This is a genomic window from Halomonas rhizosphaerae, assembly GCF_030010555.1.
Lineage (GTDB): Bacteria > Pseudomonadota > Gammaproteobacteria > Pseudomonadales > Halomonadaceae > Halomonas > Halomonas rhizosphaerae.
The window spans coordinates 1-104,953 of record NZ_JASCQP010000018.1; the positions used below are offsets into that span (position 1 = coordinate 1).

131 protein-coding genes, 5 tRNA genes, 2 pseudogenes and 1 riboswitch are annotated in these 104,953 nt (G+C 67.3%); of the genes and pseudogenes, 63 read left to right on the forward strand and 75 right to left on the reverse strand.

Going from position 1 to position 104,953, the window contains the following annotated elements; all coding sequences use genetic code 11:
- The 5 genes from QLQ83_RS05550 to QLQ83_RS05570 all read right to left on the reverse strand — a co-directional run.
- The coding region (locus QLQ83_RS05550; protein ID WP_282734527.1) for a retention module-containing protein at window positions 1-1,808 on the reverse strand (1,808 nt) is incomplete at its 3' end.
- Window positions 1,809-1,975: 167 nt separating this feature from the next.
- On the reverse strand, window positions 1,976-2,581 hold the full coding sequence (locus QLQ83_RS05555) for a response regulator transcription factor (protein ID WP_282734528.1): 606 nt from the start codon (window positions 2,579-2,581) through the stop codon (window positions 1,976-1,978).
- Window positions 2,581-4,008, reverse strand: a complete 1,428-nt coding sequence (locus tag QLQ83_RS05560; RefSeq protein ID WP_282734529.1) for an HlyD family type I secretion periplasmic adaptor subunit — start codon at window positions 4,006-4,008, stop codon at window positions 2,581-2,583. The genes QLQ83_RS05555 and QLQ83_RS05560 overlap by 1 nt, the downstream gene beginning before the upstream one ends.
- Window positions 4,008-6,179: a type I secretion system permease/ATPase gene (locus QLQ83_RS05565; RefSeq protein ID WP_282734530.1), complete on the reverse strand. Its 2,172-nt coding sequence runs from the start codon at window positions 6,177-6,179 to the stop codon at window positions 4,008-4,010. The genes QLQ83_RS05560 and QLQ83_RS05565 overlap by 1 nt, the downstream gene beginning before the upstream one ends.
- A gap of 154 nt (window positions 6,180-6,333) precedes the next feature.
- Window positions 6,334-8,496: a TolC family outer membrane protein gene (locus QLQ83_RS05570; RefSeq protein ID WP_282734531.1), complete on the reverse strand. Its 2,163-nt coding sequence runs from the start codon at window positions 8,494-8,496 to the stop codon at window positions 6,334-6,336.
- A gap of 434 nt (window positions 8,497-8,930) precedes the next feature.
- On the opposite strand from QLQ83_RS05570, the gene QLQ83_RS05575 reads away from it, so the two are divergent.
- The 3 genes from QLQ83_RS05575 (at window position 8,931) to QLQ83_RS05585 (ending at window position 14,106) form a co-directional block, all read left to right on the forward strand.
- Window positions 8,931-9,212 carry a hypothetical protein gene (locus QLQ83_RS05575; RefSeq protein ID WP_282734532.1) on the forward strand — a complete coding sequence of 94 codons (282 nt, stop codon included), beginning with the start codon at window positions 8,931-8,933 and terminating at the stop codon, window positions 9,210-9,212.
- A gap of 159 nt (window positions 9,213-9,371) precedes the next feature.
- A complete protein-coding gene (gene thiI / locus QLQ83_RS05580; protein ID WP_282734533.1) occupies window positions 9,372-10,847 on the forward strand; it encodes a tRNA uracil 4-sulfurtransferase ThiI in 1,476 nt (491 codons plus the stop codon).
- A 118-nt stretch (window positions 10,848-10,965) separates the two neighbouring features.
- Window positions 10,966-14,106 carry a transglycosylase domain-containing protein gene (locus QLQ83_RS05585; protein ID WP_282734534.1) on the forward strand — a complete coding sequence of 1,047 codons (3,141 nt, stop codon included), beginning with the start codon at window positions 10,966-10,968 and terminating at the stop codon, window positions 14,104-14,106.
- 146 nt (window positions 14,107-14,252) lie between these two features.
- Here the strand turns inward: QLQ83_RS05585 and QLQ83_RS05590 are convergent, their stop codons facing one another.
- Entirely contained in the window at window positions 14,253-14,534 is a 282-nt protein-coding gene (locus QLQ83_RS05590; RefSeq protein ID WP_282734535.1) for a hypothetical protein, read from the reverse strand.
- A 694-nt stretch (window positions 14,535-15,228) separates the two neighbouring features.
- Here QLQ83_RS05590 and QLQ83_RS05595 point away from each other — a divergent pair.
- Together QLQ83_RS05595 and QLQ83_RS05600 are read left to right on the forward strand one after the other, a co-directional pair.
- A complete protein-coding gene (locus QLQ83_RS05595; protein WP_282734536.1) occupies window positions 15,229-15,621 on the forward strand; it encodes a hypothetical protein in 393 nt (130 codons plus the stop codon).
- Window positions 15,622-15,904: 283 nt separating this feature from the next.
- On the forward strand, window positions 15,905-16,651 hold the full coding sequence (locus QLQ83_RS05600) for a Crp/Fnr family transcriptional regulator (RefSeq protein WP_282734537.1): 747 nt from the start codon (window positions 15,905-15,907) through the stop codon (window positions 16,649-16,651).
- A 112-nt stretch (window positions 16,652-16,763) separates the two neighbouring features.
- Here the strand turns inward: QLQ83_RS05600 and QLQ83_RS05605 are convergent, their stop codons facing one another.
- The gene (locus QLQ83_RS05605; RefSeq protein WP_282734538.1) at window positions 16,764-17,033 is read right to left on the reverse strand and encodes a hypothetical protein; all 270 of its coding nucleotides are present in this window, start codon (window positions 17,031-17,033) and stop codon (window positions 16,764-16,766) included.
- A 215-nt stretch (window positions 17,034-17,248) separates the two neighbouring features.
- Between QLQ83_RS05605 and metG the strand changes: the two genes are divergently transcribed.
- From metG to QLQ83_RS05630, 5 genes are all read left to right on the forward strand, one after another.
- Window positions 17,249-19,291, forward strand: coding sequence for a methionine--tRNA ligase (gene metG, locus QLQ83_RS05610; RefSeq protein ID WP_282734539.1), 2,043 nt, complete (start codon window positions 17,249-17,251; stop codon window positions 19,289-19,291).
- Between the two features lie 9 nt (window positions 19,292-19,300).
- A complete protein-coding gene (locus tag QLQ83_RS05615) occupies window positions 19,301-20,098 on the forward strand; it encodes an RnfABCDGE type electron transport complex subunit B (protein WP_282734540.1) in 798 nt (265 codons plus the stop codon).
- Between the two features lie 7 nt (window positions 20,099-20,105).
- Window positions 20,106-20,741 carry an endonuclease III gene (gene nth / locus QLQ83_RS05620; RefSeq protein ID WP_282734541.1) on the forward strand — a complete coding sequence of 212 codons (636 nt, stop codon included), beginning with the start codon at window positions 20,106-20,108 and terminating at the stop codon, window positions 20,739-20,741.
- 125 nt (window positions 20,742-20,866) lie between these two features.
- A complete protein-coding gene (locus QLQ83_RS05625; RefSeq protein WP_282734542.1) occupies window positions 20,867-21,622 on the forward strand; it encodes a YdcF family protein in 756 nt (251 codons plus the stop codon).
- A gap of 78 nt (window positions 21,623-21,700) precedes the next feature.
- On the forward strand, window positions 21,701-21,976 hold the full coding sequence (locus tag QLQ83_RS05630; protein WP_282734543.1) for a hypothetical protein: 276 nt from the start codon (window positions 21,701-21,703) through the stop codon (window positions 21,974-21,976).
- A 10-nt stretch (window positions 21,977-21,986) separates the two neighbouring features.
- Here the strand turns inward: QLQ83_RS05630 and QLQ83_RS05635 are convergent, their stop codons facing one another.
- Window positions 21,987-22,664 carry a glutathione S-transferase family protein gene (locus tag QLQ83_RS05635; protein WP_282734544.1) on the reverse strand — a complete coding sequence of 226 codons (678 nt, stop codon included), beginning with the start codon at window positions 22,662-22,664 and terminating at the stop codon, window positions 21,987-21,989.
- Window positions 22,665-22,825: 161 nt separating this feature from the next.
- Here QLQ83_RS05635 and QLQ83_RS05640 point away from each other — a divergent pair, with 161 nt between their 5' ends.
- From QLQ83_RS05640 to QLQ83_RS05655, 4 genes are read left to right on the forward strand one after another with little or no spacing between them, the layout of a single operon-like run.
- Entirely contained in the window at window positions 22,826-23,197 is a 372-nt protein-coding gene (locus QLQ83_RS05640) for a response regulator transcription factor (RefSeq protein ID WP_282734545.1), read from the forward strand.
- On the forward strand, window positions 23,197-25,266 hold the full coding sequence (locus tag QLQ83_RS05645) for a 3'-5' exonuclease (protein WP_282734546.1): 2,070 nt from the start codon (window positions 23,197-23,199) through the stop codon (window positions 25,264-25,266). Before QLQ83_RS05640 ends, QLQ83_RS05645 begins: the two co-directional genes overlap by 1 nt.
- Window positions 25,263-25,457: a hypothetical protein gene (locus tag QLQ83_RS05650; protein WP_282734547.1), complete on the forward strand. Its 195-nt coding sequence runs from the start codon at window positions 25,263-25,265 to the stop codon at window positions 25,455-25,457. The genes QLQ83_RS05645 and QLQ83_RS05650 overlap by 4 nt, the downstream gene beginning before the upstream one ends.
- Window positions 25,458-25,480: 23 nt before the next feature.
- The gene (locus QLQ83_RS05655) at window positions 25,481-28,219 is read left to right on the forward strand and encodes an ATP-binding protein (RefSeq protein ID WP_282734548.1); all 2,739 of its coding nucleotides are present in this window, start codon (window positions 25,481-25,483) and stop codon (window positions 28,217-28,219) included.
- Window positions 28,220-28,391: 172 nt separating this feature from the next.
- Here the strand turns inward: QLQ83_RS05655 and QLQ83_RS05660 are convergent, their stop codons facing one another.
- The 3 genes and pseudogenes from QLQ83_RS05660 to QLQ83_RS05670 form a co-directional block, all read right to left on the reverse strand.
- Entirely contained in the window at window positions 28,392-29,519 is a 1,128-nt protein-coding gene (locus QLQ83_RS05660) for a DUF294 nucleotidyltransferase-like domain-containing protein (protein WP_282734549.1), read from the reverse strand.
- A gap of 80 nt (window positions 29,520-29,599) precedes the next feature.
- A complete protein-coding gene (locus QLQ83_RS05665; protein WP_282734550.1) occupies window positions 29,600-29,908 on the reverse strand; it encodes an HlyU family transcriptional regulator in 309 nt (102 codons plus the stop codon).
- A gap of 81 nt (window positions 29,909-29,989) precedes the next feature.
- Window positions 29,990-31,234: pseudogene (locus QLQ83_RS05670) on the reverse strand (argininosuccinate synthase); the annotation flags it as partial.
- A gap of 120 nt (window positions 31,235-31,354) precedes the next feature.
- Here QLQ83_RS05670 and rnt point away from each other — a divergent pair.
- Window positions 31,355-32,017 carry a ribonuclease T gene (gene rnt / locus QLQ83_RS05675; RefSeq protein ID WP_282734551.1) on the forward strand — a complete coding sequence of 221 codons (663 nt, stop codon included), beginning with the start codon at window positions 31,355-31,357 and terminating at the stop codon, window positions 32,015-32,017.
- Window positions 32,018-32,146: 129 nt separating this feature from the next.
- Here the strand turns inward: rnt and grxD are convergent, their stop codons facing one another.
- Window positions 32,147-32,500: a Grx4 family monothiol glutaredoxin gene (gene grxD / locus QLQ83_RS05680; RefSeq protein ID WP_282734552.1), complete on the reverse strand. Its 354-nt coding sequence runs from the start codon at window positions 32,498-32,500 to the stop codon at window positions 32,147-32,149.
- A 191-nt stretch (window positions 32,501-32,691) separates the two neighbouring features.
- Between grxD and argF the strand changes: the two genes are divergently transcribed.
- The 7 genes from argF (at window position 32,692) to QLQ83_RS05715 (ending at window position 38,708) form a co-directional block, all read left to right on the forward strand.
- On the forward strand, window positions 32,692-33,612 hold the full coding sequence (gene argF, locus QLQ83_RS05685) for an ornithine carbamoyltransferase (RefSeq protein ID WP_282734553.1): 921 nt from the start codon (window positions 32,692-32,694) through the stop codon (window positions 33,610-33,612).
- Between the two features lie 122 nt (window positions 33,613-33,734).
- Complete coding sequence (locus QLQ83_RS05690) at window positions 33,735-34,040, forward strand: hypothetical protein (protein WP_282734554.1); 306 nt, start codon at window positions 33,735-33,737, stop codon at window positions 34,038-34,040.
- Window positions 34,041-34,117: 77 nt separating this feature from the next.
- Window positions 34,118-34,240: riboswitch (TPP riboswitch) on the forward strand.
- A 62-nt stretch (window positions 34,241-34,302) separates the two neighbouring features.
- A complete protein-coding gene (thiO, locus tag QLQ83_RS05695; RefSeq protein ID WP_282734555.1) occupies window positions 34,303-35,400 on the forward strand; it encodes a glycine oxidase ThiO in 1,098 nt (365 codons plus the stop codon).
- Complete coding sequence (gene thiS / locus QLQ83_RS05700) at window positions 35,397-35,606, forward strand: sulfur carrier protein ThiS (RefSeq protein WP_282734556.1); 210 nt, start codon at window positions 35,397-35,399, stop codon at window positions 35,604-35,606. Before thiO ends, thiS begins: the two co-directional genes overlap by 4 nt.
- On the forward strand, window positions 35,606-36,409 hold the full coding sequence (locus QLQ83_RS05705) for a thiazole synthase (RefSeq protein WP_282734557.1): 804 nt from the start codon (window positions 35,606-35,608) through the stop codon (window positions 36,407-36,409). Before thiS ends, QLQ83_RS05705 begins: the two co-directional genes overlap by 1 nt.
- Window positions 36,410-36,501: 92 nt before the next feature.
- Window positions 36,502-37,662, forward strand: a complete 1,161-nt coding sequence (locus QLQ83_RS05710) for a zinc-binding dehydrogenase (RefSeq protein ID WP_282734558.1) — start codon at window positions 36,502-36,504, stop codon at window positions 37,660-37,662.
- Entirely contained in the window at window positions 37,659-38,708 is a 1,050-nt protein-coding gene (locus QLQ83_RS05715) for a proline racemase family protein (RefSeq protein WP_282734559.1), read from the forward strand. Before QLQ83_RS05710 ends, QLQ83_RS05715 begins: the two co-directional genes overlap by 4 nt.
- Window positions 38,709-38,757: 49 nt before the next feature.
- Here the strand turns inward: QLQ83_RS05715 and QLQ83_RS05720 are convergent, their stop codons facing one another.
- The 4 genes from QLQ83_RS05720 to QLQ83_RS05735 all read right to left on the reverse strand — a co-directional run bounded on the left by QLQ83_RS05720 (window position 38,758) and on the right by QLQ83_RS05735 (window position 42,581).
- On the reverse strand, window positions 38,758-39,864 hold the full coding sequence (locus QLQ83_RS05720; protein WP_282734560.1) for a Glu/Leu/Phe/Val family dehydrogenase: 1,107 nt from the start codon (window positions 39,862-39,864) through the stop codon (window positions 38,758-38,760).
- 103 nt (window positions 39,865-39,967) lie between these two features.
- A complete protein-coding gene (locus QLQ83_RS05725) occupies window positions 39,968-41,071 on the reverse strand; it encodes a DUF4236 domain-containing protein (RefSeq protein WP_282734561.1) in 1,104 nt (367 codons plus the stop codon).
- Window positions 41,072-41,308: 237 nt separating this feature from the next.
- A tRNA-Ala gene (locus QLQ83_RS05730) sits at window positions 41,309-41,379 on the reverse strand.
- A gap of 131 nt (window positions 41,380-41,510) precedes the next feature.
- On the reverse strand, window positions 41,511-42,581 hold the full coding sequence (locus QLQ83_RS05735) for a 3'-5' exonuclease (RefSeq protein WP_282734562.1): 1,071 nt from the start codon (window positions 42,579-42,581) through the stop codon (window positions 41,511-41,513).
- A gap of 98 nt (window positions 42,582-42,679) precedes the next feature.
- Here QLQ83_RS05735 and QLQ83_RS05740 point away from each other — a divergent pair, with 98 nt between their 5' ends.
- Together QLQ83_RS05740 and QLQ83_RS05745 are read left to right on the forward strand one after the other, a co-directional pair.
- On the forward strand, window positions 42,680-42,982 hold the full coding sequence (locus QLQ83_RS05740) for a hypothetical protein (protein ID WP_282734563.1): 303 nt from the start codon (window positions 42,680-42,682) through the stop codon (window positions 42,980-42,982).
- 67 nt (window positions 42,983-43,049) lie between these two features.
- On the forward strand, window positions 43,050-43,280 hold the full coding sequence (locus QLQ83_RS05745; RefSeq protein WP_282734564.1) for a hypothetical protein: 231 nt from the start codon (window positions 43,050-43,052) through the stop codon (window positions 43,278-43,280).
- Window positions 43,281-43,287: 7 nt separating this feature from the next.
- Here the strand turns inward: QLQ83_RS05745 and QLQ83_RS05750 are convergent, their stop codons facing one another.
- The 5 genes from QLQ83_RS05750 to QLQ83_RS05770 all read right to left on the reverse strand — a co-directional run bounded on the left by QLQ83_RS05750 (window position 43,288) and on the right by QLQ83_RS05770 (window position 48,096).
- Window positions 43,288-44,217, reverse strand: coding sequence for a hypothetical protein (locus QLQ83_RS05750; RefSeq protein ID WP_282734565.1), 930 nt, complete (start codon window positions 44,215-44,217; stop codon window positions 43,288-43,290).
- Window positions 44,214-44,942 carry an Lcl domain-containing protein gene (locus QLQ83_RS05755; protein WP_282734566.1) on the reverse strand — a complete coding sequence of 243 codons (729 nt, stop codon included), beginning with the start codon at window positions 44,940-44,942 and terminating at the stop codon, window positions 44,214-44,216. Before QLQ83_RS05755 ends, QLQ83_RS05750 begins: the two co-directional genes overlap by 4 nt.
- Complete coding sequence (locus QLQ83_RS05760; RefSeq protein WP_282734567.1) at window positions 44,942-46,978, reverse strand: hypothetical protein; 2,037 nt, start codon at window positions 46,976-46,978, stop codon at window positions 44,942-44,944. The genes QLQ83_RS05755 and QLQ83_RS05760 overlap by 1 nt, the downstream gene beginning before the upstream one ends.
- A 9-nt stretch (window positions 46,979-46,987) precedes the next feature.
- A complete protein-coding gene (locus QLQ83_RS05765; protein ID WP_282734568.1) occupies window positions 46,988-47,461 on the reverse strand; it encodes a hypothetical protein in 474 nt (157 codons plus the stop codon).
- A 110-nt stretch (window positions 47,462-47,571) separates the two neighbouring features.
- Complete coding sequence (locus tag QLQ83_RS05770) at window positions 47,572-48,096, reverse strand: hypothetical protein (RefSeq protein ID WP_282734569.1); 525 nt, start codon at window positions 48,094-48,096, stop codon at window positions 47,572-47,574.
- 121 nt (window positions 48,097-48,217) lie between these two features.
- Here QLQ83_RS05770 and QLQ83_RS05775 point away from each other — a divergent pair, with 121 nt between their 5' ends.
- A complete protein-coding gene (locus QLQ83_RS05775; protein ID WP_282734570.1) occupies window positions 48,218-48,520 on the forward strand; it encodes a hypothetical protein in 303 nt (100 codons plus the stop codon).
- Here the strand turns inward: QLQ83_RS05775 and QLQ83_RS05780 are convergent, their stop codons facing one another.
- From QLQ83_RS05780 to QLQ83_RS05965, 39 genes are all read right to left on the reverse strand, one after another.
- Window positions 48,521-48,811: a hypothetical protein gene (locus QLQ83_RS05780; RefSeq protein WP_282734571.1), complete on the reverse strand. Its 291-nt coding sequence runs from the start codon at window positions 48,809-48,811 to the stop codon at window positions 48,521-48,523.
- Window positions 48,812-48,819: 8 nt separating this feature from the next.
- The gene (locus QLQ83_RS05785; protein ID WP_282734572.1) at window positions 48,820-50,601 is read right to left on the reverse strand and encodes a hypothetical protein; all 1,782 of its coding nucleotides are present in this window, start codon (window positions 50,599-50,601) and stop codon (window positions 48,820-48,822) included.
- 3 nt (window positions 50,602-50,604) lie between these two features.
- On the reverse strand, window positions 50,605-50,886 hold the full coding sequence (locus QLQ83_RS19580) for a phage tail assembly protein T (protein WP_459382597.1): 282 nt from the start codon (window positions 50,884-50,886) through the stop codon (window positions 50,605-50,607).
- The gene (locus QLQ83_RS05790) at window positions 50,820-51,257 is read right to left on the reverse strand and encodes a phage tail assembly chaperone family protein, TAC (protein WP_282734573.1); all 438 of its coding nucleotides are present in this window, start codon (window positions 51,255-51,257) and stop codon (window positions 50,820-50,822) included. Before QLQ83_RS05790 ends, QLQ83_RS19580 begins: the two co-directional genes overlap by 67 nt.
- Window positions 51,254-51,976, reverse strand: a complete 723-nt coding sequence (locus QLQ83_RS05795) for a phage tail tube protein (protein WP_282734574.1) — start codon at window positions 51,974-51,976, stop codon at window positions 51,254-51,256. The genes QLQ83_RS05790 and QLQ83_RS05795 overlap by 4 nt, the downstream gene beginning before the upstream one ends.
- Window positions 51,977-52,051: 75 nt before the next feature.
- Window positions 52,052-52,417 carry a DUF3168 domain-containing protein gene (locus QLQ83_RS05800; protein WP_282734575.1) on the reverse strand — a complete coding sequence of 122 codons (366 nt, stop codon included), beginning with the start codon at window positions 52,415-52,417 and terminating at the stop codon, window positions 52,052-52,054.
- Window positions 52,417-52,641, reverse strand: a complete 225-nt coding sequence (locus QLQ83_RS05805) for a hypothetical protein (RefSeq protein WP_282734576.1) — start codon at window positions 52,639-52,641, stop codon at window positions 52,417-52,419. The genes QLQ83_RS05800 and QLQ83_RS05805 overlap by 1 nt, the downstream gene beginning before the upstream one ends.
- Window positions 52,642-52,644: 3 nt before the next feature.
- Entirely contained in the window at window positions 52,645-53,130 is a 486-nt protein-coding gene (locus tag QLQ83_RS05810) for an HK97-gp10 family putative phage morphogenesis protein (RefSeq protein ID WP_282734577.1), read from the reverse strand.
- A gap of 2 nt (window positions 53,131-53,132) precedes the next feature.
- Window positions 53,133-53,273 carry a hypothetical protein gene (locus QLQ83_RS05815; RefSeq protein WP_282734578.1) on the reverse strand — a complete coding sequence of 47 codons (141 nt, stop codon included), beginning with the start codon at window positions 53,271-53,273 and terminating at the stop codon, window positions 53,133-53,135.
- 2 nt (window positions 53,274-53,275) lie between these two features.
- Window positions 53,276-53,560, reverse strand: coding sequence for a hypothetical protein (locus tag QLQ83_RS05820; RefSeq protein WP_282734579.1), 285 nt, complete (start codon window positions 53,558-53,560; stop codon window positions 53,276-53,278).
- 18 nt (window positions 53,561-53,578) lie between these two features.
- Window positions 53,579-53,917, reverse strand: coding sequence for a phage head closure protein (locus QLQ83_RS05825; protein WP_282734580.1), 339 nt, complete (start codon window positions 53,915-53,917; stop codon window positions 53,579-53,581).
- Between the two features lies 1 nt (window position 53,918).
- The gene (locus QLQ83_RS05830; protein WP_282734581.1) at window positions 53,919-54,110 is read right to left on the reverse strand and encodes a hypothetical protein; all 192 of its coding nucleotides are present in this window, start codon (window positions 54,108-54,110) and stop codon (window positions 53,919-53,921) included.
- Complete coding sequence (locus tag QLQ83_RS05835) at window positions 54,110-54,496, reverse strand: hypothetical protein (RefSeq protein WP_282734582.1); 387 nt, start codon at window positions 54,494-54,496, stop codon at window positions 54,110-54,112. The genes QLQ83_RS05830 and QLQ83_RS05835 overlap by 1 nt, the downstream gene beginning before the upstream one ends.
- 10 nt (window positions 54,497-54,506) lie before the next feature.
- Complete coding sequence (locus QLQ83_RS05840; protein ID WP_282734583.1) at window positions 54,507-54,854, reverse strand: head-tail connector protein; 348 nt, start codon at window positions 54,852-54,854, stop codon at window positions 54,507-54,509.
- A gap of 88 nt (window positions 54,855-54,942) precedes the next feature.
- On the reverse strand, window positions 54,943-56,169 hold the full coding sequence (locus QLQ83_RS05845; protein WP_282734584.1) for a phage major capsid protein: 1,227 nt from the start codon (window positions 56,167-56,169) through the stop codon (window positions 54,943-54,945).
- A gap of 37 nt (window positions 56,170-56,206) precedes the next feature.
- Complete coding sequence (locus QLQ83_RS05850; RefSeq protein WP_282734585.1) at window positions 56,207-56,809, reverse strand: HK97 family phage prohead protease; 603 nt, start codon at window positions 56,807-56,809, stop codon at window positions 56,207-56,209.
- Between the two features lie 4 nt (window positions 56,810-56,813).
- On the reverse strand, window positions 56,814-58,034 hold the full coding sequence (locus tag QLQ83_RS05855) for a phage portal protein (protein ID WP_282734586.1): 1,221 nt from the start codon (window positions 58,032-58,034) through the stop codon (window positions 56,814-56,816).
- 9 nt (window positions 58,035-58,043) lie between these two features.
- Window positions 58,044-58,253, reverse strand: a complete 210-nt coding sequence (locus QLQ83_RS05860) for a hypothetical protein (protein ID WP_282734587.1) — start codon at window positions 58,251-58,253, stop codon at window positions 58,044-58,046.
- A gap of 2 nt (window positions 58,254-58,255) precedes the next feature.
- On the reverse strand, window positions 58,256-59,974 hold the full coding sequence (locus tag QLQ83_RS05865; protein WP_282734588.1) for a terminase large subunit: 1,719 nt from the start codon (window positions 59,972-59,974) through the stop codon (window positions 58,256-58,258).
- A 3-nt stretch (window positions 59,975-59,977) separates the two neighbouring features.
- On the reverse strand, window positions 59,978-60,424 hold the full coding sequence (locus QLQ83_RS05870) for a phage terminase small subunit P27 family (protein WP_282734589.1): 447 nt from the start codon (window positions 60,422-60,424) through the stop codon (window positions 59,978-59,980).
- Window positions 60,425-60,529: 105 nt separating this feature from the next.
- Window positions 60,530-60,892, reverse strand: coding sequence for an HNH endonuclease (locus QLQ83_RS05875; RefSeq protein WP_282734590.1), 363 nt, complete (start codon window positions 60,890-60,892; stop codon window positions 60,530-60,532).
- Between the two features lie 2 nt (window positions 60,893-60,894).
- Entirely contained in the window at window positions 60,895-61,167 is a 273-nt protein-coding gene (locus QLQ83_RS05880) for an Acb2/Tad1 domain-containing protein (protein WP_282734591.1), read from the reverse strand.
- Between the two features lie 139 nt (window positions 61,168-61,306).
- Entirely contained in the window at window positions 61,307-61,594 is a 288-nt protein-coding gene (locus QLQ83_RS05885) for a hypothetical protein (protein WP_282734592.1), read from the reverse strand.
- Complete coding sequence (locus tag QLQ83_RS05890) at window positions 61,539-61,799, reverse strand: hypothetical protein (protein ID WP_282734593.1); 261 nt, start codon at window positions 61,797-61,799, stop codon at window positions 61,539-61,541. The genes QLQ83_RS05885 and QLQ83_RS05890 overlap by 56 nt, the downstream gene beginning before the upstream one ends.
- A complete protein-coding gene (locus tag QLQ83_RS05895; RefSeq protein WP_282734594.1) occupies window positions 61,796-61,999 on the reverse strand; it encodes a DUF7940 domain-containing protein in 204 nt (67 codons plus the stop codon). Before QLQ83_RS05895 ends, QLQ83_RS05890 begins: the two co-directional genes overlap by 4 nt.
- Window positions 61,996-62,247: a hypothetical protein gene (locus tag QLQ83_RS05900; protein WP_282734595.1), complete on the reverse strand. Its 252-nt coding sequence runs from the start codon at window positions 62,245-62,247 to the stop codon at window positions 61,996-61,998. Before QLQ83_RS05900 ends, QLQ83_RS05895 begins: the two co-directional genes overlap by 4 nt.
- The gene (locus QLQ83_RS05905) at window positions 62,240-62,599 is read right to left on the reverse strand and encodes a D-Ala-D-Ala carboxypeptidase family metallohydrolase (protein ID WP_282734596.1); all 360 of its coding nucleotides are present in this window, start codon (window positions 62,597-62,599) and stop codon (window positions 62,240-62,242) included. The genes QLQ83_RS05900 and QLQ83_RS05905 overlap by 8 nt, the downstream gene beginning before the upstream one ends.
- Window positions 62,600-62,799: 200 nt before the next feature.
- Complete coding sequence (locus QLQ83_RS05910; protein WP_282734597.1) at window positions 62,800-63,393, reverse strand: hypothetical protein; 594 nt, start codon at window positions 63,391-63,393, stop codon at window positions 62,800-62,802.
- The gene (locus QLQ83_RS05915) at window positions 63,344-63,763 is read right to left on the reverse strand and encodes a RusA family crossover junction endodeoxyribonuclease (protein ID WP_282734598.1); all 420 of its coding nucleotides are present in this window, start codon (window positions 63,761-63,763) and stop codon (window positions 63,344-63,346) included. The genes QLQ83_RS05910 and QLQ83_RS05915 overlap by 50 nt, the downstream gene beginning before the upstream one ends.
- Before the next feature lie 127 nt (window positions 63,764-63,890).
- Window positions 63,891-64,151, reverse strand: a complete 261-nt coding sequence (locus tag QLQ83_RS05920; RefSeq protein WP_282734599.1) for a hypothetical protein — start codon at window positions 64,149-64,151, stop codon at window positions 63,891-63,893.
- Entirely contained in the window at window positions 64,148-64,504 is a 357-nt protein-coding gene (locus QLQ83_RS05925) for a hypothetical protein (RefSeq protein ID WP_282734600.1), read from the reverse strand. The genes QLQ83_RS05920 and QLQ83_RS05925 overlap by 4 nt, the downstream gene beginning before the upstream one ends.
- On the reverse strand, window positions 64,501-64,785 hold the full coding sequence (locus QLQ83_RS05930) for a hypothetical protein (protein ID WP_282734601.1): 285 nt from the start codon (window positions 64,783-64,785) through the stop codon (window positions 64,501-64,503). Before QLQ83_RS05930 ends, QLQ83_RS05925 begins: the two co-directional genes overlap by 4 nt.
- Window positions 64,778-65,047, reverse strand: a complete 270-nt coding sequence (locus QLQ83_RS05935; protein WP_282734602.1) for a hypothetical protein — start codon at window positions 65,045-65,047, stop codon at window positions 64,778-64,780. The genes QLQ83_RS05930 and QLQ83_RS05935 overlap by 8 nt, the downstream gene beginning before the upstream one ends.
- Window positions 65,044-65,166 carry a hypothetical protein gene (locus QLQ83_RS05940; protein WP_282734603.1) on the reverse strand — a complete coding sequence of 41 codons (123 nt, stop codon included), beginning with the start codon at window positions 65,164-65,166 and terminating at the stop codon, window positions 65,044-65,046. Before QLQ83_RS05940 ends, QLQ83_RS05935 begins: the two co-directional genes overlap by 4 nt.
- Before the next feature lie 695 nt (window positions 65,167-65,861).
- Complete coding sequence (locus QLQ83_RS05945) at window positions 65,862-66,191, reverse strand: hypothetical protein (RefSeq protein WP_282734604.1); 330 nt, start codon at window positions 66,189-66,191, stop codon at window positions 65,862-65,864.
- Entirely contained in the window at window positions 66,188-66,523 is a 336-nt protein-coding gene (locus tag QLQ83_RS05950) for a hypothetical protein (protein ID WP_282734605.1), read from the reverse strand. Before QLQ83_RS05950 ends, QLQ83_RS05945 begins: the two co-directional genes overlap by 4 nt.
- 2 nt (window positions 66,524-66,525) lie before the next feature.
- A complete protein-coding gene (locus QLQ83_RS05955) occupies window positions 66,526-67,236 on the reverse strand; it encodes a replication protein P (RefSeq protein ID WP_282734606.1) in 711 nt (236 codons plus the stop codon).
- Window positions 67,163-68,182, reverse strand: coding sequence for a DnaT-like ssDNA-binding domain-containing protein (locus QLQ83_RS05960; protein WP_282734607.1), 1,020 nt, complete (start codon window positions 68,180-68,182; stop codon window positions 67,163-67,165). The genes QLQ83_RS05955 and QLQ83_RS05960 overlap by 74 nt, the downstream gene beginning before the upstream one ends.
- Window positions 68,179-68,466, reverse strand: a complete 288-nt coding sequence (locus tag QLQ83_RS05965) for a hypothetical protein (protein ID WP_282734608.1) — start codon at window positions 68,464-68,466, stop codon at window positions 68,179-68,181. The genes QLQ83_RS05960 and QLQ83_RS05965 overlap by 4 nt, the downstream gene beginning before the upstream one ends.
- 411 nt (window positions 68,467-68,877) lie before the next feature.
- Here QLQ83_RS05965 and QLQ83_RS19520 point away from each other — a divergent pair.
- From QLQ83_RS19520 to QLQ83_RS06070, 22 genes and pseudogenes are all read left to right on the forward strand, one after another.
- A pseudogene (locus QLQ83_RS19520) lies at window positions 68,878-69,084 on the forward strand (helix-turn-helix domain-containing protein); the annotation flags it as partial.
- A 30-nt stretch (window positions 69,085-69,114) separates the two neighbouring features.
- Window positions 69,115-69,657, forward strand: coding sequence for a S24 family peptidase (locus QLQ83_RS05970; RefSeq protein WP_282734609.1), 543 nt, complete (start codon window positions 69,115-69,117; stop codon window positions 69,655-69,657).
- 20 nt (window positions 69,658-69,677) lie between these two features.
- Window positions 69,678-70,646 carry a hypothetical protein gene (locus QLQ83_RS05975; RefSeq protein WP_282734610.1) on the forward strand — a complete coding sequence of 323 codons (969 nt, stop codon included), beginning with the start codon at window positions 69,678-69,680 and terminating at the stop codon, window positions 70,644-70,646.
- A 38-nt stretch (window positions 70,647-70,684) separates the two neighbouring features.
- On the forward strand, window positions 70,685-70,972 hold the full coding sequence (locus tag QLQ83_RS05980) for an STAS-like domain-containing protein (protein WP_282734611.1): 288 nt from the start codon (window positions 70,685-70,687) through the stop codon (window positions 70,970-70,972).
- Window positions 70,973-71,351: 379 nt separating this feature from the next.
- The gene (locus QLQ83_RS05985; RefSeq protein WP_282734612.1) at window positions 71,352-71,744 is read left to right on the forward strand and encodes a response regulator transcription factor; all 393 of its coding nucleotides are present in this window, start codon (window positions 71,352-71,354) and stop codon (window positions 71,742-71,744) included.
- Complete coding sequence (locus QLQ83_RS05990) at window positions 71,741-72,094, forward strand: hypothetical protein (RefSeq protein WP_282734613.1); 354 nt, start codon at window positions 71,741-71,743, stop codon at window positions 72,092-72,094. The genes QLQ83_RS05985 and QLQ83_RS05990 overlap by 4 nt, the downstream gene beginning before the upstream one ends.
- The gene (locus tag QLQ83_RS05995) at window positions 72,091-72,408 is read left to right on the forward strand and encodes a hypothetical protein (protein ID WP_282734614.1); all 318 of its coding nucleotides are present in this window, start codon (window positions 72,091-72,093) and stop codon (window positions 72,406-72,408) included. Before QLQ83_RS05990 ends, QLQ83_RS05995 begins: the two co-directional genes overlap by 4 nt.
- Window positions 72,405-72,698: a hypothetical protein gene (locus tag QLQ83_RS06000; protein WP_282734615.1), complete on the forward strand. Its 294-nt coding sequence runs from the start codon at window positions 72,405-72,407 to the stop codon at window positions 72,696-72,698. Before QLQ83_RS05995 ends, QLQ83_RS06000 begins: the two co-directional genes overlap by 4 nt.
- A gap of 11 nt (window positions 72,699-72,709) precedes the next feature.
- The gene (locus QLQ83_RS06005) at window positions 72,710-72,895 is read left to right on the forward strand and encodes a hypothetical protein (RefSeq protein WP_282734616.1); all 186 of its coding nucleotides are present in this window, start codon (window positions 72,710-72,712) and stop codon (window positions 72,893-72,895) included.
- Between the two features lies 1 nt (window position 72,896).
- Entirely contained in the window at window positions 72,897-73,079 is a 183-nt protein-coding gene (locus tag QLQ83_RS06010) for a hypothetical protein (protein ID WP_282734617.1), read from the forward strand.
- A 10-nt stretch (window positions 73,080-73,089) separates the two neighbouring features.
- Window positions 73,090-73,695: a hypothetical protein gene (locus QLQ83_RS06015; protein WP_282734618.1), complete on the forward strand. Its 606-nt coding sequence runs from the start codon at window positions 73,090-73,092 to the stop codon at window positions 73,693-73,695.
- Entirely contained in the window at window positions 73,695-74,306 is a 612-nt protein-coding gene (locus tag QLQ83_RS06020) for an HNH endonuclease signature motif containing protein (RefSeq protein WP_282734619.1), read from the forward strand. The genes QLQ83_RS06015 and QLQ83_RS06020 overlap by 1 nt, the downstream gene beginning before the upstream one ends.
- On the forward strand, window positions 74,303-74,548 hold the full coding sequence (locus QLQ83_RS06025; RefSeq protein WP_282734620.1) for a hypothetical protein: 246 nt from the start codon (window positions 74,303-74,305) through the stop codon (window positions 74,546-74,548). The genes QLQ83_RS06020 and QLQ83_RS06025 overlap by 4 nt, the downstream gene beginning before the upstream one ends.
- On the forward strand, window positions 74,545-74,751 hold the full coding sequence (locus QLQ83_RS06030; protein WP_282734621.1) for a hypothetical protein: 207 nt from the start codon (window positions 74,545-74,547) through the stop codon (window positions 74,749-74,751). Before QLQ83_RS06025 ends, QLQ83_RS06030 begins: the two co-directional genes overlap by 4 nt.
- On the forward strand, window positions 74,748-75,167 hold the full coding sequence (locus tag QLQ83_RS06035; protein ID WP_282734622.1) for a hypothetical protein: 420 nt from the start codon (window positions 74,748-74,750) through the stop codon (window positions 75,165-75,167). Before QLQ83_RS06030 ends, QLQ83_RS06035 begins: the two co-directional genes overlap by 4 nt.
- Entirely contained in the window at window positions 75,164-75,427 is a 264-nt protein-coding gene (locus tag QLQ83_RS06040) for a hypothetical protein (protein ID WP_282734623.1), read from the forward strand. Before QLQ83_RS06035 ends, QLQ83_RS06040 begins: the two co-directional genes overlap by 4 nt.
- Window positions 75,424-75,693 (forward strand): hypothetical protein, encoded by a 270-nt coding sequence (locus QLQ83_RS06045; protein WP_282734624.1) that lies wholly within the window; start codon window positions 75,424-75,426, stop codon window positions 75,691-75,693. Before QLQ83_RS06040 ends, QLQ83_RS06045 begins: the two co-directional genes overlap by 4 nt.
- On the forward strand, window positions 75,690-75,887 hold the full coding sequence (locus QLQ83_RS06050) for a hypothetical protein (protein ID WP_282734625.1): 198 nt from the start codon (window positions 75,690-75,692) through the stop codon (window positions 75,885-75,887). The genes QLQ83_RS06045 and QLQ83_RS06050 overlap by 4 nt, the downstream gene beginning before the upstream one ends.
- On the forward strand, window positions 75,884-76,405 hold the full coding sequence (locus QLQ83_RS06055; RefSeq protein WP_282734626.1) for a hypothetical protein: 522 nt from the start codon (window positions 75,884-75,886) through the stop codon (window positions 76,403-76,405). Before QLQ83_RS06050 ends, QLQ83_RS06055 begins: the two co-directional genes overlap by 4 nt.
- Before the next feature lies 1 nt (window position 76,406).
- Window positions 76,407-76,619, forward strand: coding sequence for a helix-turn-helix domain-containing protein (locus QLQ83_RS06060; protein WP_282734627.1), 213 nt, complete (start codon window positions 76,407-76,409; stop codon window positions 76,617-76,619).
- On the forward strand, window positions 76,619-77,752 hold the full coding sequence (locus QLQ83_RS06065; RefSeq protein ID WP_282734628.1) for a tyrosine-type recombinase/integrase: 1,134 nt from the start codon (window positions 76,619-76,621) through the stop codon (window positions 77,750-77,752). Before QLQ83_RS06060 ends, QLQ83_RS06065 begins: the two co-directional genes overlap by 1 nt.
- Window positions 77,753-77,755: 3 nt before the next feature.
- Entirely contained in the window at window positions 77,756-78,019 is a 264-nt protein-coding gene (locus QLQ83_RS06070) for a hypothetical protein (RefSeq protein WP_282734629.1), read from the forward strand.
- Window positions 78,020-78,287: 268 nt separating this feature from the next.
- Here the strand turns inward: QLQ83_RS06070 and QLQ83_RS06075 are convergent.
- A tRNA-Ala gene (locus QLQ83_RS06075) sits at window positions 78,288-78,363 on the reverse strand.
- 226 nt (window positions 78,364-78,589) lie between these two features.
- On the opposite strand from QLQ83_RS06075, the gene uvrY reads away from it, so the two are divergent.
- From uvrY to nadB, 8 genes are all read left to right on the forward strand, one after another.
- Window positions 78,590-79,237 carry a UvrY/SirA/GacA family response regulator transcription factor gene (uvrY, locus tag QLQ83_RS06080; RefSeq protein ID WP_282734630.1) on the forward strand — a complete coding sequence of 216 codons (648 nt, stop codon included), beginning with the start codon at window positions 78,590-78,592 and terminating at the stop codon, window positions 79,235-79,237.
- Between the two features lie 72 nt (window positions 79,238-79,309).
- Window positions 79,310-81,124: an excinuclease ABC subunit UvrC gene (gene uvrC / locus QLQ83_RS06085; RefSeq protein ID WP_282734631.1), complete on the forward strand. Its 1,815-nt coding sequence runs from the start codon at window positions 79,310-79,312 to the stop codon at window positions 81,122-81,124.
- 66 nt (window positions 81,125-81,190) lie between these two features.
- Window positions 81,191-81,742, forward strand: coding sequence for a CDP-diacylglycerol--glycerol-3-phosphate 3-phosphatidyltransferase (gene pgsA / locus QLQ83_RS06090; protein WP_282734632.1), 552 nt, complete (start codon window positions 81,191-81,193; stop codon window positions 81,740-81,742).
- Between the two features lie 60 nt (window positions 81,743-81,802).
- Window positions 81,803-81,877 (forward strand) — tRNA-Gly (locus QLQ83_RS06095).
- A 26-nt stretch (window positions 81,878-81,903) separates the two neighbouring features.
- Window positions 81,904-81,977 (forward strand) — tRNA-Cys (locus QLQ83_RS06100).
- A 33-nt stretch (window positions 81,978-82,010) separates the two neighbouring features.
- Window positions 82,011-82,097, forward strand: a tRNA-Leu gene (locus tag QLQ83_RS06105).
- Window positions 82,098-82,155: 58 nt separating this feature from the next.
- The gene (locus QLQ83_RS06110; protein ID WP_282734633.1) at window positions 82,156-83,316 is read left to right on the forward strand and encodes an FUSC family protein; all 1,161 of its coding nucleotides are present in this window, start codon (window positions 82,156-82,158) and stop codon (window positions 83,314-83,316) included.
- Entirely contained in the window at window positions 83,297-84,877 is a 1,581-nt protein-coding gene (gene nadB, locus QLQ83_RS06115) for an L-aspartate oxidase (RefSeq protein WP_282734634.1), read from the forward strand. Before QLQ83_RS06110 ends, nadB begins: the two co-directional genes overlap by 20 nt.
- 30 nt (window positions 84,878-84,907) lie before the next feature.
- Here the strand turns inward: nadB and QLQ83_RS06120 are convergent, their stop codons facing one another.
- Both QLQ83_RS06120 and QLQ83_RS06125 read right to left on the reverse strand, forming a co-directional pair.
- Complete coding sequence (locus QLQ83_RS06120) at window positions 84,908-85,306, reverse strand: protein YgfX (RefSeq protein WP_326521402.1); 399 nt, start codon at window positions 85,304-85,306, stop codon at window positions 84,908-84,910.
- On the reverse strand, window positions 85,266-85,559 hold the full coding sequence (locus tag QLQ83_RS06125; RefSeq protein WP_282734636.1) for an FAD assembly factor SdhE: 294 nt from the start codon (window positions 85,557-85,559) through the stop codon (window positions 85,266-85,268). Before QLQ83_RS06125 ends, QLQ83_RS06120 begins: the two co-directional genes overlap by 41 nt.
- Before the next feature lie 201 nt (window positions 85,560-85,760).
- Between QLQ83_RS06125 and QLQ83_RS06130 the strand changes: the two genes are divergently transcribed.
- From QLQ83_RS06130 to lapB, 3 genes are read left to right on the forward strand one after another with little or no spacing between them, the layout of a single operon-like run.
- Window positions 85,761-86,057, forward strand: a complete 297-nt coding sequence (locus tag QLQ83_RS06130; protein WP_040187190.1) for an integration host factor subunit beta — start codon at window positions 85,761-85,763, stop codon at window positions 86,055-86,057.
- A gap of 51 nt (window positions 86,058-86,108) precedes the next feature.
- Window positions 86,109-86,414: a LapA family protein gene (locus tag QLQ83_RS06135; RefSeq protein ID WP_282734637.1), complete on the forward strand. Its 306-nt coding sequence runs from the start codon at window positions 86,109-86,111 to the stop codon at window positions 86,412-86,414.
- 1 nt (window position 86,415) lies between these two features.
- The gene (lapB, locus tag QLQ83_RS06140) at window positions 86,416-87,600 is read left to right on the forward strand and encodes a lipopolysaccharide assembly protein LapB (RefSeq protein ID WP_282734638.1); all 1,185 of its coding nucleotides are present in this window, start codon (window positions 86,416-86,418) and stop codon (window positions 87,598-87,600) included.
- Window positions 87,601-87,606: 6 nt separating this feature from the next.
- On the opposite strand, the gene pyrF is transcribed toward lapB, so the two are convergent.
- On the reverse strand, window positions 87,607-88,308 hold the full coding sequence (pyrF, locus tag QLQ83_RS06145) for an orotidine-5'-phosphate decarboxylase (protein WP_282734639.1): 702 nt from the start codon (window positions 88,306-88,308) through the stop codon (window positions 87,607-87,609).
- Between the two features lie 215 nt (window positions 88,309-88,523).
- Between pyrF and QLQ83_RS06150 the strand changes: the two genes are divergently transcribed.
- Entirely contained in the window at window positions 88,524-88,814 is a 291-nt protein-coding gene (locus QLQ83_RS06150; RefSeq protein WP_282734640.1) for a ComEA family DNA-binding protein, read from the forward strand.
- A 74-nt stretch (window positions 88,815-88,888) separates the two neighbouring features.
- Here the strand turns inward: QLQ83_RS06150 and QLQ83_RS06155 are convergent, their stop codons facing one another.
- A complete protein-coding gene (locus tag QLQ83_RS06155) occupies window positions 88,889-89,650 on the reverse strand; it encodes an SDR family oxidoreductase (RefSeq protein WP_282734641.1) in 762 nt (253 codons plus the stop codon).
- Between the two features lie 220 nt (window positions 89,651-89,870).
- Here QLQ83_RS06155 and QLQ83_RS06160 point away from each other — a divergent pair, with 220 nt between their 5' ends.
- From QLQ83_RS06160 to groL, 3 genes are all read left to right on the forward strand, one after another.
- Window positions 89,871-90,410 carry an FxsA family protein gene (locus QLQ83_RS06160; RefSeq protein ID WP_282734642.1) on the forward strand — a complete coding sequence of 180 codons (540 nt, stop codon included), beginning with the start codon at window positions 89,871-89,873 and terminating at the stop codon, window positions 90,408-90,410.
- Between the two features lie 210 nt (window positions 90,411-90,620).
- On the forward strand, window positions 90,621-90,914 hold the full coding sequence (locus tag QLQ83_RS06165; protein WP_010628243.1) for a co-chaperone GroES: 294 nt from the start codon (window positions 90,621-90,623) through the stop codon (window positions 90,912-90,914).
- Between the two features lie 64 nt (window positions 90,915-90,978).
- Entirely contained in the window at window positions 90,979-92,625 is a 1,647-nt protein-coding gene (groL, locus tag QLQ83_RS06170) for a chaperonin GroEL (protein WP_282734643.1), read from the forward strand.
- A 74-nt stretch (window positions 92,626-92,699) separates the two neighbouring features.
- Here groL and QLQ83_RS06175 read toward each other — a convergent pair whose 3' ends face one another.
- A complete protein-coding gene (locus QLQ83_RS06175; RefSeq protein WP_282734644.1) occupies window positions 92,700-94,901 on the reverse strand; it encodes a flavin-containing monooxygenase in 2,202 nt (733 codons plus the stop codon).
- 159 nt (window positions 94,902-95,060) lie between these two features.
- Between QLQ83_RS06175 and QLQ83_RS06180 the strand changes: the two genes are divergently transcribed.
- Window positions 95,061-95,795 (forward strand): RNA methyltransferase, encoded by a 735-nt coding sequence (locus QLQ83_RS06180; RefSeq protein WP_282734645.1) that lies wholly within the window; start codon window positions 95,061-95,063, stop codon window positions 95,793-95,795.
- A 61-nt stretch (window positions 95,796-95,856) separates the two neighbouring features.
- Here QLQ83_RS06180 and QLQ83_RS06185 read toward each other — a convergent pair whose 3' ends face one another.
- From QLQ83_RS06185 to QLQ83_RS06225, 9 genes are all read right to left on the reverse strand, one after another.
- A complete protein-coding gene (locus tag QLQ83_RS06185; RefSeq protein WP_282734646.1) occupies window positions 95,857-97,206 on the reverse strand; it encodes a Na+/H+ antiporter family protein in 1,350 nt (449 codons plus the stop codon).
- Window positions 97,207-97,492: 286 nt separating this feature from the next.
- Window positions 97,493-98,512 (reverse strand): Lnb N-terminal periplasmic domain-containing protein, encoded by a 1,020-nt coding sequence (locus QLQ83_RS06190; RefSeq protein ID WP_282734647.1) that lies wholly within the window; start codon window positions 98,510-98,512, stop codon window positions 97,493-97,495.
- Window positions 98,513-98,594: 82 nt separating this feature from the next.
- Window positions 98,595-99,563: a branched-chain amino acid transaminase gene (locus tag QLQ83_RS06195; RefSeq protein ID WP_282734648.1), complete on the reverse strand. Its 969-nt coding sequence runs from the start codon at window positions 99,561-99,563 to the stop codon at window positions 98,595-98,597.
- Between the two features lie 47 nt (window positions 99,564-99,610).
- Window positions 99,611-100,723 (reverse strand): class II histone deacetylase, encoded by a 1,113-nt coding sequence (locus QLQ83_RS06200; RefSeq protein ID WP_282734649.1) that lies wholly within the window; start codon window positions 100,721-100,723, stop codon window positions 99,611-99,613.
- Window positions 100,720-101,661, reverse strand: a complete 942-nt coding sequence (gene lhpI / locus QLQ83_RS06205) for a bifunctional Delta(1)-pyrroline-2-carboxylate/Delta(1)-piperideine-2-carboxylate reductase (protein WP_282734650.1) — start codon at window positions 101,659-101,661, stop codon at window positions 100,720-100,722. The genes QLQ83_RS06200 and lhpI overlap by 4 nt, the downstream gene beginning before the upstream one ends.
- Window position 101,662: 1 nt before the next feature.
- Window positions 101,663-102,019, reverse strand: a complete 357-nt coding sequence (locus QLQ83_RS06210) for a RidA family protein (protein WP_282734651.1) — start codon at window positions 102,017-102,019, stop codon at window positions 101,663-101,665.
- 34 nt (window positions 102,020-102,053) lie between these two features.
- On the reverse strand, window positions 102,054-103,088 hold the full coding sequence (locus tag QLQ83_RS06215; protein ID WP_282734652.1) for a histone deacetylase family protein: 1,035 nt from the start codon (window positions 103,086-103,088) through the stop codon (window positions 102,054-102,056).
- A 10-nt stretch (window positions 103,089-103,098) separates the two neighbouring features.
- Window positions 103,099-104,376, reverse strand: a complete 1,278-nt coding sequence (locus QLQ83_RS06220) for a TRAP transporter large permease (protein ID WP_282734653.1) — start codon at window positions 104,374-104,376, stop codon at window positions 103,099-103,101.
- Window positions 104,373-104,918, reverse strand: coding sequence for a TRAP transporter small permease (locus QLQ83_RS06225; RefSeq protein WP_282734654.1), 546 nt, complete (start codon window positions 104,916-104,918; stop codon window positions 104,373-104,375). Before QLQ83_RS06225 ends, QLQ83_RS06220 begins: the two co-directional genes overlap by 4 nt.
- Window positions 104,919-104,953: the final 35 nt, after the last annotated feature.

Below are 104,953 nucleotides of genomic sequence, written 5' to 3' on the forward strand. Positions count from 1 at the left end.
GCCGTGGCGGTGTCGCCATCCGCGTCGGTGAGGGTGTAGCTGAAGCTGTCGCTGCCCTCGGCGCCGGGATTGGCGGTGTAGGTGAAGGTGCCGTCACCGTTGTAGGTCACCGTACCTTGGGTAGGCGCGGTGGCCACGGCGACGCCGCTCTGCAAGTCGACGCCGTCGGCGCCCGCGGTGTCATTGGCGAAGACGTCGATGTCGACGCTGCCGTCCTCATCCACCTCGTCTGTCACGGTGTCATCGGCAGCCACCGGACCATCATCAAGGAAGGTGACCGTGAAGGTGTCCTGCGCCGGATCCCCCTCGTTGTCGGTGATGTCCGCCGTCACGGTGACCACGACCGCGTCGTTCGGATCACTGGCGTCCGGATGCGTCATCGCCTGCAGCTGGGTCACGGTGTAGGTGCCGTCATCATTGACGACGATCTGCCAGTCACCGTTGTCCGCCGCCAGGGTGCTGGTGGCGGCATCCCAGGTGGCACCCGCCGCACTCAGGGCCAGCGTGCCGGCACTGTCGCTGCCGTAGGTGGTGGTAAACGCCTGGGTATCGGACTCGAGACCGCCCGTCTCGTCGACCGAGGCATCCGCCACGGTCACGGTCGGCGTGGAGTCCGCGGCGATGCTCAGCGTCACCGTGGCCGTGGCGGTGTCGCCATCCGCGTCGGTGAGGGTGTAGCTGAAGCTGTCGCTGCCCTCGGCGCCGGGATTGGCGGTGTAGGTGAAGGTGCCGTCCTCGTTGTAGACCAGGCTGCCGTTGCCGGTGAGGCTGTCCGCCACCAGAGCCACGCCCGTTGCCAGGTCCACGCCGTCGGCGCCCGCCGTGTCGTTGTCGAAGACGTCGATATCAACCGGCTGGTTCTCCGCCGCCTGGGGCACGCTGTCGTCGGTGGCGACCGGGCCGTCGTCGTTGATATCGACCGTCAGCGTCGCTTCCGGAGAGACGTCGCCGTCGCTGTCGGTCGCGCGAACCTGGAAGGCGTCCTGCACCTGATCATCCGCGCCGGTCAGGTCCTCACCCTCATGGTCGAGCGTGTTGTCGCTCAGGGTGTAGGTCCAGCTGCCATCCTGGTCGACGCTCAGCAGGCCGTACTCGCCCTGCACCTCGGTGCCGTCCGCCTCGACCTTGATCCAGGCGCCGTTCGCGTCCTGCACCTCGATCAGCGCCAGCAGATCGGTGCCGGTATCGATCTGGAATGAGCCCGAGGTCGAGAGGGTGCCGCCGCCGCTGCCCTCCGGCAGGGCCGACTCCCAGACCGTGTCGCCATCCCCGTCGAGATCGATGGTGTCAACGGTCGGGAAGGAATCCGGCTCGTCCTCGAGCGCGAGTGCCTCGACTGCCTGTCCCTCGATCTCGGGCGTACCGTCGAGAGACGCCAGGCCGTACTCGAAGGCGAGCGGATTGACGTTCTCGGTGATTCGCGCAAGACGCACGAAGTCATGACCGCCGCCTTCACCGCCGGCGCCCCCGGCACCGGCCGCGGTGGCATCCAGGTCCTCGAGCAGGTCACCCTCCCCCTCGTCGATTGCCGAGAGCAGGGCCTCCAGATCCTCGTCCTGGGCGCTTGCCTCCTCCGCCGCCACCGGCTGTTCGGCATCGAGGTCGGGGGTCATGACGACCTCCTGCCCCCCTTCGATCACCGTGGGGTCTAGGCCGTCGGCGAAGTCGAGCTCCACCCGGCCATTGTCCGAGGTGACCAGCGTCTCGCCCTCCTGCAGGGTGTCCCCCACCCGCAGTTCGCGAAGGTTGCCGGCCTCGTCACGTGCCCAGGCCTGGCCGCTGATGGAGATGATGGTTGCGATGGTCATGAGATGACTCCCTGCGTACGAATCGCGTGTGATGCCGCCCACGGAAGAACGGTTGATAGCATTAAACTAGGCCAGGTTCCGGGGGAGGAATATTGTACTGTTGGGCAGGACAGCGCCCTGCCATTGACCTACGTCAAGCCAATGGCCTTCTCAGACGCGGCGGAGTCTCATACGGCTTCCCGCTGGGAAAGGCGAAGAATCAACTGCAGCCGGTCGCGCACACCGAGCTTGCGGAAGATGGCTCCGAGATGCGCCTTGACGGTTCGCTCGGTGATCTCGAGCCGGCGGGCCACCTCCTTGTTGCTCTGCCCTTCCGCGACGGCCAGCGCCACCGCCCTTTCGCGATCGGTCAAACCCGAGAGGGCCTCGTCCTGTTGCTGCGACTCCCCGCCCAGGGCCCGGTAGGCGCCGCCCATTACCTGGGCCAGCAGTTCGGGCAGGACCCAGATCCCCTGGTGGCGGGTCACCAGCGCCATCTCCCTCAGCAGCTCAGGGGGCGAGAGAGCATGCGCGTAGCCCCGGGCGCCGGCGTTCAGGGCCCCCAGGGCCTCTCGCGAGCTGGGCGCATAGCTCAGCACCTTGACCATGGCCCCGCGGCCTGCGAGCAGAGTGACCAGACCCAGCCAGCCCTCGATATTGCTCATGACCCACACGCCGTCGCCTTGCCCGGCCTGGGCACGGGCCTGATGCGGCGTGACCAGGCGCGCCTCCCCGAAGGCCGCCCGCCAGCGAGGGATTTCGTCACGTCCCTGACAGACGAAGAGCTGTGCCATCATCGTTCTCCCATGGAATTGTCCCAGGCCCGCAGCACGGGCTTGAGCAGGTACTGCATCACGGTTCGCTTGCCCGTCATGATGTCCACTTGGGCGGTCATGCCCGGAATCACGTCCAGTTCCTGATGCATCTGGGCCTCTTCTGCCGTCCGCACCCGCACCAGGTAGAAGGTGTTGCCCTCGTCATCGGTGATGGTGTCGGCACTGATGTGGTCGAGCTCGGCCTCGATCCCGCCGTAGATGGCGAAGTCGTAGGCGGTGAGCTTGATGGTCGCCAGCTGTCCGGGACGCAGGAAGGCGATGTCCTGCGGGGCGATGCGCGCCTCCACCAGCATGGCATCGTCGGTGGGCACGATGTCGACCACCTCCTGGCCCGGCTGGACGACCCCACCGAGCGTCGTGATGCTCAGGCGCTGGATCACGCCATCCACCGGCGAGCGGATCTCCGACAGCCGAACCCGGTCCTGCAGTCCGGCGCTGGACTCATTGAGGGCCGACAGCTCGCCCAGGGTTCGCGAGAGCTCGGTGCGCCACTCGTTGCGGGCTTCCAGCTCGACCTCGCGCAGCTGCGCCTGGGCTTCCTCGATCGCCGACTGCAGACGATCCACCTGAGCCGTGGCCTGGGCACGATCGCCACTGGCTCGGGAGACGTCACGCTGCAAGCGCAGCACCTCGACCTCGGACACGGCTCCGGACTGCAGCAGCGGGCGGGTGAGGTTCAGCTCCTGGCTGGCCATGCCCAGCTCCCTGGCGGCAGTGTCACGCCGCGACTGGGCCTCCTCGAGCTCGGCACGACGCTGGGAGAGCCGCTCCTGCAGGATGCTCTTCTCTTCGGCCAACTTGTCGAGACCGTTCTCGAAGAGCTCGCGCTCCTGATCCACGATCTCGGGCGCACTATCGATCAACGCGTCCGAGGGGGTGAAGGGCGACCCGGTGGCCAGCGCCCGCAGCCGTTCCGCACGCGCCTGAAGGGACTCTGCCTTGGCCCGGTTCTCGCGGAAATTTGAGACGAAGCGGGTGGGGTCGATGCGCATCAGCAGCTCGCCGGCCTCGACCCGCTGTCCCTCGCGGACCGAGATCTCCTGGACGACACCGCCGTCGAAGGACTGCACCCGCTGCAGCTGGCTGGAGGGGATCACCCGGCCCGTCCCACGCGTCACCTCGTCGATGGAGGCGAACCAGGCCCACACCAGCAGGGCGGCAACGGCCAGCACCACCACGTAGAGGAAGCCGCGCGCGCGGATCGGGTCCTGCTGGAGGCGGGCCCAGTCGGCGTCGCTCGCCCAGTCGCGACTGAGGTGCGCGGAACTGACCCGGCGTGCGAAGACCCGGTCGATGAAGGGCCGGAAGGGCCTTCCACCCGCCTCGGAGAAGCGGCCGATGGCCTCGAAGCCCTGCTGCTCGGCGGTCTTTTTCGAGGTGGCCATCAGCTGGCCCTCCCGATCTGGCCCTTGCGCAGGGCTTCCACCACCTTGTCCCGGGGGCCATCGGCCACCACCTTGCCGGCATCGATGACCAGGATGCGATCGACCAGCGAGAGCAACGAGGTGCGGTGGGTGACGACGATCAGGGTCTTGCCCTGGCCGTAGGCCTTGAGGTTGGCCTTGAAGGCCTCCTCGCTGGCATGGTCCATGGAGCTGGTGGGCTCGTCGAGCAGCAGGATTCGCGGGTCATGGACGAGCGCCCGGGCGATGGCCACGGCCTGGCGCTGGCCGCCGGAGAGCATCTGGCCGCGCTCGCCCACCGGCAGGTCGACGCCCTGGGGATGCGCATTGACCAGGCTGTCGAGGCCGCTCAGCTTGATGGCGCGCAGCAGCGCCTCGTCATCGACCCCGTCGCTGCCGCCACCCGCGATGATGTTGTCGCGCAGCGAGCCGAAGAACAGGCTGACATCCTGGGGCACATAGCCGATATGGCGGCGCAGCTGCACGGGGTCGAACTGGCGGATGTCGACGTCGTCGATCATCACCGCCCCGGCGGTGGGCTGGTAGAGCCCCAGCAGCAGCTTGTTGAGGGTGGTCTTGCCGCAACCGACGCGGCCCAGTAGCGCCACCCTCTCGCCCGGCTCGATGGTCACCGAGATGTCGTGCAGGGCCTCGCGCTCCGCCTCCGGGTAGCGGAAGGAGAGCTTGTCGAAGTGGATCTCGCCACGCACCACCGGGCGGTCGATGAACGTCTTGCCGTCGGGACGCTCCACCGGCCGCTCCATCACCGCATTGAGCGACTGCAGTGCCGTGGAGGACTGGTGGTACTGCGCCAGCAGCGCCGCGGCCTGGCTGATCGGGGCCATGGCTCGCGACGACAGCAGGTAGGCGGCGATCAGGCCGCCCTGGGTCAGGTTGCCCTCGATGATCTGGTAGACCCCGATGATGATCACGCACACGGCGACGCTGTGCTGGGCCCAGAGCGCCACGCTGGAGACCGAGGAGCTCACGAGGCGTAGCTGCGCGGAGGTGCGCGACAGGAAGGCCGAGGCCTTCTCCCAGGTTCCCTGGATGCGGCTCTCGGCCCGCAGCGTCTTGACCGTCTCCAGGTTCGAGAGCGATTCGACCAGGGTGGCGTTGCGCTGTGCCCCCACCCCCCAGGTGGTCTCGGAGAGCTCGTGGAGCTTGCCCTGGGCGGCCATGGCATAAAGCAGCACGAAGACGATACCCACCAGCACCGGGATCACCAGCGGCGGGCCGATCAGCGCGATGATCCCCGCGAACATCAGCACGAAGGGCAGGTCGACCAGGGCCACCACCGTGGCCGAGCCGATGAAGGCGCGTACCGACTCGAAGGACTGCAGGGTCGCCGCGAAGGAGCCGGTGGAGGCAGGACGCGCCTCCATGCGCAGCCCCAGCACCCGGGCCATGATCGACGACGACAGCTTGACGTCGGCGCGGCTGGCCGCCAGGTCGACGAAGGCGTTGCGCATCAGGCGCAGGGCCAGGTCGAAGCAGAGCACGATGAAGATTCCCGCCGAGAGCACCCAGAGCGTCTCGGTGGCATGGTTCGGCACTACCCGGTCGTAGACGTTGAGCACGTACAGCGGCATCGCCACCGCGAAGAGGTTGATCACCACCGAGCCGGCGATGACGTCGCGATAGAGCTTGCGATTCTCGCGGATCACGCCCCAGAACCAGTGGCGCGAACGCTGCCGATTGACCTCGGGCCCGCGGGCATCGAAACGGAATCGGGGTCGCACGTAGATCGCCTGGCCGCTGTAGCTCGCCTCCAGGCCATCCAGGCTCACCTCGGTCTCGGCATCGCCCAGTTCGGGAAAGATCACCCGGGCGCGGCGCGCCCTGAGGTCGAGGGCCACCAGCACGCAAGCGCGTCCCGGCTCGAGCAGCAGGACGGCGGGGAACAGGGCGGGATTGAGCTGCACCAGTCGGCTCTGGATGATCCGGGCGGTGAGCCCGGCGCGGGACGCGGCGCGGGTAAAGACACCAGGCGTCAGGCGACCCTCCTCCAGGGGGAGGCCAGCGGTCAGCGCCTCGGCCGTGACCGCATGGCCATGGACCTGCGCGATGGTCTGCAGGCACTCGAGCAACTCGTCATGCACGGCCGACCGGGAGGGACCCGGTCCCGGGTCCAGATCTTCTTTCTGCGACACAACCACCTCGAGAATCGATACGCCCCGCCGAGGTCACGGCGGGGCGAGGTATACCGGCAGGTCGCGCCTGCCGGTGTCCGGCATCATCGTCAGCCGCTCACCGCATAGCTTCCGTCGTAGCCCATGGTCTCGAGCCGCTGGCGCAGGGTCCGCATCAGCTCAGGGTGTCGATCGGGCCGAGCTGGACGCGGTGCAGGGCCCCGGCGGAGCTGAGCCTGACCGGCAGGTCGAGCTCGCTGCCCAGGCGCTCGCCCAGGCCGCTGGCCCGCGCCTCGCTCTCCAGTGCCGCGACCTGCAGGAAGGCCCCCTCATCACGCGCCAGGGTCGCCGGCTCGGCGATACGAGCGTCTACCTCGCCGTACAGTCCGGCCGGTGCAGCGCTCCAGGCGGCCAAGGCCATGTCGCTGCCCGGGACAACGGCTTCGTCGCCTGCGTCGAAGGCATGCCCGCTCAGGTCCAGGTTCTCGCCGACACGCTCCAGGGTCACCTCGACGCGACGGTTCTGGCGGCGCCCCTCCACCGAGGCATTGCTGGCCACCGGCTGGCGCGAGCCATAGCCGCGCGTCTCGACCAGCCCTCGGTCGACCCCCTGGCTCACCAGGTAGTCGGCCACGCTGTCGGCACGCGCGCGGGAGAGCGGTTCGTTGATGGCATCTGATCCCGTGATGTCGGCGTGCCCGGCGATGAACACCCGGGCGAGATTGTCCATGCCACGGATCTCGGCGGCCAGACCGTTGAGTTCGCCTTGAGCCTCCGCGGAGAGCTCAGCACTGTTGATCTCGAACAGGGCATCGGCCGAGAAGGTAACGTCCGGCGCCCGGGCCGGCGCCTCGATGCCGCCGGTGAAGTCGGCCAGGGTGAAGCCCTGGGGCCCCTGGGCCGGACAGATCACGTCCGGGTTGATCGCCACGCCGTCGCTGCCCAGTTCGGCCAGGGTCGGCAGGTCGTCGCGCCGCACCTCCAGCGTCTGCATCAGCTGCCCCATGGCGGCCAGGGTACGGGCATCCGCCAGCGCCGCGTCATACTGGGCATTGGCGTAGGCACGGCTGGCCTCGAAGTACTCGTTCTCGCTGTCCAGGACATCGAGCAGGGTACGCTGGCCGATGTCGAACTGCTGCTGGTAGGCGCCCCGGACCCGGTCGATGGACTGGCGATGCTCGTTGAGGTACTGCAGCTGCTCGCGCAGACGCTGGGTATCGTTGTAGGCGATCTGGGTGGTCTGGCGCACATCGATGCAGGCCTTCTCGCGCAGATTGACGGCCTGCTCGACCCGGTCGCTGGCGGCGCGGAAGGAGGCCCGGTCACTGCCGCCGCGATAGAGGTTCATGCTGGCCACCAGCTCGATGCTGTGGCGATCCCGGTGCTCGCCATCGGCGATCACGTCATAGCTGCCGTCACTGTTCTCGTAGGTGCCGGTGCGGCCGCGCAGGTCGAGACGCGGCTGGAAGGCCGAGCGGGTACCGCGCTGCTCGGCGCGGGAGGCCTCGATGTTCTCGATGGCGGCATGGAACTCGGGATTGCCCTGGAACGCCAGGTCGAGTGCCCGACCGACATCCGCGGGCAGGCGGTCGTCCATCTGCGGGGCCGGGGCGAGGTTCTCCGCCGGCAGGTCGCCGACGATGCGCTGGTAACGCGCCGTCACGTCGTGAAGGTTGGAGGCCTCCGTCATCAGGTTGGACTCGGCCAGCGCCAGGCGGCCGCTGATCTGTTCCAGGTCGACGCGACGCCCCGCCCCTGAGATCACGCGCTCCTCGATCTGGTTGAAGACGCGCAGGTGCTCACGGTAGTTGTCCTGGGCCAGGCGCACCAGTTCCCGATAGCGCTGCACGTCCATGTAGGCGCGCGTCGCCTCCAGGGCGACCTCCTCGCTGGCCCCCAGCAGCTCGTAGTAGCGCACCAGTTCGGCGCGATCGAGGCGTTCGACCTCGCTGGCCGTGGCGAAGCCGTCCCAGAGCATCTGGGTGATGGTCAATTCGGCGTAGCTGGTGTCGTAGCTGCCGCGAGTGTCGAGCTGACGATCCTCCACACCGATACCCGCCGCCACATCGACGCTGGGCAGGTAGTTGCCGCGCGCCACCCCGATGTCGTTGCCGGAGGCGCGAAAGCCGTTCCAGGCGGCCTGCACCTCTGGGTTGGTCGAGATCGCCTGCTGGACCACCTGGCGCAGGTCGGTACTCCCCGGGGTCGCCAGGCCTGCCGGCAACGACTGTGCCACGGCCGAGGCGAGTGGCAGCAGTGTCAGGGAGGACCCCACGGCCAGGGTACCGGCAAGGCGACGAACACGGGTGCTGCTCACTGGATCGGTAGTGCGTTTCATGGGTGTTCCCTTTCATGATGGCAACGGCCTGGTCGCTCGGCGACCGGACCTGCCAGGAGATGAGATGATCTTCTTGTTATGGCGGGTCCCATGGGGTGACGTGACAGACCCATGGCGCATCCCTTCCCGACTTCCTATGACGACCATCCCGAAGCGCCCCATTGGCTTGGCTCAGGATCGGTCGAAAGCGTCAGACACCTCATGCCATTTCATGATGTGTCGCTTTGTAATGCAGCGTAACTGAATAGGAAGATTTGTCCACTGCCGGGATACGCTGGACAGGCAGGAGAAGACCGACGCTTGATGTAGGACAAGACCGACAAGGTGGCACCGCGCCTGACGCGACGGTGCGCTCGTCGGCAAGCCACGCCCGCCGGCAAACGTGGTATCGTCTGACCGGTCCCGAAACGGCATGGTCACCCAAGGAGAACGTCATGGCCTCATCGGAAATCCAGAAGACCCGCGTGATCAACGAGCTGCGGGGCTTCATCAAGAAACTTCTGCAGGATCCGAAGATCCTCGAGCAGTCGCTGGACATCACCCGCCGTCAGCTCGGCGAACCGGGTGAGGGGGACGTGATGGCGCGGATCGCCAACGAGATCTCCGACACCACCAGCGTGCACATCCCCGATGACCCCCAGGAACACTCTGAGGCCGACCGGCTCTTCCTCGAGCTGCTCAAGGAAGTGGTCAAGGAGGAGCAGGCGCTCTACTGACCTGACGCTCGGCCCGCCACGCTGTGCCCTCCCCTCTCCCGGCCCCATGCCGGGAGAGCTCTTTCAGCGGGCGGCTCCAGCGCCGGGCGGGTCGGGCCTGCCCTTGGCAGCTTGCCCTTGGTAGAATGGGATGCACATTGTTGCTGCTGTTCCTGTCGAATGACCTACCTGCTCAAGCTCCATCCCGAGATCACCATCAAGTCCCGCTCCGTCCGTCAGCACATGACCCGCTGCCTGGCCAGCAATGTGCGCAACACCCTGCGCCAGCTGGATGAAGGCGTGCGCGTCAAGGGCGGCTGGGACGCCCTGCTCGTGAGCCTGCCCGACACCCTTCCCGCCGGGCGGGTACAGGAGATGGAGGACGCCCTGATCCGGATTCCCGGCATCCACGAGGTGCTGGCCACCGAGGCGGTGCCCTGCACCTCGCTCGACGAAGCCGCCGCCTGGATCGTGCCGCACTGGAAGGCAGCCATCGCCGGGCGTCGCTTCCGGGTCCGGGCCAAGCGGCGCGGCGACCACGACTTCTCCTCCATGGATCTCGAACGCCACCTGGGCAGCGCCCTGCTGACGGCCGAGCCCACGGCACGGGTCGACCTCAAGCACCCCGAGGTCGTGGTGTCGGTGGAGCTGACCCACCGTTGGCTGCAGTTGATCCGCTCGCGCCGCCCGGGCCTGGGGGGCTACCCACTGGGGGTTCAGGGCCAGGCCCTGGCGCTGGTCTCGGGAGGCTTCGACTCGCCGGTGGCGGCCTGGCGGATGCTGCGCCGTGGCATCAAGACCCACTACCTGTTCTTCAACCTGGGCGGCCCCGCCCACGAGACCGGCGTGCGAGAGGTCACCCACCACCTCTGGCAGCGTTACAGCGCCTCCCATAACGTCGACTTCACCTCGGTGCCCTTCGAGGGTGTGGTCGCGGAGATCCTGCGCAGCATTCCCGATGGGCTGATGGGCGTGATCCTCAAGCGCATGATGGTGCGGGTGGCCAGCCGCGTGGCCGCCCGCTCGGGCATCCCGGCCCTGGTCACCGGAGACGCCATCGCCCAGGTCTCCAGCCAGACCCTCACCAACCTGGCGCTGATCGACGCGGCCAGCGAGCTGCCGATCCTGCGGCCGCTGGTCACGGAGGACAAGCAGGAGATCATCGACACGGCCCGCCGCATCGATACCGCGCGCTTCGCCGAACAGATGCCCGAATACTGCGGGGTCATCTCGCGCCGCCCCCACACCCGGGCGCCCGCCGACAAGGTGCTCGCCGCCGAGGCCGACTTCGACTTCAGGGTCCTCGATGCCGCCATCGAGGCCGCCAGCGTGACCCGCGCCAGCCGCCTGCTGGAGGGCCAGCGGCAGCCCGGCGAGGTGACCGTCGTCGACTCGCTGGCCAGCCTGGCCCGGATGCCGGCGGTCAGCGTGATCGACATCCGTCCCCCGGACGAGCGCGAGGCGGCACCGCTCGAGCTTCCCGAGGTGCCCTGCCTGGCGATTCCCTTCTACGAATTGCAGGACCAGGCACAGAGGCTGCCCGGCGACCGCGAATACCTGCTCTACTGTGACCAGGGAGTGATGAGCCGCATGCAGGCACTGCACCTCAAGGATCGCGGCATGTCCCACTTTGGCGTCCTGCGCCACGCCTCCTGAACCCCGCGAGCGGCGTTCGCGGAGATTTTTCCTGCCTGGATGATCCACTTTCCCCGGCATCCGGCTACGCTACAAAAAGATACAATCTGCAAGCGGATCTTGCCGGGGGGTGGCGCAGATGGGCGGACATGACTCGTCGTCACGGGAAAGCGTCGACGCGCAGGGAGAGGGTCCCCTCCGCCGGGAGGAGCACGCGCTGGCTCAGGCTCATCGGGTCCGGCCTCGCCATCTCCTGCGTCACCGGGGACTGATCCTGCTGGCACTGCTCGCCATCACGCTCGCCACCCTGCTGGTCGCCGAGGCCAGGACCTCACACCTCCAGTCCCTGGAGCTCTCCCGCTATGCCGCCTCCCTGCGCTATACCCTCGCGCCGGGGGCGAGCCCACGCATCCAGTTCCCGCGCCATGGTCCCTTCGACCAGCGACTGGGCTATACCCGGCTTCCCGAGATCGAGGCGCGTCTGTTCGCCGAAGGCTATACCATCGACCGCCAGGTGCGCTTCTCTCAGCCCCTGCTGGAATATACGCAACGCGGCTTCTTTCCACCCTACACCGAGAAGACCCGAACAGGGCTGACCCTGGAAGAGTGCCGCGGCGACACCCTCTACCGCTTCCGTCATCCGCAACGCCACTATCCCCACTTCGACGCGGTGCCACCGCTGGTCCTGCAGGTGCTGCTCTACATCGAGAACCGACAGCTGCTGGACGCCGACACCCCCAAGGCCAATCCTGCGGTGGACTGGCCACGCTTCATCAAGGCCGCGTTCTCCCAGGCGGGGCGCGCCCTGGACCTGACCGGCCAGGCCGCCGGAGGCAGCACGCTGGCCACCCAGGTCGAGAAGTATCGCCACTCCCCCGACGGACTGACCGCCTCGCCCATGGAGAAACTGCGCCAGATGGTCTCGGCAAGCGTGCGCGGTTACCGACACGGCCCACAGACGCTCGCCGCACGCCAGGACGTGGCGCTGGACTACCTCAACTCGGTGCCGCTCTCCGCAGCGCCCGGCTATGGCGAGGTCCACGGGCTGGGGGATGGCCTGTGGGTATGGTTCGGCGCCGATTTCGACGCGGTCAACCGACTGCTGGTGCCGACCTTCAATGCCCCGGACAGCCTCGCCGCCCAGGGCCTGGCGCTGCGCCAGGTGGTGGCCCTGATGATCGCCCAACGTCGCCCCTCCTGGTACCTGAACAGCGGCCACCAGGCCCTGGAATCCCTGACCGACAGCCACCTGCGCCTGCTGGCCGAAGAGGGCCTGGTGACTCCGCCCCTGCGCGATGCGGCCCTGGCCAGCCGCTTGACCTTCCGCGACTTCGCCAGGGAGCCGGTACGCCTGCAGGTCGCGCACGACAAGGGCCTGCAGGTGGCCCGCCAACGGCTCGGCCGCCTGGTCGGACTGTCCTTCTACGACCTCGACCGGCTGGACCTGTCGGCGCGCACCACCCTGCACGGCGACCTCCAGCGCCGTGTCACCGCGTATCTGCAGCGGCTGGCCGACCCGGCGTTCGCCAGCGAAGTCGGGCTGCTGGGTGAGCGTATGCTGTCGCCCGAACGGGCCGCCGACGTGCGCTACAGCTTCACGCTCCTCGAGCGCGACGCGACGGGCTTTCGGGTGCGCGTGCAGACCGACACCACCGGCCAGCCCTTCGACATCAACGAAGGCAGCAAGCTGGAGCTAGGCTCTACCGCCAAGCTGCGGGTACTCGCCACCTACCTGGAGGTAGTCGCCGAACTGCACGACCGCCATGCGGGCATGCCGGTTGACGCCCTTCGCCGCGTCGAGGTGGACCGGCGCGACGTGCTCAGCCGCTGGGTGATCGACCGGCTCATCGCCGAGCCCGACCTGAGGCTTCGCCCCCTGCTCGAGGCCGCCATGCAGCGTCGCTACTCGGCCAGCCCCCACGAAGCCTTCTTCACCGGTGGTGGCCGTCATACCTTCGGCAACTTCCGCCGCGAGGACGACGGCCGCCAACCCGGGCTCGACGACGCCCTGCGCGAATCCCTCAATCTGCCCTTCGTGCGCCTGCTGCGCGACCTGGTGCAGTACTTCGTCCATCAGGGCGAGAACCGCCGCCCGCTGCTCGAGGACGATCAGGACCCGCGGCGGCAGGCCTACCTGGCGCACTTCGCCGACCGGGAGGGCCAGGTCTTTCTCGAACGATTCTGGCGCAAGTACCAGGGGAGCTCGAGCGATGAACGCCTGGCCACCTTCCTGGATGGCATGCGCCCCACGGCGCCCCGGCTGGCCGCCGCGCACCGCTACCTGCACCCCGAGGCCGACCGCGATGCCTTCGCCGCCTTCCTCGAGACCAGGATGCCGGGCGAGCCGCTGGGCGAGCGACGCCTCGAGGCGCTCTACCGCGACCACGCGCCGAGCAGACACGGCCTCATCGATCAGGGGTACATCGCCAGGGTGCACCCGCTGGAGCTGTGGCTGGTCGGCTACCTGCTGGATTATCCCGAGGCGGGGTTGCGCGACGCCATCGCGGCGAGCCACCAGGAGCGGCAGGAAGCCTATGGCTGGCTGTTCAGGACACGTCATCGCAGTGCCCGAGACGTGCGCATCCGCACGATGCTCGAAGTGGAGGCCTTCGAGGAGATCCACCGCCGCTGGCAGCGTCTGGGCTACCCCTTCGATCACCTGGTGCCCTCGCTTGCCACCGCCGTGGGCAGCTCCGGTGACCGTCCCGCCGCACTGGCCGAACTGATGGGGATCATCCTCAACGACGGCGTCCGCCTGCCGGTGCTGCGTATCGACGACCTGCACTTCGCGGCGGGCACGCCCTACGAGACTCACTTCGTTCCTACCGACACTCGCGCCCGGCGAGTCATGCCCCCGGAGGTCGCCGCCGTGCTGCGCGAGGCCCTCGCCCGGGTCGTGGAGGGCGGGACGGCCCGACGCCTGCAGGGCAGCTTCACCCTCGCGGAAGACACCCCGCTGGTGATGGGCGGCAAGACCGGCACCGGCAACAACCGCATCGAGACGGTGACCCGCAGCGGGCAGGTGATCGACTCCCGCGCCCGCAACCGGACCGCCACCTTTGTCTTCCACCTGGGCGAGCACCACTTCGGCACGCTCACCGCCTACGTGGCCGGCAGTCAGTCCGATGACTTCCGCTTCACCTCGGCCCTGCCCGTCCAGGTACTCAAGGGCATGGAATCGATCCTCGGACCCTACCTGGCACCCGGCGACCACCGCCAGTGTCGTTCGCCGCCAACCCCGGAGATGCGATTGGCCGCCCGTCCGCTAGGCAAGCCCTGATTCGCCGATAAACAGTATGAAAAACGTCACCCACGGAATTGCGCCGCCCACAAAAGACGGGCGAAGAGGGCACCCCCTCTCCGCCCGCCGCTGATCGATCATCGTGATCGACAGGCTACCCTGGCCAGGGTGCTGGCGCTCTACCGCTAGCAGATCTCTTCCCAGAGCCGTTGCTTGAAGTCCTCGGGGAGTTCCGCCACCTTGCCAAGACGCGCCAGATGAGCGTCGGCCATGTCCTTGGCTACCTCGTGGTAACAGCTGTGCAGGGAAGCCGAACCCGAGAGGGACCTGGCATCGGCAAGACAGGTCCAGACCTTGGCATTCGAGATCGCGCAGACATTCAGGAAGTCGACCTCGACCTCCAGGGCTTCGAGCACGGATTCCATCCAGGCGCGCTGGAGCCTGGCCAGCGGATGCGAAGCGTCCATCCAATGAAGCATCCACCAGTCAAAGACCGGCTGAGAGGCCTGGGCGACGCCCGCCGGCAAAGCGGTGACGGCTAGATGAGGGACATCGTGAGGGATTACGGGGATCACTTCAGGAGTCGAGTGATCCATGGACACTTGTTTAGCGGTTGACATCTTTAACACCCTCAAGAACGACGGATTTGGTGCGCTCTTGAGTGTAGCGACCATCACCCCATGCGGTGAGACAATTTTGGCACGACGTTATCTTGTCTCGAATCAGCTCGGACTCGCCCCGGTCGGTGAGCGAGCGAAGCACGACGCTCCAGTCCCAACGACCCCTCCCTCTGACGAAAAATCGGCGATGGCCATCATCCGTGCCGCTCGCGACGCAGCAAGGCATAAAAACCGGGGATCATTAACCCAGGTTAGCAGACCTTGTCGGCATTGCTGGCTAGCCTGAGCTAGTGCCATGGCACGCGACGCAGGACCATCCTGGCCATCGACTCAGCACATCGACGTGAGGCGAACCGTGAACACACCAATGGTCACCAGCCGGATCGATCACCCGCGCATGAAGACAGGTCTAGAGCCGGGCGTTATCACCTCTGTCGAGGAGGTCCTGGCGCTGGCCAACGACCATGAACACCACTAGTACCATCGTTATCGCTGGCTGTCCCTGCGCTTTATCACCTATCACACCGGCATCAGCCGACTCATGGAAGCCCTGTCCGTCCAGAGCCAGCAACGGATCCAGGCCCTGATCGTCGAGTCGGCCTCGCTGCCGATGCGCGAACCCGTGCTTCGGGACCCGGCCGCGCAGGCCTGGCAGGCCTCCTCTCAACAACGGGCTCACGCTACTCAGCAGGCCCACTTCTTCATACTCGATGAGGAGATGGCGGCCCGGGAGCTCAGCCGGGCAGTGCTCGAGGAGTGGCGATCGCGACGCTTCTACGAGCGTCTTCAGGCGCATAACGGCATCCCAGCGCTGAATGCCCTGTTGAATGCCTGCATTGGCGAGGCCCAGACTCAGCTCCAGATCCTCCAGGAAGCCGAGGACCAGTTGCCGACTCGGCCATGCCCGCTTCCGCCTCGCGGTATCCTGCGGTAGGGCGACACGTCAGGCATGGCCGACGACGCGGGCCGCCGTTGGAGGAGGGTCGGCGAGGTCGCCCGGTGCCATGTCGTCGTAGGCCCCAGCCCATGGCCGTTCCTGCTCCCGACACGAGGCGTGATGGTGCTCTCGAGCGGCCACAACTAGACTCAGGAGAGACGCACCGCCATCCGGGTACCATCAGACATGCGCGAGGCAGCTGCTCATCCGCACACTGTCATCGGCCAGCCGAGGGGGAAAGCAATCCGCACACCGCTATCAACCAGCTGGAGGACATGGAATGAGCCTCTTCCAGACCATCATGGGACGAAATGTCGACCTGAATGAATCGGAGGCACGGCTGCTGGCCAGCTTCGAGCAGACCTCGACCACCGTGAAGAAGCATGAGCTGCTCTGGCGTGCTCGCTCCAGGGTCGACGAGTTGTTCATCCTGGAGAGGGGCTGGGCCTGCACCATCCGCTACACCCCCGACGGCGAGCAGCAGATCATCGAGTTGCTGCTGCCCGGTGATATCGTCGGTCTCCGGGAGTTCACCTTCAGGCGGCATGTGACCGAGGCCAGCATGATTACCCTGGGCAGGGTCCAGCCCTTCCCTCACGAGAATGTCGTCGATATCGTCGCGGCCTCCACGCCCCTGGCGATCGCCCTGTTTGCCAATATCAACCGTCAGGAAGCCCTCCTCACCGAACGGATGCTGATCAGCCTCCATCGCAGCGCGCGCTCACAGGTACTGCATTTCATGCTCGAGACCTTCAATCGCCTCGAAAAGGTGCTGGACGTCGAGCTGGCCTCATTCGAATTTCCCGTCTCCCAGCGGCTGCTGGGGAACATCCTGGGCCTGTCGCCGGTGCATATCAATCGCATCCTCAAGGCGCTGGAGCAGGATCGCGTGCTGAAGAAGCACCGCGACCACATCGAGGTCTATGACCCGCCGCGACTGATCGCCGAAGCCGAATTCGACGCCGACCACCTGCTGAGCGATGAAATCAACGGATTGAAGGAGCGGCTGGCGCAACTCCGGCACTAGGAGCTGGCGGCCTCACGGTCCAAGCGCAACGCTATTGAAGGGTCCCCGGGAGGCGTTGCCGATGTCGGGAGGCACAGGGTTCCGGCCCATGCGGGGCATGGGCCGGGGCCGTTCAGTCGCAGGGCACGACGGTGCGTGCGGTATCCTTGGCCCAGAGACTCTTGCCGTCAGGGGTGGTGCCGTGGGCGTTCCAGCTCTCGCTGACCTCGACGCAGTAGGAACCGAGGTCCTCGACGCGCTTTTCCGGGTCGGCAGGGCGCTCGTCGCTAATCCGCATGATATCCGGGTTGGCACTGGTATAGGTCGGGGAGATGGCACTGCTGGTGCAGCCAGCGGTAAGGGCGGCGAGAACGGCCAGGGGCAGGGCATGACGTAGACGCATGGGGAATTCCTCCGTGAGGGGGGGACAGGGATCTCCAGCGTGACTTCGGTTGCAGAGCCTTCGGCCGGCCGTCACTCCGTTTGACGCCCCGCCGAATGGCGGCATCATACCCGAGCGGTGGAGGCCGCGCCAATCGGGCGGTCAGCGCGGATGCAGCCATGCGCGAAGATGGCTACAATCGTGGCCTGATTTTCAACGGGATACCCTGAGCCGCCATGTCGAACTCCGCCCGCGCCTCGCGCAAGATCCTGGTCACCAGCGCCCTGCCCTATGCCAACGGTGCCATCCACCTGGGCCACCTGCTGGAGTACATCCAGACCGACATCTGGGTGCGCTTCCAGAAGAGCCGCGGGCATGAGTGCCACTACGTGTGTGCCGACGATGCCCACGGCACGGCCATCATGCTGCGCGCGGAGCAGGAGGGCATCACCTCCGAGGCGCTGATCGAACGGGTCTCCCGCGACCACCAAACCGACTTCTCCCGCTTCGGGGTGGCCTTCGACAACTATCACTCGACCCACTCCCCGGAGAACCGCCACTTCAGCGAGCTGATCTACACCCGGCTGCGCGACAAGGGGCATATCGCCACCCGCGACATCGAGCAGATGTTCGACCCGGTTAAGGGGCTGTTCCTGGCCGACCGCTTCATCAAGGGCACCTGTCCGAAGTGCAAGGCCGAGGACCAGTACGGCGACAACTGCGAGGCCTGCGGGGCCACCTACACGCCGGCGGAGCTGATCGATCCGGTCTCGGCGATCTCCGGTGCCGCACCCGAGGTGCGAAGCTCCACCCACTACTTCTTCAAGCTGCCGGACTTCGCCGATTTCCTGAAGGCGTGGATCGACGATGACCATGTCCAGCCGCAGATCCGCAACAAGCTGATGGAGTGGTTCGAGTCGGGCTTCAACGAGTGGGACATCTCCCGCGACGCCCCCTACTTCGGCTTCGAGATCCCCGATGCGCCGGGCAAGTACTTCTACGTCTGGCTCGATGCCCCGATCGGCTACCTGGCCAGCTTCCAGAACCTCTGCGACCGCCGGGGAATGGACTTCGACGCCTACTGGGCACCCGACTCCGACGCCGAGGTCTATCACTTCATCGGCAAGGACATCGTCTACTTCCACGCCCTGTTCTGGCCGGCCATGCTGCACGGCGCCGATTTCCGCACGCCCACGGCGGTCAACTGCCACGGCTTCGTCACGGTGAACGGCGCCAAGATGTCGAAGTCTCGCGGCACCTTCATCAAGGCCGCGACCTATGCCGACCACCTCAACCCCGAGTACCTGCGCTACTACTTCGCCGCCAAGCTGACCTCACGGGTCGACGATCTGGACCTCAACCTCGAGGACTTCGCGGCGCGGGTGAACAGCGACCTGGTGGGCAAGGTGGTCAACATCGCCAGCCGCTGCGCCGGCTTCGTCAAGAAGCTCGGCGGCGGTCGCCTCGCTGGCCACTGCAGCGAGCCCGAGATGGTGGCACGCTTCATCGCCGCCGGTGACGCCATCGCCGAGGAGTACGAGGCCCGCGAGTTCGGCCGCGCCATGCGCCGCGTGATGGAACTGGCCGACGAGGCGAACACCTACATCGCCGAGGCCGAGCCTTGGGTACTGGCCAAGCAGCCCGGCCGCGAGCAGGAGGTGCTGGAGATCTGCTCGGTGGGCATCAACCTGTTCCGCCAGCTGATGGTCTACCTGGCCCCGGTGGTACCGGCCATGGCCGAGCAGGCCCGCGCGTTCCTCGGGCTCGAGACCCTCGACTGGCACAGCCGACACACCCTGCTGGTGGACCACAAGATCGCCAAGTTCAAACCCCTGATGACCCGCGTGGAGCGGGACAAGATCGATGCCATGATGGCGGCATCGAAGGAGGACCTGGTGGAAGAACAGAAACTCAAGGAGACGGCGAAGGGCCCCCTGGCCGAGGATCCCATCGGTGACGAGATCAGCTTCGACGACTTCGCCAGGGTCGACCTGCGCATCGCCCGCATCGCCCGGGCGGAGTATGTCGAGAAGGCCGACAAGCTGCTGAAGCTGACCCTGGACCTGGGCGGCGAGACCCGCACCGTGTTCGCCGGCATCCGTGCGGCCTATGCCCCGGAGGCCCTGGAGGGACGGCTGACGGTGATGGTCGCCAACCTGGCACCGCGCAAGATGCGCTTCGGCGTGTCCGAGGGCATGGTGCTCGCCGCCGGCAATCACGACGGCATCTACCTGCTCAGCCCGGATTCCGGCGCCGAGCCGGGCCAGCGGGTGCGCTGAGGCGCCGCCGTGACGGACACCGATGCCCGCTCCCGGGCCGCGCTGATCGAGGCCATCGATGCCGAGCTGCCCCAGACCCAGTGCGGCAAGTGCGGGCAGCCCGGCTGTCGACCCTATGCCGAGGCCATCGTCGACGGCGAGGCCATCAATCGCTGCCCGCCCGGCGGCGAGGCCACCGTGGCCCGGCTGGCGGCGCTGACCGGCCGCGCGCCACTGCCGCTGGCCGAGCCCGCCCAGCCGCCGCTGGTGGCCTGGATCCGCGAGGCCGAATGCATCGGCTGCACCAAGTGCATTCAGGCCTGCCCGGTGGATGCCATCCTGGGGGCGTCCAAGCGCATGCACACGGTCATCGTCGATGAATGCACCGGCTGCGAGCTCTGCGTGGCGCCCTGCCCCGTGGACTGCATCGACCTGCTGCCCCACCCCGCCTGGGAAGCCGCCGAGACCGATGAGGCGCGCGACGCCTACCTGGCCCGCCGCGCCGAGCAAGGACGCCGTCGCCATCGCGCCCGCCAGCAGCGCCTGGCCCGAGAGGCCCGGGAGAGGCGCATGGAGCGCCAGAAGCGGCTGATTCGACAGCGCCAGCGGTCTAGCGCGAGCAACGCTGGCGGGCCCGACCCGCGGCGCCAGCGACAGATGGCCATCAACGCCGCGGAGCAGGCCCTGCGCCGGGCCAGGCAGCAGCTGGCCCATGCCGAGCGCCAGGGCGAGGCCAGCGCAATCGAGGCTGCCCAGGGACAGGTCGACAGCGCCAGTCGGCTGCTCGATGACGCTCGGGCCGCCCTCCATCACGTCTCCTCTCCATGAGCCGAGCATGAACGCCCAGAAACGCCACGAGATCTTCGCGCGGCTACGCGACCACAACCCCGAGCCGACCACCGAACTGCACTGGACCACCCCCTTCGAGCTGCTCGCCGCCGTGCTGCTCTCGGCCCAGGCCACCGACGTCGGAGTGAACAAGGCCACCGCCCGGCTCTTCCCGGTGGCCAACACGCCAGAAGCGATCCTCGCGCTGGGGATCGACGGTCTCAAGGCGCACATCAGGACCATCGGCCTCTACAACACCAAGGCCGAGAACCTGATGAAGACCTGCCGGATCCTGGTCGAGCAGCATGGCGGCGAGGTGCCCCGCACCCGGCAGGCCCTCGAGGCCCTGCCGGGCGTCGGCCGAAAGACCGCCAACGTCATCCTCAACACCGCCTTCGGCGAGCCCACCATCGCCGTGGATACCCATATCTTCCGCGTGGCCAACCGCACCGGGATCGCCAGGGGCAAGGACGTGGTCGAGGTCGAGAGGAAGCTGCTGCGCCATGTGCCCAGGGAGTTCCGCCAGGATGCCCACCACTGGCTGATCCTCCACGGGCGCTACACCTGCCTGGCCCGAAAGCCCCGCTGCGGCAGCTGCATCATCGAGGACCTCTGCGAGTACCCGGACAAGACCGAGCTGTGACAGGCGCCCTCGCCGGCCCGTGACGAACCGTCCGCCTCGAGGCAGCAGGCTCCGCAGGGCCCTTGGCTGGCACAAGTGCCCGCCGGCTGGTTCACTGGCAGCATGACCGCCAACGAGACCCGCCCATGGAAGCGCTGAAGTATCTCCTGCTGCCGCCCGTGGTCAATGCCCTGCTGATCCTCGGCGGCCTGGCGATGGGCGCTCGCCGGCTGGCCGGTGGCCTGCTGGTCACCCTGGGGCTGGCCAGCCTGCTGGCTCTCTCCACCCCGCTGGCGAGCCACGCCCTGCGCCAGGGGCTCGAGCCTCCCGCCCTGGCCGGCCCCGGCCAGCTGCGCCAGGCCGAGGCCATCGTCATTCTCGGCGGCGGACGCGACTACGCCTCCCCGGAATTCGGCTGGGGCGATGCCCCGTCCAATGCCAGCTGGCGTCGGCTGGCCTATGGCGCCCACCTGCACCGCGAGACCCGGCTGCCGCTACTGGTCAGCGGGGGGCGCGTGCACGACGAGCACAGCGCCGAGGCGAGCCTGATGGCAGCGGCGCTTCGCGAGGTCTTCGAGGTGCCCGTTCGCTGGATGGAGGGGCGCAGCCGCAGTACCGCCGAGAATGCCCGCTACACCGCCGAGATGCTGGGCGGTGATGGTATCGGGCATGTTGCGCTGGTCTCCCAGGCATGGCACCTGCCGAGGGCAGTGGCGGAGTTCGAGCGCGCCGGCCTGTCCGTCACGGCCGCACCGACCGAGTTCGCGAGCGCCCCACCGCCTGGCGTTCAGGTAGTGATCCCGCGCGCCTACCACCTCCACCAGAGCACCCGTGCCCTGCACGAGTGGCTGGGGCGGGCCGACCTGGCACTGCGCAACCACCTGCTACGCCGCGGTGACTGACCCCAAAGTCGAAGCGCCACGCCTCTCGTTAGTCGCTAGGCTGGCCGCTTCATCCCGTCCCTCGACACGAGGCTCGACATGCTGGACCTGCTGATCCCCCTCTCCCTGGCGGCCGCCTTCGGCGCCCTTCTCGGCTCGCTCTGCCGGCTGACACGCTGGCCCGGCCGCGAACGCCCCCTGCTCTTCCCGCTGGTGGGCCTCGTCGCCGGCATCACCGCCTTCTTCATCCATCTGGTGCTCAACTGGGTGACCGGCGCGCCGGCCTGGTGGCTGCCGGTACTGGTGGTCCTGCAGGTCTGGCTGTGGCTGGGTCCGCTGGGTCCGAGGCGCGGGCTCGGCCGGCACCGCAAGTAGCCACGCCCCGTCATGACAAGGAGAACTCGCCCCCCCGCTCCACCGCACGGCGATAGGCCGGACGCTCGCGGCAGGCCGCCAGGAAGGCCTGAAGCCTGGGGTAGCCGGACAGGCCGCCCCCGTCCTCCAGGGCGAGCAGCGGAAAGCTCATCTGGATGTCGGCCGCACTGAACGCCTCTCCGGCGAACCAGGCGCCACGCTCGAGTTCGGCTTCCCAGTAGTTGCTCAGCTGGCGGATCTGCGGCGCCAGCAACTGCCGCTCCACCCCCCGGGCGAAAAGCCGGCCGAGGGGCCGGGCCAGCGCCGGCACCGGAGGCTTGCCGAGCGAGGCGAACACCAGCCGCATCACCAGCGGCGGCATGGCAGAACCTTCGGCATGGTGCAGCCAGAAGCGATAGCGCTCGTACGCGTCACTGCCCGCCGGCGGCACCAGCCGGCCCGGCGCATCGAAGCGTTCGACCAGGTACTCGAGGATCGCCCCCGATTCCGCCACCACCCGACCCTCCCGGGCCTCGTCGCTGATGACCGGCGACTTGCCCAGCGGATGGACCTTGCGCAGCGACGCGGGCGCCAGCATGGTGCGGGGGTCGCGCCGATAGGTGATGACCTCGTAATCGACGCCGAGCTCCTCCAGCAGCCACAGGACACGCTGGGAGCGGGAGTTCTCCAGATGATGGACCTTGATCATGCCGTCCTCCTCGATGGCGCCCCCGGTAGCGGGGGCAATCCCCGCACCCTAGCACGCCATCCCCCTCGCCTCCTGCCAAGGTCGTCTTTGCCACCGCCCGGCCGGCCACTAGACTGATCGGCAACCATGCATAAAAGACCGCACACTCATAGGAGGGCACCATGGCCAAGGTGCTGGTGGTGGACGACGAACCCAACATCGTCCTGTCCCTGGAATTCCTGATGCAGCAGGCCGGCTTCCAGGTCGACACCGCCGAGGATGGCGAGAGTGCCTTGTCGCGCATCGCCGAGTCGCCCCCGGATCTGGTCCTGCTGGACATCAGTCTGCCCGGCATCAGCGGCTTCGACGTCCTCGAGCGCCTGCGTGGCGACCCCGCCCATGCCCGGCTGCCGATCATCATGCTCACGGCCCACGGGCGCGAGGTGGAGCGCGAGAAGGGCCTGGCCCTGGGGGCCGATGACTACATCACCAAGCCCTTCTCGACCCAGGCGCTGGTCGAGAAGGTCAAGACGCTGCTCGCCGAGGTGTCCTGATGGCCAAGCGTGGCTCCCGCCTGCCTCGCCGCCAGCGGCTGATCGGCCTGTGGCTGCTGCTCAGCGGCATCAGTATCTTCGGCGGCGCCGTGTTCGCCCTCTGGCTGGACAGCCTTGCCGGCCTCGAAGGCATGGCGCGGCTGCTGCTGTGGCTGGGCTGCTTCTCCGGGGGTGGGACCATCTTCCTGGTCGGCCTGCTGCTCGAGCGCCAGCTGTTCACGCCCCTGCGTCACCTGCAGGTGCAGCTGGCCCGCCTGGTGGCCAACCCGGATGCCCGCCAGGACTATCCGCCCGAGGGCTGGCTGCGAGGACTCGGTCCCGACCTCATGCGCGTTCGTGAGGCCTGGCGGGCCGACCGCGAGCGGCTGGCCACCGCCCATGCCGAGGGCGCACGCAGTGCCGCCCGCATCCGCCAGGAGCTCGAGACCCTGCTCCAGGTGCTCGACACGCCGCTGCTGCTCTGCGACCACCACCGCCGGGTGCTGCTCTTCAACCAGGCTGCCGAGACGCTGTTCGAGGGCCACCCCGGCCTGGGGCTCGGCAAGCGCCTCGATGCCCTGCTGCCGATCTCCAGCCTGGAGGATGCGCTGGGCCAGTTGCCCGATGACGGGGCGCCGCGAGAGATCCTGGTGCCCTGCGACGAGCGCTGGCTGCATGTGATACTGCGCCGCGTCCCCGACAGCAACCACGAGACACTGCTGACCCTGACCGACACCACGGCGGCCTGGACCAGCGAGATGGGGGCCCGTGCCGACATCGCCGAGATGCTGCCGGTACTGCGCCGACATAGCGCCAGCCTGACCAGTGCCGCCGACGCCCTGGTCGGCGTGCGCGACGACGCCGAGGCCGGCGAACTCGGGAAGCGCCTGGAGGCGGTGATCGACGAGGAGAGCCGCGCCCTGGCCGCCCAGCTCGAGCGCATGGGCAGACTCATGGAGGACATGCATCGCGAGGGCGAGCGCCTGGTCCCGCTATGGTCCAATGACCTCTGGGCGGCCCTCGACGAGCGCCAGGACAGCGCGTCCCTGCGCATAATCCCCATCGGCATGCCCGCCTGGCTGAAAGGCGACGCCCCGGCCCTGCTGGTGCTGCTCGACTCGCTGCTCGCGCGCCTGGCGGCGCATTCCGGCCAGGCCGAGCTGGAAGGCGAGGTCTGCCTGGGCAACCGTCGGGTCTACCTGGACCTGATCTGGCGAGGACGCCCGCTGGGCGAGAAGGTGCTGGACGAGTGGCGCGCCGAGCGGCTGGAGGCCCTGCCGTTGGCCCCCCGGGTCGGCGATGTACTGCGACAGCACACCAGCGATGCCTGGAGCATCGCCGACCAGGACGGCGAGCATGCCCGGCTGCGCCTGCCGCTGCCGGCCACCGAACGGGTCGGCGCTCCACGCCCGCGCACCCCGCCGCGCCCGGAATTCCACGATTTCGGCATCGCCGACATGCCCCCGCCGGATGCCGAACTGGCGGCCCGGCCCCTGAGGACCCTGGAGGTCGTGGCCTTCGACACCGAGACCACCGGTCTGGAGCTGCGCCGCGGCGACACCGTGGTCAGCATCGGCGCCTGCCGCATCGTCAATGCGCGACTGCTGGCCAGCGACACCTTCGACCTGCGGGTCGACCCGGAACGGCCCATCCCGCCAGCCAGCACCGCCATCCACGGCATCACCGATGACGACGTGGCCGGGGCCCCGCCGCTCAACCTGGCCCTGCCGCGCTTTCGCGACTACATCGGCGAGGCGGTGATCCTGGCCCACAACGCCGCCTTCGACCTGCTGGCCATCCAGCCCCCCGGTGGCGGCATCGCGTTCGACATGCCGGTGCTCGACACCCTGCTGCTCTCCCGGGCACTCGACGACAGCCTCGACGGCCACGACCTGGACAGCCTGGCCGACCGCTATGACCTCAGCTTCCCGCCGGGGACCCGACACACCGCCCTGGGCGACGCCCGGGTCACCGCAGAGCTGTGGCTCTCGCTGCTGCCCCGGCTGGAGGCGCGTGGCATCGAGACGCTGGAGCAGGCACTGGCCCTGCAGGCCAGCGCCTTCGACAAGGAGGACGCCTTCGCCTCGTGAACACGCCGCGCCTGAAGGAGCGCCTAGTCGCGCTGATCGTGCTGGCGGCCCTGCTCTTCTCCCCGCCCCTGCTGCTGATCGCCGACCGGTCCCCGCTGGCCCCGGGCTGGCTGGTGGCCTACCTGTTCCTGGCCTGGGGCGCGGTCATCGCCCTGATGGCCTGGCTGATGGAACACCGTCACGAGGAGTGACCCCGGATGCAGGCTGACACGCCATGAGAAGCAGTGTCGTGGTCCTGACGGTGGCCTTCGGCTACCTGGCGCTGCTCTTCGTCATCGCCGCCTGGGGGGACCGCCGCGCCGAGCAGGGACGCTCGCTGATCGGCTCGCCCACCGTCTATGCGCTCTCCATTGCCGTCTACTGCACCGCCTGGACCTTCTACGGCAGCGTCGGCCGCGCGGCCCAGTACGGCCCCAGCTTCCTGCTGATCTACCTGGGCCCGACCCTGGCGATGCTGATGGCCCCCTTCGTGATCCGCAAGATGGTGCGCATCGCCAGCGCCCAGCGCATCACCTCCATCGCCGACTTCATCAGCGCCCGCTACGGCAAGAGCTCGAGCCTGGGGGCCCTGGTGGCGCTGATCGCCCTGATCGGCATCACCCCCTACATCGCCCTTCAGCTCAAGGCCATCACCGTGAGCCACGCGGTGCTGGTCAACTATCCGCAGGCCGCCGAGCTGCGCCTGGCCGACGAGAGCTTCTGGGCCGACAAGTCCTTCTGGGTCGCCCTGGTGCTGGCGGTGTTCATCATCCTCTTCGGCACCCGCCACCTGGACGCCAGCGAGCGCCACGAGGGCATGGTGGCGGCCATCGCCTTCGAGTCGCTGGTCAAGCTGGTGGCCTTCCTCTCGGTCGGGGTCTTCACCGTCTTCGTGCTCTTCAACGGCCCGGCGGACCTCTTCGCCCGCGTCGTCGCCATACCCGAACTCACCCGGCTGATGAGCATGGAAGCGGTGCCCGGGGGCGCCCTGGGCTGGGTGGGGATGCTGGTGCTGGCGTTCCTGGCCTTTCTCACTCTGCCGCGGCAGTTCCAGGTGCTGGTGGTCGAGAACGTCGATGAGCGTCACCTCAAGCGCGCCAGCTGGCTCTTCCCGCTCTACCTGCTGGTGATCAACCTCTTCGTGATCCCCATCGCCCTGGCCGGGCTGCTGCTGGGTGACGTCAGCAGCGACCCGGACAGCTTCGTGCTCACCCTGCCCCTCTCGGCAGGGCTGGAAGGGCTGCCGCTGCTGGTCTTCATCGGCGGCCTCTCGGCCGCCACCGGCATGATGATCGTCGAGACCATCGCCCTGTCGACCATGGTCAGCAACCAGCTGGTGATGCCGCTGCTGCTGCGCTCGCGCCACCTCCACCTGAGCACCCGCGGCGAGCTCGCCGGCTGGCTGCTGCGCATCCGGCGCGTGGCCATCCTGCTCATCCTGCTGCTCGGCTACCTCTACCATGCGCTGATCGGCGACGCCTACAGCCTGGTGACCATCGGCCTGGTCTCCTTCGCCGCCGCCTGCCAGTTCGCCCCGGCGCTGCTGATCGGCATGTACTGGCGGGGTGCCAACCGCCTGGGGGCCGGACTGGGCATGAGCGCGGGCTTCCTGATCTGGGCCTGGACCCTGCTGATCCCGGGCTTCGCCCAGTCCGGCTGGCTGGATGCCGGCTTCCTCGACCAGGGCCCCTGGGGGCTCGCCTGGCTGAGGCCCTATGCGCTGTTCGGGCTCGAGGGCTGGGACATCTATACCCACTCGCTGCTATGGAGCCTGGGCGCCAATCTCGGCCTGCTGGTAGGCATCTCGCTGTTCACCCGCCAGTCACCGCTGGAGCAGACCCAGGCGGCGCTGTTCACCGAGGCCATGCATCCCGGCCTGGTGCAGACCTCGCTGTGGCAGGGCCAGACCACCCGGGGCGAACTGCGCGCCCTGCTCGACCGCTACCTGGGAGGGGCCGCCACCGCCCGCGTCTTCGCCACCCATCCCGACGAGGCCGCCGACGACAGCCAGCCCGCGCCGCCGGGGCTGACCGCCCGCGCCGAGCAGGCCCTGGCCGGTTCGCTGGGCAGCGCCTCGGCGCGGGTACTGATCGACTCGGTGGTGCGCGGCGAGGCCCTGAACCTCGAGTCGATCCTCAGCATTCTCGACACCACCTCCGAGACCCTGGAGGTCAACCGCCGCCTGGAGCAGAAGTCCCGGGAGCTCGCGCGCACCAGCGAGGAGCTGCGCGCGGCCAACGAACGCCTGCGCGAGCTCGACCGCCTCAAGGACGAGTTCGTGGCCATGGTCAGCCACGAGTTGCGCACGCCCCTCACCTCGATCCGGGCCTTTGCCGAGATCCTGCGTGACAGCGGCGACCTGCCCGACGAGAAGCGCCGCCACTTCCTCGACGTGGTGGTCCGCGAGAGCCAGCGGCTCTCGCGGTTGATCGAGGAGATCCTGGACCTGGCCAGGCTGGAGAGCGGCCGCCTGACCCTGGAGCCACAGCGCCTGGACCTGGTGGCCCTGGCCCGCCACAGCGTGGATGCGGTGCACCGGCTGCAGGAGAACCGCGGGGTGACCCTGGAGGTCGAGATCACGCCGGAGACCGCGACGGTCATCGGCGACCCGGACCGCCTGGAACAGGTGATCATCAACCTGCTCGACAACGCCGGCAAGTTTGCCGACGACGACGCCCCGAAGGTGCTGCTGCGCCTCGAGCGCTACAAGGACCACTACCGCCTCGCCGTGGAGGACAATGGCCCCGGCATCGCCGAGGACGAGCGCGAACGGGTCTTCGAGAAGTTCCACCAGATCCAGCGCCAGGAGGGGGGCGAGACGCGCGGCCGGCCCCGAGGCAGCGGCCTGGGGTTGCCCATCAGCCGCGGCATCGTCGCCCATCTGGGCGGGCGGCTGTGGGTCGAGGAGGCGCCGCGACTGGGCGGTGCCTGCCTGGTGATGGAGCTGCCCGAGGCACCGCCCGAGAAGGCTTAAGCTGAAAGCTGAAAGCTGAAAGCTGAAAGCTGAAAGCTGAAAGCTGAAAGCTGAAAGCTGAAAGCTGAAAGCTGAAAGGCAGCCTGTAGCCACCCAACACGGTGTCAAGGCTTTCTTCAAGCTTCCAGCTTAAGCCCGCGAAGCGGGCGCTCTTCCAGCTCCCGGCGGGTTCTTATGGCTTCCGCGCTCTTCTCAGAAGCGCGCGGATCTGCAACAGGTCATGACGCAGCAGCTGGCGCTGGTCCTCGCCCAGGCGGGCGATGTTCACCCAGCCATCGGGGCTGCGCCCCTCGGCCAGGGCCAGGCGCTGCTCGTCGAGCATCAGCGCCTGCAACCGCTCGAGCGCCGCGGTCAGGGCCCGGGCATGCTCGGTGCCGAGCACCTCCTGCATCACCAGTGCCACCAGCCGCGAGCGGGTATCCGGCGGGCGCACCCCGTGGCGCAGTGCCAGCAGGCGCACGGCATTCACCAGCGGCAGCATCCCCTGGCGCTTGAGGTTGATGGCCCGCTCATGGGGAGCGCCCTCGCCGTCACCGCTGAGTCGGCCGAGACGGTCCAGGGCCAGCGGCAGCTCATCGAGCAGGCTCGCCATCTCGTCGAGGAACAGATGCGATGTCGGCAGCAGCCGGGCCACCCGATCGGCCAGGGCCTCGGCCAGCGCGGCCTCGCCATGGACAGGGTGGAAGTCGAGCAGGATGTTGGCCTGCTGGACACGCTTGACGCGACGCTCCGCGGTCCAGATCTCGAGCTGTGCGCGCCACTCCGAGAGCCGCTTGCGCCACATCGGCCAGCGGGCCATGACATGGCCCTGGCAGAGCGGGATCCCGGCCTCATCGAGGCGCGCGGTGAAGCGCTCGCCCAGGGACTGGAAATACCCGTCGATCTCGGTATGCCGCTCGTCGGGGTAGTCGGCGATGATCATGGCGTTGTCCTGATCCGGCGCCAGCAGGCTCTCGTGGCGTGCCCCCGACCCGAGGGTCAGCACGCAGAAGGCCGTCGGCGGAGCACCCCAGCCCAGGCCGCGCATCTCCTCCAGGGAGAGCGTGATGGCCCGCCGATAGAGCCAGTCGTTGTGGTCGCTGACCAGCTGGCTGATTCGCCAGGCGGGCAGGTCGAGCCGGTCCAGCGCCTCCACCAGCTGGCCCTGCCAGGCATGGGCCTCGGCCAGGGCGGGGGTGGGCCCCAGGTTTGCCAGGGCCTGGCCCAGCGGGGCCAGCAGCGCCGGCCAGCCGCCGGGGTCGGGCAACGCATCGGTGGCGAAGAGCGCTCGCCAGGGCGAGGGTCGATGCAGCAGGCGCATGGAGACTCCGGATCACGGGACGAATCGGCATGTCCTGAAGTATAGCGAGGGCACCCGCCCGGAGCACTCGAGTGAGCGAGCTAGGAGAACATCTCGTCGCCGACCTCGTCGATGAAGCGCTGCGCCTTGCTGACCATCAGGGCGTCACAGGCCTCGCGACCGGGCAGCATGTCGGAGCGCTCGAAGCGATGCTCGAGCATCTCGCCCTCCTCGCCATCGGTGGCGGGCAGCGGCTTGCGGATCCAGCCGCTGACGCGGTACTGACCACCCTGGTCGGCCGGTTCGGAGATGATCAAAAAGCCCTTGTACTCCACCGGCTCGGCGGCCGAGGCGTTGCCGGACTTGCTATCGCCACCGCCGAGCAGGCCGGATAACAGTTTCTTGAACATGGTGCTCTCCTCACAGGTGATGGGCCTCCACACGACGACGCCGGCGGCAAGCCGGCGTCGAGGAAGGCATGACGGTCCGTCTCAGTCCTGCCTGCGGCCCTTGCCGGCAGCGATGCGCAGGCGCAGGGCGTTGAGCTTGATGAAGCCCTCGGCATCCTTCTGGTCATAGGCGCCGGCATCGTCCTCGAAGGTGGCGATGGACTCGTCGAACAGCGACTGGTCGGAACGGCGGCCCGCCACGGTGGCACTGCCCTTGTAGAGCTTCATGCGCACCACGCCGGAGACGTTCTTCTGGGTCTCGTCGATGGCCGCCTGCAGCATGCGACGCTCCGGGCTCCACCAGTAGCCGTTGTAGATCACCTCGGCATACTTGGGCATCAGCTCGTCCTTGAGGTGCGCCTCCTCGCGGTCGAGGGTCAGCGACTCGATGGCGCGGTGGGCGCGCAGCATGATGGTGCCTCCCGGCGTCTCGTAGCAGCCGCGGGACTTCATCCCCACATAGCGGTTCTCGACGATGTCGAGGCGGCCGATGCCGTTGTCGCCGCCCAGCGTGTTGAGCTTCTCGAGCACCTCGTGGGGCTTCATCGGCACGCCGTCGATGGCCACGATATCGCCCTTCTCGTAGGTCAGCTCGATATAGGTAGGGGTGTCCGGCGCGGCCTCCGGCGACACGCTCCAGCGCCACATGTCCTCCTCGGCCTCGGCCCAGGGGTCCTCGAGAATGCCGCCCTCGTAGGAGATGTGCAGCAGGTTGGCATCCATCGAGTAGGGCGACTTCTTCTTCGTGGAGGAGAAATCCACCGGGATGTCGTGCTGCTGGCAGTAGGCCATCAGCTTCTCGCGGGAGGTGAGATCCCACTCGCGCCAGGGCGCGATCACCTTGACGCCGGGCTTCAGCGCATAGGCGCCGAGTTCGAAGCGCACCTGGTCGTTGCCCTTGCCGGTGGCGCCATGGGAGATGGCGTCGGCACCGGTCTGGTTGGCAATCTCGATCAGGCGACGGGCAATCAGCGGGCGGGCGATGGAGGTGCCGAGCAGATACTCGCCCTCGTAAATGGTGTTGGCGCGGAACATCGGATAGACGTAGTCGCGCACGAACTCCTCGCGAAGATCCTCGATATGGATCTCCTTGACCCCCAGCGCCTGGGCCTTGGCGCGGGCCGGCTCGACCTCCTCGCCCTGGCCGATGTCCGCGGTGAAGGTCACGACCTCGCAGTCATAGGTTTCCTGCAACCACTTGACGATGACGGACGTATCCAGGCCGCCGGAATAGGCGAGCACGACCTTCTTGACATCGGACATGCTGAGGCTCCTCTCGTAACAGTCGTAAAGACGGTGATTATAGCGCGACGAGCCTGCAGCGAATACCGGCGACGCGACTCGCTGATGGCAAGCTGCTAGACTTTCGCGGTTTCAAAACACGATGGCCCAGACAAGGAGAGGTGCATGAGCGAAGCGATCGCCCGCGAACTCATGGCGCAGCGATTCCGCAGCTTCCTGCCCGTGGTGGTGGATCTGGAAACCGGCGGATTCAATCCCGAGGGCGATGCGATCCTCGAGATTGCCGCGGTCACCCTGACCATGGACCCGGAAGGCAACCTGATCCCCGACGCCACCTATGCCTACCATGTCACTCCCTTCGAGGGGGCCAACGTGGAGCAGTCGGCGCTGGACTTCACCGGCATCCGGCTGGATGACCCGCTGCGACGACAGGTGGCCGTCAGCGAGGCCGAGGCGCTGGGCGAGATCTTCCGCCCGGTGCGCAAGTCCATCAAGGCCCATGGCTGCACACGGGCCGTGCTGGTCGGCCACAATGCCGCCTTCGACCACGGTTTCCTCAACGCAGCAGTGAACCGCTGCGGCATCAAGCGCAACCCCTTCCATCCCTTCTCGAGCTTCGACACGGCATCGCTCGGTGGCCTGGTCTATGGCCAGACCGTGCTGGCCCGGGCCTGCCGCGCCGCGGGCATCGAGTTCGACAACAGCGCGGCCCACTCGGCGCGCTACGACACCGAGCGCACCGCCGAGCTGTTCTGTGCCATGGTCAACCGCTACAAGGACCTGGGCGGCTGGGCCCTGGCCCAGAAGGAGCAGGGGCTGGAGGAGTAGCACCAAGCGGCCAGAAGCGTGTGATGATCTCGTTCAAAAGCAACCCCCGAAGGTCTCAGCCTTCGGGGGTTGCTTGTAGCTCGGCGCTTGTAGCTCGGCGCTTGTAGCTCGGCGCTTGTAGCTAGGCGCTTACTGCTTCTCGCCGCCCGACTCCTCGGCCTGGGCACGCGAGGCCGCGGCCTTGACCAGCTTTTCGAGCTCGCCGCTCTGGTGCATCTCGACCACGATGTCACAGCCACCGACCAACTCGCCCTCGACCCACAGCTGAGGGAAAGTCGGCCAGTTGGCCACCTTGGGCAGCTCGGCGCGGATGTCCGGGTTATCCAGGACGTTGACGAAGGCGAAGCGCTCGCCACAGGCCATCAGGGCCTGGACGGTCTGGGCGGAGAAGCCGCACTGCGGCAGCTGGGGGGTACCCTTCATGTAGATCAGGATGGGGTTCTCGCCGATCTGGCGCTGGATGTTCTCGACGGTGGTGCTCATGACATCTCCCTTTCTCGTGTGGCCGGATCTCGACGGACCGGGCCGCGATAGACCGTGGCCGGCAGGCGCCCGGGCAATACCCGAGCAAGCTGGTCGGCCTTGTGGATGAGGGCCATTCTACTGATGACGGGCGCGTTGCGCATCCCCCGTGGGCTGGCTAGGATGGTCGTTTTTTCCCGTGGAGCGACACCATGGCCACCCGCCATTTCCTCACCCTGCTTGACCTCAGTCCGGACGAGCTGCGCTACCTGGTCCAGCGCGCCATCTCGATCAAGAACGGCCTGAAGACCCACGGGCCGACCTACACGCCCTTCGCCAACCGCACCCTGGCGATGATCTTCGAGAAGTCCTCGACCCGCACCCGGGTCTCCTTCGAGACCGCCATGGCGCAGTTCGGGGGCCATGCGCTCTTCCTCTCGCCCCGCGACACCCAGCTCGGCCGCGGTGAGCCCATCGGCGATACCGCGCGGGTACTCTCGGAGATGGTCGACGCGGTGATGATCCGCACCTTCTCCCACGAGGGACTGGAGGCATATGCCGCCGCCAGCACGGTGCCGGTGATCAACGCGCTCACCGACGACTACCATCCCTGCCAGCTGCTCGCCGATGTGATGACCTGGACCGAGCTGCGCGGCAGCGTCAAGGGCCGCACCGCGGTGTGGATCGGCGACGGCAACAACATGTGCCATTCCTGGATCAACGCCGCCCGCCAGTTCGACTTCCAGCTGCGCATCTGCTGTCCGGAGGGCTACGAGCCCCGCCAGGACATTCTCGCGGCCGCCAGCGACCGGGTGACCATCCTCCGCGATCCCCAGCAGGCCGTGGCGGAAGCCGACCTGGTCACCACCGACGTCTGGGCCTCCATGGGCCAGGAAGAGGAGCAGGCCAGGCGCGAGGCGGACTTCGCCGGCCTCCAGGTGAGCGAGGCGATGCTCGACCGGGCGAAGGAGGACGTGCTCTTCCTGCACTGCCTGCCCGCCCATCGCGGCGAGGAGATCAGCACGACCCTGCTCGATGATCCGCGGGCCGTGGTCTGGCAGGAGGCCGGCAACCGCCTGCATGCGCAGAAGGCACTGATCGAGTTCCTGCTGCTGGGGCGAGTGGAGGGGTGAGGGATGCTGCCCCGCCCGGCGTGGAGGCTGCCACGGCGGGGCATGTTAGACCTTGGTATGACATCAACCTTCGTCGCATGTATAATGCGCTGCAGCAGAATCCCTTCAGGAGATGCGGCAGCATGATAGATGACACCCCCAGCACCCACGGCATGCAGCGCAGCCTGCGTCAGTGCCTCTCCAACATGGCCGCCCTGCTCTATCGCCAGGGGCACGTCCTCGAGACGGTCACCGTCCCGCACCGCGGCCTCGACCGCAACGCCCTCAAGGCACTCGGCGAAGCCGACCGCGACTGGGCACCCTGCCAACACATCCTCGAGACCAGCCGGGCCGCCACCTGGAACGACCAGCAGCGCTTCGTGCTGACCGGCCTCGGCCGCGAACTACTGTTTGACATGTTCGGCGAAGGTGCCGCCGACTGCGCCTGAGGCGGACAGGACGCCATCCCCTCTGATGCCCGGGTACGCGACGAGATTGCGTGCCCGGGCATCTTTGGTTAAGTTGGCAGGACTTGTCGGGGAGCCCCGGCACGCTCATGGAGCCGTGCACGGGGGCTGAGATCGGTACGGCCGAACCCGTTGAACCTGATCAGGTTGATGCCTGCGGAGGGAACAAGCGCGTGTCATTCCTGCCCGCCCCCTGCCGTCATCCCCCCTGGTCAGCCATGCCTGCTGCTGGATGGCCGCTATCGTGACACACACCACCGATCACATCGCCGTCGCCGGCGCCGGCCTGCTGGGGCGCCTGGTCGCCTGGCAGTTGCTCGGCGACGGCCACGCCGTCACCCTCTACGACGCCGGGGACCTGGACGCCCCGCCCGCTGCCGCCTGGACCGCCGCCGGCATGGTCGCCCCGCTCTGCGAAACGGCGATCTCCGAACGCTGCGTTTACGACATGGGCCGCTTCGCCCTGGCCCAATGGCCGAGGTGGCTCGAAGCCCTCGACGCTCAATCGCTGTGGCAGCAGAACGGCAGCCTGATGGTAGCGCACCCCCAGGACCTGGGTGAGCTCACCCAGTTCCGCCGCGACCTCGACCATGCGCTGGGCGGCGACTCCCCCTGCCGGACGCTCGACGCCCGGGGGATCCATCGGCTGGAGCCCGACCTGGCGCCCGGCTTCCACCAGGGCCTGTTCCTGCCGGACGAGGCCCACCTGGACAACCGGGCCCTGCTCACCCGCCTGCTGGACGAGATTCGCGCCCTGGGCGGGGAGTGCCATGCCCACTGCCCGGTGGAGACCTTCCCCGGCGAGGTCGTCACCGCCGACGGCCCCCGGCGCTTCGACCTGGTCGTGGACTGTCGAGGCACCGGCGCCCGACCGCGCCACCCGAGCCTGCGGGGCGTGCGCGGCGAGACCCTGCACGTGCGGACGGCCGAGATCCAGCTCTCGCGGCCGGTACGGCTGATGCACCCCCGCTACCAGCTCTACGTGGTCCCCAAGCCGGAGGATCGCTTCGTCATCGGGGCCACCCAGATCGAGAGCGAGGACCGCTCGCCCATGTCCCTGCAATCCTCGCTGGAGCTGGGCAGCGCCCTCTATACCCTGTCCCCGGCCTTCGCCGAGGCGCGCATCCTGGAGCAGGGGGTCAACCTGCGTCCCGCCTTCCTCGACAACCTGCCACATGTCACTCAACAGCAGGAGCTGATCACCGCCAACGGCCTGTTCCGGCACGGTTACTTGCTGGCACCGGCCGTGGTCTGCCACCTGCTGGCCGGGATCCGCGGCCACGGTGACCGGCCCTTCGCCGACACACTGGCGGCACGCCCGCCGCAGGAGAACGCCGCATGAACCAGATCACCCTGCGACTCAACGACGAGACCGCCCGCCTTCCCGCCGGCACACCGCTCGCCGACGCCCTGCAGGCGTGGCACTACGCCGACCGCCGGGTCGCGGTGGCGGTCAACGGCGAGTTCGTGCCCCGCTCGGCCTACGCCGGACGGGTCCTGCAGGAAAACGACCGTATCGATATCGTGGCCCCGGTAGGAGGTGGCTGATGGACGCGCTGCACGACGATACCCTGACGCTGTATGACGAGGCCTTCGCCAGCCGCTTCCTGCTCGGCACCGCCCTCTACCCCTCGCCCACGGTGATGCAGCAGGCCATCCGGGCCGCCGGCTGCGAGATGGTGACCCTGGGCCTGCGCCGGCAGAACCCCGCGGCCGGCGACGGCGAGGCCTTCTGGCAGATCCTGCGCGACAGCGGCTGCCGGCTGCTGCCCAACACCGCCGGCTGCCGCTCGGCCCGGGAGGCCATCACACTGGCGCAGATGTCGCGCGAGCTCTTCGACACGCCCTGGATCAAGCTCGAGGTGATCGGCGACGACTACAACCTGCAGCCGGACCCCTTCGGTCTGCTGGAGGCGGCCCGGGAACTGATCGACCAGGGCTTCAAGGTGCTGCCCTACTGCACGGACGATCTTGTGCTCTGCCAGCGCCTGCGCGACGCCGGCTGCCAGGCGCTGATGCCCTGGGGCTCGCCCATCGGCACCGGCCGCGGCCTGATGAACCGCTACGCCCTCCAGACCCTGCGCCAGCGCCTCGACGTGCCGCTGATCATCGATGCCGGCCTGGGCGCGCCATCCCAGGCCGCCGAGGCCATGGAGATGGGCTTCGACGGCGTGCTGCTCAACACCGCCGTGGCCCGGGCCCATCGCCCGCCGCAGATGGCCGAGGCCTTTGCCGAGGCCATCCGCGCCGGCCGCAAGGCCTACCTGGCCGGACTCATGCAGCAGCGCCAGACTGCCAGTCCCAGCACGCCGACGGTGGGCCAGCCCTTCTGGCATCGCGATGGCAGATAGTCCCGGCGCAGGAGCCGCCGGGGGATGACGTCGGGACGGGGAAGTCTGCTATCGTCTGCCCGAGGCGACCCCGTAGACGAAAGGAGGCACCCATGAGCAGCCAGACCCTCCCCGATACCATGGCCGCCATGCTGCTGACCGGGCATGGTGACGTCGACAAGCTGGTCTACCACGACGACGTGCCGACCCCGCGACCGGGGCCCGGCGAGGTGCTGGTGAAGGTCACGGCCACCGCCAAGAACAACACCGACCGCAAGGCCCGCGAGGGGCTCTATCCGGTGAAGAAGGGCGAGGTGACATCGTTTGCCATGGGCGGGACGACGACCCTGACCTTCCCGCGCATCCAGGGCGCCGACATCGCCGGGCGCGTGGTGTCGGTGGGCGACGGGGTCGAGGCCTCGCGGATCGGTGAGCGCGGCCTGCTCGACTTCAACCTCTATCCCGACGCCCGGCGCGACATCAACTTGACCCCGGACTACTACGGCCACGGCGCCGACGGCGGCTTCGCCGAATACGTCGCCGTGCCCTCGGACCAGTTCCACCATGTGCCCAACCCGGAGCTCAGCGACGCCGAACTCGCCGCCATGGGCATGTGCTCCTACCAGACCGCCTACCATATGATGACATCCGCCCGAGTAAGCGCGGGTGAACGAATCCTCGTCAGCGGCGCCAGCGGCGGGGTCGGCACGGCGCTGATCCAGCTGTGCCGTATCGTCGGCGCGGTGCCCTATGCGGTGAGCCAGCAGGAGAAGGCCGAGGCCCTCAAGGCGCTCGGCGCCGAGGCGGTGATCGACCGCGGCGACCTGGCGGGCTTCGCCGAGCGGGTGCTCGAAGCCACCGGGGGCGCGCCCATCGACGCGGTGATGGACCTGGTCGGCGGCGAGATGACCGACCGTTTCATCGACACCATGATCCAGGACATGAAGGCGCGCACCACCTACCCTCGCCTCTCCATCGCCGGCGCCAGCGGCGGCAACATCAGCGAGATCCTGTGGACGCGCATCTACCTCTATCAGGTGCAGATCTTCGGCGTCTCCCACGGTACCCGCGCGGAGGCCGAGCAGCTGATCGCCTGGATCCGTGCAGGCGAGCTCAGGCCGGTGCTGCACGCCGCCTTCCGGCTCTCCGACCTGCATCAGGCCGAGCGCTACTTCGTCAGCCGCGGCAGCAACTTCCTGGGCAAGATCGTGATCGTCCCCGACAGCCAGTGGGACGAGCATGGCGCGCCCTTCGCCCTCGAGGGACACTCATGAGCCAGGCACTGACCCTGCAACTGATCGACACCCACGCCGGCGGCGATGTCAGCCGCATCGTGGTCGGTGGCATCGAGCCCCTGCCCGGCGCCACCGTCAGGGACCAGATGCACTACCTGCGCGACGACGCCGATGGCCTGCGCAAGCTGCTGCTGGAGGAGCCCTACGGCATTCCCGAGATGTCGGTCGACCTGATCGTGCCCGCCACCGACCCGGCCGCCGAGGTGGGCTACATCATCATGGAGGTGATGGGCTATCCGATCTACTCCGGCTCCAACACCATCTGTACCGCCACGGCGGTGCTGGAAAGCGGCCTGGTGCCCAAGCAGGAGGGACGCCAGCGCTTCAAGCTGGAGTCGCCGGCAGGACTGGTGCAGATCGAGGCACTGGTCGAGAACGGCGTGGTGGAGGCGATCACCTGCGGGGGCCTGCCCAGCTATATCGACACCTACCGCGCCAGCATCCATGTGCCTGGCATCGGCGACGTGACCTACAGCGTTGCCTACAGCGGCGGCTTCTACGCCCTGGTGGACGCCACCGAGTTGGGCTTCCACCTCAACCGCGACGAGGAGCGGGAGCTCGCCGACTGTGCCCACCGGATCGTCGAGGCGATCCAGGCCGAACGCGGCTTCTCCCACTACACCCTGGGCGACGTGGGTCCGCTGCCCTTCCTGCACTTCATGGGCCCCGTCGAACAGGTTGCCGACGACTTCTACCGCTCCCGCTCGACCACCTACGTGCATCCCGGCGTGATCTGCCGCAGCACCACCGGTACCGGCACCTCGGCGCGCCTGGCGCTGATGCGCCACGAGGGCACCATCGAGCCCGGTGACAAGCTGGAAACCGTCTCGCTGCGCGAGACCGGCTTCATCGGCGAGTTCACCGGCACGCGACAGGAAGGGACCCATACGGTCGTGGAGAACATCATCACCGGCAAGAGCTACGTGCTGGCCCGATCCGACATCGTGGTCAACTGCGACGACCCCCTGGTGGCGTGCGCCGGCCTGCACCATATCCTCAGCGCCGGCCAGGCCTCGTCCGACTGAACGCCGCCCGGCGGGCGACGTACTCGCCGGGCCCCGGGACGAGATCCGCTCACCAGGTCCGGCGAAAGCGCATCGCGGTGACCACCCGCTCCCGGGCCATCTCGACGGCCGCCTGACGGGGGAGCCCCCCGGTCGCCTCGGCCCGCTGCAGCACCTCGGTGACGTTGGCGCGGACCTTCTCCGCGATGCTGGCGAGGGCCTCCCCCTGGCTGCCGCCACGATGCTCGACGGCCGCGCAGATCACCCCGCCGGCATTGACGATGAAGTCCGGCAGCACCAGCACGCCGCGCTCGGCGAGCCGCCGCTCCGCGGCCTCGGTCACCGGGATGTTGGCCCCCTCCGCCACGACCCGGGCCCGAAGCCGATCCACGTTGCCCTCGTGGATGACGTCGGGCCGTGCCGCCGGAATCCAGATGTCGCACTCGGCGTCGATGATGGCATCGCGCCCCCCGCCCTCGCCGCCCGGGAACTCGGCCAGGCGTCCGCCCTGACGCTTCCAGTCGACCAGCGCCGGGACATCGAGGCCCTCGGCTCGCGTCAGGCTGCCCGCGGAATCGGACGCCGCCACCAGTTGCGCGCCGCGCTCGACGAGAAAGCGCGCGGCGTTCATGCCGACCGCCCCGAAGCCCTGGATGGCGACCCGTGCGCCGGCGAGCGGGAAGGCCGCGAAGGGCTCGGCCGCCTCGAGGGCGACGGCCAGGCCGAAACCGGTGGCACCGATCTCGTCCAGGGGAATGCCGCCGATCTCCCTCGGCAACCCCACCGAGCGCCCGATGACGTCGTGCACCCAGGCCATGGTGGTCTCGTCGGTGCCCATGTCCGGGCCGACGATGTAGTCCTTCACGTCCTTCAGCGCATGGGCGTAGGCGCGGACCAGCCGCTCCTTGTCAGCGGCCGGCATCCTGGGGTCGGCGAAGATCACCGCCTTGGCCCCGCCATGGGGCAGGCCGGCGGCCGCGTTCTTCAGGGTCATCGCGCGGGCCAGCCGCGCACACTCCGCCAGGCTTACGTCCGGCGCCATGCGCGTCCCGCCGATGGCCGGCCCTGCCGCCACGTTGTCGACCACCAGGATGGCCCGGAGCCCCGTGGCCGGGTCATGCAGGTAGAGGATCTTCTCGGGCCCCAGGTCGTCGGCCAGATCGAAGGCATCGCGCATCGCCGCACTCCCCAACACGTCTCCCTGAGGTCAAGCTAGCAGGCTTCGCCCGGAATGGCGCCATGACGGACGGGACTCCCTGGGGCAGGACGTCAGGCCGGCGTCACCGCCAGCGCCAGTCCAGCTCGAAGGGCGTGATGTCGCGGAAGGTGCCGGCCCGGCTCATCTCGCGCCGCAGGGGGAAGGCCGCCAGGGCCTCGGCCGGGTCGAGTCGCGCCAGTCGGTCGAAGTCGATACCCTCCCACGACTCGCGGGTGACCTTGGCGCTGAAGAGGTAGCGGGTCCGGAACTCGCCGCTGTCCGGGACCTTGACCCGGTGATGGCCGGAGACCAGCACACGCTCGATGCCCGGCAGCCGCGCGAAGACCGTGCCCAGCACGCGGAAGGCCACGCCATGCACGTGGCGCCGATAGAGCTCGCGCTGTCGCGTGGCGCCGAGCTTGCGCGGCGAGAGCTTGAGGCGCTTGGCCGGCATGGTCCAATAGCGGTCGGGCAGCTCCTCCTCGCCGGGCAGGTCGATGTCCAGGGCGATGGTGCGACAGTCGTCACTCAGTTCGAAGTCGACCAGCGTCTCGCGCGGCCAGCCCAGCTCCTCCAGCCGCTCAGCCAGCGTCTGCTGCATGGCCTCCGGGTCGTCCCAGGCCGCGACCTCCTCGCGCTGCTGACGCTCGAACTCGCGGGCATCGAACTCGGCCTTCTCCCATTCCCAGGCACGATAGGCCTGCGCATGCGACGCCTCGCGGCGCGCGTTCTCCCGCTCGAGCCGTGCCCGGGCAGCCGGCCAGAGGGCATGCCGCCAGTCGGGCTGTTCCGGGGTCACCGGCGAGGGAGGAGACACCGGGTAGCTGCGCGGCTGATAGCCGGCGGCCCCTGGTGGCGGCGTCTGCTCGTGCAGGCACTCGAGAGAGTCGAGATCGGCGTTGAGTTGCTCGCAGTGCGAGGCGAGTGCTGCGCGTATCGCCGCCTCGCCCTGGCGCCGCAGCGCCCGGGCCTCGGCATCGGGAAGGCGGCGCCCATCGGGATGCCGGTAGCGGATCTCCCCGTTGGCGGCGATATCCAGATACACCGGCAGGCCCTCGCCTCCCTCACCGGATGCCAGCTGCAGACGGATACCGGGCGGTCCGACCGAGAGCCCGGGACGCAGCCTGCAGGTAATGAGTCGCGCACCGGGTGCGAGACGAATGCGACGCTGGAAGCGAAATCCCACGATGGCCTCTCCCTGATGACCGGACCCGAGCTACAGGGTACTGCACTGTTCGTCATTCGTAACGAAGGATATCGGGCCGCCATGCGAGCACTGGCATTCGCCAAGCTGGGCGAGGAAATCGACCTGCCGGAAGGACTTCAATAGCCACCAACCGTGGCGAATTTTTCGGGAGTTTTACGGGCGCACAAAAAAGCCGCCTAGCGGGGTGCGCTAAGCGGCTGATTCGATGTGTCTTGTTGGTGGAGCCTAGCGGGATCGAACCGCTGACCTCAACACTGCCAGTGTTACCTCTGCCCTGCCCTAACTCCATGCCCTCATTGATGTTTCACCTCATAGAGGTGTCGATATATACAGCACATGCGACGACGGTGGTTCGCGGCGAGCCAGGGAGGTTTTACGAGGGAATCTTGCCCGCCATGTCGCCCCGCCCGACACCTCGCTAATCCGCATAGGCCAGATAGGTCACGACGATAATGATGCCCAGCACGATCAGCCAGGTCGGCCAGCCCTCGCTAACCTCCCAGCCGGCGCCGCTGGATTGCCGCTGAGCGACCGATGCCGTTTCGCGATTGACGTACGGAGAGTCCTGATGGCTGGGCCACTGCGCCATCGCCTGGATCACACCGAGGGTGGTCTGGCAGTCGGTCATTGCTCGGTGCGGGGTGCCGGTAACGCGCACGCCGGTCTGTCTCGCGGCATTGCCCAGCTTCTGCCAGCGCCCGCCGGGGCAATACCACTCGGCGTAGGCGTGCATCGCACAATCGAAAGTTACCCCGCGCGGCATCTCCACCCCATGCGCCTCGAGGGAATGGCGCAGCAGGCGCTCGTCGAACTCAGCGTTGTAGGTGACCACGCGCCGATCCTGGAGGATGGCCCGCAGGTGTATGGCCAGATCGGCCACAGTGGGGGCGCCGCGCAAGTGCTCACGGCTGATGCCGTGGATCTCATGGGCCTTCGGGCCGATGGGGGCAGAGGGCTTGACCAGTGTGTTGAGCAGCTCCCGGCCCTGCATGTCGATGATGGCCAGCTCGAGCACCTGGGCGTTCTCGCTGAGGCCGGTGGTCTCGGTGTCGAGGATCACGGTCTCGGGGTCGTCGAGCCACTCCTGTGCCAGCTGCTGCTCCGGCGTCGACAGGGGGCGGCTTTCGGCCTTCAGCTGCACCAGCTGGTCGGCCTGGCGGCGGGTTGTCTCAAGGGTAAGCTGCTCGCCGTCCTTGAACTGCATCTCCACCAGATAGCGGGTCTTGCCGTAGAACGAGCCGACGATGCACAACACCAAGGCAACGATAAACCCGAGCGGGCCGAAGAGCGCGCCGAACAGGATACCCAGAAACAGCAGGCCGAGCAGAAAGGTGAACCAGGCGAAGCGTCGCTCCTTCTCCTGGCGGGTAGCAACACTGGCCAGTGCACCGGGAGGATAGAGGGCCCCGCGGCTGGCGTTGATGCGCACGCCTTGAGAGCCGACCTGGATCCTGCCGCGGGTACCGAATGAACCGCCGATGATGCGCATGTTGCCTCCTGCTGCGATGTGACGTCCTTGTCAGCCCGCACGCTGGCGGGTTTAGGCTGTCAGCATAGCACCAGGCGAGATCGATAAAGAGAAAGCTCATGGACGACCCCACCCGCTACCGCCTCACCACCTGGCGCAAGCGCCTCGAGCGGCAGGGCTGGGTGAGCCTGCGCCGGAGACGGCCGCCGGGCAATCGGCTGGTTGAGTATCACGTGATCTGGCAGGGCCGGCTGATCAGCGGGCGGGTGCGTCTGAGTGAGCTGGATCGCGATGCGGGGTTCTGGCAACCGGGCTCGCCGGTGTACCTGCTGGAGCGGGGCCAGGATGTCGTGGAGGGAGTGTGGCGGGTGGCGAAGGATCAAGCGGCCGTCCCTGGCCAGATGGTGCGATCGATGCCCTGACGCATGGAGGGACCTTGTCTGGCTGGGCTGTCATCATGGTGACCTTTCCTCAAGGGAGTTCCTCACCATGTTGACGACTATCGGTCTTCTGCTGGATATGACAGGTGTCGCCCTGCTCTTCTTCTTCCCGCCGAGCTTGCCAGCGCACGAGAAGCCGGTGGGCAACCGGGTCACGACCTCGCCCGCGCTGGAAGCAGAGCGGGCGAGGCTCGCCGGTAAGCGCAAGACGTCCAACCGGATCGCACGGCTTGCGCTGGCCTTGCTCTTCATTGGCTTCGGGCTGCAGATCTTAGGGTAGTGATCCATCACACGTTCGGGTCGGTGAACTCATCACCGCTGACGCGCGCGATCTGCTTGCCCCCGCTGTAGAGATACCCGTCGCCACCATTGATGGCATCAATCGTTTTCCAGTTCGACTGACCCGAGGCCCTGAGCGTAATTCTGGCGCCGTTCTCCGGATCGCAAAGATCGATGGAGTCACGTGGGGCGGAGTAGCTGCCGTCCTGGTCCGGGTCGTACTTCGAGCCGACGATCTGGCCGTTGACGATGGCGAGGTTGGTGCAGCCGTCGGAGGGCCAGGAATCGGCGCGAGGGATCTCATCCTCTGGCGTCACGCCGGCTACTGATCTCGCCACACCGGCGCCCACCACACACCCATTCTCATTGGATGTTCGGTAGGTGTAGCTGACCCCGGCACAACTTGAACTGTCTCCGTCCTTCCGTTTGTAGCAGTAGTCGCCTTGAGAGGCGAAAACATCAGAGGCATAGAACGCCTGGTCAGGGGTGGCATAATTATCTTCCTCTGTTGTGCTGCTGTGATACCACCTGCATCCCTGCACAAAATCTGGATCAGTAGGCGGCTGACTAGGCCCATCCCACTCGTCAGGCGGAATAAAGCCGGCCCCATCAAAACAGATAGGCTCTCCCGTCGCACAATCGGTCACCCCGGACAAGGTGCCGTCGCCGCTGGAGAGTTTCGCGGGGTCGCTTGAGTCGAGCCCGCCCTGGCCCGCTTCATCGGCATCTGGGTCGCGCTCCGCTGTGCCCGGGTTCGCGCTGCTGGACGTCGAGCCGTCGCAGCACAGTCGAGACTCCTCCGCCTCCGACGTGCCGACGCCTGCTGATGACGCCTTGCCGCCTTTGTTCTGGCCTTCACCCAGCAGGGCGCGGCGCTCTTCGGGCGTTAGCGCCAGGCTGCGGACAGCGCTGGCGATGCGTTGACGGTTGGCGCTCATACAGCCACCCGGCGGACAGGCCGAGTGAAATAGGTTGTTGTTTTCTTACCTAATGCCGTAGCAACGTTATTGTGCAATCCGTATGCGATAGCGCTAGTTGCGCTGCTTTCCGTTGAGGTCCATGTGTATTCGGCGGAGCTTACGTTAGTAGCAAATTCGGGATGGCCGCGCAGGTTGTTGTACATCAAGGCCAGCTGGCTTTGCGCGGGAAGGTGCCAGTCGTTATACCCGCCGCCAGCATAGTTGACGCAGTGCTCGGCAGCGGGATGGCTGGATAGGCCAGCAGCTTCCATGTCCTGCGTGTTTGCAAGCCCATCTGTCATGCTTTCCGCACCGGGTGTGTCTGTGTATGACGGCTTCCAGACCAAGCCTTGCACTTCAGACGATTCTAGTCCCGCTATGATGTGGTAGTCGGTGCCGTCGATGGTGTCGATGCCAGCATAGATTCCGCCCTCTACTTCATCGCCCACCTGAACACCGGCCCACGGGTCAGTAATACATACCTCGGCACTCAGTGCGCCCACTCCCTGCCCGTCAAAATCTTGGACGGCATAGCACTCATATCCGGTGAAATCATCGATCCACTCCCCCGTTTCGCCCTGCCCTACCGGGTCGACCGTCGCCACCGGTGCTGGCAGGTTCTGCGGGTCCAGCGTTGGCGCCCGATACACATAGGTGCCGCTGTGGCCGGAACTGTTATTGGTCCATGAGACGCGACGAGCCATTAGATGACCTCCACGGAAAGCTGATCTTTGGGTATCTGGACGCTGTAGGTGTGCTCGCGGGTGCCGCTGATCTCGTCGACCTTCGAGCGATCCACGGCGGGCGCGACGATGATCACCGTGCCGTCGGGCTCGATGCGGCTGTCGCCCTCGATCTCGACTTCGCCCACCGGGGCGGGGCAGTCCGGCGTCTCAAGCTGGCCGGGCTCGGGGGGCGTGAGCTTGTAGCTGCCCGGGGCGGCCGGCAGGGTCCAGTCCTCTGTGACGCTGAGGCTGGAATCCACGCGACTGACGGCGAGCTTGAGGTCGGTCCAGATGTCGCCCTTGTCGTCGGTGCGGTGGGCGAACTCGGTCACGAAGCCCGTGCCGTTGACCTCGGTGGCGCTGATCTGGACCACGTCGCCGATCTCCACCGGCAGCACCTGGCCCACGCCCGGCCGCCCTGTCTGGGGGTGGTAGCGGTAGGCGAGATGGTTGCCGCGGTGGCGCTCGCGGATCTTCTTTGCCGCCATGCGCTGGATGGCCTGGATGGCCAACTCCAGGTCGGCGCGGCGGTCGTCCGCCGGGCCCGTGGAGCAACCGCGCTCCTCGAAGATCTCGGGCGGGATGCGCGACTCGACGGCGAAGCGCAAGTCGTTGTCGACGATCTCGCCGTGCTGCTCGATGCTCTCCGGGGCCTCGACGGTCAGCGCGTAGGTCTCGCGCTGGGGTTGGCTGATGTAGCGCTCGAGTTCGATGTCGGCGCCCAGGGCGCGGGTCTCGCGCAGCAGTGGCGGTACCCACCAACCGAACTTGCGCGTCACATCGGACCTGAGCCGGTACCAGCCATCCGGCGGCAGCGGGAGGTACTCCAGCGCGGCGACCGACCAGCCCGATACCGATTGCGCGGCCTGGCGTAGCGCGGACCGGCTGGGCCAAACCTGCTCGACCAGGTTGCCCTCGGCATCCTCGACCAGGGGCGCCGGGACGCAGCCTGCCGACTTACAAAAACCAGATTTCTGGATGCTCAGGCGCACGGCGTGAGCGATGGTATTGCGCTTAAACCAGCGGTACTCGAGGGTCGCGCGGATCTTGTTGCGGATGTCGCTTCGGGTGGCGAACTCGGTCTCCAGCTCGCGGTAGTAGACATCGCGCCCGGTGAGGCTGTAGCGCGGTGCGCCCAGCGCCCACGGGCGAAAGCGCAGCGCCCCGGCGCCGGTGTAGTCGAGCGAGCCCTCGACGGTGCGCATCAGCTCGCCGACCCACTGCTGGCCCGTGGCGTCATCGCGCTGGGTGATCGGCGAGAACAGCCCGCCGGTCATCTGCTGGAGCGCCTGGCGGTCGTGCTTGCCGACGCGCTCGTTGCGCAGGTCCGAGCAGGTCAGGCTGATGCGCGAGGGCAGCCGGGAGTAGCGCGGCACATCGACCACGCCGGTGAACAGCGGCTCGAGCACGCCATCCTGCAGGCGGCTGATGGTGACCTCGCGGCCTTCGTAGCTGGTGATGTCCAGCGGGCCCTTGGGCACGTCGATGATCGTGATGTTGGCGGTGCGGTTGGCGCCCTCGCTGCCGGTGACGCTCCACTTGATGTCGCACCTGGCGGTGATGTCCTCGCCGTCCAGGGTGATGCGCGTTGGGCTGGTGGCGATCTGCGCGGGCGAGAGCACCGACTGGCGGAAGCGGATCAATGTCCGCGCTGGCAGGTGCTCTTCTACCTCCTGACGGAAGGTGATCAGCGTCTGCGCCGGTATCACCGTCAGCACCCGCACGCGCTGCTCGAAGGTGATCAGCGTCTGAGCGGGCACCAGGGTCGCGCTGTCGTCCACCACCTGAGTGAATCCGATCAGCTCGCGCGCCGGCACCAGGGTCGCGATGTCGTCCACCACCTGGGTGAAGCCGATCAGCTCGCGCGCCGGCACCAGGGTCGCGCTGTCGTCCACGACCTGATTAAAGGTGATCAGCGTCTGTGCCGGGATCACCTCCTCTACCTGCTGCTCGAAGACGATCAGCGGCTCCTGCAGCGTCTGGACGTTGAGCCCGGTGGGCTGTGCCAGTGCCATGGGTGCCCCTTACGCGGTGGACTTGGTGCGGCTGATGGCCTCGACCATGGCGGACGAGAGCTCGGTGGAGGTGCCCTCGTTGGGCACGGCGTTCTCCACGCGCACGTGGATCTCCTGCGCCGCGCTCACGCCGGAGAGCAGTCGGATCACGCCGATCGAGTCATCATCCTGACCCAGATCCAGCGAAGCACCGGCGATGGCGGTATCCAGCCCGGCGGCGGTGGTGGCCAGGGTGATCTCGTCGGCCTCGTGACCGCTGCCCACGTTGGCATCGACGATGCTCATGGTTAGGTAGTTAGTGCCGGGCTGGGTGGCCTCCACAAGCTCCAACACCTGGTTATCCCCCGGGTCGCCCGCCACGTTGGCGAAGTACAAGACGAAGTCCTGCGGATTATCCGAGAAATTCGTCTTGTGCACGGTGGTCAGCGTGCCGCCGAATTCCTCAGTGCAGGCGGCATCTGTGAACAGCTTCCAATCAGACATGGGAGGAGATCTCCAGACAGCAAAAAGCCCAGCCCGATCGATCACGATCAGCGCTGGGCCTGGAATGAAACGCCCCGCTCAATAGCGGGGCGGTGTTCGGTGCGTTGGGGTCAGCTTCTTCCCTGGCGGATGTGGTCCACCCGGCCGTTGCACAGGCGGATGTAGTGGACCCATTCGAATTCCGCCTCGCTCCACCAGTGCATGTGCTCGCACCGCTGACCGCCGAGGGTCTGTTTATCCACTTGGGTCGGGTTGCCGAGGATCCGAACCACGTCCTGGCGGTGCATGCCGTTCAGCACTGTGCCACGGCTGACCGCCTTCACGAGCTCGTTCCTCGAGATGCCCATGTCTCTGGCGCGTGCGGCGGTGGACATCGGGCTGTCGGGCGGCGGCTTCGGCCCGCTGCGCGTGGCTTGCCGGGATGACGATTGCCGCTTCTGCTGCTTCTCCTGCCCCTGCCACGACGAGACCGAGCGCTTGTGATCCTCTGATGCCCGGTACGTGGACATGCTCGGTGCCTCGAACTCCTGGCCCTGGCCACCGGCGCAGCGGTCACGGTAGGAGCCGTCCGGGCATTTCATCTGGGCCGTGGCCACCAGGGGCAGCGCGAGTAACACGATAGCGATGAGCTTCATCCTAACCTCCTTGTTGGGTTGCCTGAGGCAGGATAGCGCGTCCTCAGGCCGCTGAGTCCCAAGAGGCAGGAGATGGAACGGCATGTGCTACGCTCGCCCCAATAACAGGGAGGAGCAGGGAATGCGGAAATGGATCGCGGTGCTGGCCTTCGTGCCGGCCATCTCATGGGGCAGCGACTGCTACAGCGTAACGGCATGGGACTGGTTCGCCGATATGGCAGATACCGCCGAGAGAGCGAAGGAAAGCGGTCTCGAGGAGAGCGAAGCGCTGCAAGGCTTCAGCGACTCCCCCACCCCTATCCGCGCCGCCTGGATCAGGGCAGTGGGCCTCTACTACAACGAGACCGCCATGGGCCTTTCCAGCGTGGTCGCGGCGATGCAGAACGCCTGTGCCCGGGAAGACAAGGCGAACATGCCTCGGTGATCACCACTTGCCCTCTGGACACCAGGCATAGACCCGCGTCGCAAGCGGACAGCCACACCCGGGCTCATCGCGGCGGGAGGTGCCGCAGCGTGCGTACTCCTTGAGCACGCGAATCTCGCCGCCACAGCGGCAGACCACCTTGGCGACATAGTCGTCGTCATCCCGTGTGTTTGCGTCAAAGGGGCGAAGGCACCGGCGACAGACACCGATCACCCGCAGGCGGACAGTCGGGCAGGTCTCGCAGATCGCCAGGCGCCGGTCATGCTCCAACTTGTTCGTGGTCCAGCCCATCTCGCCTCCTATCGACTGCCGGCGACGACGCCAGCCAGGGTATCGGCCAGCCACTTCTCGGCGGCTTCCGCGTTCTCGGTGAAGACGTCGAGATTGCCCGCCTCGCTCTTCAGCGTCAGGGTGCCCAGCTGCTTGATGCCGCCCCCGCCACTCGCTCGGCCGGATACCTGGCTGGCCGCCTGGCTTACCTTTTCGGCGCCCAGGTCGGTGCTCCAGCGGATGGTGCTGGTGCCATTGGCCGCCTGCTCGGCAGTGGGCACCACACCGCCCGCCGCATCCTCGCCGTTGGCGGGCTGGATGCTGTTCCATGCCGCCTTGGCCGCCACGCTTGCGCCATCCACGAAGGCCTGGGCGGCAGCCTCGAGCCCGGCCTGCAGGTTCTGGGCGCTCCTGAAGTCGGCGACCTGCTGCTCGAGGGCGGCATCGAGCTCGCGCTGCAGGGTGGGCAGGGTGTTGCCCCAGGCGTCGCGGATCTGCCCCGAGGCATCGATGCTAGAGCCCTCCCCGGCACGATCGAGGATGTCCTCTACCTCGTCGTTCGCCGCCGGACTGAAGCCGTCCAGGGCATCGGCTGCACCATCGGCGGCCTGTCCTACCCGCGCCAGGCCGGTGGAAGCCAGTTCCATGCCCTCGCCGATGAAGACCTCCATCATCGACCGGCCATCGCCGGGGTCGGCATCGCCGGCACCACGATCACCGAACGAGATGGCCATGCCCTCGGCACGTTGCTTTATCTGTGCATCGATGTCGTCGAGGGCTGCTTTCAGCTCGGCTTCGCTGTGGTACTTGATGATCCCTTCAGGTCCGAATAGGCGGACTCGCTCACTGGGGTTCTCCAGGGCGCTCATGATCCGGGCGCGCTGTTCTTCCAGCTCCAGCCCACCGATACCGACGGCAATCACCCCCAGCTCGGTGCCAAGATTCTGAGCGAAGCTGATGGTGGACTGGAGGGCCTCGATCGCCCACTCCATGGAGGTGACGATGGCCTCGCCCAGGGCCTGGGCGTTCTTGAGCGTTTCGGGATCGCTGAGCAGCTCCACCATGTCCTCGATGGCGGGCAAGGCGCCCAGCACCATCTCGTTCTTCATGCCGGTGGCAGCGCCGGTCAGCTCGTCCATGCCGTCCTTGATGGCAATGAGCTGCTGCATCTCCATATCGGAGAAGACGTTGCCGGTGCGCTCGGCCTCGTCGCCCAGCCGGCGCATCTCCTTGCCGCCATCAGCCAGAAGCGGAATCAGCGCCGTGGCATCGGAGGCGATCGCCTCCATGTAGAAGGTCATGTCCTTCTGGCTGAGCCCCGCCGCCTCCAGGCTGGCGACGTAGAGCTGCAGCGCATCGGGGCCGGAGAGCCGCGCGAACTCATCGGCCGTAACCCCCACCTTGGGGGCGATGTTCTCGAAGAAGTCGGCCATCGGCCCGCCACCGGTGGCCAGGAAGTCGCCGATGCGGTCGTTGGTGTCCTTGAGGATGTCGGCGAGCTTTTCCTGGTCGATGCCGAACCGGGAGGAGCCGTAGGCCAGGCGCTGGAAACTCTGGGTGCTGGTGTCGGAGATCTGCGCGAAGCGCTCCAGCTCCCGTGCGCCGTTCACGGTCTGCACCACCATGGCGGAGAAGGCGCCGGCAGCAATGGTGCCCAGGCCGGCCATGGCCGTGCCCACGCGCTTGAGGTCGCGCTCGACACCCTTGCGCCACTTCTGGGCGCTGCGCTGGCTCTTGGTCATGCCCTGCACGAAGCTGCCGGTCTTGGCGACCAGGTCCAGCGTCAGCGTGCCCAGTGACTTCGTGCTCATCGGCTACCTCCAGGCTTCCATCGCCTGTTCCATCGAGATCGGCGGCTCTTCCTCATAGGGCAGGAAGTCCCAGAACGTGGGTGCCGGGGCGCCCTTCTTCTTGTGCGCACTGGCGTACATCAGCGCCAGCTTCCCGGCGGCTCGGTCGGCGCGCAGCCCGGGGTGCAGGCTGCCGCGCTTGCGGCGGTAGGCCGCCCAGCGCAGGAATTCGACGTAGCTCAGGCGCGCTTGCGCTTCGGCGACCGTGCGCCCGCCGATGCCATTGAGGACGAGCTCGTGCCAGATTTCCTCTTCGTCGCTGAGCGGCTCGGCGTCTTTCCCGGCGAGTTCACCTCGCCGATCGCACCGAGCAGCGCCAGCGTCAGGTTGCGATGCAGGGCGCCACGCTCGGGGTCGGCCTCGCCGGTGATGTCCTCGGGGCGGAAGACGGGTTTGCCGGCCTCATCGCAGATGGTGGCGGCGATGCGCCCGGCGATGCCGTCCACCTGGCCCTGGCTGGCCCGCACGTCGTTGACCGCGGCGAGATATGAAAGCCGGCGGACGTAAACCGTGGCGTTGTACTCCTCGCCGTCGATCTTCCAGGTGATCTCCTTACGCACCGGGGCGCCGGTGAAGGCGCCCTGCTGCTGGAGGGATTCAAGCGAAAGGGTGCTCATGACTGCGCCTTCTTCTGCCACTTGAGGCCGCCGGAGCGCTGCACACTCACGTCGGTGTTGACGATGGAATCGGTGGCGAAGTTGAAGGGGAAGTCCGCCACATAGCCTTCGTACTGGAGCCAACTGCGGGTGGTCGGCAGGACAAACACGGTGTCGCCCAGGGTGGCGGTGGCCGTGGCGCCGGTGCCCGAGCCGGAGTCGCTGATGGTAACGGTGGGCGCGGTCTCGTAGCCGGAGCCCGGCTCGGTCACGGAGATGCTGACGATCTCACCGCCACTCACCACCGCCGAGGCGGTGGCCTGCTTGCCATCGGGGTCATCCGGGGCGCCAAGGGTCACGGTCGCGTCGGTGTAGCCAGAGCCGCCGGAGTCGACGTTGACCTCCCCCACGCTTCCACCGGTACGCGGGGCCTCGGTGCCGTTGCTCCAGCCAACGGCCCACAGCACGTTGGGCGACTGCGGCATCTCGCTGAGCTCGTACACCCGGTAGTGGCCGCTGGTCACCTCGTCGGTGTTGATGGTCATGGTGGCCGCCCCCGGCACGCGCAGGCCGGAACGGGACTGCTCATAAACCAGGTCTTCGAGGGTGGTCTCGTTGATCTGGTTGGCCGGGGCCCCGCCGGGGTTGAAGTCGGTCACCCCCTTCAGCTGTTTGACGGTGGGCGCCCCATCGTTGGGATCCAGGAAGAAAATGTGGGTGCCTTGAGCGAGCTTACTCATAGGGTGTGGCTCCTACTTGCGGGCGTGAAAAAGCCCGCACGAGGCGGGCGGAGGGGTTCAGGGTGTGGCCGGGCGTCAGCGGGAGACGTACCAGCTCACGTCGAAGCCGATGTGTTTGTTGCCGGTGGCGGGGTCGGTGTCCTGGTCGCCCCAGCGCACGATGTGGGCATGGGGCTCGATGGCATCGCGTAGCGCCTCGGTGACGTCGGTGGCGCTGCTGCCGGTGGCGGCGTAGACGTCGACCTGCAGCGTCCAGCTGTCGATGTCCGGCGGATCGCCGAGGTGGTTCTCCGGGGCGCCGGTGATGACGCGCCACACTGCATAGGGCAGCGCAACGCCCTGGGGCGCCTCGCCGAACGGCCACAGGCGCGTCGGTCCGGCGCCAAGCACTGCAGTCACCGCAGGGTCGGCGGCGCAGACGGGAAAGATCGGGGGCTGCATCAGTGGATAGCCTCCACTCTCACCTTGCCGCTAAGAGTGATCACCGGCAGCTCGTGCTTGACGGCGATCAGGTAGCGCTCGCGCTGAGTCGCGCCAACCTTCCTGTATGCGCGCACGATGCCGCGGCTGGTGTCGGCATAGAAGGCATGAGGCACCTCGCGGCCATTCACGAACGCACGCACCGGGCGGCCTGCTTCGCAGGTGTTGCGGACGGTGTAGATCATTAACTACCTCGTGGCCTTGGCCTTATTGGCGCGGCGGATGGCGCGGACGATGGCCTTGTCGAACTGCTTGACGAACTCAGCGGTGGCCGGGGCGATGCTCTCCTCCATCGCCGGGCGCATGAAGGGCTGGGCGGCCATGTGCTCGGTGCCGAACTCCAGGAAGCGCCAGTAGTAGGTGTCGCCCCCAGGGTTGCTGGAGTTCTTGCGCTTGGAGGTGGAACCGCCGCGCACGCCGACGCTGAACTTCAGCTCCCCAGTGGTGCGCAGGTGCCGGGTGTCGGCACGGACCACCACGTTCTCGGCGATACTGTTGGCGGTGGCCGGGTCATCGATGCGGCTCGCGCCGGCCTTGGCCGCATCGCGCACCACATTGGCCGCCTTGCGCAACGCGAAGCGGGTGGTCTTCTGGCGCGGGGTATTCTCCAGCGCCTTGAGCTTGCCGAGCACCTCACCAAGGCCCTGGATCTCGCCGCCCATGGTGTCCGCCATGATCATACCTCGGTGACGGTCAGGTTCGTCGGCTGCGCCAGCACCACGCTCGGCGCCGGGGTGCCGCCCTTGCGCGGTAGCTGCGAGGGCCGGCGGGTCGGCCGCTGGGCGGCCCTTCGGGTGGCGCGCTTGGTCATGGCCATGGTCAGGTCTCCGTGAAGACACCGAAGGCATCGCCGCTATAGGCCGGGCGGGTGACGCGATAGGTGCCCGGGGCGGCCAGCACGGTGGAGAGCTCGGTGGCACTCAGCCGGGCGATGGTGTTGTCTGCGCCGGGGGTGTCCTGGGCGACCAGGAACTGCACGCCGGCCGGCAGGCGCCCGGCGGTGGCGGCGAACAGGCCCACGGTGACGGATTCCCCCGCGGCGACGACGATGTCGGTGGAGGTGGCGCCGGTGTTGCCCGGGGCCAGAACTTCGGCTTGTGCCATGGGGTGCTCCTGTCAATGTCAGCTGCCGTCTGTCAGGCCTTCGGAGACGGGCAGGGTCAGGTAGTGGCGGCCGCTTTCGGGATCGGCCAGCACGCCCTCGATGTTGTAGACCCGGCCGCGGTGTTGGACGCGCATGGTGGCGTCGATGCCCTCGCGGTAGCGGATCTTGATGCGGGCGCTGATCTCGCTCTGGCCCGCCTGGGCGGCGATGAACTCGTGGGCGCTGAGCGGCTCGACGCTGGCCCACACGGTGGCCACGTCCTGCCAGCCGGTGATCATCTCGCCGGTGGCCTGGTCCTGGGTCTGGCCGCCGGGCTTTTGAATGGTGACCCTGTGGCGAAGTTGGCCGGCGCGCATGTCAGCTCTCCATCGGGGTGCCGTCGAGGTAGGTGCGAGGGTTCGGGCCCTCGTCCTCCTGCGTCTCGGCCTGCTGGGCGATGACGAGATCCACCACCTGACGGTTGCTCTCGGCGAGCTCGCGCATCGCGGCGGTCTGGTCGTGCAGGGCCGCGGTCAGGGCATCGAGGTGCTCGAGCAGGGCCGGGTCCATCACTCCACCCGCCCGTACTGCTTCAGGCGCTCGTACTCGCCCTGGGTCATGGGCATGGTCTGGCCCTTCTCCTTGCAGATGCCGCCGCGGCAATGCCGGGTGCGCAGCTTGGCCTCGACCATCCGCGCGGTGGTTGCCGGGGTGGCCTTGTCCCTTGGCCGGACCGGTTTTCCGTCTTCTTCCGGCGAGTCATCCTCCGGATTGTCACCACCCTCTTCTTCGGAATCCTGCGGCGTCGGGTTTTCCTCGGAGGTCTCGGCAGCCTCGGGCGATTGCTCGGCGGCGGCCTTCACCTCTTCCGTCGGTGCCTCGGGAGCTTCCGCCTCGGCGCCAGCCGCGGCCTCGACCTTGGGGTCGTCCTTAGTGGGTTGGGCTTTACGGGCCATGGCGGCCTCCTTAGTAGATCTGGTAGTGACGGTAGGGGCTGATCAAGGCCTCCACCGCCATCGGCAATTCGGCGGGGCTGCTGCCGATGACCACGGCCTCGCGGTTCTCGAACCAGTGGCCGATCAGCAGCAGCATCGCGGTGGTCAGGTCGTCGTCCAGCACCAGGGCACTGTCGTCGGTGGGCTCGCCGGTCTCGCTGTCGGTGGGGATCTCCCCATCGGTGGCGTAGAGCGTGCGGCCGGTGCGGTTCTCCACCAGGCGCTGGGCGGCGGTGGCGTAGGTCTCGAGCAGCACGTCCTCGTCGGTCTCGTCCAGCTCCAGGCGAACGTGCGGCTTGATGATGGACAGGTCGAGCATGGTGCTGCCTCAGTGAGGCCGGCGCTGTCTCCGGGGTTGGCCGAAGGCAGCGCCGGCGGTGGTGCTACGCGGCGTTCACCCGATCAGATCAGGTGGCGGCACCCTGCAGGGCCTTGATGGCCGCGGCGTCCTGCAGCACGCAGTCGAAGCGGTGGAAGGCCAGGAAGCCGGTCTGGTCGAACTCGGCGTAACGCTCGACCAGGCGCTTCAGCACCATGTAGCGCACGCGGCGGATGATGAACTGGTCGAAGTCGCCGGCGTACATGAACTTGGCGTCCACGCCGATGTTGGCGATGCCCTGGTCCACGAAATACTGCTGACCCAGCACACTGGAGGGCGCGGCACCAGCGACGGCCGGCAGCCACAGCGGGCGACCCTGAAGGTCTTCCATCTCGGTGAGCAGCTTCAGGGTGTTGTCGTTGAAGCCGAGCCGGAACTGGGCGGCGCGGCGGTAGGCCGGGTCGACCGAATGCACCAGGGCGTTGATCTCCTGCCAGGTGAACTCGCTGGAGCTGGCCGCGGTGGTGACGGCGGTCACCGCAGTCTGCAGGCCAGTGGGCTGCTCCGGAGTGCCAGTGCCGGTGCCCTGCACCAGGTACTTGGCCTCGCCGCGGCCCAGGCGCTGGCCGATGCGGCTGGCCAGGAAACCCTGGATGTCGATGCCGCTGTCGTTGAGCAGCTCGTTGGAGACGCGGATCACCTTGGAGCTGAGCTTCTTGGCGCCCAGACTCTCCATGCCGAAGCCGACATCGCCTTCGGTGGCCTCGCCGTTCTCGCCGAGCAGCTCGCCTTCCTCGGCGGTGCCGTCGCTGGTCGGCCATTCGATAGAGTGGCCGCTGTCGGTGGTGAGGATCTGCGCGACGCTGGCCAGCCCGCCGTAGTCCTTCATGGCCTCGTGGATGCGGTTGAGCATCTCGGTGGGCACGGTGTAGCCGCCCTTCTCGTCGGTGCCGACGGCCTGGGCGCGCATCTCGCGAAGCACCTGGCGCTGCTCGGCACTCATGTCTTGCATGCCCTGGCGCAGGAAGGCGTCGAAGGCCTGGGCGCGCTGCTCGTCGACCGGGGGCGCGCCGCGCTCCTCGCCCTCGAGGTTCTGGCGGGTCTCTTCCTCGTGCTCCTGGACGAAGCGCTCATCGGCCTCGCGCAGCTGCTCCTCGCGCTCGATCTTGGCGTTCAGCGCGTCCAGGTCGTGCTTCATGGTCTTCCACTGGCCGCGCTGTTCGTCGGACCATTCGGTGTCGCCGATGGATTCATGCAGCGCCCGCATGTCCTTGGCGACGGCGTTGTACTTCTGCTTCAGCTCGTGAAGTTTCATGCTGGTGCCCTCCGGGGCGAGGTGGTGCGGTGGTCGATCAGGCTTGGATCAGCTCAAGGAAGCGCTCGCGGGCGCGGCGCTGGTTGATCGCCTTCTGCGCGAGACCCTTGATCTCGGCGCATCGGGCTTCGAGGGAGCGCGCGGCGGCGCCCGCATCCGGGTAGGCCGGGTAGGTCACCGGCGAGACATCGAGCAGGCGGCTGAAGCGCGTGATGGTGCGCACAATCAGGCCGTCCTCCTCTTCGCGCCACTCGTCACCATCGGGGGCGACGCGGAAGGCGAAGCTGGAGCCGGTGATGTCGCCGCGGGTCAGCGGCGCCAGCACCTGGTCGCGGACGGTCTGGGTGTCCGGCGGGTCGATGTCGTAGCGCAGCCCCTCGGCATCGATGGAGAGCTCGAGGGTGCCGCTGGTGGTGCGCCCCAGCACGAAGTTGGGGTCGTGGTTGAACAGGGCGCGCACGTCGTCGCCGAGCACGTCGTCGAAGGCGCCGGGGGCGATTTCCTCCTTGAACATGCCCATGATCATCTCGCTGCGTTTTCCGAAGACGGCGCCGTGCCCGACGATCCGCACCGGCCGGCCCTCGTCGTCCAGTTCGGCGCGGACCTCGCAGGCCAGCGCGCGCTTTTCGGTCTCGCTCATGAGGTCACTCCTGGTTGTCGGGCTGGCCGAGCTGGCTGGCCGGCTGGGCGTTGACGCTGATCAGCATCTCGTCGAGGCCGTCGCGGGGGTTCAAGTCCTCGAGCAGGCGGGCCTCGTTGCGGTCCATCCAGCCGTCGGTGATGGCGGCGTGGTAGAACTCGGCGCGCTCCTTGGCGGTGCCGCGCAGCAGGCCGGCGAGGTTGAACTTGCAGTAGTAGCCGGCGGCGCGCTCGGCACGGGTGAACACGCGCCTGTTGATCTCCTGCTCCCAGTTGACGACCCACGGCATGATGGTGTGGCGGACGAACTGGATGGCCTGCTCGCTGATGTTGGAGAAGGTCGCCTTCTCCAGGTCGTTGATCATGTGAGCCGGAACGTTGTAGATGCCGGCGATCTCGGAGCGGGTGAACTTGCGCGTCTCGAGGAACTGGGCCTCTTCCGGCGGGATGGTCAGCGACTTGTAGTCGAGGTCCGCCGGCAGCATCAGCGTCTTGTTCTCGCTGGTCTTGAGGCGCGCCACGGCGGCCTGCCAGGCAGTCTTGAGCCGTTCCCAGCTGTCCTTCTGCAGGGTGTTCTTTACGGTGACCAGCCCCGTGGCCCGGCCGCCGCCCATGAAGAAGTCCTTGCCGTAGCGCTGGGCGGCGAGCCCCAGGCCGATGGTCTCGGCGTGCTGGCGGATCAGGCTCTTGCCGGTGCGGCCGTCACTGCCCAGGGCGCGGACGTGGATCATGTCCTCCATCTGCACGGCGCGGCTGCCCTCGTCCTCGTCGATGACGGCGTAGAGCCAGCGGTTGCCATTCCGGACGAGCGAGGTCTCCCAGGGGCGGCGGGTCACCAGCTCGCGCAGTTCCCCGCGGGGCGAGCGGATCGCCTGGGTGTAGCCGTTGCCCCAGCCCACCACGTGGGCCTGCTTGGTCTCGCGCCACTTGTAGCTGGTCTGCCAGCTGTTGGGCTCGTCGTGCAGCAGCCAGTAGGCCGGGTGGTCCTTGGCCGCCTCGATGCGGTCGCCCTGCTTGCGCATGACGTGCAGCGGCAGTTGGGCGATGGAGGACGAGAGCACATAGGTGCAGGCGTAGACGGCGGAGAGCGTCATGGCCGACTGGTTGTCGACCGTGATGCCGATGTCGCCATCGAAGTATTCGGCCAGGTTCTGCCCGGTCAGCGGGGTGTCCGGGTCTTCGATGTTGCGCTCCTCGGGCGGCGAGAACAGGGAATCGAGGATCATGTTCTCTCCTTACCGTTTCCGGGGCGGCTGGACGGGGGTCTTCTTCTGCGGCTCGGGCGGCGATGCGCGCTTTGCCGCCCGGGCGCCAGCCAGCGCCAGCACCAGCAGCAGGCCGCCGGAGCTGATCAGGGCGTCCGCCAGGCCGAAGCGCAGGTAGAGGCCATAGGTCAGCGCCCCGAAGCCGGCGATGCCCAGGGTGTCGAACAGGAAGTGGCGCATGGTTACATCACCAGGATGTCGTCGTCGGAAAGGGTATCGAGCACGCTGCCACCCTCCTGGGCGGCAGCCATGGCGCGGCCGATGGCCATGATCAGGGCCACCGCGCCGTCGATCTTGTTGTGGGCGCCCTGCTTGATGGGCCGCATCACGTCGTCGTTGCCCGGAAGGTAGCGGGCCACCACGTTGCCGACGCACCAGGTCATGATCGGGTTGCCGTCGTGATGCATCCGGCCGGAGATGATGGCTGCCTCCATCTCCTTCATCGGGTCGGACATGTTCGTGTAGTTCTGCACCGTCGTGACGGGACACAAACCTTCATCGTCCAGCTGGTGCGAGAGGTTGGCGGCGCCGTGCGGGTCGATGGGCGACTCGCGGGCCGGCGTTTCCAGGTTCGCCTCCTTGGCGCACTCCAGGATCTCGCGGTAATCGACCTCGCTGCCGTCGGTGGCATCGAGGTGCTTGGACTCGATCCAGCCCTGGAAGCGCTCGGCCAGGCGGCGATCATCGTTGCCGAAGGCGGTATCCTCCGGCACCCAGAAGCGCGGGCCGACGCAGTAGTAGTGCACGCGGCCATCGATCACCCGGGTGAAGAGCCGGGCCATGCTGTTCATGTCGATCTTGCGCGCCAGGTCGAAGGCCAGGATGCAGTCCTCGCCGCGGAACTCGTCGATGGTGAGCGACGTGTCCTCGCAGGCCTTCCAGTCCTCCATGTTGAAGAACCCCTCTTTCGAGGAGACCCACACATTGAGGTGCTTGGTCTTGAACTTGTTGGCCAACCGGGCCCGGCTGACCGCCTTGTCGCGCTGGCTGCGCAGGTAGTCGAGCGAGACCGAGACGCCGGCATTGGGGTTGGCCTTGAGGATCGCCTCGTCGGTGGTCCAGTCGTCGCCCTGATCGATCGTGTAGATGATCGCGAAGAGCTCGTCGTCGCGACTGGTGCCCTCGAGCATCTCCACCGCGCGCTCGCGCATCTCGTAGCAGGGCCCGGCGATGTCGAAGCCGGCGGTGGTGATCACCCACACCAGCGGCTGGGAGCGCGCCCCCATGCCGGTGATCATGGTGTCGTAGAGCCGCGAGTCGGGGTGCTCGTGGTACTCGTCGATGACCGCGAACGAGGGGCTGGAGCCGTCACCGGGGTCGCCGATCACCGGCTCGAAGACGCTGCCGTCGGTGCGTTCGAGCTTCTTGGCCCAGGGCACGATGCCGAAGCGCTTGCGCAGGTTGGGCAGGCGGCGCGCCATCTTCAGCGCCGGCCGGAACACCTCCCAGGCCTGCTTCTCGCTGGTCGCCCCGCAGTAGACCTCGGCGCCGTATTCCTTGTCGGCGCAGAAGGCGTAGAGCCCGGCCCCGGCCACCTTGATCGACTTGCCGTTCTTGCGCGGTACCTCCTCGTAGACCTCACGGAAGCGCCGGGTCTTGTCCTTCTTGCGGATCCAGCCGAACACCACGGCATAGCTGAACAGCTGCCAGGGCTCGAGGATGATGCGCTGATTGCCGCGGGCCCACTCGCCCTTGGTGTGGGGCAGCAGCTGGACGAACTTGCAGGCGCGCTCGGCCAGGTCGCGGTCGAAGCGGTACGGGAACGACTTCGCCTTCGAGGCCTTGCAGTCGTTCAGGTGGCGAGCACAGGCCGCCTTCACGTAGCTGCAGGCGACGATCCGGCCGGCTACCACGTCGCGCGCGTACTTCTGCGCCGCGTTGACGTTCGGGTAAGCGGCCATGGATCAGAACTCGTCGAATTCGTTGCCCTCGCTGTTCTCGCCGCCGTCACTTCCACCGCCGAGCATGCGCAGCCGGGTCAGCGGGTCGAGCCCCAGCAGCGAGCCGGTGCGAGTGAGCTGGGCGATGCAATCGTTGCGCACCCCCACGAAGGGGCTCTTCTTGATGCTCCCGTCGGCAGTGGGCACGACCATCCCCTGGGCGCCGATCTCCTGCTCGGCCTGCAGCATGTAGGCGAAGCTATTGCAGTAGGCGATCAGCAACGGGGCGTCCTCGAGCTCGAAGGTGCCGCGCTCGATCAGGATCTTCGACTGGGTCTTCCAGATGCGGATGGCAACCTCGTCCACCAGGTCATCCGGTGGCGCGATGCGCGTGAGCGAGCTCTTGTGCTGATCCGAGCCCTTGCGTTTACGGCCCGCGCCGGAGGCCCGAACCGGTGCGGCGTTGGTCATCGGGCCCCTCCAGAAAACTTCCGTTATTTCTCATGCATAAAAAACTGACTGGGACGGCGGTGTCCGCGGGCGAGGGCTGTAGAGATTCGACCACCCCCCTCCCCCTCAGGTGGCCCGCTCCCGGGCCCGCCTTGCTTCGTCCAGCGTCTTCGCCGTGTGGCACGGCTCGCATATGGCTTCGAGGTTGCTGGCCACTGTGGGGCCGCCCTCGGCCTCTGGCACGATGTGGTCAACGGCGGTGGCCGGTTTCGCTCGTGCCTTGCGCTGGCAGGGCTGACACAGGTAGCGATCACGCTGCAGCACCTGGGCACGCAGCCGGCGCCATGGCCGGCCGCCACGCCCGCGCCCTGCCCTGCCTCGTGTCCAGGCCTTGGCCAGGTCGGCGTGATCCTCGCAGTAGCCGTGCTTCTCGCGTGTCAGGTTGCGGCACAGCTTGGCTCGGCATGGGCTGGAGGGCCTTGCAGGCATGACTAGCCTTTCGGTTGTGGCTGGGCGATGGAGCGCACCAGGGCCATGAAGCCGGTTTCGATGTCGGTGCGGGCGATAGCGTGCCAGCGGAACGCCTGAGCCATCACCATGCGGTCGCGATCGTTCTGATCGGAAGACTGTCGAGCCAGGCGCTCCTCGACCTCACGGTGAAACGCCAGACACTCGGCCTCGAGTTTCTTGGCCCGGTTCATCAGGTCGATCTCTTCCTGGGATAGGTCGCGATACCCGCTGATCTTCTGGTGCTGGTTGTCCATCTTGATCTCCTTTCGCATTGGTTGAGCGCCCCTCATTGACTCGGGGTGATTGAAGCGACCCGACAGAGACACCCATGCCAGGGACGCTCACCGATGCGTCAGCGCTTTCGGTGGTAGAGCAGGCCGGCCAGGAAGTGCATCACGTACCAGCGGGCAAGCCATCGGCCGGCGATGTCTCGCACAAGCTGTCGAGCATGGCGGCTTGCTCGTCGGCATAACCCCATAGCGTGTTGAGGTAGCGCTCCAACTCGCGGTAGCGATCGTCGCCCAGGGCATCCCACAGCTCGCCGCGATCGATCAGCGGGAGGGCGGGCTCGCTGGGCGGGGTGCATTGCGGGCGAACCTCACGGAACTCGGTGGTGGCGCAGCCGCTAACGGCGAAGGTGACCGCTAGGGCGCTGGCCTTCAGGACGATCATCAGCTTCACGCTGCACCTCGGCGGATTCTGTGCGGGCCTGCTCTTGCGCCTTGCGGGCGGCGGCGTCGACCTCGCGGGATGCCTGACTAGCCTGAAGGCTCACTCGTGCCTGCTTGGCCTGCTCGCGGGCCTTGTCCCGCTGCCCTGTCATGTAGAGCAGGCCGGCGGCGAGGATGGCGAAGCCGGCGGCTATCCAGCCCCAGAGGCGGCTCATGCGAAGCCTTCCTGGCGGATGACCCGCGCAACGGCTGCGGCAATGCCGACCAGGGAGGACAGGGTGGCGAAGGCACCGTCAGGGATCATGCCTTCCCATAGCGGCAGCGATGCCTCGGCGGCGGCCAGCCCGGCGGCGATGGCAGCCAGACGCACGGACCAGAGCTTGCCGGCCCTCTTGGCTTCGGGGATCAACTTCATTTCTCCCTCCCGGTGTTCTGCACGATCTGGAAGAGCAGCCGGTTCGTCTCCTGGTGGCGCTCGTCCATCACGTGCTCGAGGCGGTCTACCCGGTCGTGCACTTCCTTGAGGTCGTCCCGGTGCCATCGGTAGAGCACACCGGCCAGGGTGAAGATGCCCAGCGTCAGCAGGCCCAGCACCGCACGGATGATCACCGGGGTCTGGTCGAACAGGAGCGTCCAGATGTCGGGGGTCTTCGGGTCAACCATCTTTCCCCCAGCGGGCCGGTCCATCGGTGCGCGTGTCGACATGGGTGAACGTGAGGTAGCGCCCGATGCTCGCATGCGGAAAGTTCTCTTCGATGAAGTCGGCGACGATCATGGCGGGGTGGCCTTGGATCTTGATGTCGGCGGCACGGCCGAAGAGGTGCTGGCTCTGACTGGCACCGCCCACGCTCGCGTTGTAGTCACGGCAGCGGGCGCCGCTGGTGACGGTCACCGGGCGGCCGAAGTGCTGGCGCACCGTCTCGAGGATCTCCAAGGTGGCGGCGTCGATCGTGTCGAAGCCGCACCCACACGAGCAGGCGAACTCATGCCGCGCGAAGTTGACGGACAGCTTCATGAGCACCTCAGGGAGAAAAGGCCCGGCTAGTCAGCGGGCAAGGGCGCCAGCGGCGCCATCACGAAAGAGGGCCATCCTTGGCAGGCAGACACGCAGGAGGGGCGTGCAACGCAAACGCCCCGCCGGATAGGATCCGACGGGGCGTCAATAGGGGGTGGCTTTCAGCGCGAAGCGCGAGCAGCCTACTGCATAAGGTAGTGCTAACCCCTCACCGAGTCAACATGTGGTGTTATGGACTCATCCGCCAGCCATTCTCGCAGCTTGCCTCGCGCCCTGGCCGCACACTCTTGCATGGCGCGCACCGAGTCGAACGGTTGTGGCACATACCCCGCCATCCCGAGATCGCGCAGCAAGGCCCCCTGGCGCTCCACCATCTGCGATGCGGTCACTGCCCACATGGATGATCCCAGCTTGTCCGGGCGAACCCGGGCGGCCTGCATCATCATCGCCGCCGCCTGCCGCTTGGGCAGCTGGTCGAGCAGCCAGGCGCAGGCGCTGTGCCACTCGCTCTCGGGACGATAGCGCTCGGCGGCGAGCATGGCCTGGTCGATGTTGCGACCGGATCCCGGCATGGGCACGTTGCCGGTCACCGAGAAAGGTTGGTAGCCCACAGAGTCATGCCGGCGGATAAGCTGCAGCTCGAGCATGGTGTCGATGATGCGGATCACCGCCGCGTCCCGGGCTGCCTCTTCGGTCGCCGCCGCTTCCACCACCCGCCAAGGGCTGGCCACCCGCTGCCACTGGTCACGCGTCATCGTCACCGCCCTTGTCGTCGCCAGTGCTTCCATCGCCATGCGCGTCTCCCCCGATTGTCTTGATGGTTACCACCGCCTGGCCGCCGTCTCGATGTTCCTCGGCGCGGCGCACCAGGATCTCGTCCACCTGCCCGTCATCCAGCCACACCCGGCTGTAGGTCAGCGCATCCAGCAGCGACTTAAGCTTGTTGTCGATGTCGAAGGCCCGGGCGTTGTGCGGGTAGAGCATCACCTCCACCGCCACCCGGCCCGCCAGCTTGGTATTGCAGGCTCCCTGCGCCAGCAGCTCTCCCCTCGCCCGGTTGCGGTAGACCCGGGCCTCCTTGCTCAGCAGGGTGCGCTTGCCGACATTGCGCCAGATGCTGTTGGTGCTGGGCGGCCAGGGCATCATCACTTCCATGCGTTCCATCAGCGCCTCCCCTGCCTGGCTGGTTTGCGCTTCCCCTTCTCGTCCGGGCGTCGATACCCCTTGGCCCCGGGCGGAGGATTGCGCTTGATCTGCGCCAGCGTGGGCACCTTCTTCCTGCGTGGCGTCGTCATATCTCCAGCTCCCCATTGCGGTCCCAGGCGGCGAAACGCCGGGAGATCTCGTCGAAGGCAGCTGCCGCCGCCGGGTCGGTGGCGAGATAGCCCAGGCTCTCGATCTCGCACTGGTCCTCGAGCCAGCGCCGGGCGCTATAGCGGCTATGTGGCCAGCCGTTGCGCAGCGAGGCGATAGCATCGAGGAACTCACAGAACCGGAAATCATCGACCAGGGCCCGGGCCTGGTCCTCGGTCGGGTGATTGGCCTCGGTCATGCATCACCTCGCGCCTGCTCTTCATGGGCCGCCTTCGCCAGCCGACCGATGACGCTGCCCGTCATGAAAAGCGCAGCGAGGACGAAGCTGCCGTGATAGATCAGCCACAACTGGCCGCCCCAATAGGAGACGCGCAACACCATCTTGATCGGCCTCGGCCACTCCCAGCCCGACTCGTCAGGTGGCTGGAAGATCCAGGCCACAGCCACGATCAATGTCAGGATCGCCATGGCCCAGGCGAAGAAGCCGGCGAGGTTGTCCACCCCGGTAGGTGCCACCGGGTATGCCCAGATGGCGACATGCGTCATCAAGGCCAGTCCCGCGGCGATGATGGAAGCTCGTTTGCTGATCAAATTCCCGCCCTCCTCTTCCAGCGGTTGAAGTCGCCGGCGATGCGCTTGTACATCGCCGCGGCCTGGTCGTTGTGGTCCAGTTCGGCGCGGCTCTCGATGCCGCATGCCTGGCGCAGGGCATCGGCGGCATCCTCCGGGGTGTGGGTGCCATCCGGCAGCTGGGCGGGGCTCAGGCCCTGGCGCCAGCGGCGGCGCTGGTCCAGGTAGAGCCCGAACACCGGCAGCTCGCAGAGCATGGCGGCCTGGCGCGCCAGCGTGCCTCCCTTGGGCGTGTCATCCATCGCACGCCTCCCGGGCCAGTGCCTCCAGATGCTGGCGCAGGGTGGCGAGCCCCTCGCGGGTGATGAACCAGTGCCCGGGGCTCAGAGATCGCACACAGCCGAGCATCTGCAGGCGCCGAAGGGTCTCCTCGGCCTCGCCCCAGGTCATCTCGGTATGCCTGACGTGCGCCATGATGACGTCGAGCCGGGTGGTGCTCTCGAAGTTGATGCGGTCCGCCAGCGCGCGAAGTACCTGCCGGTCAGGATCCAGGGTGATGGTCATGGGCGGTTGTCCTCATCGAAGCCGACGATCTCGCGGTGGATCTGGTAGAGCGTCAGGCCCAGGGCGATCGACACTCCGGCGATGACCAGCAACAGCCCGGCATTGATCAGTGGTGTCATCGAAAGGCCCTCCCGGGTGCAGAGCTGGTGCCTGCACGGCATGCCCGGCAGGCGTCGTGCTCGATGCGGTGCCAGCGTTGCAGATCGCGATCGAGGGAGACCTGCTCGGAGAAATGGCCCAGCGGGCGCTGGTGGCCACAAAGCACACAGCGGCGAGTGCTGGGGCGGCGAAGGGGTGCACTGGTGGTCATGCCGTCACCTCCCCACGATCCCGGGCGGCGGCTTCAAGCTTCACGCCCGGAATCTTGCCGGCGCGGATGGCACGGTAGATAGCGCGTGCGCACTCGCTCATGCATGACTCATCAGGAACAGGAATCATGGCGCCATACATAGCATCCACCGCCTGATCCTCTGCCAGCTGGGCGGCTGAACGAAGGGGCCGGAATTCAATGAGCCGAGCCTCGCCGGAGAAGTATTTCCTCCAGCATTTAAACCAGACATGGCCTTGGTGGTACCCACACACTTCTACTGGCTTCCAGGCGCACCAGACCCCTTCATCCATTACCCTTGCCTCGCACTTACACCCCACCGGAGGCTGCCCCTTCCCATTCCACTCGGACGCCAGCCCCAAAGCCTCAATCTCCTCGTGACACCGCTGGCAGCGATCCGGCGGGGTCGGGTCGGCCGCTGGCCGGCGATACAAAAAGCCGCAGTGTCTGCACTTCCCGCCCGTCTCTTGAACACGCTGGACTCCTTCACGCACAGCCATGATCGACTTCCTCGTTCAGCACGCCCGCGTTGTGCTGCTGGATGCGGGCGGTGTGGGCGGCGCGGACCCCGGCAGGGCTCAGGGCGTAGAGCGGGTGGCAGTCCTCCCCGATGGTCTCCTCCCCCACCAGGCGCACCAGTCCCATGCGCCCGAGGCGGATCACGGTGGTGGCCACGTCGCGCCAGCTCGGCGTCTTGGCATAGCCCTGGGCGAGCAGCCGGTGCAGCCTGCCCACGGTGGCGCCGTCGCTGCCGGCCTGGCCGCCGCAGCGGCGCAGGGCGATCAGGATGGCGTTCTCCAGGTCGATCGGTTTCATGCGGTGGCCTCCTGTGCGGGAGTGGTAAGCGCCAGCAGGTGGTCGATGCCCTTGTCGGTGATGCCCAGCACCTGTCGGGCCGGCTTGCCCACGGTGCCGATCGGCGCGATCAGCTCCAGGTCCGCGAGCTCCGCGCAGCGCCCGCAGACGCTGGAGAGCGCCAGCTCCAAGGCCTCGGCGAGATCCTGCCGGGTCGCGCCTTCGCCGATGGTTTGCCAGTACAGCGTGCGCAGGATGCGGATCTGCTGGTGGGCGGTGCGACCGGAGCGGCGGGCGTGGTCCAGCCCCTCGCGCTTGATCTCGTTGCTGGTGGGTTGTGCCAGTGCAGTCATGGTCAGTCCCTCCCCAGTGCCGCGCGCAGGGAGCGAAGCCCCTGGTCGGCGTTCATGGCATGCGGCAGGCCGGCGGCCTCTGCCTGTTGCTGGGCGACCTCGCGCCCTGCGCGTTCGGCCATCTCGGCGGCGCTGCGGCTGCCGTCGTGCTCGAGCAGCTGGCGGGGTGTCAGGTCCTCGCCGGCCATCACCCGGTTGATCAGTGCCGTGTACTCCCGAGCGAAGCGGCGCTCGAGACGCTCCACCCGGCTGGGCTGCACATGGGTGATCTCCCACCAGCCCACCGCGGCACCGGCCAGGCGCACCGCCTCATGGCGCCAGCGGTGCCCGGCGGGGTCGTGGGCATGGCCCGCTGCCTCGCGCCACGCCTCGGTCACGGCCGGCATGCCCAGGTCCTCGGGGCGCGGCTCGCACAGCGCGGCGAAGGCGACCGGCTGGGGCGGCCAGGCCTCGTCGCCAGAGCGGGCCGCCTCGCGCACCTGCTGGCGCAGCCGGGAGATCCCCAGCTCCAGGTGGCGCCGGCTCAGGTGGGAGAGCTCGGCCAGCCAGGCGCCATCGGCGTCGTAGCTGCCCCACTGGCTGGAGAACTTGGCCCCGAACAGCTGGCCCATGGCATCGAACACCAGGTCCATGTCCTGCTCAGCGAGTTCCGGCGCACTGGCCGTCGTAGATTCGCCCTGCAGGCTGCTCGTGGGCGCGTCGGTCACGTTCACGCGCCTCTGCTGCGGTGAGACGACGTGCTGGAGTACGTTGGCGGCGGTTTGCATGGTCACCTCCGGTGGCGGCGGGCGGGGCAGCCTGGCGCTGCAGGTTCTCGTGGACCCACTTGGCGAAGCGGCGGGTCCAGTCGGCTGGGGTATGGGTGCGCCCGGGCTGGGCGGCGTAGTGCTCGCGGAAGTCGATCAGGGCAATCGAGACATCGGCGTCCACCGGCAGGCCACGGTCGAAGCAGGCGCGCTGCCAGGTCGGCATGTCCGGCTCCCAGTCCAGGGTCATCGGCTGCTTGCGCTCGCCATGGCCGGCCAGGGGCGGCAGCGGGTCGGTGGGGTCGCCTAGGGGCTGGCCGTCGTCGCTCAGGCCATCGGCACGGTCGAACACGTTCGGCGCATCGCTCGCGTCCGCGCCAGAGAGAGAGGGGGTACCTCTCTGTTGTAGTCTCTGTAAGAAATCTCCATTCGGGCGGTTCTGTGCACTCCCCTCCGGCGATTCTTGTTTCTCCGGTTGGGCGTTTTCAGATTCTCCCGATGGGAGATTCTGGCCAGTGGCGGGGGTTACGGGCTGTTCCGGCACCTCCTCCTCGGCCAGCACCTCGGCCAGTCGAAGCGCCAGCACCTCGGAATTCACCCGGTACCAGGTCTTCGCCGGCACGCCCTTGCGGATCTCCTCGATCACCCCGATCGCCACCAGCTGGCGGCGAGCCGTCACCTGCTGCTTGGCGCTCATGCCGGTCTCGGCTTCCCAGCTGTCGTGGTCGCCCTGCTGCTCCTTCCAGAACCAGCCATCCCGCTTGCGGGCAGTCGGCGTGCCGCACAGGAACAGCGCCTGGCTGAGGAAGATGGCGCCCTGCACGGTCACCCCGGGCAAGCGGGTGAACACCGGCTGGTAGGCCACCGGGCGGCCCAGCAGGCTCGGCAGCATGGCAGCGGTGATGCAGGTCATGTGCCCTGCCCTTCGAGCCTGTCGAGCTCGCGCTGGTAGGCCTCGGCCTTGCGCCGGTGGTCCTGCTGGTTCCTGGCGATCTGCGCTTGCGCGTCCCGGTCATAGGCCAGGGTCCGCGCCAGCAGTTCCGCCTGGGTGGTGTGGTAGATCACCCGCTGACGGGCCTCCTCCCGGGCATCGCCACGGCGCTCGGCGGCTTCGATCTGGAAGGCCGCGCGGCTCGCCGCAGTGATCAGGTCGTGCCGGCTCGTGTCGTCGGTCGGCATCTGCTGTGCTGCTTCCATGAAATCCCCCTGCTCCTGAATACCTGTATGGATCACCACCCCGGTCAGGGCGTCGTTGCCGTGGCCCGGCCGGGTGTAACCTTTGGGGTGTCAGTAGGCGGAGAGTCGGAAGCGAATGGCGTCGCATTCTCCAGAAGCCACTCAGCTGTGAAGGCGCCCTGGCTAGCGTCAGCCATGCGCCGGGCATAGGAGGTCTCGCCGGTGTACTCGGTACGGGGTAGTGAATCGCGCTGAAGCCATTTGTAGACCCCGCGCGGAGTGATCCCACAGACCCGGGCACATTCTGTGACGCCTCCCAACTTGTCGATTGCATCGCGCAGGGCGCTCATGTACTTGCTCCTGTGTTGTGTACCCACGGTACATATTATGGCGGAACTGAAAGTACACGCAAGCACTGCCATCATTGAACGCATGGTTCACAGCGATGATTCACGGGCTGAGTTCAGCGCCCGCCTCAAGAAAGCCCTCGAATACGCCGGCCAGTCTGGGCGTGGAGAAGGCGCGCGCCTGGCCAGGCTGGCCCGTGTTACTCCCAAGGCTGCGAGCAAGTGGCTTAACGGCGAGGCGCGTCCTGGTCACGACAAGCTGATGCTGATCGCCAACGCCCTAAGGGTGCGCGAAGAATGGCTGGACTACGGCAAAGGACCCATGACCTCCTCAGAAAGCGCCGCCGAGCTGCCTGAGGGCGTGTCTCCAATGCCGAATCGTCGGGTCGACGACATGGTGCTCCACGACACCGAGATCGTGGAGGACGACGGGCCGCTGCGCCCCGACGAGGTCGAGCTGCCCTGCTTTCGCGAGGTAGAGTTCTCCGCTGGCGACGGCCGCACCCAAGTGATCGAGAACCACGGAAACTCCGTTCGCTTCAGCCTGCCCCGCCTGGCGCGTGCTGGCGTGCAGCCACAGAACGGCGCCTGCGCCACGGCGTCGGGCTCCTCGATGGAGCCCACCATCGCCGACGGCTCCCCGATCGCCATCGACAAGGGCTGCCGGCATGTCATCGACGGCAAGATCTACGCCCTGGACCATGGCGGTATGCTGCGTGTGAAGCGGCTATACAAGCTGCCCCTGGGCAAGGTCCGCCTGGTCAGCGACAACGCCGACGAGTACCCCGAGGAGATCTGCAGCCTGATGGGCGAGGATGCCCCGCGGATCATCGGCCGCGTGTTCTGGTGGGAGGTATTTGACTGACCTGCGTTCAAGGAGGATCGATGGCACAGAAAGGCATCATCGCCGCCATTAAAGATCAGGGTGGCATCGCTCCAGAGCAGGGAGGCGAGCTGATCATCCCGGACGGCTTCCTGACCCCCGGCTTTATCGCAACGGCCACCTGCCTTGGACATGTGCGTGGTATCACCCGCCTCACATACCGAAATCCCGACTTGCATGAGCGCTATTTCGAGGCGATGCAAGTGCCCTATCTGCTGACCGGTGTCGACGGTTACCATTTGGTCCGCACCAATCAGGGCACCAACTACAGCCCCATGCAGCTGCTTGAGACGGCAGACGACGTCGACAAGGCCACCTCAGAAACCAGCAACTGCATTCTGCGGCAGGTGGGTGATGACCTGCCCGGCATTCGCAACCTATGTGACGTCATTGGCGAGCTGCACGACAACGTGCGCGCCCATGCCGATGGTGTTGGCTACTCCATGGCGCAGAATTGGCGCTACATGGGTCGGGAACTCGTCATCGAGTTTGCCATCACTGATGCCGGGCAGGGTTTTCTCCGTGAGTGCCAACGAACCGCTGTACCTGGTGTCACAGACGATGAGACAGCGATTCGATGGTGTTTGGAACCCAGGCATTCGACCAAGGATGTGGAAGTCGACGAGTTCGCTCAGCAGCAACCCGAGGATGCCATAGGAAACCCCTTCGGTGATGCGCCGGATGTCTATGTTAGACATGACGGAAATCACCATCAGGGGCTGGGGCTGGCTAAGCTGGTGGAGCTGACCAGAGCATACAGCGGCACCCTGTGGGTCGCATCAGGCCAGGCGGTGCTGATCTCCAATCCTCACACTCGTGATGCAGTAAGCGTTGGCAACTTTGTTGCGGTGCCACACTGGCAAGGTGTAGCCATCGCGTGTAGATTACAGATCAGCGAGCTTGGTAAACCCATCGAAGAAGAGCCGCTGCAGGATGATGTGCAGAATCTCCTGGGCGACATACTGATATGAAACGCTCTCACCAAGCCGCATTTGAAGGGAGCACAACCATGACCAAGACACTGAAATATAAAGGCTCCTTGGCTAACCGCACGACTGCCGCGAAGGAACGAGCCCAGATCGAGACCCTCGCTCGCCAGGGAGAGACGGTAATTCTGGATTACAGCGACGTCATTTCGCTGTCCGGGTCCTATGCCGATGAACTGTTTGGCATCTTCACGCAACGCTACGGTGCCCAGGCACTGAAAACCACCATCAAGGTGCAAGGCGCTAGCTCCACCGTAGCGCGCGCCATCGGCTTGGCTATCCAGCATCGAATGCCCGCCAACGCTGCCTGACCAGCTGAACGCCCAGGCCTGAGGCACACGAACCCGCCCACCAAGGCGGGTTTTTCGTACCTGCCCTACCCTCCACCAACGAAAACGCCCCGGCCATCCATGACCAGGGCGCGGGGCAGGGCGTGACGCGGCGTTTCCTCCATGGGCGGCAGTGCCGCGTGCGGCATGCATCACGCCTCCAGCATGACGCACCCCGTAGCGCTCTGATGTAGCTGCCAGCCCACCCCGCCTGTAATCCATCGACCACAGCCCCTGTACGCCCCCGCCCACCGAGGCGGTTTTTTTGTGCCTTGCTGAACTTAATGAACCATTGGTACTTGACTGCAATGTACCTTTGGTACATATTGAGTTCACAAGACAACGACACGGGGGGACATACATGGCCAACGCACCTACCACCATCGAGTTCGCCGGCTGGCGCTGCCGGATCGGCACCCGCTGCATGGGGCTACCCACTCGCCGCGAGGCCGAGCTCCTCGCCGGCCTGGCCGCCGGGATGACCCAGAAGGAGATCGCCAAGCTGCGCGGTGTCTCCCCCGCCTCGATCAAGAGCACCGCCGAGGCCGCCTACTACCGGCTGCGCGCCAACCGCGCCACCGATGCCGTGGCTCGCGCCATGCGCCGCGGCTGGATTGCACCGTTGGCACTGGCACTGATGCTGGCCGACCTCTCCGGCGAGGGCCTCCGCATCCGCCAGCCCACCCGCACCAGGACGCAAGTCAGCGCCAGCCGCGTCATCAGCCGCCGTGACACAGGGAGTATCTACGCATGATTCCGCAGACCAGCACCGCCCAGCGCATGATCGGCACCTTTGCCACCCACGGCATCACCAGCGGGATGCTCGTCCAGCTGCAGCACCTTCAGGAACTGGCGCTGGCCATCAACCTGCAGGGCCAGCACCTGATCCACCTGGACCTGTTCGGCCAGCGCAGTGGCGTGCAGCAACTGACCATTGCGGGCTGTGCGCGGGAAAACCACTGGCGCCCCGGCATCGAGCGCACGCCCCGCTACTTGATCGAGATCCCCGCCGGCGGAGACGAGATGGTCCTGCGCGACGTGCAGGCCGAGCTAGGCAATGCCGCCGCCGACCTGATGCAGCTGCTCGGGGAGGATGCGCAATGAACCGCCCCCTCCCCAGCAGCCAGGCCCTGTACAGCGTGCCTGTTCACGACCTCGCCACTGCATGGCGCCAGCACGCCATGACGCATCACGGGGTCGATCCCTGCACTGAGCTCTGCGCCGTGCCGGTGCTGACCATCGGGCACAGCATCGGCTGGCGCCCCGCCTTCCGCCTGCCGGCCACGCGCACCCTGGTGGTGATCCACACCGCCCGGCCGCATGCCAGCGCCGGCGAGGCCCGCGACTGCCTGGTGAGCCTGCTTACCGCCATGGCCACAGAGGGCAGCATCACCCTGCACGGGAGGGCAGCCGCATGATTCGCCGCGCCCTGATTTGCGCCCTGCTGATCCTCGTCGTCGCTGCTGCAGGCGCCCGAATCGTCCACGCCCTGGGCTGGATGGCCGCCACAGACCGACAGGTTGAGCGCGCCAGCCTCGAGGACTACTGCACGAGCGTGGCCATCTGGGGCGCACAAGTTGCCCGAGGCGTGCCGCTCAACAGGCGCACCGGCCACCCGGACTACGACAAGCGCGCCGCCGAGGACTGCCCCGGGATGCGCCCGGCTGCGCCTGCCATCACCACCGAGCGCCAGCTGGCGCGGAATTGAAGGAGAAGGTCATGACGATCGAGACAATCGTCCGCTGCGATGGCCGCAGCTGCTGCAACGAATGCGAGATCGAGGACGCCTACGACTCTTCGGTCAGCGCGGCAGGCTGGCATACCGATCCGCACGATGGCTTCAACCACTACTGCCCGCGATGCTGGCCGGTGGTGAAGAAAGAACTGGAAGAAGAGGACTGCTGACATGCTCCAGAAAATCGCCGCCGCCCTGGGCGCCAGCTTCAGCAGCGACCTGATGCGCCAATTAAAAGGCCCAGCGCCAGCGCCCACCCGCAACGGTGGCCGCCATCGCACCGTCGCCCAGGATCAACGCCGGGCCGCCAAGCGCCGGGCCACTCGTCGAGCCAAGCGGCTCGGGCATCGCTGAGGAGAACATCATGGCGAAACGCACCCGCCGCCCCTGGTCTCCCGAAGAGGTCGCCCAACTGCGCCAGTTGATAGTCGAGGGCCTCACCTACAACGCCATCGCCCAGCGCATGGGCCGCACCTATCGCAGCATCCGGGGCGCGGCGGAGCACTACCAGCTGGCCCGCGAGCTGGGCCGGCGCCCCATCGGAAGCGGGGTGGTATGGAGCCGCGCCGACTACGACCGCCTCGAGGCGCTGGTGGCCCAGGGCCTGACCAAGGACCAGATCGGCGAGCAGATGGGGCGCAGCTATAACCAGGTGCGCGGCGCCATGGCCCGCATCGGCCTGACCGACCCGGCCCGCCGTGGCCACAACCGCAAGGACTGGCCAGAGATCGAGCCGATCATCCTCGACTGTATCCAGGTGGAGCGCATGACGGTGCCGCAGATCGAGAGCCGGCTGCGCGCCCTGGGATACCGGATCAGCCGCAACGCCATCCATACCCGCATCAAGGGTATGCCGGCCAGCGTGAGAAAGGAGATGCGCCTCAACGCCCAGCAGCGCCGTGGCCGGATGCGCTCTCTCAAGGCCCAGCGCGAGCGGGCCAGAGCCAGAGTTCAAGGGAGGGCCGCCTGATGCCACGCAATACCGGCAAGCCCTGGAGCGATGAGGACGCGGTTCTGCTGCGTGATCTCTACCCGGACGACAGCAACGCAACCCTGGCGAAGATCTTCGGGCGCAGCGAATCCAGCATCCAGAACCAGGCGATCAAGATGGGCCTGCACAAGAGCGAGGCCTATATGGCCACCGGTCCCGGCCAGTTTCGCACTGGGCAACAGGTCTGGAACAAGGGCATGAAGGGGCTCGACCTCAGCGGCGGCAAGGGGCACTTTCCGAAGGGTCACCGCCCCCACACCTGGCAGCCGATCGGTCACGAGCGCGTCTCGAAGGAAGGCTATCTGCAGCGCAAGGTCACCGACACCGGCTACACGCCCCGCGACTATCGCCCCGTTCACCACCTGGTGTGGGAGGAGCATACCGGCGAGGCGGTCCCCAAGGGGCACGCCTTGGTGTTCCGCGACGGCAACCTGCGCAACTTCGACCCGGCCAATCTGGAGCTGGTCAGCCGCGCCGAGCTGATGCGGCGTAACAGCCACCACACCAACCTGCCGCCGGAGCTGGCCCGGATCGTACAGCTGCGTGGCGCCATCACCCGCAAGATCAACCGCCGGAGGAAGCAGGCATGAAGAACAAGATCGAGGATCTCCGCAATCACCTGTTCGCCGAACTCGAGCGCCTGGGCGACGAGTCGCTCCAGGGCGAGGAGCTGCAGGCCGAGATCAGCCGTGCCCGCGCCATCAGCGACGTCGCCGGCACCGTGATCGGCAGCGCCAAGGTAGAGGTGGAGTACCTCAAGGCCACCAAGCAGACCAAGGGCACCGACTTCCTGCCCCATGACGGCACCAAGCGCCTGGGAGGTGAGGAGTGAACATCAACAGCCTGATCAGCACCAGCGCCCACGACTGCAAGATCACCCTGGAGGGGATGCTGGACCACCGCACCGCCGAAGCTGCGACGCTCGCACTGGATCTGCTCATAGCCCTACGCGGCAAGGAAGGCCAGGCCAGCCGGCGCAAGGTGGCCGGATCCATTCTCCGAAAGGCCGCGAAGCAGATGGAGGTGGAATCGTGAACGCTGCTGCACTGACGCCAGACCTCTTCGCCGATACCCCTGCCGAGCCGCCACGCGGCATTCACGAGGGCCCCACCTTCAACCACGAGGCGAAGGGCTGGCAGGAGGGCTGGTGGGCCCGCGACAGCATCATGGCCGACTGGACGCTCCGGCCCTATGACCAGGGCGCGCTCGACTGGATCCGGCACCAGCTCGCCGGTGGCCGGCTGGAGTATGGGGAGATTCTGGCCAGGCGTCGGGCCGCGCAACTCGAGAGCGTATGGGATGCCGCCGAAATCATGTTCAGCCACCTGCGCTATCTGGTGCTCACCGGCGAGATCCTGGAGAGCAAGCGCTACTACGGCTCACCCGATCCCAAGAGCCCGGATTACCGGGGTTGGCACCCGAGGTTCGAACTTGCAGGAGAGAAAGCATGACCAGCATCGACTTCAACCGCCTCAAGGAGCTGATCGCCGCCCGTCGCCCTGATGCCGCGCTGTCCCTCGATGCCGATGGGCTGGCCAACCTGGTGCAGCAATACCGCGAGGTCGAGCGCCAGCGAGATGAAGCAACGGCAAAGCTCGCCGCGATCGGCCGGCTGTGCCCGACTCACTTCGACGACCGCGAGCAGCTTCTAGGAGAGCTGTTCAAGATCCTGCGGGGGCAGCTCCCGGCGGAAGAGGAGTTCGAATCATGAAGCGGAATCAGTACGACACGCCCATCACCAAAAACCAGAGCAAGCGCTCGATGCGAGACCCGAACTCGGTTGCTGGCCGCTGTAGGGCGAAAGGCGTGAACCCGGGCATGGTGTACCCCCGCCTCAAACGCATGTCGCTGGAAGAAGCCTTGAACACGCCGTCGATGTCGCAGAAGGAGAGCGCCAGCCTGGCAGGCAAGGCAAGTCGCGCGGCGGCACGAGCGCGCCGCGATCAGCGGGGCCAGGAGCAGGGAGGCGCATCATGACCACCTGGCTTCCCGCCATCTGCGTCGGCATCGTCGTGCTCTGTACCCTGTGGCTCGCCAGCGACCCCGCCTTTGCCCATGGCCGTGACAGGGCTCTCGGCGGCGCCATCGGCTTCGTCGGCGGGCTGGTGATCGCCGCGATCGTCTTTGCCATGGTCAGGGCCGGCGCCTGGGCGATGGGAGTCGGCTCATGACCCAGCCTACCCACACCCACAAGACCCAGGGCGGCCGCTACGCGATGCTCGCCCACTACAACGGCGACACCTCGCTGGATGCGCAGATGATCGTCGTCTATCGCGACATCGACCGCGAGATCGAGACCGCGACCACAGCGAAGGACTGGGAGCAGAACTGGCAGCCGATCGAGCCGGACACCTGCACCGTCTGCATGGGAACCGGCCACGACCATATCAAAGGCGCCAAGCACCAGCCGTGCGGCGGGTGCTTCGGGCTCGGGAAGGTAAAGCAGGACGGCGAGAAGCCGGCGGACGAGTGGCAGGTGGCCGACGTGGCGCTCGGCATCATCCAGCGCCAGGCGCGGATCATTGAGCAGCGGGACCAGGTGCTGGCGTTCCCGGAAGTAAAGAAGGTGCTGAAGGCAAGGAAGGAGCGCCAGCAGAAGGAGGGGCCGCCGGAGTGGGTTCAGCGTGAACAGGAATGGAGGGGGAGCCCTGGGCGAGGCCACGGCGGCGGCAGGATGACAGGAGACTAGAATGATGGGAAAGCTGATGGATCCAGACCAGTGGCGGAAGGCGCGCTTCGCAGGCACGCCGCCGGCGATGTCCACTATTCGCAAGTGGTGCCGGGAGGGAGTGCTGCCGGCCAAGAAGATCGGCGGCGCCTGGTTCATCGACCTGGACGCCGAGAAGCTGATGACCGGAAACGAGCTCGCCGACAGCGTGCTCAAGGAGATGGAGACCAGCTGATGGCAGCCAGGCCGCGCAAGCGCAAGTACCGGGGGCTGGAGCCCAACCTCTATGAGTCTGCGGGGTACTACACCTATCGCAACCCGGTGACCGGAAAGAAGACCGGCATGGGCAGCGACAAGGCAAAGGCCCAGGCGGCCGCGCGGATCCTCAATGCTCGGCTGGTCAAGGGTGCGGACCTGGTTGCTCGTGTGGAAGGCACAAGTGGGCTCACTCTGGCGCACGCCATCGAGGCTTTTCAGAAGGATCGCGTCGACAGTGCCAGCAAACTGGCCCCGGGCACCCGGGCCAACAAGCGCTATGCCCTCGCGCGCCTGGCCAAGGATCGCGGCGACATGCCCCTCGAGCAGATCACCACCAGGTGGTGCGCCGAGTACCTGGACGAGCACTACAAGGGCGAGCCCTACCGGTACCACCGGGCCCTACTCGCCCAGGTGTTCCAGTTCGCACGCACCAAGGGCTGGATGGACGACAACCCCATCGAGCCCACCAGCAAAAGCGACACCGGCTACACCAAACAGCGCCGACGCCTCACGCCCGGGCAGTTCCAGGCCATCTATGATCAGGCCGAACCCTGGTTTCAGGTTGCCATGGAGCTCGCCCTAGTCTGTCTGTTCGGCCGGGCCGAGGTCGCCGCCGCCCGGTACGATCACATCGTCGACGGGCGGCTACGCTATATAAGGAAGAAGACCCGCACGCGCAGCCATACCGCCTACGTCGCGATCGAGCTGACGCCGGCCATCGAGGACATCATCCAACGCTCGCGCCTGGTACCACCGGTGTCGCCCTACATTGTCCACCGAGTGCATCAGCGAATCACCGCCGAGACCCGGGCCCGGGATCACTGGAGCCGCGTCACCGACGACATGCTATCCAAGACCTTCGCCCGGCTGCGCGACAAGGTGCCGGAGATCGCCAGGCTGGAACCGCGCCAACGGCCAACCTTTCATGAGATCCGCTCGCTCGGCTCCAAGCTGCTCGAGGACACCGGTGCCGACCTGGGGGAGATTCAGGTGCTGATGGGCCACGCCGACGAGAGCATGACCCAGCACTATCTCGACGGTCACGGGATCCGCTGGCAGGAAGCCAAGGGCCCGGGCAAGGGCATGGCCGCCCTACTGAAAGGAGCGTGAGTGATGATCGACATCGAGTTCTGGCAAGACTGCATTGAGGCTGGCTGCGTCATCGTGCCGGTCGTGATTTACAGCGATTATGGGTCAGACGGCGAGATCGACGAAAGCAAGCGCATCGGCCTGCGCTTCGCTGCCCTCCCTTGTGAGGACATGCAGCTGGTGGTTTCCGAAGGAACCTACTGCATGATCGACGAATCGATCAGCGGTCTGGAGCACTACCACAAGAACCCGAAGAGTGCGCTGGCTGAATTCAGAGGAGAATCGTGATTAAGCGGGGGGCTGTCACAATCGGCAGGCGGGATTATGTCATGGTGCACACCAGACCGAGCGGTGTCCGCAGGGCCTTCGGCCCCACACCTCTGATCGACGCCGGGCCCTGGTCTTCGCCAAGCCGGGAGACGAAATCGACATGCCGGAAGGCCTGCAGTAGGCCGCCAGCCGTGTGGAGTTTTCCCAGTATTTTCCCAGTTTTTTCCCAGCACACGAAAAAGCCGCCTAGCGGGGTGCGCTAAGCGGCTGATTCGATGCGTCTTGTTGGTGGAGCCTAGCGGGATCGAACCGCTGACCTCAACACTGCCAGTGTTGCGCTCTCCCAGCTGAGCTAAGGCCCCACGTCGTTCCCGTCCTGCGAGAACGGAGCGAATATTACGCAGCCCTTCCGGAGGCGTCAACCCCATGAGGGCATTTTCACTCTTCTGCCTTGTGCCAATTCCCCTTAGGGACGGGATGTGCCAACCTACCAAGACTGATACCGAGCCGGACGACATGTTGGCAGCTTCCTAGCCAGGCCCCGTCTCGGGACGACACTCACATACCACGTCTTCAGGAGCGTCTGCGTTGATCAGGGTTCTCGTCGCCGATGACCATCACCTGGTACGGACCAGCATCGCCCACCTGCTGAATGCCGAGCGCGGGATCCGCGTGGTCGGTGAGGCCGCCGATGGCGAGGAGGCCATCACCAAGGCGCGCAAGCTCGAACCGGACATCGTGCTGATGGATATCCGCATGCCCGGGATCGGCGGCCTGGAGGCTACCCGCAAGATCAACCGCTTCGCCGGCGACATCCGCATCCTGGTGCTGACGGCCTTCATCGAGGAGACCTTCGCCCAGCGCCTGCTCGAGGCCGGCGCCCACGGCTTCATCAGCAAGGGCTGCCAGCACGACGAGATGGTCGAGGCGATCCACTGCGTGTTCGGCGGCAAGCGCTATGTCAGCCCCGAGATCGCCCAGCGGCTGGTGCTGTCGCGCATCGATGCGCCGGACAACCCCTTCGACCAGCTCTCCCAGCGCGAGCTCCAGGTCGCGATGATGGTCGTCAACTGCCAGCGCGTCGCCGACATCGCCGACCGCATGTTCCTCAGCCCCAAGACCGTCAACACCTACCGCTACCGGATCTTCGAGAAGCTCGGCGTGACCTCCGATGTGGAGCTGACCCACCTCGGCCTGCGCCACGGCCTTGTCGACGGCTTCAGCGACGCCGACTGAGCGCCTTCCCGATGGTCCCGATCTGGTAGAATGGAGACTCCTCACGCTTCCCGTCCCCGGCACGCCGTTTCCATGAGCTTCGATTCCCGCGACTTCCTCAGCAGCGTCAGCGAATCCCCGGGGGTCTACCGCATGCTCGACGAGCACGGCGAGACCCTCTATGTCGGCAAGGCGCGTCGCCTCAAGGCGCGCCTGGCGAGCTACTTCCGCGGTGCGCTCAACACCAAGACCCAGGCCCTGGTCGGGCGCATCGCCGACATCCAGGTGACGGTGACCAACAGCGAGACCGAGGCCCTGCTGCTCGAGCAGACACTGATCAAGGAGCTGCGCCCGCCGTACAATATCCTGCTGCGCGACGACAAGTCCTACCCCTTCGTCTTCGTCACCGACCGCCATCCCTTCCCCGCCCTGGAGTACAAGCGCGCGCGGGTGCGCCGCGACGACGGCCGCTACCTCGGCCCCTACCCCAGCAGCGGCGCCGTGCGCGAGAGCCTGTCGCTGATGCAGAAGATCTTCCGCATCCGCAACTGCGAGGACAGCGTCTTCGCTCATCGCACCCGGCCCTGCCTGCAGTACCAGATCCAGCGCTGCAGCGCGCCCTGCGTGGGCCATATCAGCGAGGCGGACTATCGACGCGACCTCGAGCATGCGGTGATGTGCCTCGAGGGCAAGAGCGATGCGGTGACCCGCGAGTTGAGCGAGGCCATGGAGGTCGCCAGCGCCCGTCTCGACTTCGAGGAGGCCGCCCGCCTGCGTGACCAGGTCCAGCACCTGCGCCAGATGCAGCAGCGCCAGTTCGTCGACACCGGCGGCGGCGATGCCGACGTCTTCGCGCTGGCCAGCCGCCCCGGGGCGCTGTGCATCTCGGTGCTCACGATCCGCCAGGGCCGCCTGCTGGGGGCTCGGCACCATGCCCCGGCCAACGGGCTCGACCTGGGCCCGGAGGCGCTGCTCGGCGACTTCATCAGCCAGTTCTACCTGGGCCAGGCCAGGGAGATTCCGGCCGAGGTGATCACCAGCCACCCGGTACCGGATGCCGACCTGATCGCCCGCGCGCTCGGCGAACGCGTCGGCAAGCGCATTCGCCTGACCGCCCAGGTCCGCGGCCATCGCGCCCAGTGGCGAGAGCTGGCCCGCACCAACGCCGAACAACAGTTGGCCAGTCAGCTGGCCAGCCAGACCCAGCTCTCGAAGCGCTTCGCCGCCCTGCGCGAGGCCCTGGCACTCGAGGACACCCCCCGCCGCCTGGAGTGCTTCGACATCAGCCACAGCCATGGCGAGGCCACGGTGGCCTCCTGCGTGGTGTTCGACGAGAACGGGCCGCGCAAGTCCGACTATCGTCGCTTCAACATCGAGGGCGTGGCCGCCGGCGACGACTATGCCGCCATGCGCCAGGCGCTGACCCGCCGCTTCAAGCGCCTCACCGAGAGCGAGGGCGAACGCCCCGACATCCTCATCGTCGACGGCGGCAAGGGGCAGCTGAACATGGCCCGAGAAGTGTTCGCCGAACTGGGCGTGAGCGGCATCTCCCTGCTCGGCGTGGCCAAGGGCACCACGCGCAAGGCCGGGCTCGAGACGCTGTTCGTCGAGACCGTCGACCGCAGCCTGGACCTCGACGGCGCCTCCCCGGCGCTGCACCTGATCCAGCACATCCGCGACGAGTCGCACCGCTTCGCCATCGCCGGTCATCGGGCACGACGCGACAAGACTCGGCGCACCTCCACCCTGCAGGACATTCCGGGCGTGGGGCCGCGTCGCCGACGCGAGCTGCTGCGCTTCTTCGGCGGCCTGCAGGGGGTCAGGCAGGCCAGCCGCGAGGAGCTGGCCCGGGTCCCCGGCATCAGTGCCACAATGGCCGAGACGATTCATCGCGCCCTGCATGGATGAGTCGGGCCCCGACGGATAGAATGAGGGGGTTTCCGGTATCTCTCATGGCAAGGACCGCACCTCCCGATGAATATCCCCAACCTGCTCACCCTGGCCAGAATCCTCTTCATCCCGCTGCTGGTGGTGCTGTTCTACCTGCCCTTCACCTGGAGCATGCCCCTGGCCGCCGCCCTGTTCGCGCTGGCCGCGGTGACCGACTGGCTCGACGGCTACCTGGCCCGGCGCTGGGACCAGTCCACCCCCTTCGGCGCCTTCCTCGATCCGGTCGCCGACAAGCTGATGGTGGCCGTCGCCCTGGCCCTGCTGATCGAGCGCTACGAGGCCATCTGGCTGACCCTGCCGGCGCTGGTGATCATCGGCCGCGAGATCGTCATCTCGGCGCTGCGCGAGTGGATGGCCGAGATGGGCAAACGCGGCCAGGTGGCGGTCTCGTGGATCGGCAAGGTCAAGACCACCCTGCAGATGGTCGCCCTGCTGGTGCTGCTGGCCTTCGCCCCGGGTACCTCCGTTGCCCTGCTGGGCGTGGCGACGCTCTACGTGGCGGCCCTGCTGACCCTCTGGTCGATGGCCCTCTACCTCAAGGCGGCATGGCCGCACCTGAGCAGCTCGATGCGCTGAGGAGTGGTGAAAACTGTTTGACAGTCACCGACTTATCCGTATAATTCGCTCTCGAGTCAGGCGGGAATAGCTCAGTGGTAGAGCATCGCCTTGCCAAGGCGAGGGTCGCGAGTTCGAATCTCGTTTCCCGCTCCATTCCCCACGAATGGCACGACTCATGAGGCTGGATGGCAGAGTGGTTATGCAGCGGACTGCAACTCCGTGTACGCCGGTTCGATTCCGACTCCAGCCTCCATCATTCCCCTAGCTGCCCGCTCGGAACCGTGCCGCCCGGATGGCGAAATTGGTAGACGCAAGGGACTTAAAATCCCTCGGTGGAAACACCGTGCCGGTTCGAGCCCGGCTCCGGGCACCAGCTTTCCTGCACCCTTCCGGCAAGCGTCGGGCGCGACCCTCCAACGGGACGCCGTGACATGATCCTGCCGCGCCTGCGCGATCCTTACTTCAATTACCAGCATCGGCGCAAGCTGCATGTGCTGCGCATCGTGCTGGCCCTGTGCTTCACCTTCGGCATCATCGAGTTCTTCGCCATCCAGCACAGCGGCTGGGCGCTGGTCAGCACCATCATGGTGATGGGCAACCTGCCGCATATCGGCGGCGTGCTCGACAAGGGGCGCCAGCGTCTGCTGGGCACCCTGCTCGGTGCCGGCTGGGGCCTGCTGCTGATCCTGCTACCGCTGCCCTGGCCACCCCTCGTTCCCGTCGCCGCCCTCGCCGGCATCGCCGTCGCCACATGGCTGACCTTCAGCAACCGGCACGGCTACAGCGGCCTGATGTTCGCCATCAGCCTGCTGCTGGTGATCGGCGACGGCACGCAGGAACTCGGTATCGCCCTGTGGCGCGCCTTCGACGTGCTGCTAGGCACCCTGGTGGGCATCGCCGTCACGGTGCTGGTGCTGCCGCAGAAGGCCACCGACATGATGCGCTTCATGCTGGCCGACAACCTGGACCGCATGGCCCGCCTCTACCATGCTCACACCTCGGCCACGGCGGCCCCCGACATCGATGCCCGCGAGATGCTCAAGGCCACCAGCAGCCTGCTGGTCAAGCAGCGAGGCCTGGTGGATGCCATCCATCGCGAGCGTCGGCTGAGCCGCGACGAGCTGGACGACCTGATATCGCTGCAGCGGCGCATGCTCTCCACCATCGAGCTGCTGCTCGAGACTCACTGGACCAGTCGCGACGGGCACGAACACATCGACGCCATGAGCGGACTCCGCGAGGAACAGCATACCCTGGCGCGCGGCATCGGCACCCTGGCCTTCCAGGTGCGCACCGGACAGCCGGTCGACGTGACCATCACCCCCTTCGAGCTGCAGCGCCACGCCGAACTGGCCGGCAATGCCCGGTCCGCCGATGGCCGCATGCTCTTCAGCCCCAGTGGTTACCTGTGGCTCAATCGGGAACTGGCCCGCCTCACCGCCGACCTCACCCGGCGCCTGGGCGGCCTCGAACGCCTTCCCAGCCGGCGGCTGCGTCGCCGGGCCCCCCACCACGGCCTCAACGAAGCCCCCTCGGCCATCACGCGAGCCACAACGCAAGAAGGAAAGGCAGATGACAGACGGCAAGCATGAAGTGCTGGTCATCGGCGGCGGGGTCGCCGGGCTGGTTCTGGCACTTGAGGTGGCCGACCATCGCCGGGTGACGCTGCTGCGACCGGCCAGCGACGACCAGGGTGCCAGCCGCTGGGCCCAGGGCGGGATCGCCGCCGTGCTCTCCCCCCAGGACGACATCGAGGCCCATGTGGCCGACACCCTGGTGGCGGGGGATGGCCTGTGCGACGAGCGGGCGGTGCGCTTCACCGTGGAGCAGGGGCCCTCGGCCATCGAGTGGCTGCTGTCACTGGGCGTCCCCTTTACGCCGGACGCGAGTCCCGATGCCGGCTATCCCTACCACCTCACTCGCGAGGGCGGCCATGGCGCGCGGCGCATCATCCATGCCGACGACGCCACCGGCCGTGCCGTCGTCGAGACCCTCAGGCAGCATGTGGAGGCCCACCCGAACATCCGACTGTGTGGCGAGCTTACCGCCATCGGCCTGATCGGCGACGGCGAGGGCCTCTGCCGCGGGGCACGCTGCCTGGATGCCGATGGCCGGCTGCACGAGCTGCCGGCCGAGGACACCGTGCTCGCCACCGGCGGGGCCAGCGGCCTCTATCGCCATACCACCAGCCCCCAGCCGGCCAGTGGCGAGGGCATGATGATGGCCGCCGAACTCGGCGCCGAGCTGATGAACCTGGAGTTCCAGCAGTTCCACCCCACCTGCCTCTATGACCCCGAGGGCCCCGCCTTCCTGGTCAGCGAGGCGGTTCGCGGCGAGGGCGGGCTGCTGATCAACGCCGCGGGCGAGCGCTTCATGCCGGCAGTGGACCCGCGGGCCGAACTGGCGCCCCGCGACATCGTTGCCCGGGCCATCGATGCCCAGATGCAGCACACCGGCACCGATCATGTCTTCCTGGACATCCGCCACCTCGGCGAGGACGCCATCCGCCATCACTTCCCGACCATTTATGCCCACTGCGCCAGTCGCGGGCTGGACATCGTGCACCAGCCGATCCCGGTCGTCCCGGCCGCCCACTACAGCTGCGGCGGGATCACCACCGACCTCGAGGGCGGCACCACCGTCCCGCGGCTGCACGCCATCGGCGAGGTGGCCTGCACCGGCCTGCACGGGGCCAACCGCATGGCCAGCAATTCCCTGCTGGAGTGCCTGGTCTATGCCCGCAGCTGCGCACGACGGCTACGCTCCGCCGAGGCGGAGCCGGCTGCCGAGCTGGCCCCGACCCACAGGGGCGAGCATCGCGTCTCCCGGGACGACATCGAGGAGATCCGCGAGGCAATGCGCCAGCTGATGAGTGCCCGCGTGGCCATCGTGCGCACCGACCAAGGGCTTGCCGAGGCCGCCCACGGCCTGGCGCAGCTGCATCGGCGTCTCGCCCCCCGCATGACGGACGCCATACCCACGGTGCCCCTGGTGAACCTCTGGCATGCGCTGCGCCTGGCGCGCCTCACCGTGGCCTGCGCCAGGGCAAGGCGCGAGTCCCGCGGCCTGCACTTCAACCCCGACTGCCCGGTCCACGGCGACGCGACCCCGCACCCCTCGCGGATTCGGCTGCAGGCCCTGGAGGCGATGTGACCCCTTGGCCCTGAGCGCTGGCCTGGGCGCTCAGGGCAGCGGCAGCAGTTCCCGGCGCAGGCGACGCAGCGACTCGGGATCGCTGCTGTCGGGCCACAGCCACAGGCGCCGTCCCTCGACCCTCAGCCCGATCAGCCAGGGACCCAGGTAGTCGCAGCGCAGGCTCACCGCGCGCCAGGCCTGGTCGGCACTGTCGCGCCAGGACCACTCCACGCCACCCGCCGCCTTCGGCGTGCCACGCAGTTCGCCACGCGGGCGCTGCCGGGCCAGCGTCACCAGCACCCCGCCCAGCACCACCGCCGCGAGCACGCCGGCCCAGGCCGGTGCCACCGCTGCCACCAGACCGGCAACCGCCGCGGCCGAGAGCCCATGGGCGGCCAGCGATAGCCTAGAGGTTGCGATAGCGATCGTTGTCGGTGGTCTCGGCATGCTCGACGATCATCTTGACGATGCGCCGCCGCGCCGGATCCTCGGGCCACTCGCGGCGCATCAGCCAGGCGAACAGGTCCTGGTCCTCCTCCTCGATCAGTGACCGGAAGGCCGCCTGGTCGGCCTCGGCCAGGTCGCCATAGCACTGCTCGAGAAAGGGAATCAGCAGCAGGTCCAGCTCCCACATGCCGCGACGCGAATGCCAGTAGAGGCGCTTGCGGAGGGTCGCTTCCGGAGACGAATCGTCGTTCAAGGTCGGCCTCGTTGGGTCGGATGAGTGTGGCGTCAGTATACCCGAGCCCCGCCCCGCCGGCAGCCTGCCGCCCCCTCACTCCCCGCCGGCTCGAGAAAAGGTCGTAGTGCGTTGTTTTCTCGAGACTTGCACAGTATGCTTTGGAAAAACAACAACGCCGGGATCGCGTCGACCCAGGCAGGACCGCACGGAGTAGAGCCGATGACCAAGTCCGAACTGATCGAACAGATCGCCATGCGACAGCCGGAGCTGTCGGTCAAGGAGGTCGAGGCGGCGGTGCGCCTGATCCTCGACGACATCACCGACACCCTGGCCGAGGGGGGACGCGTGGAGATCCGCGGCTTCGGCAGCTTCTCGCTGCACTATCGCGAGCCCCGGGTGGGTCGCAACCCCAAGACGGGGGAACCTGTCGCACTCGACGGCAAGTTCGTGCCACACTTCAAACCCGGCAAGGAGCTGCGCGAACAGGTGGATGCCAGCCGCGCGCTCGGCTACTGAGCGGCGCCCAGCGACCGCCGTCTCTCCTTCAACCGACATGGGAACAAGCACATGCGTTGGCTAAAAGGCCTGATCCTGGCCATTATCCTGCTGGCGGTGCTGCTGATCGGCATCCTCTTTGCCGTCAACAACCAGCAGGCCCTGCCCCTCAACCTGATCTGGATCGAGCTGCCTGCAGCCTCGCTCTCCGTCTGGCTGCTGGTCTCGCTGGCCGTGGGCGTGCTGCTGGGCATGCTCGCCATGAGTGGCGTCTACCTGCGCCTGCGCACCCTGCTGACCCGCGCCCAGCGGCACAACCAGCAGCAGCGCAAGGAGCTCGACCGCCTGCGCGTCCAGGAGATGAAGGAACTCCCCTAGAATGCCCGATGTCTTCCTGCTGGCCCTGCTGGTGGTGGCCGTCGCCATCGGCTGGTGGCTGGGCCGCCGGGAGCGCCAGGGCACCGGCAGGACATCACAGCCGCCGGCGCTGGCGCGGGACTACTTCGTGGGCCTCAACTACCTGCTCAATGACCAGCAGGACAGGGCCATCGAGACCTTCATCGGTGCGCTGGAGGTCAACAGCGACACCATCGAGACGCACCTGGCGCTGGGCAACCTCTTCCGGACCCGGGGCGAGGCCGACCGCGCCCTGAAGATCCACCAGAACCTGCTCGCCCGCCCGACGCTGACCGCCGAGCAGAGCGACCGGGTACAGCTCGAGCTCTCCCGCGATTTCCTCGCCCTGGGCCTGCTCGACCGCGCCGAGCGCCTTCTTCAGGGCCTGGTGCGCGACTGCCAGGATGACGAACTGCGCAATGCGGCCAGGCGGCTGCTGGTCGACCTGCTGGAACGGGAGGGCGAGTGGCAGGCCGCGCTGGATGTCGCCCTGCCCAGGCTGGTCCGACAGCACGACGACATCCGCCGCGCGGCGGCGCACTGGCTCTGCGAACTGGCCGAACAGGAGCGTCATTCGGCCAGCCCCGTGCTGGCGCGGCGCCACCTGCGCCAGGCCCTGGCCACCGACCCGCACTGCGTGCGCGCCAACCTGCTGCTGGCCGCCATGGAGCACGATACCGGCCAGTACAAGCCGGCCATCCGACTGCTCAGGCGAATTCCCGACCAGGACCCGGCCTTCACCCCCACCATCCTCGAGCCCCTGGCCCGCGCCTATCGGCTGCTGGATGACGAGGAGGGCCTGATCCGCTGCCTGCAGGAGCTCCTCGAGCAGGCGCCCTGCACCAGCGTGATCACCCGGCTGGCCGAGACGCTGCGCCACCACCACGGCAACGACCGGGACGCCCTGTCGCTGGTCACCGCGCAGCTCGACCGGGAGCCCAGCCTGGGGGCGGTGCACTACCTGCTGACCCTCTACCGGCACAACGCCAGTGGCGAGGAGCACGAGCGCCTCGCGCTGCTGCAGCACCACACCCACGCCCTGGTGCAGGCCCTGCCCCGCCACCGCTGCCGACGCTGCGGCTTCTCCGGCGAACGGCTGCACTGGCAGTGCCCCCGCTGTCGCAGCTGGGGCACCACCAAGCCCATCACCTGCATCGAGGGCGAGTAGCCAGGGTCAGTCGCCGGCCAGCTCGCCCTCGATGGTGGCCAGGGCGGCCATCGGCTCCTCTGCCTGGGTCACCGGCCGCCCCACCACCAGGTGGGTGCTGCCGGCGGCCATGGCATCGGCAGGGGTCATGACGCGACGCTGATCGCCGGCCACGGCGAAGCTCGGACGGATGCCCGGGGTCACCTTGAGGAAGTCGCTGCCGCACAGCTCACGCAGGCGCGACGCCTCCTGCGCCGAGCAGACCACCCCGTCCATGCCACTGTCACGGGCCAGCACGGCCAGCCGCTCGACCTGGTCGGCAGGCGAGGTCTCGATGCCCACTTCCGCCAGGTCGGCGGCTTCCATGCTGGTCAGCACCGTCACCGCGATCAGCCGGGTCGTCAACCGCTGGCGGTCGAGGCGCTCACGGGCCGCCTCCATCATCCGGCGGCCACCGCTGGCGTGGACATTGACCATCCACACACCCTGCTCGGCGGCGGCCTGGATCGCCCCGGCCACGGTATTGGGAATGTCGTGGAACTTGAGGTCCAGGAACACCTCAAAGCCGCGGCCGTGAAGGGCATCGAGCACTTCGGGCCCGCTGCGCGTGAAGAGCTCCTTGCCCACCTTGAGCCGGCAGCGTGAGGGATCGAGGCGATCGGCCATGCACAGGGCGGCGTCCAGGGAGGCATAGTCGAGGGCGATGATCAGGGGGGAGGCGGTGGGCACGGGCTGGCTCCTGGCGGGTTGGGTGGACCGGCCAAGTATATCAGCCATGGCCTACGGCGCATGTCCGCCAGGTCGCCGACACGCCTTCCGTAATCGCTGACATGACTCGACCGCATTCGATGACACGGGTGCGGCCGGGAGCCCACTAGCTTGAAAGGGGCAGGCCGGCGCCGCGCGGTGTCGGCCGCAACCACCCAGGAACAAGGAGAGTGATCATGATTACCGCCATCACGCGACGCCTGCCCGGCCTGCTGCTGGTCATGCTGCTCGGCCTCGCCCCCTTTGTCGCCGGCCAGGCGCTGGCCCAGGAGATGGAGCCGATCAACGTCAACAGTGCCGATGCCGAGCTGCTGACCGAGTTGCCCGGCATCGGGGAGACTCGCGCGGCCGCGATCGTCGAGGACCGGGAGGCGAACGGCCCCTACGAGAGTGCCGAGGCGCTGACGCGAGTCAACGGCATCGGCGAGGCCACCGTGGAGGGACTCGCCGATCAGGTGACCTTCTGAGCGGGGCTGCGCCTGTCAACCACGACGACGCCGGCCGCTCGGCCGGCGTCACCCCCTCGACCCTCGGCGGCCGCCTAGAGGCGCAACCCGCCGTCGCACTCGACCACGCGTCCGGTGAAGTAGTCGTTGGTCATGATGAAGGCCACGCTCTCGGCGATGTCCTCGGGCTGGCCGAGCCGTCCAAGCGGCACGCCCGCCGTCAGCTTGTCGAGCATGTCCTGACGCATCGCGGCCGTCATGTCCGTCTCGATGAACCCCGGCGCCACTGCCCCCACGCGAATGCCGTAGCGTGCCAGCTCCGTTGCCCAGGTCGTGGTCAGCGCCACCACACCGGCCTTGGCCGCGGCATAGTTGCTCTGGCCCATGTTGCCGGCCCGCGAGATGCTCGAGATGTTGACGATGACGCCACGGTGGCCCGCCTCGATCATCTGTACCGACGCCTCGCGCCCGCACAGAAAGACGCCGGTCAGGTTGACGTCGATCACCTGCTGCCACTGCTCCAGCGGCAGGGTCTTCTCCACCTTGCCATCCCTGGCCTTGACGAGCAGGCCGTCGCGCACGATGCCCGCATTGTTGACCAGGCCGTGGACCGGGCCCAGCGATGACGCGATGTCGCGGAACGCCTGCGTCACCGACGCCTCGTCAGCCACGTTGACCACGAAGCCGCGGGCCTCGATCCCGTCGGCATGCAGGGCGGAGACGGCATCGTCGAGGCTATCGCCGTCCATGTCCATCAGGGCGAGCCTCGCCCCCTGACCACCGAGCCGGCGTGCCATGGCCAGGCCAAGGCCGCGGGCACCGCCGGTGATGGCGATAACGGTACTGTCGAGTTTCATGGGCGCTTCTCCAGGGGATGGGAAATCGCGCTGTCGGCGCGGTTGCCGGGCAGCCGCCGGCGCGTGGACCAGTGCACGCTATAACCTTATTATGGTGCGCTGCACCATCACCATAGCGAATCATGGAAGGACATTCCATCACTCCGGCACGCCACGGCGCTGGCTTGAATTTTCCTGCCCTGCCCCCATCACCTGCGCATCTGTCTTACGCGGAGTCATCATGCCCTTTCTCGTCATCTTCACCCTCTTCGCCCTGCTCGACTTCGTCATCCTCTTCTCGGTCGGCAGCCAGATCGGGCTGCTGAGCACCCTGCTGCTGGTCCTGGCCACCGGGTTCATCGGCCTGCACCTGATCCGCCGGGAAGGCGTGGCCACCTTCGCCCGTGCCCAGGAACGCATGGCCCAGGGGGAGATCCCCTCGGGCGAGCTGCTGACCGGGGCGGCCCTGATCTTCGGTGGTGCCCTGCTGATGGCCCCCGGCTTCCTCTCCGACGCGCTGGGCTTCATGTGCCTGATCCCGAATGCGCGGCGCCTGCTGGCCAGGCTGCTCGGCTGGGTGGGCGTGCGCATGAAGGGCCTGCACCTGCATGCCGAGACCTATCGCCCGCGCCAGGGGACCGATGCCGACTGGCAGCAGGCGGGCCCGCGCCGGGAATCCTCCGCTGAGCGGGGCACTCACGAGCAAGGCAAGCAGCCGCACGGCGACCCACAGGACGAGCCCCTCGAAGGCGAGTTCATCTCGCGTGACGATTCGCGCTGAGCGGGGCACAAAAAATTTTCATGCGGGGCCTTGAAAGCCCAATGCCGAGCCCCACTTATCCGACAGCATCAGGATTCGGCACGGGTTAACCCCCGGGCCATCGACAAGGAAGGCGAACCCCGCCTCCACCCCGCAGCATGACTGCGGGTAGATGATGAAAACCGCTCGGGTAATGCCCGAGCACAGCAAACCATCAGGAGAACGTGAGCAATGAACATCCGTCCCTTGCACGATCGCGTCGTGATCCGTCGCGTTGAAGAAGAACAGAAGACCGCTGGCGGCATCGTGCTCCCGGGAAACGCCCAGGAAAAGCCGACGCGTGGCGAAGTCCTGGCCGTCGGTAACGGCCGGATTCTCGACAACGGCGACGTCCGCCCGCTCGACGTCAAGGTCGGTGACACCGTCATCTTCAAGGATGGCTTCGGCGTCGAGAAGCAGAAGATCGACGGCGAGGAAGTGCTGATCATGAGCGAGTCCGACATCCTGGCCGTCGTCGAAGGCTAACCCCCGGACACGACCCGCAACTGCTAGATACTGACGTTCACGAACTCACAGGAAGCATACGAAAATGGCAGCAAAACAAGTCAAGTTCTCCGATGATGCCCGCAAGCGCATGGCGCGCGGCGTCGATGTCCTGGCCAACGCCGTCAAGGCCACCCTGGGGCCGAAGGGCCGCAACGTGGTACTGGAGAAGTCCTTCGGTGCACCGACCGTGACCAAGGACGGTGTCTCCGTGGCCAAGGAGATCGAACTCAAGGACAAGTTCGAGAACATGGGCGCCCAGATGGTCAAGGAAGTCGCTTCCAAGACCTCCGACGTTGCCGGTGACGGCACCACCACCGCTACGGTGCTGGCCCAGACCATCGTCACCGAGGGCATGAAGGCCGTGACCGCGGGCATGAACCCGATGGATCTCAAGCGCGGCATCGACCAGGCCGTGTCCGCCGCCGTCAAGGAGGTCCAGGAGCTGTCCGTGCCCTGCACCGACTCCAAGGCCATCGCCCAGGTCGGCACCATCTCTGCCAACGGTGACAAGCGCATCGGCGAGATCATTGCCGACGCCATGGAGAAGGTCGGCAAGGAAGGCGTGATCACCGTCGACGAGGGCCGCGGCTTCGAGGACGAGCTGGATGTCGTCGAAGGCATGCAGTTCGACCGTGGTTACCTGTCGCCCTACTTCGTCACCAACCAGGACACCATGGCGGTCGAGCTGGAAGACCCCTACATCCTGCTGGTCGACAAGAAGATCTCCAACATCCGCGAGCTGCTGCCGACGCTGGAAGCCGTGGCCAAGGCCGGCAAGCCGCTGGTGATCGTGTCCGAGGACATCGAGGGCGAGGCGCTGGCCACCCTGGTGGTCAACACCATGCGCGGCATCGTCAAGGTCGCCGCCGCCAAGGCACCGGGCTTCGGTGACCGTCGCAAGGCCATGCTGCAGGACATCGCCATCCTCACCGGCGGTACCGTGATCTCCGAGGAGGTCGGCCTGACCCTCGAACAGGCGACCCTGGACCACCTGGGCACCGCCAAGCGCGTGACCATGTCCAAGGAGAACACCACCATCATCGATGGCGCCGGCAAGGACGGTGACATCGAGGCACGTGTCGGCCAGATCCGCGCGCAGATCGAGGAGACCTCCTCCGACTACGACCGCGAGAAGCTGCAGGAGCGCGTCGCCAAGCTCGCCGGCGGCGTGGCCGTCATCCGTGTCGGTGCCGCCACCGAGATCGAGATGAAGGAGAAGAAGGCCCGCGTCGAGGACGCCCTGCACTCCACCCGCGCCGCCGTCGAGGAAGGCGTGGTGCCCGGTGGCGGTACCGCCCTGGTGCGCGTGCTGACCAAGCTCGCCGGCCTCAAGGGTGACAACGAGGACCAGAACCACGGCATCGCCCTGGCGCTGCGCGCCATGGAGACCCCGCTGCGCCAGATCGTCACCAACGCCGGCCAGGAAGCCTCCGTCATCCTCAACCAGGTGAAGGAAGGCGAAGGCAACTACGGCTACAACGCCCAGACCGGCGAGTTCGGTGACATGTTCGAGATGGGCGTGCTGGACCCGGCCAAGGTGACCCGTTCTGCCCTGCAGTCCGCTGGCTCCGTCGCCGGCCTCATGATCACCACCGAGTGCATGATCGCCGACGACCCGGAAGAGAAGGAAGCCGGTGGCGCCGACATGGGCGGCATGGGTGGCATGGGTGGCATGGGCGGCATGATGTAATCAGCGCCCCCTGCCCCAGGCCTTGCCTGAGACGAACCCCGCCGGGAAACCGGCGGGGTTTTTGCTTTGCTGATTCAGGACAGTTCCAGGCCAGCGAATCCGGCGTTGGCCACCGCCTCACAGTGCTTGCGGTACTCGCCTGCTCCGGCCGCATAGATGGTGGCAACGCGCGGTTTGCCCGGCGTATTGGCGCCGAAGAACCAGGAGTCCTTCATCGCCGCCAGTACGGAAGCGTCGGCAACGTCGTGGACGTGTCCGGTCCACTCGTCCTCCGCAGCCGGTGTCGGCACGATGCGCGTTGCCCCCTGGCGACGCATCTGCTCGATGCAGCGTGCCATCCAGTCGACGTTCTGTTCGATGCAGCGCCCCGCGTTGCAGAGTGCCGCGGCATTATGCGGGCCGTTGACGATGAACAGGTTGGGAAAGCCGCTGACGAGCAGCCCGAGGAACGTCTTCGGCCCCTCCTTCCATTTCTCGGCCAGCGATAGGCCGTCGGTGCCGCGGATATCAAGCCGACTCAACGAACCGGTACCGGCATCGAAGCCGGTGGCGTAGACGATCACGTCAAGCGGATGCTCTTCACGCGAGGTTCGAATGCCTCCCGAGGTGACCCTCTCGATGGGCGTCTCCCGCAGATCCGTCAGCGTAACGTTGCCGCGGTTGAACACTTCGTAGTAGCCGTTCTCCAACGGCACGCGCTTCGTGCCGAAAGGGTGACTGGGCAGAAGCCGTCGCGCCGACTCGGGGTCGTGAACACGCGCCTTGATCTTCCGACGCAGGAATTCACAGGCGTGCTCGTTCACTTCGAAGCTCATCATCAGATCGGCAAAGTTGCCGAACCAGAACGCGAAGCCTGCCTTCTGCCAGAGGTGTTCGAACTTGGCTTCCCGTTCTGCAGCGGAAACGGCCAGCCCGGACCGGGGATCGAAGGTGTGAATGAATCCGCCATAGGACTCGCGGCAGGTGGCCAGGATCTGAGCCCAGTCCCGGCGGATCTCGCGGCGGTCGGCATCCGTCAGCGGCCGGTTGCGCTGGGGGATACAATAGGTGGGGGTGCGCTGAAATACCGTGAGGTGTGCGACCGCCGGCGCGATGGTCTGGATCACCTGCACTCCCGAGGCGCCGGTGCCGATGATTCCCACGCGCTTGCCCTCCAAGGCCACGCCGGCCGGCCATCTCGCGGTATGAAAGCTCTCTCCCGAAAAGTCGCTCATCCCTGGGTAGTCGGGCAGCTGCGGAACCGACAAGGTGCCTGCCGCGGCGATCAGGTAGCGCGCGGCCACGCGCTGCCCGGTGCCGGTCTCGACCTGCCAGAGCGCGTCCCCCTCGTCAAACGTTGCGGCAAGCACAGGTGTGCCGAACCGTATGTGCCGACGCAGGCCGAATCGCTCGACCACGTGGCGAAGGTAGCGGGACATTTCGGGCTGGGCCGGGAAGAGCTCCTGCCACTCCCAATCCCGGAGCAAGGCATCCGAAAACGAGAAACCGTAAGTATGGATCTCCGAATCGACCCTCGCGCCGGGATAGCGGTTCCAATGCCAGACGCCCCCCACCTCGGTGCCGCTCTCATAGACGCGGGTACGCAGCCCCATCCGGCTGAGACGTTCCAACGCACAGATGCCCGAGAGGCCTGCTCCGATGATGACGGCATCCAGGGCAGCAGTTCCCTGGGGCGGAGCGGGACCACGGACATTCTGCTTCATCCTGCCGAGTTGAGACGGTCTCGGGGCGGACTGTGATGCGAAGAGCCTGGGCGGTGCGGGATCGAGCTCGGTGCACCGCCAGACGCTTGTCGGAACAAGACCGAGGGTTCCCAGGCATTGGGTAGGGGCATGCGTGTCACGTCCCTCCACCAGGCAGAACAGCCGGCCGTAATGTCGGGACAAGAAGGTTCGGCTAACCACCACCCCGGCCTTTGCCAGGGCGTCAAGAAGCGCACTTGTCGTGGGCGCGATGTCACTCGAGTCGTCCCCATCGAGAGGCAGCTCCACGAGGACACGGTCGCTCGTTCCTTCGATCGCTTCTCCTGCCACGCCCTCCATCAGCACCACCGGCCACACTGCGGCATCCGCCGAACCCTGCTGGCGCAGCACCAGGCGAATGGACTCCGCGTCCCGGGCCTGATACCAGCAGAGCATGCGCTGCCCGTCAGACGCCAGGTAACCCCGCCGCCAGCGTACGCGGTGGAGTTCCAGACAGGCATGGATCGCCAGCCGCCGCAGACCGTCACGATCGAGCGGCGCCGCGAGGGGAAGGATCGAAACGAAGTCATTCATCCGATTATGGAGGCAGGCCGATCAGTCAATATCATCTTGGTCGGTCCCGGCACAGCGAGCAAGCACGAAGGACCGAAGAGACTGAGTGGATTTACGGGTAGACTGTTCACTTCCAGGCGCGAGGCGCCGAACGTCACTCGTCCACTTCCCGTCACGCCCATGCTTTCCAATATCCGTATCGTCCTCGTCCAGACCTACCACCCCGGCAACATCGGCGCCTCGGCCCGAGCCATGAAGACCATGGGCCTGACCGACCTGGTGCTGGTCAATCCCCGGCAGTTTCCCGACCTCGAGGCCTCGCGGCTGGCCGCGGGCGCCGAGGACCTGGTCGACAACGCCCGGGTGGTCGGCTCACTGGCCGAGGCGGTAAGCGACTGCGTCCAGGTGGTCGGGGCCAGCGCGCGGCTGCGCAGCCTGCCACTGCCCCACTTCGACGAGCCGGACGCGATGGCCCGGGGACTGGTGGACGAGGCCAGCCATGATCCGGTGGCGCTGGTGTTCGGCCGCGAGCGCTTCGGCCTGACCAACGACGAGATCCGCTGCTGCAGTCATCAGGTAAGCATCCCCGCCAATCCCGACTACGGCATCCTCAACCTCTCCCAGGCGGTGCAGGTCCTGGCCCACGAGCTCTTCACCGCCTGGCGGCGCCGCCCCGACAGCGGCTACCGCTCACCGCGGCCGGCACAGGAGCGCCAGCCGACGCGCGAGCAGCTCGGCCATTTCCAGGCCCACCTCTCGCGGGTGATGCAACGCAGCGGCTTCATCAATCAGCCCCATGCCCGCACCGAGGACCAGCTCGAGGCCCTGTTCGCCCGGGCCCAGCCCTCTCGCCGCGAGCTCTCGCTGCTCCGAGGCCTGCTCGCCTCCCTGGAGAGCCACCTCCCCGAAGCGTGACGGGCGGAAACGACGACGGCGGCCCCAGGCGCCGCCATCGTCGATCACGCAGGGAGAGCGATCAGAGGGTCATCGCCGCCAGCCAGCCGAAGGCGATCAGCGGGATGTTGTAGTGCAGGAAGGTCGGCACCACGCTGTCCCAGATATGGTCGTGCTGGCGGTCGACGTTGAGCCCCGAGGTCGGCCCCAAGGTGGAGTCCGAGGCCGGCGAGCCGGCATCGCCCAGTGCCGCGGCGGTGCCCACCAGCGCCACGGTGGCCAGCGGCGAGAAGCCGAACTGCACCGCCAGGGGCACGAAGATCGCCGCGATGATGGGGATGGTGGAGAACGACGAGCCGATGCCCAGGGTGATGAACAGCCCCACCAGCAGCATCAGCAGCGCGGCCAGGCCACGGTTGTCGCCGATCACCTCGACGCTGGAGGCCACCAGGGTCTCGATCTGCCCGGTGGCGGTCATCACCGCGGCGAAGCCCGAGGCAGAGATCATGATGAAGCCGATCAGTGCCATCATGCGCATGCCGCTGGTGAAGAGGTCGTCGGCCTCCCGCCACTTGAAGATGCCACCCACCGAGAGCAATGCGAAGCCCACCAGGCCGCCAAGGATCATCGAGCCGGTATAGAGCTGGATGCCCAGCGCGGCGACGATGGCCACCAACGACATCACCAGCCCCAGGGCATGCGGCTCATGCACCTCGGGATGGTGGTGCGGCACGTTGCTGGTCGCCACGTCCAGCTCCTCGTAGTCGCGTGGCTTGCGATAGCTGATGAACACTGCCACCAGCAGACCCAGCGCCATGCCGGCCACCGGCACGCCCATCGCCAGGGGCACCATGCCGCGGCTGATCTCGAGGCCCAGCGCTTCACCGGCCTGGTTGATGTTGGCCAGCAGGATGTCATTGAGGAAGATCGCCCCGAACCCCACCGGCAGCAGCATATAGGGCGCGGTCAGGCCGAAGGTCAGGGCACAGGCCACGGCCCGGCGGTCGAGTCTTAGCTGGTTCATCACCTTGAGCAGTGGCGGGATGAGGATCGGGATGAAGGCGATGTGTACCGGAATCAGGTTCTGGGAAGAGATCGAGACCAGCAGCACTGCGCCGAGCAGCAGATACTTCACGGTGGCCTGTCGGCTCGCCGAGGCCTCCTGGCCGAGCAGCCGGATCAGCCGATGCGCCAGCAGGTCCGGCAGCCCGGAGCGCGAGATGGCGACCGCAAAGGCCCCGAGGGTCGCATAGGCCAGTGCCACCTTGGCGCCCCCGCCCACGCCGTCGTTGAAGGCCGCCAGGGTCGCCTCGATGGAGAGCCCACCGACCAGCCCCCCGACCAGCGCACCGACCACCAGCGCAAAGACCACCGAGACCCGTGCCAGCGACAGCCCCACCATCACCAGCACCGCAATGATTACTGCATTCATGACAGCTTTCCCGAAAAAGGAGTTGGATTGAGACGAAACGGCGCAGGATTCTACCAGAAGGCGGCCTGACCTGCCGGCGCGCCTCGACCCGGATGTCATGCAACCGTCACCCAGCCATCACGCCGCTGTCACGGGGAGCGGCGATAACATCGGGGACAGGCAAGGGACACTGCCGGAAATGTCGCCAGGGACGCGAGGGGGCGGGAGCCCTCCCAGGGAGAACGGCATCGGGATGATGCCCAGGGAGGAGAGACATGCCGCCACGACGCCCGCGTCGTGGCGTTTTTCATGGGCAACGGCCCAGGGACTCCCAGCCGGGGACGCCCACGCGTATCCGACGGGAGAAGTCGGGGGCATCATGGGCCTGCCGGGCGCGCTCGGTGATATCCCCCAGCCGGCGCAGCTCGTGCAGGGAGTAGCCGCGCACCAGGCCGCCATGGTCATGGATGTAGCCCGGCAGCAGGCCGCTGAGCAGCAGGCGATGGTCCAGCGGCAGTCCCTCGATGATCCGCCGCATCATGGCGAACACCAGGGTGGTGCAGTTGGCGGTGATGGTGTGGTAGAAGCGCGGCTCGCGCTCCAGGTCATTGGCCGCCGCCGCCAGGGCCAGCAGCAGGTCGCGACGGGCCTCGGGTGAGAGGGTGACATGGTAGAGGGTGACCCGCTCGCCGCGAACGTTGCTTCTCAGGCGCACCGCGTCGCGTTCATCGGCGGCGATGATCGCCAGCTCGTACTGCTTGAAGAAGCCGCCGAGCTCCGAGAAGCGCTCGTGGCGCTCGCGCCGCACCTCCACCGAGAAGGCCACGAAGTCGTCGTTAACCGGTCCCTTCCCGGAAAAGCCGAAGGAGACCAGCACATGAGCGATACCCGGCCGGCCCCAGCTCGAGACGAACAGGTCGACCGCACGCAGGCGGCGCAGGTCATAGACGCGCCGCTCCCAGCCCCCACGGGCATCGTTCGGGGTCAGCCAGTCGAAGTGACGCACCCGGTGCAGGGTCAGCCGGTGCCCCTCGACGTCACCCGTCGCCAGGTGGGCGACATCCTCGGCCCACGCCAGGTCCGTTGCCGGCGTCAGGCGCCGCCACCAGGCCAGCAGCGCGGTCATCTGCACCGCCATGGCGGCAAGCGGCCCCAGCCGCGCCCCCTGCCAGGCCAGCCACAGCCAGACGCCTCCCGCGAGCAGCCAGAGCCCCACCACCAGCCAGCGCCCGGGCCGTGGTAGCGCCAGGCGATGGCCCAGGGCCAGCGCCCCCCAGAGGGTGGCGAGCAGCAGCGCCAGCCACAGGATGCCATCCAGCAGGGCCATGATCATCGTCGTCCTTGCGAGCGGGATAGCGCGAGGCTACCACGACCGGCAGGGCCGGATGTCAACCCGGGCGTCCGGCGGCTCAGACGCCGGTCAGCCAGCCGGTGAAGCCCTGCAGGTCATCGCCAAGCTCGCCACGGGTGACCCGGTGATAGAGCCGCTGCAGCCGGGCGGTCAGCGACGCCTCGGCGATGGGCCGGTCCGGCGGCGGGGCCCCGGCCCGGGCGCCGATGTGACGACCATCGAGCTCGCGCAGCGGCAGCAGCTCGGCCGCGGTGCCGGTGACGAAGGCCTCGTCGGCGGTGTAGAGCTCGTCGCGGGTGATGCGCCGCTCGCGCACCTCGATGCCCAGTACCTCCCTGGCCAGGCGGATCACGCTGTCGCGGGTGATCCCCTGCAGGCAGGAGGTCACCTCGGGAGTATGCAGCACGCCGTCGCGCAGCAGAAAGACATTGGCCGCCGAGGCCTCGGCGACATAACCCTCCGGGTCGAGCATGATCGTCTCATCGAAGCCCGCCTTGACGGCGGTGTTGAGCGCCAGCATCGAGTTGACGTAGTGGCCGTTGGTCTTGGCCCGGCACAGGCTGATGTTGACATGGTGGCGCGCCCAGGAAGAGGTCAGCGCGCGCAGGCCGATCGACGCCGCCTCTGGCGAGATGTAGTCGCCCAGGTCCCAGGCGGCGATCATCACATGCACGGAGAGCCCCTTCGCCCTCAACCCCATGCCCTCGGCACCGAGGTAGACCGTCGGCTTGAGGTAGGCATTGGTCAGGCCGTTGCGCTCCAGGCACTGGCGCTGGGCCTGGATCAATGCCTCATCATCGAAAGATAACGGTATATCGAGGGCGTGGGCGCTATCCAGCAGCCGGCGGGTGTGCTCCGCCACCCGGAACAGGTGCGCGCCACGCGGGCCATCGTAGGCACGCACGCCCTCGAAGCAACCCATGCCGTAGTGCAGGGTATGGGTCAGCATATGGGTGCGGGCGTCGCGCCACGGCAGCCACTCGCCGTCATGCCAGATCCAGCCGTCGCGGTCAAAGAGCGGTGTCATGGGCATGCGCTCCTGTCGTGAAAGAATCGGTCATCGGAAAACCGTGGTCAGAGCCGGCCGGCTGCGGCCCAGGCCGCACGCCAGGCGTCGATCAGCTCGCGCTGGTGGGGCTGCAGGGCCTGGTAGGCCCAGGCGGCGATCTCATCATTCTGGGGGTCGGGCACGGTGATGTCGCTGTCGGCCAGGGCCTGGACGACCGCGTGGCCGCACAGCGGGACATAGCCTTCCGAATAACCGCCCTCGTGAATCATCACCAGCCGCCCCTGACAGCGTCGTTCTGCCAGCTCGCGGAGCTGGCGGGTCATGCGCGCGAAGGCCGCGCTATTGAGCAACATCTTGCCCAGCGGATCCTTGGCACAGGCGTCATAGCCGCAGGCCACCACGATCAGCTCTGGCGCGAAGGCCTCGATCGCCGGCAGGACCAGCTCGGTCATGGCGTGCTCATAGGCCCCGAGGCCGCAGCCGGGCGGCAGCGGCAGATTGAGGCAAGCGCCCTCGCCGTCCCCCTCCCCCTGCTCCTCGAAGGTGCCGGTGTCCAGCGGGTAGTTGCCCGCCTGGTGGATCGAGACCGTCAACACCTCGGGGTCGGAGTAGAACGCCGCCTGCTGGCCGTTGCCGTGGTGCACATCCCAGTCGAGGATCGCCACGCGTCCCGCCTGGCCAAGGGCACGCGCCCGCATCACGGCCACCGGGATGTTGCCCAGCAGGCAGAAGCCCCGGCCGAGGTCGGCCTCGGCGTGGTGGCCGGGGGGACGACAGAGCGCATAGGCACGCTCCAGCTCCCCGGTGGCCACGGCCTCCACCGCGGCGATCGCCAGGCCCGCCGACTGGCGCGCGGCGGCCAGGCTACCCGGCGTGAAGGGGGCGCAGTCGCCCCCGTCGCCACCGCGTCCCCGGTCGCCGGCCTCCAGCGCCTCGAGGTAGCGGGACGTGTGGAAGCGTTCGAGATCCTCGCGGCGAGCCGGCGGCGGCTTGCGCACCGCCAGCGCATCGATCAGCCCGGAGACCTCCAGCAGGTTCTTGAGCCGCCGCTTGCTCTCCGGGCTCTCCGAGGCCGGCTGCGGCTGCAGGAACTCGCCGGGGGCCGAGAAGACCCCGATGGCCCCCGGGTCGTGCCAGAAGCAGCGCTCGTGCCAGAAGAAGCCTGTGGCAGCCGTCATTCACGGCCCTCCTGCCGCTCCCAGACCTCGATGGCCGCGGCCAGGTCCTCCAGCGAGGCGCCCACCGACTTGAACAGCGTGATGGCATCGGTCGAGGAGCGCCCAGGGCGCTCGCCGCGCAGCAGCTCGGCGAGCTCGCCGCGGATGGCGTCGAAGGCGAAGCCCCCCTCGTCGATGGCCTGCAGGATATCGCCCGCCTCGCCCCGGGCCCCGGCATAGGTGTCGACGAACACCTCGCTGCGGGCCAGGCACTCGGCATCGGTCTCGCGCATGGTCGGCCGGAAGGCACCGATCAGGTCGAGGTGGGTGCCGGGCGTGAGCCAGTCGCCGCGGATCAGCGGCTCGCTGGAGAGCGTCACGCAGCTGACGATATCCGCCTCGCGGGTCGCCGCCTCGAGGTCGGTGACCGCGGCGCTGTCGAAGCGGTCGGCATAGTCGGCGGACAGCCGCTCGGCCTTGTCGGCGTTGCGCCCCCAGACCCTGACCCGGGTGATGGGCCGGACCGCGGCATGCGCCTCGATCACCATGGGGGCCAGCTTGCCGGTGCCCACCACCAGCAGGGTCGCGGCATCGTCCCGGGCCAGCTCCCGGGCCGCCAGGGCCGAGGCCGCCGCGGTGCGCCGCCGGGTCAGCTCGCTGCCGTCGATGCAGGCCAGGGGGCGCCCGTGGGCGCCCTCGCTGAGCAGGTAGACGCCAGCGATGGCCGGGAGCCCGTGGTCGGCGTTCTGGGGGAAGACGTTGACCATCTTCACGCCGATATAGCCGGCCCGCTCCCAGGCCGGCATCAGCAGCATGGTGGCCTCGCCATCGGGGCGATGCATGGCGTGGTGGTGACGCGGCGGCGACTCCACCCCCTCGCGAAAGGTGGTGGCCAGTCGCTCGACCAGCGCCGGCAAGGCCAGCGAGGCCGACACCTCCTCGGCGGTGATGATACGCATCTCAGGCCTCCGGCAGCGCCGCGGTGACCATGATCTCCACCTTCCACTCGGGCTTGGCGAGCTTGGCCTCGACGGCGGCACGCACCGGCGGGCGTCCCGGCACCACCCAGCCATCCCAGGCGGCATTCATCTGGTCGAACTCGGCCATGCTGGTGACCCAGACCTGGGCGGCGACCAGGTGCTCCTTGGAGGTGCCGGCCTTGGCCAGCAGGTCATCGATGCGGGCCAGCACCTGCTCGGTCTGGCCACGCATGTCGGCGGAGGGGTCGGTCGGCACCTGGCCGGCCAGGTAGACGGTGCCGTTGTGCACGGTGATCTGGCTCATGCGGGCATTGCTGTCGTGATAGGTGACGGTCATGGCGTGGTCTCTCGTCGGGGTGTCGCGGTGGCAATCAAGCTGCGGTATAGCCGCCCAGGAAGGCGGCCAGGTTATCGCCCAGGTGCGCGGTGGGGTAGCCCCCCTCCTGTACCAGCACGGTGGGCAGGTCGATGGCGGCCAGTCGCCGCCCGATCTCGGTGAAGTCCTCGGTTTCCAGGGCCAGGCCGGCGAGCGGGTCATCCTTGTGGGCATCGAGCCCCAGGGCCACCACCAGCGCCTGGGGGCGGAAAGCGACCAGGCGCTCGATCAGGCGGTCCAGGGTCGCCAGGAAGGTCGCACCGTCGCTGCCCAGGGGCAGCGGCAGGTTGACGTTGGTCCCCTGCCCGTCCTCCTCGCCGTGCTCGTCGGCTCCGCCCCAGAAGAAGGGATAGAAGTCGGCGGGGTCGGCATGCAGGGAACCGGTCCAGACATCGCCGCGATCATAGAAGATATCCTGGGTGCCGTTGCCGTGGTGGAGGTCCACGTCAAGGATCGCCACCCGCGCATGGCGCTCGCGCAACACCGTGGCGGCCAAGGCCGAGTTGTTGAGGAAGCAGAAGCCCCCGGCGCGCTCGGGACCGGCATGGTGACCCGGCGGCCGGCACAGGGCATAGGCCGAGGGCTCACCGTTCAGCACGGCATCGGCGGCGGCTCCGGCGCTGGCGGCGCTGGCCAGGATGCCGGCGAAGCTGTCGGCGGTCATCGGACAGGCCATGTCATGCATGTGCCAGCCCACCAGCCCCACCGGATGCCGAGGATAGTGGTGCCCGCCACCGCAGGGGTGGACGTTGGGCGCCACGATCTCCGCGGCACCCGGCAGCGCCCGCCAGCGGGCATGGATGGTCTCGAGGAACTCGAGATAGCGCGGGGCATGGATCCTGGCCAGGCGGTCTCTCAGGCACGAACTGTCGACCTCGGTGGGCGGGGTCATGGAGAGGCCCATGGAGGCCAGCCCCCGGGTCAGCAGCTCGGCCCGCACCGGCCCTTCCGGGGAATCCGCCGGCCGGCCCCGTAGCAGGAAGGTCGGCGGCGCATGGCGTTCCTGGTCGGGATGGTAGAAGAGCTTCATGAGGGGTTCCTTAGCCCAGCAGCGAGGGGATCCAGGTGGAGAGCGACGGGAAGGTGACCAGCAGCAGGATCACCACGATAAAGGCCACATAGAACGGCAGCGAGGCAATGATCGCCCGTTCGAAGGGCACGTTGGCGATCCTCGCCGCCGTCATCAGCGTCATCCCCACCGGCGGCGTCACGTTGGAGATATTGAGCACCACGATCATCAGGATGGCGAAGTGCAGCGGGTCGACGCCGAGCTGGATCATCGCCGGCACCAGCACCGGGGCCACCACCACCAGCGCCGGCAGCACGTCCATGACCGTGCCGACCAGGATCAGCAAGGCGCAGACCAGCAGCAGCTGCAGGAAGGTCGAGTCGCTGAAGGTGGTGATCAGGCCCGCCGCGTCCCGGGCGATACCGGAGCGGGTGACGAACCAGCCGAGCACCGCCGAGGTCGCCAGCAGGAAGAACACCACCCCCGAGAAGCGCACCGTCACCACCAGCGCGTGCCAGATCTTGCGCCAGGTGAGGTTGCGGTAGAAGACGACCCCGATGGCGATGGCATAGACGGCGGCGAACCCCGAGGCCTCGGTGATGGTGGTCAGCCCCGAGAGGATGCCGCCGAGGATGATCAGCGGCACGATCATCGCCGGCAGTGCCACCAGGAAGGCCATGGCCGCCGCCTTGAGCGGCGTGGGGGGCTGCTTGGGATAGCCCCGTTTCCAGGCCAGGAAGAAGCTCACCGCGAGCAGCGCCAGGGCCATCAGCAGGCCGGGAATGATCCCCCCGGCGAAGAGGTCGATCACCGAGATGTCACGCAGCAGGGTCGCATAGACCACCATCACCACGCTGGGCGGGATGATCGGCCCGATGATCGACGAGCAGGCGGTAATCGCCGCGGCGTACTCGGCGTCATAGCCCTGCCGCTTCATCTCCGGGATCATGATCTTGCCGATCGCCACCGTGTCGGTGATCGCCGCCCCGGTCAGCCCGGCGAAGAACACCGACACCGAGACGTTGACGTGGGACAGCGCCCCGCGCACCCGACCGAACAGGGCGTTGTTGAAGGCGATCAGCTTCTGGGTCAGGCCGCCCTGGTTCATCAGCTCGGCGGTGAAGATGAAGTAGGGCACGGCGATCAGCAGGAACCCCGAGACGCCCGAGAACATGCGGTCGGCGATGATGCCGAGCATGCGCTCGCCGCCCATGGCGAAGCCGCCGGCCAGCCCCGACATGGCCATCACCACGGCCACCGGGGCCCCGATCAGCAGAAGCACGACGAAGGCGATGATCGCGGGCGTCATGAGCGCTCCTCCCCATCAGTGGCGTCAATGAGTTCCTCGATCATCGTCTCGTCATCGATGAAGTGTTCCAGCAGGTCGAAGCCCTGAACCAGGTGCAGCAGGATGATGACCCCGCTGATCGGAATCACGATGGCGGTGAACTTGCCGGAGATCTGGATCTGGTCGGAGACCATGTAGACCTGGGAGGCTCCCTGGAAGAAGATCCAGCCGTACCAGACCAGCATCAGGGCGAACAGCGCGATGACGCCAAGGCAGAGTCCCGCTGCCACGGTGAGCAGCACGCGGGGCAGGCTGCGCACCAACAGGGTCATGGCCACATGCTCGCCGTAACGCAGCGAGATGGTCATGGAGAGGAAGCCGATCCAGGGCAGGAAGAGCCGCGCCAGCGAGTAGGTCCAGCTCAGGGTGCTGCCGGTGGCCAGCTTGTAGAGGAAGGCCGTGAAGGAGATGCCCAGCATGATCAGCACGCAGGCCACACACGTCACGATCGCCGCCTGATTGACCAGGTCACTCAGGCGACGAAGGGGCTGAAGTAGGTGCATCGAGTAACCTCCCAGGCAGCGTCGACCGGCCGGGC

Excerpts from the sequence above, each read along its gene's own strand:
- QLQ83_RS06050 (WP_282734625.1), top strand. The coding sequence starts at position 75,690 with ATGACCACCTGGCTTCCCGCCATCTGCGTCGGCATCGTCGTGCTCTGT.
- QLQ83_RS05720 (WP_282734560.1), bottom strand. The coding sequence starts at position 39,864 with ATGCGCGATGCCTTCGATCTGGCCGACGACCTGGGGCCCGAGAAGATC.
- QLQ83_RS05975 (WP_282734610.1), top strand. The coding sequence starts at position 69,678 with ATGGCACAGAAAGGCATCATCGCCGCCATTAAAGATCAGGGTGGCATC.
- QLQ83_RS05845 (WP_282734584.1), bottom strand. The coding sequence starts at position 56,169 with ATGAAACTTCACGAGCTGAAGCAGAAGTACAACGCCGTCGCCAAGGAC.
- QLQ83_RS05890 (WP_282734593.1), bottom strand. The coding sequence starts at position 61,799 with ATGAGCCGCCTCTGGGGCTGGATAGCCGCCGGCTTCGCCATCCTCGCC.
- QLQ83_RS05790 (WP_282734573.1), bottom strand. The coding sequence starts at position 51,257 with ATGAGCACCCTTTCGCTTGAATCCCTCCAGCAGCAGGGCGCCTTCACC.
- QLQ83_RS05995 (WP_282734614.1), top strand. The coding sequence starts at position 72,091 with ATGAACCGCCCCCTCCCCAGCAGCCAGGCCCTGTACAGCGTGCCTGTT.
- QLQ83_RS05895 (WP_282734594.1), bottom strand. The coding sequence starts at position 61,999 with ATGAAGTTGATCCCCGAAGCCAAGAGGGCCGGCAAGCTCTGGTCCGTG.
- QLQ83_RS05585 (WP_282734534.1), top strand. The coding sequence starts at position 10,966 with ATGGGCGGACATGACTCGTCGTCACGGGAAAGCGTCGACGCGCAGGGA.
- QLQ83_RS05815 (WP_282734578.1), bottom strand. The coding sequence starts at position 53,273 with ATGGCCATGACCAAGCGCGCCACCCGAAGGGCCGCCCAGCGGCCGACC.
- thiS (WP_282734556.1), top strand. The coding sequence starts at position 35,397 with ATGAACCAGATCACCCTGCGACTCAACGACGAGACCGCCCGCCTTCCC.
- QLQ83_RS05710 (WP_282734558.1), top strand. The coding sequence starts at position 36,502 with ATGAGCAGCCAGACCCTCCCCGATACCATGGCCGCCATGCTGCTGACC.
- QLQ83_RS05705 (WP_282734557.1), top strand. The coding sequence starts at position 35,606 with ATGGACGCGCTGCACGACGATACCCTGACGCTGTATGACGAGGCCTTC.
- QLQ83_RS06070 (WP_282734629.1), top strand. The coding sequence starts at position 77,756 with ATGATCGACATCGAGTTCTGGCAAGACTGCATTGAGGCTGGCTGCGTC.
- QLQ83_RS05735 (WP_282734562.1), bottom strand. The coding sequence starts at position 42,581 with ATGCGCATCATCGGCGGTTCATTCGGTACCCGCGGCAGGATCCAGGTC.
- QLQ83_RS05960 (WP_282734607.1), bottom strand. The coding sequence starts at position 68,182 with ATGACCTGCATCACCGCTGCCATGCTGCCGAGCCTGCTGGGCCGCCCG.
- QLQ83_RS06135 (WP_282734637.1), top strand. The coding sequence starts at position 86,109 with ATGCGTTGGCTAAAAGGCCTGATCCTGGCCATTATCCTGCTGGCGGTG.
- QLQ83_RS05660 (WP_282734549.1), bottom strand. The coding sequence starts at position 29,519 with ATGCGCCTGCTGCATCGACCCTCGCCCTGGCGAGCGCTCTTCGCCACC.
- thiI (WP_282734533.1), top strand. The coding sequence starts at position 9,372 with ATGACCTACCTGCTCAAGCTCCATCCCGAGATCACCATCAAGTCCCGC.
- QLQ83_RS06225 (WP_282734654.1), bottom strand. The coding sequence starts at position 104,918 with ATGCACCTACTTCAGCCCCTTCGTCGCCTGAGTGACCTGGTCAATCAG.
- QLQ83_RS05910 (WP_282734597.1), bottom strand. The coding sequence starts at position 63,393 with ATGGCGATGGAAGCACTGGCGACGACAAGGGCGGTGACGATGACGCGT.
- QLQ83_RS05850 (WP_282734585.1), bottom strand. The coding sequence starts at position 56,809 with ATGAGCGAGACCGAAAAGCGCGCGCTGGCCTGCGAGGTCCGCGCCGAA.
- QLQ83_RS05785 (WP_282734572.1), bottom strand. The coding sequence starts at position 50,601 with ATGAGCACGAAGTCACTGGGCACGCTGACGCTGGACCTGGTCGCCAAG.
- pgsA (WP_282734632.1), top strand. The coding sequence starts at position 81,191 with ATGAATATCCCCAACCTGCTCACCCTGGCCAGAATCCTCTTCATCCCG.
- QLQ83_RS05990 (WP_282734613.1), top strand. The coding sequence starts at position 71,741 with ATGATTCCGCAGACCAGCACCGCCCAGCGCATGATCGGCACCTTTGCC.
- QLQ83_RS05780 (WP_282734571.1), bottom strand. The coding sequence starts at position 48,811 with ATGGGCTGGACCACGAACAAGTTGGAGCATGACCGGCGCCTGGCGATC.
- QLQ83_RS05770 (WP_282734569.1), bottom strand. The coding sequence starts at position 48,096 with ATGAAGCTCATCGCTATCGTGTTACTCGCGCTGCCCCTGGTGGCCACG.
- metG (WP_282734539.1), top strand. The coding sequence starts at position 17,249 with ATGTCGAACTCCGCCCGCGCCTCGCGCAAGATCCTGGTCACCAGCGCC.
- QLQ83_RS06065 (WP_282734628.1), top strand. The coding sequence starts at position 76,619 with ATGGCAGCCAGGCCGCGCAAGCGCAAGTACCGGGGGCTGGAGCCCAAC.
- QLQ83_RS05595 (WP_282734536.1), top strand. The coding sequence starts at position 15,229 with ATGGAAGCCCTGTCCGTCCAGAGCCAGCAACGGATCCAGGCCCTGATC.
- QLQ83_RS05900 (WP_282734595.1), bottom strand. The coding sequence starts at position 62,247 with ATGGTTGACCCGAAGACCCCCGACATCTGGACGCTCCTGTTCGACCAG.
- uvrC (WP_282734631.1), top strand. The coding sequence starts at position 79,310 with ATGAGCTTCGATTCCCGCGACTTCCTCAGCAGCGTCAGCGAATCCCCG.
- nth (WP_282734541.1), top strand. The coding sequence starts at position 20,106 with ATGAACGCCCAGAAACGCCACGAGATCTTCGCGCGGCTACGCGACCAC.
- QLQ83_RS05745 (WP_282734564.1), top strand. The coding sequence starts at position 43,050 with ATGTTGACGACTATCGGTCTTCTGCTGGATATGACAGGTGTCGCCCTG.
- QLQ83_RS05915 (WP_282734598.1), bottom strand. The coding sequence starts at position 63,763 with ATGGAACGCATGGAAGTGATGATGCCCTGGCCGCCCAGCACCAACAGC.
- QLQ83_RS05965 (WP_282734608.1), bottom strand. The coding sequence starts at position 68,466 with ATGGAAGCAGCACAGCAGATGCCGACCGACGACACGAGCCGGCACGAC.
- QLQ83_RS06220 (WP_282734653.1), bottom strand. The coding sequence starts at position 104,376 with ATGACGCCCGCGATCATCGCCTTCGTCGTGCTTCTGCTGATCGGGGCC.
- QLQ83_RS06005 (WP_282734616.1), top strand. The coding sequence starts at position 72,710 with ATGACGATCGAGACAATCGTCCGCTGCGATGGCCGCAGCTGCTGCAAC.
- QLQ83_RS06195 (WP_282734648.1), bottom strand. The coding sequence starts at position 99,563 with ATGACACCGCTCTTTGACCGCGACGGCTGGATCTGGCATGACGGCGAG.
- QLQ83_RS06165 (WP_010628243.1), top strand. The coding sequence starts at position 90,621 with ATGAACATCCGTCCCTTGCACGATCGCGTCGTGATCCGTCGCGTTGAA.
- QLQ83_RS05950 (WP_282734605.1), bottom strand. The coding sequence starts at position 66,523 with ATGACTGCACTGGCACAACCCACCAGCAACGAGATCAAGCGCGAGGGG.
- QLQ83_RS05755 (WP_282734566.1), bottom strand. The coding sequence starts at position 44,942 with ATGGCTCGTCGCGTCTCATGGACCAATAACAGTTCCGGCCACAGCGGC.
- QLQ83_RS05645 (WP_282734546.1), top strand. The coding sequence starts at position 23,197 with ATGGCCAAGCGTGGCTCCCGCCTGCCTCGCCGCCAGCGGCTGATCGGC.
- nadB (WP_282734634.1), top strand. The coding sequence starts at position 83,297 with ATGACAGACGGCAAGCATGAAGTGCTGGTCATCGGCGGCGGGGTCGCC.
- QLQ83_RS06210 (WP_282734651.1), bottom strand. The coding sequence starts at position 102,019 with ATGACCGTCACCTATCACGACAGCAATGCCCGCATGAGCCAGATCACC.
- QLQ83_RS05560 (WP_282734529.1), bottom strand. The coding sequence starts at position 4,008 with ATGGCCACCTCGAAAAAGACCGCCGAGCAGCAGGGCTTCGAGGCCATC.
- QLQ83_RS05715 (WP_282734559.1), top strand. The coding sequence starts at position 37,659 with ATGAGCCAGGCACTGACCCTGCAACTGATCGACACCCACGCCGGCGGC.
- QLQ83_RS05880 (WP_282734591.1), bottom strand. The coding sequence starts at position 61,167 with ATGGACAACCAGCACCAGAAGATCAGCGGGTATCGCGACCTATCCCAG.
- QLQ83_RS05985 (WP_282734612.1), top strand. The coding sequence starts at position 71,352 with ATGGCCAACGCACCTACCACCATCGAGTTCGCCGGCTGGCGCTGCCGG.
- QLQ83_RS05590 (WP_282734535.1), bottom strand. The coding sequence starts at position 14,534 with ATGGACGCTTCGCATCCGCTGGCCAGGCTCCAGCGCGCCTGGATGGAA.
- QLQ83_RS06020 (WP_282734619.1), top strand. The coding sequence starts at position 73,695 with ATGCCACGCAATACCGGCAAGCCCTGGAGCGATGAGGACGCGGTTCTG.
- QLQ83_RS05855 (WP_282734586.1), bottom strand. The coding sequence starts at position 58,034 with ATGATCCTCGATTCCCTGTTCTCGCCGCCCGAGGAGCGCAACATCGAA.
- QLQ83_RS05970 (WP_282734609.1), top strand. The coding sequence starts at position 69,115 with ATGACCTCCTCAGAAAGCGCCGCCGAGCTGCCTGAGGGCGTGTCTCCA.
- QLQ83_RS05600 (WP_282734537.1), top strand. The coding sequence starts at position 15,905 with ATGAGCCTCTTCCAGACCATCATGGGACGAAATGTCGACCTGAATGAA.
- QLQ83_RS06110 (WP_282734633.1), top strand. The coding sequence starts at position 82,156 with ATGATCCTGCCGCGCCTGCGCGATCCTTACTTCAATTACCAGCATCGG.
- QLQ83_RS06185 (WP_282734646.1), bottom strand. The coding sequence starts at position 97,206 with ATGAATGCAGTAATCATTGCGGTGCTGGTGATGGTGGGGCTGTCGCTG.
- QLQ83_RS05655 (WP_282734548.1), top strand. The coding sequence starts at position 25,481 with ATGAGAAGCAGTGTCGTGGTCCTGACGGTGGCCTTCGGCTACCTGGCG.
- QLQ83_RS05740 (WP_282734563.1), top strand. The coding sequence starts at position 42,680 with ATGGACGACCCCACCCGCTACCGCCTCACCACCTGGCGCAAGCGCCTC.
- QLQ83_RS05865 (WP_282734588.1), bottom strand. The coding sequence starts at position 59,974 with ATGGCCGCTTACCCGAACGTCAACGCGGCGCAGAAGTACGCGCGCGAC.
- QLQ83_RS05630 (WP_282734543.1), top strand. The coding sequence starts at position 21,701 with ATGCTGGACCTGCTGATCCCCCTCTCCCTGGCGGCCGCCTTCGGCGCC.
- lapB (WP_282734638.1), top strand. The coding sequence starts at position 86,416 with ATGCCCGATGTCTTCCTGCTGGCCCTGCTGGTGGTGGCCGTCGCCATC.
- QLQ83_RS06015 (WP_282734618.1), top strand. The coding sequence starts at position 73,090 with ATGGCGAAACGCACCCGCCGCCCCTGGTCTCCCGAAGAGGTCGCCCAA.
- QLQ83_RS06175 (WP_282734644.1), bottom strand. The coding sequence starts at position 94,901 with ATGAATGACTTCGTTTCGATCCTTCCCCTCGCGGCGCCGCTCGATCGT.
- QLQ83_RS05935 (WP_282734602.1), bottom strand. The coding sequence starts at position 65,047 with ATGACCATCACCCTGGATCCTGACCGGCAGGTACTTCGCGCGCTGGCG.
- QLQ83_RS05980 (WP_282734611.1), top strand. The coding sequence starts at position 70,685 with ATGACCAAGACACTGAAATATAAAGGCTCCTTGGCTAACCGCACGACT.
- QLQ83_RS05835 (WP_282734582.1), bottom strand. The coding sequence starts at position 54,496 with ATGGCCCGTAAAGCCCAACCCACTAAGGACGACCCCAAGGTCGAGGCC.
- QLQ83_RS05640 (WP_282734545.1), top strand. The coding sequence starts at position 22,826 with ATGGCCAAGGTGCTGGTGGTGGACGACGAACCCAACATCGTCCTGTCC.
- lhpI (WP_282734650.1), bottom strand. The coding sequence starts at position 101,661 with ATGCGTATCATCACCGCCGAGGAGGTGTCGGCCTCGCTGGCCTTGCCG.
- QLQ83_RS06010 (WP_282734617.1), top strand. The coding sequence starts at position 72,897 with ATGCTCCAGAAAATCGCCGCCGCCCTGGGCGCCAGCTTCAGCAGCGAC.
- QLQ83_RS05625 (WP_282734542.1), top strand. The coding sequence starts at position 20,867 with ATGGAAGCGCTGAAGTATCTCCTGCTGCCGCCCGTGGTCAATGCCCTG.
- QLQ83_RS05800 (WP_282734575.1), bottom strand. The coding sequence starts at position 52,417 with ATGCAGCCCCCGATCTTTCCCGTCTGCGCCGCCGACCCTGCGGTGACT.
- QLQ83_RS05665 (WP_282734550.1), bottom strand. The coding sequence starts at position 29,908 with ATGTTCAAGAAACTGTTATCCGGCCTGCTCGGCGGTGGCGATAGCAAG.
- QLQ83_RS05830 (WP_282734581.1), bottom strand. The coding sequence starts at position 54,110 with ATGGACCCGGCCCTGCTCGAGCACCTCGATGCCCTGACCGCGGCCCTG.
- QLQ83_RS05690 (WP_282734554.1), top strand. The coding sequence starts at position 33,735 with ATGATAGATGACACCCCCAGCACCCACGGCATGCAGCGCAGCCTGCGT.
- QLQ83_RS06025 (WP_282734620.1), top strand. The coding sequence starts at position 74,303 with ATGAAGAACAAGATCGAGGATCTCCGCAATCACCTGTTCGCCGAACTC.
- QLQ83_RS06130 (WP_040187190.1), top strand. The coding sequence starts at position 85,761 with ATGACCAAGTCCGAACTGATCGAACAGATCGCCATGCGACAGCCGGAG.
- QLQ83_RS05870 (WP_282734589.1), bottom strand. The coding sequence starts at position 60,424 with ATGACCAACGCCGCACCGGTTCGGGCCTCCGGCGCGGGCCGTAAACGC.
- QLQ83_RS05635 (WP_282734544.1), bottom strand. The coding sequence starts at position 22,664 with ATGATCAAGGTCCATCATCTGGAGAACTCCCGCTCCCAGCGTGTCCTG.
- QLQ83_RS05875 (WP_282734590.1), bottom strand. The coding sequence starts at position 60,892 with ATGCCTGCAAGGCCCTCCAGCCCATGCCGAGCCAAGCTGTGCCGCAAC.
- QLQ83_RS06040 (WP_282734623.1), top strand. The coding sequence starts at position 75,164 with ATGACCAGCATCGACTTCAACCGCCTCAAGGAGCTGATCGCCGCCCGT.
- QLQ83_RS05765 (WP_282734568.1), bottom strand. The coding sequence starts at position 47,461 with ATGTCTGATTGGAAGCTGTTCACAGATGCCGCCTGCACTGAGGAATTC.
- QLQ83_RS05930 (WP_282734601.1), bottom strand. The coding sequence starts at position 64,785 with ATGGATGACACGCCCAAGGGAGGCACGCTGGCGCGCCAGGCCGCCATG.
- QLQ83_RS06200 (WP_282734649.1), bottom strand. The coding sequence starts at position 100,723 with ATGACGGCTGCCACAGGCTTCTTCTGGCACGAGCGCTGCTTCTGGCAC.
- QLQ83_RS06120 (WP_326521402.1), bottom strand. The coding sequence starts at position 85,306 with ATGCCGAGACCACCGACAACGATCGCTATCGCAACCTCTAGGCTATCG.
- QLQ83_RS06045 (WP_282734624.1), top strand. The coding sequence starts at position 75,424 with ATGAAGCGGAATCAGTACGACACGCCCATCACCAAAAACCAGAGCAAG.
- QLQ83_RS05840 (WP_282734583.1), bottom strand. The coding sequence starts at position 54,854 with ATGCTCGACCTGTCCATCATCAAGCCGCACGTTCGCCTGGAGCTGGAC.
- QLQ83_RS05810 (WP_282734577.1), bottom strand. The coding sequence starts at position 53,130 with ATGGCGGACACCATGGGCGGCGAGATCCAGGGCCTTGGTGAGGTGCTC.
- QLQ83_RS05750 (WP_282734565.1), bottom strand. The coding sequence starts at position 44,217 with ATGAGCGCCAACCGTCAACGCATCGCCAGCGCTGTCCGCAGCCTGGCG.
- rnt (WP_282734551.1), top strand. The coding sequence starts at position 31,355 with ATGAGCGAAGCGATCGCCCGCGAACTCATGGCGCAGCGATTCCGCAGC.
- QLQ83_RS05760 (WP_282734567.1), bottom strand. The coding sequence starts at position 46,978 with ATGGCACTGGCACAGCCCACCGGGCTCAACGTCCAGACGCTGCAGGAG.
- QLQ83_RS06160 (WP_282734642.1), top strand. The coding sequence starts at position 89,871 with ATGCCCTTTCTCGTCATCTTCACCCTCTTCGCCCTGCTCGACTTCGTC.
- QLQ83_RS05575 (WP_282734532.1), top strand. The coding sequence starts at position 8,931 with ATGGCCTCATCGGAAATCCAGAAGACCCGCGTGATCAACGAGCTGCGG.
- QLQ83_RS06155 (WP_282734641.1), bottom strand. The coding sequence starts at position 89,650 with ATGAAACTCGACAGTACCGTTATCGCCATCACCGGCGGTGCCCGCGGC.
- QLQ83_RS05825 (WP_282734580.1), bottom strand. The coding sequence starts at position 53,917 with ATGCGCGCCGGCCAACTTCGCCACAGGGTCACCATTCAAAAGCCCGGC.
- QLQ83_RS05555 (WP_282734528.1), bottom strand. The coding sequence starts at position 2,581 with ATGGCACAGCTCTTCGTCTGTCAGGGACGTGACGAAATCCCTCGCTGG.
- QLQ83_RS05920 (WP_282734599.1), bottom strand. The coding sequence starts at position 64,151 with ATGACCGAGGCCAATCACCCGACCGAGGACCAGGCCCGGGCCCTGGTC.
- QLQ83_RS06150 (WP_282734640.1), top strand. The coding sequence starts at position 88,524 with ATGATTACCGCCATCACGCGACGCCTGCCCGGCCTGCTGCTGGTCATG.
- QLQ83_RS05940 (WP_282734603.1), bottom strand. The coding sequence starts at position 65,166 with ATGACACCACTGATCAATGCCGGGCTGTTGCTGGTCATCGCCGGAGTG.
- QLQ83_RS06190 (WP_282734647.1), bottom strand. The coding sequence starts at position 98,512 with ATGGCCCTGCTGGATGGCATCCTGTGGCTGGCGCTGCTGCTCGCCACC.
- QLQ83_RS06060 (WP_282734627.1), top strand. The coding sequence starts at position 76,407 with ATGATGGGAAAGCTGATGGATCCAGACCAGTGGCGGAAGGCGCGCTTC.
- QLQ83_RS05775 (WP_282734570.1), top strand. The coding sequence starts at position 48,218 with ATGCGGAAATGGATCGCGGTGCTGGCCTTCGTGCCGGCCATCTCATGG.
- QLQ83_RS05820 (WP_282734579.1), bottom strand. The coding sequence starts at position 53,560 with ATGGCACAAGCCGAAGTTCTGGCCCCGGGCAACACCGGCGCCACCTCC.
- argF (WP_282734553.1), top strand. The coding sequence starts at position 32,692 with ATGGCCACCCGCCATTTCCTCACCCTGCTTGACCTCAGTCCGGACGAG.
- QLQ83_RS05905 (WP_282734596.1), bottom strand. The coding sequence starts at position 62,599 with ATGAAGCTGTCCGTCAACTTCGCGCGGCATGAGTTCGCCTGCTCGTGT.
- QLQ83_RS05860 (WP_282734587.1), bottom strand. The coding sequence starts at position 58,253 with ATGCGCCACTTCCTGTTCGACACCCTGGGCATCGCCGGCTTCGGGGCG.
- QLQ83_RS05570 (WP_282734531.1), bottom strand. The coding sequence starts at position 8,496 with ATGAAACGCACTACCGATCCAGTGAGCAGCACCCGTGTTCGTCGCCTT.
- QLQ83_RS06215 (WP_282734652.1), bottom strand. The coding sequence starts at position 103,088 with ATGAAGCTCTTCTACCATCCCGACCAGGAACGCCATGCGCCGCCGACC.
- QLQ83_RS05805 (WP_282734576.1), bottom strand. The coding sequence starts at position 52,641 with ATGATCTACACCGTCCGCAACACCTGCGAAGCAGGCCGCCCGGTGCGT.
- groL (WP_282734643.1), top strand. The coding sequence starts at position 90,979 with ATGGCAGCAAAACAAGTCAAGTTCTCCGATGATGCCCGCAAGCGCATG.
- grxD (WP_282734552.1), bottom strand. The coding sequence starts at position 32,500 with ATGAGCACCACCGTCGAGAACATCCAGCGCCAGATCGGCGAGAACCCC.
- QLQ83_RS05605 (WP_282734538.1), bottom strand. The coding sequence starts at position 17,033 with ATGCGTCTACGTCATGCCCTGCCCCTGGCCGTTCTCGCCGCCCTTACC.
- QLQ83_RS06180 (WP_282734645.1), top strand. The coding sequence starts at position 95,061 with ATGCTTTCCAATATCCGTATCGTCCTCGTCCAGACCTACCACCCCGGC.
- QLQ83_RS05795 (WP_282734574.1), bottom strand. The coding sequence starts at position 51,976 with ATGAGTAAGCTCGCTCAAGGCACCCACATTTTCTTCCTGGATCCCAAC.
- QLQ83_RS06000 (WP_282734615.1), top strand. The coding sequence starts at position 72,405 with ATGATTCGCCGCGCCCTGATTTGCGCCCTGCTGATCCTCGTCGTCGCT.
- QLQ83_RS05945 (WP_282734604.1), bottom strand. The coding sequence starts at position 66,191 with ATGAAACCGATCGACCTGGAGAACGCCATCCTGATCGCCCTGCGCCGC.
- QLQ83_RS06055 (WP_282734626.1), top strand. The coding sequence starts at position 75,884 with ATGACCCAGCCTACCCACACCCACAAGACCCAGGGCGGCCGCTACGCG.